The 110943-nt window shown below is 51.9% G+C and carries 108 protein-coding genes, 6 tRNA genes and 8 pseudogenes (1 of these 122 cut by a window edge); 43 read left to right on the plus strand and 79 right to left on the minus strand.

What is annotated here, in order from left to right:
* From uvrD to DFR77_RS01325, 5 genes are all read right to left on the minus strand, one after another.
* A protein-coding gene (gene uvrD / locus DFR77_RS01300) for a DNA helicase II (protein ID WP_003694264.1) crosses the window boundary here: on the minus strand, nucleotides 1–1114 show its 5' portion. The gene continues 1094 nt to the left of window position 1, outside the view; only the first 1114 of its 2208 coding nucleotides appear in the window; its start codon is at nucleotides 1112–1114; the stop codon falls past the left edge of the window.
* Between the two features lie 423 nt (nucleotides 1115–1537).
* A complete protein-coding gene (gene glnE, locus DFR77_RS01310) occupies nucleotides 1538–4237 on the minus strand; it encodes a bifunctional [glutamate--ammonia ligase]-adenylyl-L-tyrosine phosphorylase/[glutamate--ammonia-ligase] adenylyltransferase (RefSeq protein WP_113852022.1) in 2700 nt (899 codons plus the stop codon).
* 193 nt (nucleotides 4238–4430) lie between these two features.
* The gene (locus tag DFR77_RS01315; RefSeq protein ID WP_003690361.1) at nucleotides 4431–4766 is read right to left on the minus strand and encodes a hypothetical protein; all 336 of its coding nucleotides are present in this window, start codon (nucleotides 4764–4766) and stop codon (nucleotides 4431–4433) included.
* A 13-nt stretch (nucleotides 4767–4779) separates the two neighbouring features.
* The gene (locus tag DFR77_RS01320) at nucleotides 4780–5253 is read right to left on the minus strand and encodes a DUF2247 family protein (protein WP_003689964.1); all 474 of its coding nucleotides are present in this window, start codon (nucleotides 5251–5253) and stop codon (nucleotides 4780–4782) included.
* Between the two features lie 196 nt (nucleotides 5254–5449).
* Complete coding sequence (locus DFR77_RS01325) at nucleotides 5450–6457, minus strand: quinone-dependent dihydroorotate dehydrogenase (RefSeq protein WP_003689966.1); 1008 nt, start codon at nucleotides 6455–6457, stop codon at nucleotides 5450–5452.
* Nucleotides 6458–6688: 231 nt separating this feature from the next.
* On the opposite strand from DFR77_RS01325, the gene acpP reads away from it, so the two are divergent.
* From acpP to DFR77_RS01350, 5 genes and pseudogenes are all read left to right on the plus strand, one after another.
* Nucleotides 6689–6925 (plus strand): acyl carrier protein, encoded by a 237-nt coding sequence (gene acpP, locus DFR77_RS01330; protein ID WP_003689968.1) that lies wholly within the window; start codon nucleotides 6689–6691, stop codon nucleotides 6923–6925.
* Nucleotides 6926–7081: 156 nt separating this feature from the next.
* Nucleotides 7082–8329: a beta-ketoacyl-ACP synthase II gene (fabF, locus tag DFR77_RS01335; protein WP_003689969.1), complete on the plus strand. Its 1248-nt coding sequence runs from the start codon at nucleotides 7082–7084 to the stop codon at nucleotides 8327–8329.
* Nucleotides 8330–8722: 393 nt separating this feature from the next.
* Nucleotides 8723–9940 (plus strand): annotated as a pseudogene (locus DFR77_RS01345) (MFS transporter).
* A gap of 4 nt (nucleotides 9941–9944) precedes the next feature.
* Nucleotides 9945–10067: a hypothetical protein gene (locus tag DFR77_RS14340; protein WP_010359328.1), complete on the plus strand. Its 123-nt coding sequence runs from the start codon at nucleotides 9945–9947 to the stop codon at nucleotides 10065–10067.
* 226 nt (nucleotides 10068–10293) lie between these two features.
* A pseudogene (locus tag DFR77_RS01350) lies at nucleotides 10294–11432 on the plus strand (glycosyltransferase family 4 protein).
* A gap of 401 nt (nucleotides 11433–11833) precedes the next feature.
* Here DFR77_RS01350 and DFR77_RS14735 read toward each other — a convergent pair.
* Entirely contained in the window at nucleotides 11834–11935 is a 102-nt protein-coding gene (locus DFR77_RS14735; RefSeq protein WP_426547248.1) for an RNA polymerase factor sigma-54, read from the minus strand.
* Entirely contained in the window at nucleotides 11914–12726 is an 813-nt protein-coding gene (locus DFR77_RS01360; protein ID WP_444980171.1) for an RNA polymerase factor sigma-54, read from the minus strand. Before DFR77_RS01360 ends, DFR77_RS14735 begins: the two co-directional genes overlap by 22 nt.
* Nucleotides 12727–13033: 307 nt before the next feature.
* Here DFR77_RS01360 and katA point away from each other — a divergent pair, with 307 nt between their 5' ends.
* The 3 genes and pseudogenes from katA to DFR77_RS01385 all read left to right on the plus strand — a co-directional run bounded on the left by katA (nucleotide 13034) and on the right by DFR77_RS01385 (nucleotide 17014).
* A complete protein-coding gene (gene katA / locus DFR77_RS01370) occupies nucleotides 13034–14548 on the plus strand; it encodes a catalase KatA (protein WP_003689973.1) in 1515 nt (504 codons plus the stop codon).
* 514 nt (nucleotides 14549–15062) lie between these two features.
* Nucleotides 15063–15629: pseudogene (locus tag DFR77_RS01380) on the plus strand (manganese efflux pump MntP).
* A 221-nt stretch (nucleotides 15630–15850) separates the two neighbouring features.
* Nucleotides 15851–17014: a cytochrome-c peroxidase gene (locus DFR77_RS01385; protein ID WP_003705279.1), complete on the plus strand. Its 1164-nt coding sequence runs from the start codon at nucleotides 15851–15853 to the stop codon at nucleotides 17012–17014.
* A 580-nt stretch (nucleotides 17015–17594) separates the two neighbouring features.
* On the opposite strand, the gene DFR77_RS01395 is transcribed toward DFR77_RS01385, so the two are convergent.
* Both DFR77_RS01395 and DFR77_RS01400 read right to left on the minus strand, forming a co-directional pair.
* Nucleotides 17595–19631, minus strand: coding sequence for a M3 family metallopeptidase (locus DFR77_RS01395; RefSeq protein WP_003698972.1), 2037 nt, complete (start codon nucleotides 19629–19631; stop codon nucleotides 17595–17597).
* Between the two features lie 87 nt (nucleotides 19632–19718).
* The gene (locus tag DFR77_RS01400; RefSeq protein ID WP_004467023.1) at nucleotides 19719–20591 is read right to left on the minus strand and encodes a mechanosensitive ion channel family protein; all 873 of its coding nucleotides are present in this window, start codon (nucleotides 20589–20591) and stop codon (nucleotides 19719–19721) included.
* A 265-nt stretch (nucleotides 20592–20856) separates the two neighbouring features.
* Here DFR77_RS01400 and gyrB point away from each other — a divergent pair, with 265 nt between their 5' ends.
* Together gyrB and DFR77_RS01415 are read left to right on the plus strand one after the other, a co-directional pair.
* Nucleotides 20857–23247, plus strand: a complete 2391-nt coding sequence (gene gyrB, locus DFR77_RS01410) for a DNA topoisomerase (ATP-hydrolyzing) subunit B (protein WP_003689984.1) — start codon at nucleotides 20857–20859, stop codon at nucleotides 23245–23247.
* Between the two features lie 98 nt (nucleotides 23248–23345).
* Entirely contained in the window at nucleotides 23346–24731 is a 1386-nt protein-coding gene (locus tag DFR77_RS01415) for an L-serine ammonia-lyase (protein ID WP_025455966.1), read from the plus strand.
* Between the two features lie 70 nt (nucleotides 24732–24801).
* Here DFR77_RS01415 and DFR77_RS01420 read toward each other — a convergent pair whose 3' ends face one another.
* The gene (locus tag DFR77_RS01420) at nucleotides 24802–24900 is read right to left on the minus strand and encodes a hypothetical protein (protein WP_014575118.1); all 99 of its coding nucleotides are present in this window, start codon (nucleotides 24898–24900) and stop codon (nucleotides 24802–24804) included.
* A 296-nt stretch (nucleotides 24901–25196) separates the two neighbouring features.
* Here DFR77_RS01420 and DFR77_RS13590 point away from each other — a divergent pair, with 296 nt between their 5' ends.
* Nucleotides 25197–25346 (plus strand): hypothetical protein, encoded by a 150-nt coding sequence (locus DFR77_RS13590; protein ID WP_170959667.1) that lies wholly within the window; start codon nucleotides 25197–25199, stop codon nucleotides 25344–25346.
* A 125-nt stretch (nucleotides 25347–25471) separates the two neighbouring features.
* Here the strand turns inward: DFR77_RS13590 and DFR77_RS01430 are convergent.
* From DFR77_RS01430 to DFR77_RS01450, 5 genes are all read right to left on the minus strand, one after another.
* A tRNA-Asp gene (locus DFR77_RS01430) sits at nucleotides 25472–25548 on the minus strand.
* 32 nt (nucleotides 25549–25580) lie between these two features.
* Nucleotides 25581–25656 (minus strand) — tRNA-Val (locus DFR77_RS01435).
* A 39-nt stretch (nucleotides 25657–25695) separates the two neighbouring features.
* Nucleotides 25696–25772, minus strand: a tRNA-Asp gene (locus tag DFR77_RS01440).
* 32 nt (nucleotides 25773–25804) lie between these two features.
* A tRNA-Val gene (locus tag DFR77_RS01445) sits at nucleotides 25805–25880 on the minus strand.
* A 69-nt stretch (nucleotides 25881–25949) separates the two neighbouring features.
* The gene (locus DFR77_RS01450; protein WP_017146899.1) at nucleotides 25950–27926 is read right to left on the minus strand and encodes a monovalent cation:proton antiporter family protein; all 1977 of its coding nucleotides are present in this window, start codon (nucleotides 27924–27926) and stop codon (nucleotides 25950–25952) included.
* Nucleotides 27927–28071: 145 nt separating this feature from the next.
* Here DFR77_RS01450 and DFR77_RS01455 point away from each other — a divergent pair, with 145 nt between their 5' ends.
* Both DFR77_RS01455 and gap read left to right on the plus strand, forming a co-directional pair.
* Nucleotides 28072–28911 (plus strand): RnfABCDGE type electron transport complex subunit B, encoded by an 840-nt coding sequence (locus DFR77_RS01455; RefSeq protein WP_003689988.1) that lies wholly within the window; start codon nucleotides 28072–28074, stop codon nucleotides 28909–28911.
* A gap of 198 nt (nucleotides 28912–29109) precedes the next feature.
* The gene (gap, locus tag DFR77_RS01460) at nucleotides 29110–30141 is read left to right on the plus strand and encodes a type I glyceraldehyde-3-phosphate dehydrogenase (RefSeq protein ID WP_003694291.1); all 1032 of its coding nucleotides are present in this window, start codon (nucleotides 29110–29112) and stop codon (nucleotides 30139–30141) included.
* Nucleotides 30142–30396: 255 nt separating this feature from the next.
* Here gap and aat read toward each other — a convergent pair whose 3' ends face one another.
* Nucleotides 30397–31122, minus strand: coding sequence for a leucyl/phenylalanyl-tRNA--protein transferase (gene aat / locus DFR77_RS01465; RefSeq protein ID WP_003689990.1), 726 nt, complete (start codon nucleotides 31120–31122; stop codon nucleotides 30397–30399).
* A gap of 69 nt (nucleotides 31123–31191) precedes the next feature.
* Nucleotides 31192–31626, minus strand: coding sequence for a ferric iron uptake transcriptional regulator (gene fur, locus DFR77_RS01470; RefSeq protein ID WP_010359353.1), 435 nt, complete (start codon nucleotides 31624–31626; stop codon nucleotides 31192–31194).
* A gap of 226 nt (nucleotides 31627–31852) precedes the next feature.
* On the opposite strand from fur, the gene DFR77_RS01480 reads away from it, so the two are divergent.
* Both DFR77_RS01480 and dapB read left to right on the plus strand, forming a co-directional pair.
* Nucleotides 31853–32230 carry an outer membrane protein assembly factor BamE gene (locus DFR77_RS01480; protein WP_003689992.1) on the plus strand — a complete coding sequence of 126 codons (378 nt, stop codon included), beginning with the start codon at nucleotides 31853–31855 and terminating at the stop codon, nucleotides 32228–32230.
* Between the two features lie 9 nt (nucleotides 32231–32239).
* Complete coding sequence (dapB, locus tag DFR77_RS01485) at nucleotides 32240–33049, plus strand: 4-hydroxy-tetrahydrodipicolinate reductase (RefSeq protein WP_003694294.1); 810 nt, start codon at nucleotides 32240–32242, stop codon at nucleotides 33047–33049.
* A 113-nt stretch (nucleotides 33050–33162) separates the two neighbouring features.
* Here the strand turns inward: dapB and DFR77_RS01490 are convergent.
* The 5 genes and pseudogenes from DFR77_RS01490 to DFR77_RS01500 form a co-directional block, all read right to left on the minus strand.
* Nucleotides 33163–33441: pseudogene (locus DFR77_RS01490) on the minus strand (hypothetical protein); the annotation flags it as partial.
* Nucleotides 33442–33522: 81 nt separating this feature from the next.
* Nucleotides 33523–33681 carry a hypothetical protein gene (locus DFR77_RS13225; protein ID WP_003689996.1) on the minus strand — a complete coding sequence of 53 codons (159 nt, stop codon included), beginning with the start codon at nucleotides 33679–33681 and terminating at the stop codon, nucleotides 33523–33525.
* A 7-nt stretch (nucleotides 33682–33688) separates the two neighbouring features.
* Entirely contained in the window at nucleotides 33689–34861 is a 1173-nt protein-coding gene (gene lpxB, locus DFR77_RS01495) for a lipid-A-disaccharide synthase (protein ID WP_003689999.1), read from the minus strand.
* Nucleotides 34839–34957, minus strand: a pseudogene (locus tag DFR77_RS14625) (IS5/IS1182 family transposase); the annotation flags it as partial. The gene lpxB and the pseudogene DFR77_RS14625, both read right to left, overlap by 23 nt.
* 54 nt (nucleotides 34958–35011) lie before the next feature.
* Nucleotides 35012–36004: an RluA family pseudouridine synthase gene (locus DFR77_RS01500; protein WP_047918960.1), complete on the minus strand. Its 993-nt coding sequence runs from the start codon at nucleotides 36002–36004 to the stop codon at nucleotides 35012–35014.
* A 492-nt stretch (nucleotides 36005–36496) separates the two neighbouring features.
* On the opposite strand from DFR77_RS01500, the gene DFR77_RS01510 reads away from it, so the two are divergent.
* Complete coding sequence (locus DFR77_RS01510) at nucleotides 36497–39256, plus strand: Rne/Rng family ribonuclease (protein ID WP_113852027.1); 2760 nt, start codon at nucleotides 36497–36499, stop codon at nucleotides 39254–39256.
* A 229-nt stretch (nucleotides 39257–39485) separates the two neighbouring features.
* Here the strand turns inward: DFR77_RS01510 and pdxA are convergent, their stop codons facing one another.
* Entirely contained in the window at nucleotides 39486–40478 is a 993-nt protein-coding gene (gene pdxA / locus DFR77_RS01515; protein ID WP_003690006.1) for a 4-hydroxythreonine-4-phosphate dehydrogenase PdxA, read from the minus strand.
* Between the two features lie 158 nt (nucleotides 40479–40636).
* On the opposite strand from pdxA, the gene DFR77_RS01520 reads away from it, so the two are divergent.
* From DFR77_RS01520 to rnhB, 3 genes are all read left to right on the plus strand, one after another.
* The gene (locus DFR77_RS01520) at nucleotides 40637–42064 is read left to right on the plus strand and encodes an alanine/glycine:cation symporter family protein (protein WP_003690336.1); all 1428 of its coding nucleotides are present in this window, start codon (nucleotides 40637–40639) and stop codon (nucleotides 42062–42064) included.
* 172 nt (nucleotides 42065–42236) lie between these two features.
* Nucleotides 42237–44132, plus strand: a complete 1896-nt coding sequence (gene mnmG, locus DFR77_RS01525) for a tRNA uridine-5-carboxymethylaminomethyl(34) synthesis enzyme MnmG (RefSeq protein ID WP_113852028.1) — start codon at nucleotides 42237–42239, stop codon at nucleotides 44130–44132.
* 67 nt (nucleotides 44133–44199) lie between these two features.
* Complete coding sequence (gene rnhB, locus DFR77_RS01530; protein WP_010359364.1) at nucleotides 44200–44784, plus strand: ribonuclease HII; 585 nt, start codon at nucleotides 44200–44202, stop codon at nucleotides 44782–44784.
* Nucleotides 44785–45529: 745 nt separating this feature from the next.
* On the opposite strand, the gene DFR77_RS01535 is transcribed toward rnhB, so the two are convergent.
* The 3 genes from DFR77_RS01535 to DFR77_RS01545 form a co-directional block, all read right to left on the minus strand.
* Nucleotides 45530–46303, minus strand: a complete 774-nt coding sequence (locus tag DFR77_RS01535; RefSeq protein ID WP_003690014.1) for a ParA family protein — start codon at nucleotides 46301–46303, stop codon at nucleotides 45530–45532.
* 99 nt (nucleotides 46304–46402) lie between these two features.
* On the minus strand, nucleotides 46403–47026 hold the full coding sequence (rsmG, locus tag DFR77_RS01540) for a 16S rRNA (guanine(527)-N(7))-methyltransferase RsmG (protein ID WP_003690016.1): 624 nt from the start codon (nucleotides 47024–47026) through the stop codon (nucleotides 46403–46405).
* Nucleotides 47027–47120: 94 nt separating this feature from the next.
* Complete coding sequence (locus DFR77_RS01545) at nucleotides 47121–47600, minus strand: hypothetical protein (RefSeq protein ID WP_003696173.1); 480 nt, start codon at nucleotides 47598–47600, stop codon at nucleotides 47121–47123.
* A 106-nt stretch (nucleotides 47601–47706) separates the two neighbouring features.
* Between DFR77_RS01545 and DFR77_RS01550 the strand changes: the two genes are divergently transcribed.
* The 16 genes from DFR77_RS01550 (at nucleotide 47707) to lpxA (ending at nucleotide 62113) form a co-directional block, all read left to right on the plus strand.
* Nucleotides 47707–47782, plus strand: a tRNA-Thr gene (locus tag DFR77_RS01550).
* 69 nt (nucleotides 47783–47851) lie between these two features.
* Nucleotides 47852–48979 carry an FUSC family protein gene (locus DFR77_RS01555; protein WP_003690020.1) on the plus strand — a complete coding sequence of 376 codons (1128 nt, stop codon included), beginning with the start codon at nucleotides 47852–47854 and terminating at the stop codon, nucleotides 48977–48979.
* A gap of 108 nt (nucleotides 48980–49087) precedes the next feature.
* Nucleotides 49088–49492: an NgoPII family restriction endonuclease gene (locus DFR77_RS13605; RefSeq protein ID WP_003696175.1), complete on the plus strand. Its 405-nt coding sequence runs from the start codon at nucleotides 49088–49090 to the stop codon at nucleotides 49490–49492.
* The gene (locus DFR77_RS13610; protein ID WP_003698988.1) at nucleotides 49410–49925 is read left to right on the plus strand and encodes an NgoPII family restriction endonuclease; all 516 of its coding nucleotides are present in this window, start codon (nucleotides 49410–49412) and stop codon (nucleotides 49923–49925) included. The genes DFR77_RS13605 and DFR77_RS13610 overlap by 83 nt, the downstream gene beginning before the upstream one ends.
* Before the next feature lie 4 nt (nucleotides 49926–49929).
* The gene (locus DFR77_RS01570; RefSeq protein ID WP_003690024.1) at nucleotides 49930–50922 is read left to right on the plus strand and encodes a DNA cytosine methyltransferase; all 993 of its coding nucleotides are present in this window, start codon (nucleotides 49930–49932) and stop codon (nucleotides 50920–50922) included.
* A gap of 141 nt (nucleotides 50923–51063) precedes the next feature.
* Nucleotides 51064–51621 (plus strand): ribosome recycling factor, encoded by a 558-nt coding sequence (gene frr / locus DFR77_RS01575; RefSeq protein ID WP_003698993.1) that lies wholly within the window; start codon nucleotides 51064–51066, stop codon nucleotides 51619–51621.
* A gap of 55 nt (nucleotides 51622–51676) precedes the next feature.
* Nucleotides 51677–52423, plus strand: coding sequence for an undecaprenyl pyrophosphate synthase (gene uppS / locus DFR77_RS01580; RefSeq protein WP_003690027.1), 747 nt, complete (start codon nucleotides 51677–51679; stop codon nucleotides 52421–52423).
* 2 nt (nucleotides 52424–52425) lie between these two features.
* Entirely contained in the window at nucleotides 52426–53223 is a 798-nt protein-coding gene (locus DFR77_RS01585) for a phosphatidate cytidylyltransferase (RefSeq protein WP_003690029.1), read from the plus strand.
* 4 nt (nucleotides 53224–53227) lie between these two features.
* Nucleotides 53228–54463: a 1-deoxy-D-xylulose-5-phosphate reductoisomerase gene (gene ispC / locus DFR77_RS01590; protein ID WP_003705301.1), complete on the plus strand. Its 1236-nt coding sequence runs from the start codon at nucleotides 53228–53230 to the stop codon at nucleotides 54461–54463.
* A gap of 34 nt (nucleotides 54464–54497) precedes the next feature.
* Entirely contained in the window at nucleotides 54498–55838 is a 1341-nt protein-coding gene (gene rseP / locus DFR77_RS01600; RefSeq protein WP_003690033.1) for an RIP metalloprotease RseP, read from the plus strand.
* A 56-nt stretch (nucleotides 55839–55894) separates the two neighbouring features.
* Nucleotides 55895–58273 (plus strand): outer membrane protein assembly factor BamA, encoded by a 2379-nt coding sequence (gene bamA / locus DFR77_RS01605; RefSeq protein WP_003694311.1) that lies wholly within the window; start codon nucleotides 55895–55897, stop codon nucleotides 58271–58273.
* A gap of 65 nt (nucleotides 58274–58338) precedes the next feature.
* On the plus strand, nucleotides 58339–58839 hold the full coding sequence (locus DFR77_RS01610; RefSeq protein WP_003690035.1) for an OmpH/Skp family outer membrane protein: 501 nt from the start codon (nucleotides 58339–58341) through the stop codon (nucleotides 58837–58839).
* A 32-nt stretch (nucleotides 58840–58871) separates the two neighbouring features.
* The gene (gene lpxD, locus DFR77_RS01615; protein WP_003696182.1) at nucleotides 58872–59915 is read left to right on the plus strand and encodes a UDP-3-O-(3-hydroxymyristoyl)glucosamine N-acyltransferase; all 1044 of its coding nucleotides are present in this window, start codon (nucleotides 58872–58874) and stop codon (nucleotides 59913–59915) included.
* A gap of 35 nt (nucleotides 59916–59950) precedes the next feature.
* A complete protein-coding gene (fabZ, locus tag DFR77_RS01620; RefSeq protein ID WP_002231544.1) occupies nucleotides 59951–60400 on the plus strand; it encodes a 3-hydroxyacyl-ACP dehydratase FabZ in 450 nt (149 codons plus the stop codon).
* A 207-nt stretch (nucleotides 60401–60607) separates the two neighbouring features.
* A complete protein-coding gene (locus tag DFR77_RS01625; protein ID WP_003694317.1) occupies nucleotides 60608–61294 on the plus strand; it encodes an Abi family protein in 687 nt (228 codons plus the stop codon).
* 42 nt (nucleotides 61295–61336) lie between these two features.
* Nucleotides 61337–62113, plus strand: coding sequence for an acyl-ACP--UDP-N-acetylglucosamine O-acyltransferase (gene lpxA, locus DFR77_RS01630; RefSeq protein ID WP_003694319.1), 777 nt, complete (start codon nucleotides 61337–61339; stop codon nucleotides 62111–62113).
* A 116-nt stretch (nucleotides 62114–62229) separates the two neighbouring features.
* Here lpxA and DFR77_RS14480 read toward each other — a convergent pair whose 3' ends face one another.
* The gene (locus DFR77_RS14480; RefSeq protein WP_004466956.1) at nucleotides 62230–62370 is read right to left on the minus strand and encodes a hypothetical protein; all 141 of its coding nucleotides are present in this window, start codon (nucleotides 62368–62370) and stop codon (nucleotides 62230–62232) included.
* 205 nt (nucleotides 62371–62575) lie between these two features.
* Here DFR77_RS14480 and DFR77_RS01635 point away from each other — a divergent pair, with 205 nt between their 5' ends.
* The 4 genes from DFR77_RS01635 (at nucleotide 62576) to DFR77_RS01650 (ending at nucleotide 68788) form a co-directional block, all read left to right on the plus strand.
* Nucleotides 62576–63967: an alanine/glycine:cation symporter family protein gene (locus DFR77_RS01635; protein WP_003690317.1), complete on the plus strand. Its 1392-nt coding sequence runs from the start codon at nucleotides 62576–62578 to the stop codon at nucleotides 63965–63967.
* Between the two features lie 78 nt (nucleotides 63968–64045).
* Nucleotides 64046–65305 carry a D-amino acid dehydrogenase gene (locus tag DFR77_RS01640; RefSeq protein WP_003690316.1) on the plus strand — a complete coding sequence of 420 codons (1260 nt, stop codon included), beginning with the start codon at nucleotides 64046–64048 and terminating at the stop codon, nucleotides 65303–65305.
* A 104-nt stretch (nucleotides 65306–65409) separates the two neighbouring features.
* Nucleotides 65410–68247, plus strand: coding sequence for a valine--tRNA ligase (locus DFR77_RS01645; protein WP_113852024.1), 2838 nt, complete (start codon nucleotides 65410–65412; stop codon nucleotides 68245–68247).
* Between the two features lie 76 nt (nucleotides 68248–68323).
* The gene (locus tag DFR77_RS01650) at nucleotides 68324–68788 is read left to right on the plus strand and encodes a hypothetical protein (RefSeq protein WP_047924157.1); all 465 of its coding nucleotides are present in this window, start codon (nucleotides 68324–68326) and stop codon (nucleotides 68786–68788) included.
* A gap of 49 nt (nucleotides 68789–68837) precedes the next feature.
* Here the strand turns inward: DFR77_RS01650 and DFR77_RS14630 are convergent.
* A pseudogene (locus tag DFR77_RS14630) lies at nucleotides 68838–69186 on the minus strand (hypothetical protein); the annotation flags it as partial.
* Nucleotides 69187–69653: 467 nt separating this feature from the next.
* Here DFR77_RS14630 and truA point away from each other — a divergent pair.
* Complete coding sequence (truA, locus tag DFR77_RS01670) at nucleotides 69654–70451, plus strand: tRNA pseudouridine(38-40) synthase TruA (RefSeq protein WP_113852025.1); 798 nt, start codon at nucleotides 69654–69656, stop codon at nucleotides 70449–70451.
* A 516-nt stretch (nucleotides 70452–70967) separates the two neighbouring features.
* Entirely contained in the window at nucleotides 70968–71951 is a 984-nt protein-coding gene (gene porB, locus DFR77_RS01680) for a trimeric porin PorB.IA (RefSeq protein ID WP_113852026.1), read from the plus strand.
* Nucleotides 71952–72817: 866 nt separating this feature from the next.
* Here porB and oxyR read toward each other — a convergent pair.
* From oxyR to rplC, 32 genes are all read right to left on the minus strand, one after another.
* A complete protein-coding gene (gene oxyR, locus DFR77_RS01710; RefSeq protein WP_003690049.1) occupies nucleotides 72818–73738 on the minus strand; it encodes a LysR family transcriptional regulator OxyR in 921 nt (306 codons plus the stop codon).
* Nucleotides 73739–73741: 3 nt separating this feature from the next.
* Nucleotides 73742–74005, minus strand: a complete 264-nt coding sequence (minE, locus tag DFR77_RS01715; RefSeq protein WP_003690052.1) for a cell division topological specificity factor MinE — start codon at nucleotides 74003–74005, stop codon at nucleotides 73742–73744.
* A 3-nt stretch (nucleotides 74006–74008) separates the two neighbouring features.
* Nucleotides 74009–74824 (minus strand): septum site-determining protein MinD, encoded by an 816-nt coding sequence (gene minD, locus DFR77_RS01720; protein ID WP_003690053.1) that lies wholly within the window; start codon nucleotides 74822–74824, stop codon nucleotides 74009–74011.
* Nucleotides 74825–74852: 28 nt separating this feature from the next.
* Complete coding sequence (gene minC / locus DFR77_RS01725; RefSeq protein WP_003690056.1) at nucleotides 74853–75566, minus strand: septum site-determining protein MinC; 714 nt, start codon at nucleotides 75564–75566, stop codon at nucleotides 74853–74855.
* A 146-nt stretch (nucleotides 75567–75712) separates the two neighbouring features.
* The gene (rplQ, locus tag DFR77_RS01730) at nucleotides 75713–76081 is read right to left on the minus strand and encodes a 50S ribosomal protein L17 (RefSeq protein ID WP_002233417.1); all 369 of its coding nucleotides are present in this window, start codon (nucleotides 76079–76081) and stop codon (nucleotides 75713–75715) included.
* A 23-nt stretch (nucleotides 76082–76104) separates the two neighbouring features.
* Entirely contained in the window at nucleotides 76105–77091 is a 987-nt protein-coding gene (locus DFR77_RS01735; protein ID WP_003690059.1) for a DNA-directed RNA polymerase subunit alpha, read from the minus strand.
* A 25-nt stretch (nucleotides 77092–77116) separates the two neighbouring features.
* Nucleotides 77117–77737, minus strand: a complete 621-nt coding sequence (gene rpsD, locus DFR77_RS01740; RefSeq protein ID WP_002215455.1) for a 30S ribosomal protein S4 — start codon at nucleotides 77735–77737, stop codon at nucleotides 77117–77119.
* Nucleotides 77738–77756: 19 nt separating this feature from the next.
* On the minus strand, nucleotides 77757–78152 hold the full coding sequence (rpsK, locus tag DFR77_RS01745) for a 30S ribosomal protein S11 (RefSeq protein ID WP_002216249.1): 396 nt from the start codon (nucleotides 78150–78152) through the stop codon (nucleotides 77757–77759).
* Between the two features lie 19 nt (nucleotides 78153–78171).
* Nucleotides 78172–78534 carry a 30S ribosomal protein S13 gene (rpsM, locus tag DFR77_RS01750; protein WP_002215453.1) on the minus strand — a complete coding sequence of 121 codons (363 nt, stop codon included), beginning with the start codon at nucleotides 78532–78534 and terminating at the stop codon, nucleotides 78172–78174.
* A 65-nt stretch (nucleotides 78535–78599) separates the two neighbouring features.
* Entirely contained in the window at nucleotides 78600–78713 is a 114-nt protein-coding gene (rpmJ, locus tag DFR77_RS01755; RefSeq protein WP_003697674.1) for a 50S ribosomal protein L36, read from the minus strand.
* Nucleotides 78714–78733: 20 nt separating this feature from the next.
* Nucleotides 78734–78952 carry a translation initiation factor IF-1 gene (gene infA, locus DFR77_RS01760; protein ID WP_002215452.1) on the minus strand — a complete coding sequence of 73 codons (219 nt, stop codon included), beginning with the start codon at nucleotides 78950–78952 and terminating at the stop codon, nucleotides 78734–78736.
* A 4-nt stretch (nucleotides 78953–78956) separates the two neighbouring features.
* A complete protein-coding gene (secY, locus tag DFR77_RS01765; RefSeq protein ID WP_003700747.1) occupies nucleotides 78957–80267 on the minus strand; it encodes a preprotein translocase subunit SecY in 1311 nt (436 codons plus the stop codon).
* 11 nt (nucleotides 80268–80278) lie between these two features.
* Complete coding sequence (rplO, locus tag DFR77_RS01770) at nucleotides 80279–80713, minus strand: 50S ribosomal protein L15 (protein ID WP_003690064.1); 435 nt, start codon at nucleotides 80711–80713, stop codon at nucleotides 80279–80281.
* Nucleotide 80714: 1 nt separating this feature from the next.
* Entirely contained in the window at nucleotides 80715–80900 is a 186-nt protein-coding gene (gene rpmD, locus DFR77_RS01775) for a 50S ribosomal protein L30 (RefSeq protein ID WP_003690065.1), read from the minus strand.
* A complete protein-coding gene (gene rpsE, locus DFR77_RS01780; protein WP_002215445.1) occupies nucleotides 80893–81411 on the minus strand; it encodes a 30S ribosomal protein S5 in 519 nt (172 codons plus the stop codon). Before rpsE ends, rpmD begins: the two co-directional genes overlap by 8 nt.
* Nucleotides 81412–81429: 18 nt before the next feature.
* Nucleotides 81430–81783, minus strand: coding sequence for a 50S ribosomal protein L18 (gene rplR, locus DFR77_RS01785; protein WP_002215441.1), 354 nt, complete (start codon nucleotides 81781–81783; stop codon nucleotides 81430–81432).
* 13 nt (nucleotides 81784–81796) lie between these two features.
* Complete coding sequence (rplF, locus tag DFR77_RS01790; protein WP_003690068.1) at nucleotides 81797–82330, minus strand: 50S ribosomal protein L6; 534 nt, start codon at nucleotides 82328–82330, stop codon at nucleotides 81797–81799.
* A gap of 13 nt (nucleotides 82331–82343) precedes the next feature.
* Nucleotides 82344–82736: a 30S ribosomal protein S8 gene (gene rpsH, locus DFR77_RS01795; RefSeq protein WP_002215438.1), complete on the minus strand. Its 393-nt coding sequence runs from the start codon at nucleotides 82734–82736 to the stop codon at nucleotides 82344–82346.
* Between the two features lie 15 nt (nucleotides 82737–82751).
* Entirely contained in the window at nucleotides 82752–83057 is a 306-nt protein-coding gene (rpsN, locus tag DFR77_RS01800; protein WP_002216244.1) for a 30S ribosomal protein S14, read from the minus strand.
* A 2-nt stretch (nucleotides 83058–83059) separates the two neighbouring features.
* Entirely contained in the window at nucleotides 83060–83599 is a 540-nt protein-coding gene (gene rplE / locus DFR77_RS01805; RefSeq protein WP_003690070.1) for a 50S ribosomal protein L5, read from the minus strand.
* 9 nt (nucleotides 83600–83608) lie between these two features.
* On the minus strand, nucleotides 83609–83932 hold the full coding sequence (gene rplX / locus DFR77_RS01810; RefSeq protein ID WP_003690072.1) for a 50S ribosomal protein L24: 324 nt from the start codon (nucleotides 83930–83932) through the stop codon (nucleotides 83609–83611).
* An 11-nt stretch (nucleotides 83933–83943) separates the two neighbouring features.
* On the minus strand, nucleotides 83944–84312 hold the full coding sequence (gene rplN, locus DFR77_RS01815; protein WP_003690075.1) for a 50S ribosomal protein L14: 369 nt from the start codon (nucleotides 84310–84312) through the stop codon (nucleotides 83944–83946).
* A gap of 221 nt (nucleotides 84313–84533) precedes the next feature.
* Complete coding sequence (gene rpsQ, locus DFR77_RS01820; RefSeq protein WP_003690077.1) at nucleotides 84534–84797, minus strand: 30S ribosomal protein S17; 264 nt, start codon at nucleotides 84795–84797, stop codon at nucleotides 84534–84536.
* Complete coding sequence (gene rpmC / locus DFR77_RS01825) at nucleotides 84797–84988, minus strand: 50S ribosomal protein L29 (RefSeq protein WP_002215432.1); 192 nt, start codon at nucleotides 84986–84988, stop codon at nucleotides 84797–84799. The genes rpsQ and rpmC overlap by 1 nt, the downstream gene beginning before the upstream one ends.
* On the minus strand, nucleotides 84988–85404 hold the full coding sequence (gene rplP, locus DFR77_RS01830; protein ID WP_002215430.1) for a 50S ribosomal protein L16: 417 nt from the start codon (nucleotides 85402–85404) through the stop codon (nucleotides 84988–84990). The genes rpmC and rplP overlap by 1 nt, the downstream gene beginning before the upstream one ends.
* Entirely contained in the window at nucleotides 85388–86080 is a 693-nt protein-coding gene (rpsC, locus tag DFR77_RS01835) for a 30S ribosomal protein S3 (RefSeq protein ID WP_003690079.1), read from the minus strand. Before rpsC ends, rplP begins: the two co-directional genes overlap by 17 nt.
* A gap of 9 nt (nucleotides 86081–86089) precedes the next feature.
* Complete coding sequence (gene rplV / locus DFR77_RS01840) at nucleotides 86090–86419, minus strand: 50S ribosomal protein L22 (protein ID WP_002215424.1); 330 nt, start codon at nucleotides 86417–86419, stop codon at nucleotides 86090–86092.
* 8 nt (nucleotides 86420–86427) lie between these two features.
* A complete protein-coding gene (gene rpsS / locus DFR77_RS01845; protein WP_003690082.1) occupies nucleotides 86428–86706 on the minus strand; it encodes a 30S ribosomal protein S19 in 279 nt (92 codons plus the stop codon).
* A 5-nt stretch (nucleotides 86707–86711) separates the two neighbouring features.
* Nucleotides 86712–87545 carry a 50S ribosomal protein L2 gene (gene rplB, locus DFR77_RS01850; protein ID WP_003690083.1) on the minus strand — a complete coding sequence of 278 codons (834 nt, stop codon included), beginning with the start codon at nucleotides 87543–87545 and terminating at the stop codon, nucleotides 86712–86714.
* A 5-nt stretch (nucleotides 87546–87550) separates the two neighbouring features.
* Nucleotides 87551–87865 (minus strand): 50S ribosomal protein L23, encoded by a 315-nt coding sequence (gene rplW / locus DFR77_RS01855; RefSeq protein ID WP_010359449.1) that lies wholly within the window; start codon nucleotides 87863–87865, stop codon nucleotides 87551–87553.
* Nucleotides 87862–88482 (minus strand): 50S ribosomal protein L4, encoded by a 621-nt coding sequence (gene rplD, locus DFR77_RS01860; RefSeq protein WP_003690088.1) that lies wholly within the window; start codon nucleotides 88480–88482, stop codon nucleotides 87862–87864. The genes rplW and rplD overlap by 4 nt, the downstream gene beginning before the upstream one ends.
* A complete protein-coding gene (gene rplC / locus DFR77_RS01865) occupies nucleotides 88482–89126 on the minus strand; it encodes a 50S ribosomal protein L3 (RefSeq protein ID WP_002215400.1) in 645 nt (214 codons plus the stop codon). The genes rplD and rplC overlap by 1 nt, the downstream gene beginning before the upstream one ends.
* 327 nt (nucleotides 89127–89453) lie before the next feature.
* Between rplC and DFR77_RS13620 the strand changes: the two are divergent.
* Nucleotides 89454–89570, plus strand: a pseudogene (locus tag DFR77_RS13620) (IS5/IS1182 family transposase); the annotation flags it as partial.
* Nucleotides 89571–89911: 341 nt separating this feature from the next.
* Here DFR77_RS13620 and rpsJ read toward each other — a convergent pair.
* From rpsJ to rpoC, 10 genes and pseudogenes are all read right to left on the minus strand, one after another.
* Nucleotides 89912–90223: a 30S ribosomal protein S10 gene (gene rpsJ / locus DFR77_RS01880; RefSeq protein ID WP_002215394.1), complete on the minus strand. Its 312-nt coding sequence runs from the start codon at nucleotides 90221–90223 to the stop codon at nucleotides 89912–89914.
* A gap of 17 nt (nucleotides 90224–90240) precedes the next feature.
* Nucleotides 90241–91425, minus strand: a complete 1185-nt coding sequence (gene tuf / locus DFR77_RS01885) for an elongation factor Tu (RefSeq protein WP_003690212.1) — start codon at nucleotides 91423–91425, stop codon at nucleotides 90241–90243.
* Nucleotides 91426–91512: 87 nt separating this feature from the next.
* Nucleotides 91513–93618: an elongation factor G gene (fusA, locus tag DFR77_RS01890; RefSeq protein WP_003690097.1), complete on the minus strand. Its 2106-nt coding sequence runs from the start codon at nucleotides 93616–93618 to the stop codon at nucleotides 91513–91515.
* 18 nt (nucleotides 93619–93636) lie between these two features.
* Nucleotides 93637–94107: a 30S ribosomal protein S7 gene (gene rpsG, locus DFR77_RS01895; RefSeq protein ID WP_003690099.1), complete on the minus strand. Its 471-nt coding sequence runs from the start codon at nucleotides 94105–94107 to the stop codon at nucleotides 93637–93639.
* Nucleotides 94108–94224: 117 nt separating this feature from the next.
* Nucleotides 94225–94596 carry a 30S ribosomal protein S12 gene (gene rpsL, locus DFR77_RS01900; RefSeq protein WP_002218431.1) on the minus strand — a complete coding sequence of 124 codons (372 nt, stop codon included), beginning with the start codon at nucleotides 94594–94596 and terminating at the stop codon, nucleotides 94225–94227.
* A 178-nt stretch (nucleotides 94597–94774) separates the two neighbouring features.
* Nucleotides 94775–95920, minus strand: a pseudogene (locus DFR77_RS01910) (surface lipoprotein assembly modifier).
* A complete protein-coding gene (locus DFR77_RS01915) occupies nucleotides 95832–96074 on the minus strand; it encodes a hypothetical protein (protein ID WP_010951359.1) in 243 nt (80 codons plus the stop codon). Before DFR77_RS01915 ends, DFR77_RS01910 begins: the two are co-directional and overlap by 89 nt.
* Before the next feature lie 237 nt (nucleotides 96075–96311).
* A complete protein-coding gene (locus DFR77_RS01920; protein ID WP_003690102.1) occupies nucleotides 96312–96941 on the minus strand; it encodes a factor H binding protein domain-containing protein in 630 nt (209 codons plus the stop codon).
* A 17-nt stretch (nucleotides 96942–96958) separates the two neighbouring features.
* Nucleotides 96959–97372, minus strand: coding sequence for a hypothetical protein (locus DFR77_RS01925; protein ID WP_010360919.1), 414 nt, complete (start codon nucleotides 97370–97372; stop codon nucleotides 96959–96961).
* A gap of 288 nt (nucleotides 97373–97660) precedes the next feature.
* The gene (rpoC, locus tag DFR77_RS01930; protein ID WP_003690305.1) at nucleotides 97661–101836 is read right to left on the minus strand and encodes a DNA-directed RNA polymerase subunit beta'; all 4176 of its coding nucleotides are present in this window, start codon (nucleotides 101834–101836) and stop codon (nucleotides 97661–97663) included.
* Between the two features lie 47 nt (nucleotides 101837–101883).
* Between rpoC and DFR77_RS13235 the strand changes: the two genes are divergently transcribed.
* Complete coding sequence (locus tag DFR77_RS13235; protein WP_020996737.1) at nucleotides 101884–102024, plus strand: hypothetical protein; 141 nt, start codon at nucleotides 101884–101886, stop codon at nucleotides 102022–102024.
* Here DFR77_RS13235 and rpoB read toward each other — a convergent pair.
* The 9 genes from rpoB to tuf (DFR77_RS01980) all read right to left on the minus strand — a co-directional run bounded on the left by rpoB (nucleotide 101989) and on the right by tuf (DFR77_RS01980) (nucleotide 110942).
* Nucleotides 101989–106167 carry a DNA-directed RNA polymerase subunit beta gene (gene rpoB / locus DFR77_RS01935; RefSeq protein ID WP_003690105.1) on the minus strand — a complete coding sequence of 1393 codons (4179 nt, stop codon included), beginning with the start codon at nucleotides 106165–106167 and terminating at the stop codon, nucleotides 101989–101991. The genes DFR77_RS13235 and rpoB overlap by 36 nt on opposite strands.
* A gap of 190 nt (nucleotides 106168–106357) precedes the next feature.
* The gene (gene rplL / locus DFR77_RS01940) at nucleotides 106358–106729 is read right to left on the minus strand and encodes a 50S ribosomal protein L7/L12 (RefSeq protein WP_003690106.1); all 372 of its coding nucleotides are present in this window, start codon (nucleotides 106727–106729) and stop codon (nucleotides 106358–106360) included.
* Nucleotides 106730–106786: 57 nt separating this feature from the next.
* Entirely contained in the window at nucleotides 106787–107287 is a 501-nt protein-coding gene (gene rplJ / locus DFR77_RS01945) for a 50S ribosomal protein L10 (RefSeq protein ID WP_003694346.1), read from the minus strand.
* Nucleotides 107288–107514: 227 nt separating this feature from the next.
* On the minus strand, nucleotides 107515–108210 hold the full coding sequence (rplA, locus tag DFR77_RS01955; protein WP_003690110.1) for a 50S ribosomal protein L1: 696 nt from the start codon (nucleotides 108208–108210) through the stop codon (nucleotides 107515–107517).
* Complete coding sequence (gene rplK / locus DFR77_RS01960) at nucleotides 108210–108644, minus strand: 50S ribosomal protein L11 (protein ID WP_003690112.1); 435 nt, start codon at nucleotides 108642–108644, stop codon at nucleotides 108210–108212. Before rplK ends, rplA begins: the two co-directional genes overlap by 1 nt.
* 100 nt (nucleotides 108645–108744) lie before the next feature.
* Nucleotides 108745–109281, minus strand: a complete 537-nt coding sequence (gene nusG / locus DFR77_RS01965; RefSeq protein WP_002215369.1) for a transcription termination/antitermination protein NusG — start codon at nucleotides 109279–109281, stop codon at nucleotides 108745–108747.
* A 1-nt stretch (nucleotide 109282) separates the two neighbouring features.
* The gene (gene secE, locus DFR77_RS01970; RefSeq protein ID WP_003690113.1) at nucleotides 109283–109561 is read right to left on the minus strand and encodes a preprotein translocase subunit SecE; all 279 of its coding nucleotides are present in this window, start codon (nucleotides 109559–109561) and stop codon (nucleotides 109283–109285) included.
* Between the two features lie 114 nt (nucleotides 109562–109675).
* Nucleotides 109676–109751: transfer RNA gene (locus DFR77_RS01975), tRNA-Trp, on the minus strand.
* 6 nt (nucleotides 109752–109757) lie between these two features.
* On the minus strand, nucleotides 109758–110942 hold the full coding sequence (gene tuf, locus DFR77_RS01980) for an elongation factor Tu (RefSeq protein WP_003690212.1): 1185 nt from the start codon (nucleotides 110940–110942) through the stop codon (nucleotides 109758–109760).
* Nucleotide 110943 lies beyond the last annotated feature (1 nt).

A 110943-nucleotide genomic window follows, 5' to 3' on the forward strand; every position in this document is an offset into this window, starting at 1 on the left:
GGAACAGGCTTTGTTCGATGACGCGCGATTGGGCGTTGCTGCGGTAGAGGACGGCGATTTCGTCCAAATCCCAGCCTTCGCGTTCGAGGGCTTTGGTTTCATCCACGATGAACCGGGCTTCTTCGAGGTCGGTAAAGGCGGAGTAGTAGCGGATTTTGTCGCCTGCTTCGGCGTCGGTGCGCAGGTTTTTGCCGAGACGTTCGTCGTTGTTTTCGATAACGGCGTTGGCGGCGGCGAGGATGTTGCCGACGGAGCGGTAGTTTTGTTCGAGTTTGACGGGCGCGTCGATGTGGAATTCTTCCATCAGTGCGGTCATGTTGCCGACGTTTGCGCCGCGGAAGCGGTAAATGCTTTGGTCGTCGTCGCCGACGGCAAATACCGCTGCGTTACCGCCCGCCATGAGTTTGAGCCAGGCGTATTGCAGTTTGTTGGTGTCTTGAAACTCGTCGACCAGAATGTGGTTGAAGCGGTTTTGGTAGTGCCGGCGCAGGATTTCGTTACTTTGCAGCATTTCGTAGCTGCGGAGCATGAGTTCGGCGAAATCGACCACGCCTTCGCGTTGGCAGATTTTGTCGTATTCGGCGTAGCACTCAATCATACGGCGCGTGTGCGGATCGGGCGCGCCCAAGACGGAAGCGCGCAAACCGGATTCTTTTTGCGCGTTGATAAAGCCTTGCAGCGAACGCGGCGCGATGATTTCTTCGGCGATGTTGAGGCTTTTGAGCAGGCGTTTGATGAGGGAAAGCTGGTCGCCGCTGTCGAGGATTTGAAAGGAAGACGGCAGGCCTGCGTCGCGGTGGTGCAGGCGCAAAAAGCGGTGGCACAAACCGTGGAACGTGCCGAGCCACATAGCGCGGACGTTGATGGGAATCATTGCGCCGAATCGGGTTTGCATCTCTTTGGCGGCCTTGTTGGTAAACGTTACCGCCATAATGCTGTGTACGCTGGCTTGTCCGCTTTGCAAAAGCCATGCGATACGCGTGGTCAGCACGCGCGTTTTGCCGCTGCCTGCGCCTGCCAAAACGAGGGCGGATTGCGGCGGCCAGGTTACGGCGGAGAGTTGTTCGGGGTTCAAGCCTTGCAGCAGATTGGGGGCGGATTGGTCGGGAAACATAAGGATGCCGTCTGAAAAATGGAATGCGCTATTTTAATAGAAACGGAAGGATGCCTGACAACTTGATTTTGATTTCGGTTTTGGCAAAGCCCTCGCCGACACACGCACGCAAAACCTTGATAGGCGGATATCACATTGCGGCGTTCCAAACCGATTTGGACGGACGCATCGACAGGATGCGGGCTGATTTGCCGAGCCTGACCATGGTCAAGCTCGGAAAGCCCCTTCCCCGTAAAGGCGGTATTCGAATAGGCTTTGATATCGCCCTATCGGTTGGGGAAAATATTTCGGTTTGCCGCCTGAACATAGGAATAACCGCCTTTCAATTTGCAAACAACCGAAATCGTACCGATTGTTCAGACACAGCCAAAAACAAATGCCGTCTGAAACCCGGATTGTCAGGCTTCAGACGGCATTTTTTGTTCAGGCGGTTGCCGCTTCCTCCCCGAACACTTCCCGCCACAATTTCCTGACATTGCCGTAATGGGACAGCAATTCGTCGCTTACTTCGGTTTTTGCCGCGTCGCGCAATTTGGTGTTGTGCTGCTGCCGGCGGTAGAGGCGGTAGAGGCGGTAGGCGGTGCGGCTTTGTCCGGCGAGGGTTTTGTCAATCAAACCGCAGTCGGCGGCGATGTTCAATAGGGCGATGTTGCCGTAGTTGTCCAAGAGTTGCGGATACTGGCGGGCATGGGCAAGTATCAGATATTGGACGATAAATTCGACGTCGACCACGCCGCCGCGCGCGTATTTGACGTTGCTGTCGGCAGGCGGATGGGTGGGGAACATTTTTTCGCGCATTTCGATGATTTCGCCTGCCAAGGCGGTTTGGTCGCGTTCGGCAGTCAGCATTTCGGTGCGGATGCGGTCGAATGCCGTCTGAATTTCGGGTGTGCCGCAGATGAAGCGGGCGCGGGTGAGGGACTGGTGTTCCCATGTCCATGCGTTTTCACGCTGGTATTTTCCAAAGGCGGCGATGCTGTGCGCGAGGAAACCGGCGTCGCCATTAGGGCGCAGGCGCAGGTCGGTTTCGTAGAGGCTGCCCGCGCCGGTGGCGGCGGAAAGCCAGTTGGTCAGGCGGCGGGCGAGGCGGCTGTACACGTCGCCTGCTTCGGGATGGGGATCGTCGTAAAGATAGACTAAGTCGAGGTCGGAGGCGTAGCCGAGTTCTTTGCCGCCGAGCTTGCCGTAGCCGATGACGGCGAATTGCGGGGTGTCGCGGTGTTTTTTGGGCATATCCGCCCACGCGCACGAAAGGGCGGCGGCAATGACGGTGTCGGCGAGGGCGGAGAGTTGGTCAGAGAGGGATTCTACCGTCCACAATCCGGCGAGGTCTTGGACGGCGAGGCGGAAGACTTGGGCGTGTTGGAAATGGCGCAGCGTGTCCATTTGCGCTTCGGTATCGCCGCCGCAGGCTTCGATGCCGTCTGAAAGGGCGGCGGCGAGTGCCTGCCAATCAAACGCGGTATCCAAAAGCTGCGCGCTGATGAGTTCGTCCAACAAAATCGGATATTTGTTCAGATACGCCGCCACCCACGAGCTTTGGCTCATAATCTGCGCCAGTTGTGCCAAGGTTTGCGGATGTTCGTTGAGGAAGGCGAGATAGGCGGAGCGGAGGCTGATGTTTTCGAGAAAATCCAACAGCCGCATCAGCGTATCTGTCGGGTTGTTTTGCTCTGCCGCCGCCTGTACGAACAGCGGCACAATGGTGTCAAAGCGCGGCTGGGCGTGTGCGGAAAGGCGGCGGTATTTATGTCCGTGGCAGATTTGTTCGAGCCTTGCGGTGACGGCTTCGGCATCGAACCCGTGTTCTTTCAGACGGCCTAGCCGTTCTTCTTCGTCGGGTTTTTCCTGCCATGCCCATTGCCATTCGCTATTGCTTTGCGCTTGTTCTTCAGGTTCGCTCAAGATTTCGTTGAACAACTGATTGACTTTGTTCCGATGAACATTGAGGCCGTCTGAAAAAGCGGCATAACTGTCGAAACCCATGCTTTCGGCGAGCAGTTGCCGCTGTTCGGGCGAGATCGGCAGGGTTTGGGTTTGCCGGTCGTCCCAGTATTGCAGGCGGTGTTCGACATCGCGCAGGAAGCGGTAGGCGGCAAGCAGGGTTTCGACGTTTTCAGACGGCATAATGCCCATCTCGGCAATTTTCTTCAGCGTTTCCTGCGTGCCTTTCAGTTGCAGCGCGCGCATTTGGCCGCCGCGTATCATCTGGAAAATCTGGGCGATAAATTCAACCTCGCGGATGCCGCCCGCGCCGAGTTTGATGTTGTCCGCCATGCCTTTTTTGCTGACTTCGCTGCGGATTTGGCGGTGCAGGTTGCGCATCGCCTCATACGCGCCGTAATCCAGATATTTGCGGAACACGAAGGGGCGCACCAGCGATTTGATGTCGTTCGGATACGGCGTGACTACGCGGCCTTTGCACCACGCATAGCGTTCCCATTCGCGCCCCTGCGTAATCAGATATTGCTCCAGCGCGGTTTCGCTCAACACCAGCGCGCCCGAATCACCGTCCGGCCGCAGCCGCATATCGACGCGGAACACCTGCCCGTCGGCAGTAATGCCGTTCAACAATGCAATCAGTTTCTGCCCGACTTTGATAAAAAACTCCTGATTCCCCCGTTCGCGCCTGCCGTCGGTGTCGCCCGATTCGGGATAGACGAAAATCAAATCGATGTCGGAAGACACGTTCAGCTCATAGCCGCCCGCCTTGCCCATCGCCACCACGCTCAAATGCTGCGGCGATTTGGTATAACGCCCGGTCGGCGTGCCGTACATATCCCGATAATAGGCGTAGGCGAAATCCAGCGCGGTATTGACGGCAAAATCGGCAAACAGCGTAATCGTGCGGGTAACTTCGTTCAAATCGCTGATACGGTTTATATCGCGCACGATAATCTGCGACACCACATAACGGCGCAACTCGCGCAACTGCCGCGCCAATTCTTCCTCGCTTTCTTCCGCGCGGATTTTGTCCCAGTCGGCAAAGGCTTGGAAATCCTCATCCGTCAACGCCTTGTCCAACATGGGCAGGAAAATTTCGGGCTTGAGTTTGCCGTTGTCGAGCTGGCGGGCGAGGAACAGGGAATGGCGGCGGGCGGTGTCGAGGCGGTGGTCGGACATTTCGGATTCCGTTTGAAAGGATGGCGGGAATGTGATAGCGGATGAACTTCAAATCAGGGCAAGGCGGAGCCGTACCGGTTTAAAGTCAAGCCACTATATCATAGCAACCTTCGATGCCGTCTGAAACCTTGCCCCGATATTCGGACGGATGCCTGCCGATAAAAAAACAGCGGCAAATGCCGCCGTTTCCCGTTCAAACCTCGCCACGCTCTTTTAAAACAGCATAAGCCGCACCTTTCTCCCGTGTGGAATTTTTAAAAAAACCATCACTCTTTACGATTTCATGCAGCTCCTCACTTGATTTCTCTGCATATTCCATTTTCAACGCCTTATGCTGATTGCCGGCTTCAATCAATCCCTCGCCTACTGCTTTTGCTGCTTTTCCCACACTACCCCAAAAACCCATAATCATGTCCTCCAATCGTTTCAAATAAATAAGGTCGTTGTTTCTGTCAAGAAACAACGACAGTTTATAAACTGTCGGAAAACAAAATGCCGTCTGAACGCCGGATAACGCTTCAGACGGCATCGGATTGCCGGTTTTAACCCTGCCCGCCGCCGTTGTTCAAATAGTGTTCCCAGTGAGAATATAACCGGGCAATATTTTCTTCATAACTATGATTAGAAGGGATATAGCCGTCTTTGGGCGGCATATACCTGACAAATGATTCTATTTCTTCCGGGTAATCAAAATCCGCATAAATTTTTTCAACTTCCCCCAGAGGATCCTCAAATTCTTCTTTTCTATGGAATACGTCATTTAGGAGGATGTACAGCCAATTTTTAGGGGAATAACCCCTCGTTTCCGAAGCCAAATCTTCCAGAACAGGCTTTAATTCAAAAATATTGGATTTGTTGGTTAAAGATAGCTTGAACACGCGTTCATCATGATCTGAAAGCGTCATTTTTCGGGCATAAGCTGCCACATCAGCCCAACCCAAGTATTTATTCTCATACCCCCACAGAATATCCTTCCAAGAAAGGCGGACTTTTTGCGCGGTTAAATCAAGGTTCATTTTTTACTCCGGTTGCCTGCTCCGTGTTCACGCATCGGTTTGCCTGCCCCGTCATTCCGCCCCTTTCGATTGACGCCTGTTACGAAAAGTCTTCCAAATGACGGCTGATTGCCTCTTCAACAGTCGGATACCAATCTATGAAAATGCCGTCTGAACGGCAAAACGTGCGTTCAGACGGCATTTTGGGTGGGGCGCGTCATCGCGCCAATGCCTTCAAACATTCTTTGACCAACGCCGGGCCTTTGTATATCAATCCGCTGTACACTTGGACGGCGGTCGTGCCCAAGCGGATTTTCTCTGCCGCGTCCCCGCCTTCCATAATGCCGCCTACGCCGATAATCGGCAATGCGCCGTCTATGTGTTCCGCCAGTTTTTTCAGCACCCGGTTGCTTTTTTCGCGCACGGGAAAACCGCTCAAACCGCCCTGCTCGCCTGCGAGCGGATGGCTGCCGAGGCTTGATTTGTCGATGGTGGTGTTGGTAGCGATGATGCCGTCCATTTCGACGGATTTGACGACGCGGGCGATGTCTTCGATTTGTGCTTCATCCAAATCGGGGGCGATTTTGACGGCTAGCGGGATGTATTTGCCGTGGGCGGCGGCAAGCTGCGCCTGTTTGTTTTTCAGGGCTTCGAGCAATGCGCCCAATTCGCCGCCGCCTTGCAGCGCGCGGAGGTTTTTGGTGTTGGGCGAGGAAATGTTGACGGTAATGTAGCTTGCGTGCGCGTAGGCTTTTTCGAGGCAGATTAAATAATCATCGGCGGCGTTTTGGATGGGCGTAACCGCGTTTTTGCCGATGTTGATGCCCAATACGCCTTGATATTTGCTTTTTTCAATATTGCGTATCATCGCGTCGATGCCGTGGTTGTTAAAACCCATTCGGTTGATGATGCCTTGGTGTTCGGGAACGCGGAAGAGGCGCGGCTGCGGGTTGCCGGGCTGCGGGTTGCGCGTAACCGTGCCGATTTCGAGGAAGCCGAAACCGAGCGCGCCCAAAGCGTCGATGTATTCACCGTTTTTGTCGAGACCTGCGGCAAGCCCGACAGGGTTGGGCAAATCCATACCCATCAGTTTTATAGGTTTGGTACGGTTGTCGGTTACGGGAATCAGGCCCAATTTATAAACCGTGTTGAGCGCGTCGAGCGTGAAGTGGTGGGCTTTTTCGGCATCGAGTGCAAACAGGATGCGGCGGGCAAGTGGATACATGACAGGGCTTTCTGCTTCAGATGGAAATGCCGCCATTTTAACCGAAATCCCGCCAAACATACGGCACACAGGTCAAACTTGAACGACAAAACCCGCCGCACCCAAAAATGTACAAATCCGCAAATATTGATATAATAGGCATTAGATAGAAAACTCTATTAAAAATCGGTACAATACCACCGATTTATTTCCCTTAAACAACCTGCCGCAAGGCATAAAGGAACGACTGATATGTCAAACATCGAACAACAAGTTAAGAAAATTATTGCTGAACAACTGGGCGTAAACGAAGCCGACGTGAAAAACGAATCTTCCTTCCAAGACGACTTGGGCGCGGATTCTTTGGATACCGTGGAGCTGGTTATGGCTTTGGAAGAAGCCTTCGGCTGCGAAATCCCCGACGAAGATGCCGAAAAAATCACCACCGTCCAACTGGCTATCGACTACATCAATGCCCACAACGGCTAACCGGTCGTCGCCCGACACAACAGCCTCTGCTGCACCGCGCAATAGAGGCTTTTCCCTTATATGGCAAACTGTTTGAACCCCTGCCGCAAATTACAGACGGCATCTGCACGACAGCCGCATATGCCCCCCATTCCGACAACCAACAGCGAGGTTATCATGAGTCAGAGAAGAGTAGTCATTACAGGCTTAGGTCAGGTTTCCCCTGTCGGCAACACTGCCGCAGAGGCTTGGGACAACCTGCTCGCCGGCAAAAGCGGCATCGGCGCGATTACCCGCTTTGACGCATCCGACATCAACAGCCGTGTCGCCGGCGAAGTGCGCGGTTTCGACATCGGACAATACATCAGCGCGAAAGAAGCGCGCCGGATGGACGTGTTCATCCACTACGGCATCGCCGCCGCATTGCAGGCGATTGCCGATTCGGGTTTGGACGATGTGGAAAACCTCGACAAAGACCGCATCGGCGTGAACATCGGTTCCGGCATCGGCGGACTGCCCAGCATCGAGGCCACCGGCAAAGCCGTAATCGAAGGCGGCGCGCGCAAAATCAACCCTTTCTTTATCCCCGGTTCGCTGATCAACCTGATTTCCGGACACGTTACCATCCTCAAAGGCTACCGCGGCCCGAGCTACGGCATGGTTTCCGCCTGTACCACCGGCGCGCACGCCATCGGCGATTCCGCCCGACTGATCAAATACGGCGACGCGGACATAATGGTTGCCGGCGGCGCGGAAGGCGCAATCAGCACCTTGGGCGTGGGCGGTTTTGCTGCGATGAAAGCCCTCTCCACCCGCAACGACGACCCCGCCACCGCTTCCCGTCCGTGGGACAAAGGCCGCGACGGCTTCGTCATCGGCGAAGGCGCGGGCATATTGGTGTTGGAAGAATTAGAACACGCCAAAAAACGCGGCGCGAAAATCTACGCCGAAATCGTCGGCTTCGGCATGAGTTCCGATGCTTACCATATCACCGCGCCGAACGAAGAAGGCCCCGCCCTTGCCGTTACCCGCGCGCTGAAAGATGCCGGCATCAATCCCGAAGACGTGGATTACGTCAACGCGCACGGCACGTCCACCCCCTTGGGCGATGCCAACGAAACCAAAGCCCTCAAACGCGCGTTCGGCGAACACGCCTGCAAAACCGTCATCAGCTCGACCAAATCCATGACCGGCCACCTGCTCGGCGCGGCGGGCGGCGTGGAGGCCGTGTACAGCATTTTGGCGATACACGACGGCAAAATCCCGCCGACCATCAACATTTTTGAACAAGACGTTGAAGCCGGCTGCGATTTGGACTACTGCGCCAACGAAGCGCGCGACGCGGAAATCGACGTTGCCATTTCCAACTCCTTCGGCTTCGGCGGCACCAACGGTACGCTGGTCTTCAAACGCTTCAAAGGCTGATTCCGCAAAGCCGCCGCCGACATCGAAATGCCGTCTGAAACCGTTTCAGACGGCATTTTTATAGTGGATTAACAAAAATCAGGACAAGGCGGCGGGCCGCAGACGGTACAAATGGTACGGAACCGATCCGCCCGGTGCTTCAGCACCTTAGGGAATCGTTCTCTTTTGAGCTAAGGCGGGGCAACGCCGTACCGGTTTAAAGTTAATCCACTATACTAACTGGAATTAACAAATACGGCACAAATATTAACCCGAACCGCAAACGCCCATCAAGCCCTTTCAGACGGCATCGGCAGACATACCGTTGGCTATATCCAAAGAATCAGGAATTATTTAGCCCGAATCATCCGGTTTGTTAAAATTCGCAAACTTAACCGACTCAAAATACATATTATGACGCACACCGCATCGAAAACACCCAAACTCTGGGCGGTCATTGCCGCCGCCGCATTCATCCTGCTGATTACCATCGGCATGAGGATGACGCTCGGACTGTTCGTCCAACCCGTCGTCAACACCACCGAATTGAGCATTGCCCAGTTCAGCCTCATCATCGCCGTTTTCCAACTGATGTGGGGCGTATTGCAACCATTGTCCGGCGCGCTTGCCGACCGTTTCGGCGCGTTCAGGGTATTAAGCGGCGGTGCCCTCCTGCTCGTCTGCGCCTGCCTGATTGCCTCCAACATCCCGACTTATTGGGGGCTGATGATTGCCGTCGGGCTGCTGCTCGCATTCGGCACCGGTTCCGGCGGGTTTTCCATCATTATGGGACAGGTCGCCGCCCAAGTCCCCACACACAAACGCGGCTTGGCATCCGGACTGGTCAACGCAGGCGGTTCGGCAGGACAATTCCTGTTCGCACCGCTGGTTCAAGGACTCTTCGTCCTGCCCGAAGTCGGCTGGACGGGTACATTTTACGTTTGGGGCGCAATCGCCCTGCTGATTCTGCCCGTCTCATGGTGGCTTGCCGGCGGCAACAACGCCGCCCACACCCAACACACCCAAGCCACACACGGACAAAGCCTCGGAGAAGCAGTCAAAACCGCCTTCAAAACCCCAAGCTACATCCTGCTGCACCTGAGCTTTTTCGCCTACGGCTTCCACATCGCCTTTCTCGTAACCCACCTACCCACGGAAGTCGCCCTGTGCGGACTGCCCGCCACCGTCGCCTCGACATCCATCGCCATCATCGGACTGGCAAACATCGCCGGTTGCGTGTTCTCAGGCTGATGCACCGGACGCTTCAAAGGAAAACACATCCTGTTCGGACTCTACGCCTCACGCGTCGCCATGGTGCTGATTTACATCTTCTCACCCAAAACCGACCTCAACTTTTACATTTTCGCCGCCGCACTCGGATTCACATGGCTCGCCACCGTCGCCCCGACCGCCGCCGTTACCGGCAAACTCTTCGGCACGCGCTACCTCGCCACCCTGTTCGGACTGGTGATGCTCACCCACCAAATCGGCGGATTCCTCGGCTCGTACATCGGCGGCATCGTGATTACACAATTCGGTGACTACGGCTGGATGTGGTACGCCGATGCCGTACTCGCCGGCACGGCAGCCCTGCTTGTCCTGCCCGTCCGCGAACCCCGAACCGCCGCATGACAGAATGCCGTCTGAAACCTTCAGACGGCATTTTCCAAACACCCCGCCCGTTGCCGGACTGCACGGCACGCAAATCAGCCTTATCAAACCGCAAATAACCGCCGCGATTAAACCGCCATTCAAATAAGCCCGTTTTCCCTTCGGGTGTAAAATCATCACAAAACGCGATACTGTATATCGCTGGGCGTTATGCAGCGGATTTCAGGATAAAATGCCGTCTGAAGCCGCCCCTGCCCGGGCGGGCGAAGCGTCGGATGCGGCGCGCTTGGCAAAGGTTTGCCCGCCGCGCCCCGTATCCGGCATTTCATCAATGCAGACCGCATTTCCAATCCTATATTCAAGGTGTCCGCCTTATGAAAATCGTTTTTATCACAACAGTCGCATCCAGCATTTACGGTTTCCGCGCCCCCGTCATTAAAAAATTAATCGGCAAAAACCATCAGGTGTATGCCTTTGTATCGGAGTTTTCCGACAATGAGTTGGACATTATCAGGGAAATGGGGGTTACACCCGTTACCTACCGGTCAAACCGCAGCGGGCTAAACCCGTTTTCCGATATAAAATCCACCTTCCTCATATTTAAAGCACTCAAAAAAATATCGCCGGATTTGGTTGTCCCTTATTTCGCAAAACCCGTGATTTTCGGCACTTTTGCCGCAAAATTGGCAGGCGTGCCCAGAATCGTCGGGATGCTGGAAGGTTTGGGATTCGCATTTACCCCGCAGCCGGAAGGCATACCGTTAAAAACAAAAATAATAAAGGGCATTTTGATTGCCCTGTACCGCATTGCCCTGCCGATGTTGGAAAGCCTGATCGTATTAAACCCCGACGACAAAGACGAGCTGCTGCATCAATACGGCATCAAAATAAAAAACATTCATATTTTGGGGGGAATCGGTTTGGATTTGCGGCAATATCCTTATTCCGAGGCGGATATTCCCGATGAAAAAGAACCCGTAAAATTTCTCTTTATCGGCAGATTGTTGAAAGAAAAAGGGATTGATGAGTTTATTCGGGCGGCGGAATGGGTTAAAGGCAAATACCCCGAAACAATCTTTACAGTTTTGGGCGCAATCGACAAATCACGCGCGCGGGGGGGGGGGGGGGAGATTTAGAACGCTTTATCGCCCGCGATATTATCCGTTTCCCCGGTTTTGTAAACAATGTTTCCGAAGTAATCAAGGCGCACCATATATTCGTATTGCCGTCTTATTATAGGGAAGGCGTTCCCCGGAGCACCCAGGAGGCCATGGCCGTCGGCAGGGCGGTGATTACGACGGATGTCCCCGGATGCAGGGAAACGGTTGCCGACAAGGTCAACGGCTTCCTGATCGAACCTTGGAATCCCCGCATCTTGGCCGAAAAAATGATTTATTTTATCGAAAACAGGGCTGCCGTCCGCCTGATGGGGAATGCAAGTTATGCGATTGCCAAAGATAAATTCGATGCCGAAAAAGTCGATTTGAAATTTCTCGATATTTTGAAGGCGTAAACAAGGTGGTCGGCTTTTGAGTTTCGGTGATTTCTGACAAACTCCCGCCATTCCCGCGAAACCCCGTCATTCCCGCGAAAGCGGGAATCCAGGTTCGTTGAGCTTCAGATGTGTAGGGCGGGCTGTAGGGTGGGCTTCAGCCCACCGAAACCAATCCCGCCACCAACCTCACCGGCTCAAACCGGCACAGCAACTTATATCCCGTCATTCTCGCGCAGGCGGGAATCCAGCCCCGCCGGTACAGAAACTTATCGAAAAAAAGTTTCTTCAGATTTTACGTTCTAGATTCCCACTTTCGCGGGAATGACGGGATGCAGGTTTCCGCGCGGACGGATTCGGCATTCCCGCTTTCGCAGAAATGTCGGCTTTTGGTTTGTTGTCTTTATAAGATTATTCGGTAATTATTCTGCGGTTTTGCGTTTGTGTGCTGCCGGAATCTCAAGGGATTCTCTGTATTTGGCAACGGTGCGGCGGGAAACCTCTATACCGCGGAAAGCCAGCAGGTTGGCGAGTGCCTCGTCAGAATAGGACTTGGGCGTGGACGAGGCAAAACCGGCGGCGGGAAAGGGGTTGAGCGAAGCAATGAGGCCGAGTGCGGCTTCGAGTGTGCCGCTGTCGGTTTGGGGCAGGCGTTTTTTATTCGCGCCGGGGTTTGGCTGCGGTTGCCGTCAATGCTGTCGAGGGCGTTTCGGACGATATGCAGGGCGGCGGGTTTGGCAGCACATTCGCCCGATCTTTCTATCTGCAATATCAACGATTCGGTCACATCGGCGGCGGCCACGCCTGCCGGATCGAATTTTTTCAATGCGGTCAGGGCTTGTTTCAGCATTGCTTCATCCAACATCCACTCCAAGGGCGTATGGTCCAGGATGTCTTCGATGCTGTCGGTCAGGTAGCCCTGCTCGTCAAGGAAATCGATAAGGATGTGGACGCAGGCGGCTTCTTGGTCGGAAAGGGGGTGTTCGCACGCTTGCGCGTGCAGGTATTGCTTGAAATCTTCTTCGCCGGCGATGTTGGACAGCATATCTTCGCCTTCGTCTCCGCCGATTTGACGCGCGGGCGCGGTGTAATGGCTGAATTCGGCATCGGAAAATTCATCCGTTTCTTTGCGTTCGAGCAGGGGGTTGTCCGACGGCCAGTTTTCGACCTCGCGTTCAAGTTCGATACCCGGCATCTGCAATACGCGCAAAGATTGTTGCAGCCGCTGGTCGAGCTGCTGGGTCTGTTTGAGCTTTATTCCGATTAAGGTAATGATAATGCGGTGAAAATTGTTATTTTCAGCCTGTCGGCGCAAAAAAATGCCGCAAAGCGTCATTGCATTATAAATGGTTTTAATGAGCGGGTTCGGATTCCGTCCGATAACAAAAAACAAACGAAAATGGAAACTTGATTGCTTATAACAATATTAAATCAATTTCATAGTTTTAATAACGAAAATCTTGGCGTATAATCGCATCCATAGTTTTTGCAAAAGGAAAATAAAATGTCGATTCAAGAAATTTATTACAATCAAGAAACCGGTTACGAATACGCTTTCCGCCAAATCGTACTGTAAGCCGTTTGCCCCCCATTTGACCAACCTGAGAAAAGGAACAAGAGCGATGACTACCTCCAAATGCCCCGTAACCCATCTGACCATGAACAACGGCGCGCCCGTTGCCGACAATCAAAACAGCCTGACCGCCGGCCCGCGCGGCCCCCTGCTGACGCAAGATTTGTGGCTGAATGAAAAACTCGCCGACTTCGTGCGCGAAGTCATCCCCGAACGCCGTATGCACGCCAAAGGTTCGGGCGCGTTCGGTACGTTTACCGTAACACACGACATCACCAAATACACCCGCGCCAAAATTTTCAGCGAAGTCGGCAAAAAAACCGAGATGTTCGCCCGTTTCACCACCGTGGCAGGCGAGCGCGGCGCAGCCGATGCGGAACGCGACATCCGCGGTTTTGCGTTGAAATTCTATACCGAAGAAGGCAACTGGGATGTGGTCGGCAACAACACGCCCGTGTTCTTCCTGCGCGACCCGCGCAAATTCCCCGACCTGAACAAAGCCGTCAAACGCGATCCGCGCACCAATATGCGTTCCGCCACAAACAACTGGGACTTCTGGACGCTGCTGCCCGAAGCCCTGCACCAAGTTACCATCGTGATGAGCGACCGCGGTATTCCCGCCAGCTACCGCCATATGCACGGCTTCGGTTCGCATACCTACAGCTTCTGGAACGAAGCGGGCGAACGTTTTTGGGTGAAATTCCATTTCCGCAGCCAGCAAGGGATTAAAAACCTGACCAACGAAGAAGCTGCAAAAATCATCGCCGACGACCGCGAAAGCCATCAGCGCGACCTGTACGAAGCCATCGAGCGCGGCGAGTTCCCGAAATGGACGATGTACATCCAAGTCATGCCTGAAGCCGATGCCGAAAAAGTGCCTTATCATCCGTTTGACTTGACCAAAGTTTGGCCGAAAAAAGACTATCCGCTGATTGAAGTGGGCGAATTCGAGTTGAACCGCAATCCCGAAAACTTCTTCGCCGATGTGGAACAATCCGCCTTCGCACCGAGCAACCTCGTTCCCGGTATCGGCGCGAGCCCGGATAAAATGTTGCAAGCCCGTTTGTTCAATTACGCCGACGCGCAACGTTACCGCTTGGGTGTGAACTTCCGCCAAATCCCCGTCAATCGTCCGCGTTGCCCTGTTCACAGCAACCAGCGCGACGGACAAGGCCGCGCCGACGGCAACTACGGCAGCCTGCCGCACTACGAACCCAACAGCTTCGGCCAATGGCAGCAACAACCCGACTTCGCCGAACCGCCTTTGAAAATCAACGGCGACGCGGCACACTGGGACTACCGCCAAGACGATGACGACTACTTCAGCCAACCGCGCGCCTTGTTCAACCTGATGAACGACGCGCAGAAACAGGCTTTGTTTGACAACACCGCCGCAGCCATGGGCGATGCGCCCGACTTCATCAAATACCGCCATATCCGCAACTGCTACCGTTGCGACCCGGCATACGGTGAAGGCGTAGCCAAAGCCCTCGGACTGACCGTCGAAGACGCACAAGCCGCCCGCGCGACCGATCCCGCACTGGGTCAGGCCGGTTTGCTGTAAGGGGGCATTATGTGGATGGAAATTGAAGAAATCCTGTCCCGCGCCGTCCGATACCGGAAATAACCGGGCATAAAAATGCCGTCTGAAACGTCGTTTGACCGTTTCAGACGGCATTTCCACACCTCGCCCCGCCGTTTCAGTGGGCGTTTTTTATTATAGTGGATTAAATTTAAACCGGTACGGCGTTGCCTCGCCTTGTCCTGATTTTTGTTAATCCACTATAAACGCAAAATATCCCGTCATTCCCGCACCATCCCCACCGGTTCAAACCGGCACGAAAACTTTTCCGCGTCATTCCCGCGAAAGTGGGAATCCGGAACGTAAAATCTAAAGAAACCGTTTTCCCGATAAGTTTCCGTGCCGACGGGGCTGGATTCCCACTTTCGTGGGAATGACGGGATTTCTGTTTTTGATTTTTTGTTTTTGCGGGAATAACGGGATGCGGGTTTTCGTGCGGCGTTTTTCGCGCTTTGCTGTTTTGTTATAATCCGCCCTTTTTAAGGATGGGTGCGGTATGAGTCTTTACGCTTTGCTCTTGGTTGCGCTGGGAATGTCGATGGATGCGTTTGCCGTCGCGCTGGCAAAGGGTGCGGCGGTCAGGATGCCCCCGCGCAAAATTGCAGCAACGGCTTTGGTGTTCGGTACGGTTGAAGCGTTCATGCCGCTGGCGGGCTGGGTAGGCGGTTTTTATGCCAAGCCGTTTATCAGCGAATGAGACCATTGGGTGGCTTTTGTCCTGTTGGGCGGACTGGGTCTGAAAATGATGCGCGAAGGGTTGTCCGGCGAGGCGGAAGATGTGCGCGAAAGCAAACAGGAAAGCCTATGGATGACGGTTTTGACTGCTTTTGGAACCAGTATTGATTCCATGATCGTCGGGGTGGGCTTGGCGTTTATGGAGGTAAACATCGCCTTTGCCGCCGCCGTAATCGGTATGGCGGCTACGGTAATGGTTACCATCGGGCTGACGGCGGGAAAGGCTTTTGGCGTATTGTTCGGCAGGCGTGCGGAATTTGCCGGAGGTTTGGTGTTGATTGCCATCGGTACATGGACGCTCTTATCGCATTTGGGTTTGATTCAATGATGTCGGAAAATAAAATGCCGTCTGAAGCTTTACCGGTTTCAGACGGCATTTTGTTAAACTTGATTCTCTATCGGTATTATTGTGTAAAGCTATTGAAAATAAAATATTGATTTTCCGCAAAGATGGCTAAAGGTGCGATAGGTACACTGAAGAAATAATCGGCAGAACAGGTTTGCCTGCCGGTTTGAACAATGATTTTAACCTCCCATAAGGAATACACGATGTCTTTCAAACTCCGTTACCTCGCATCAGTATTGGCATTGTCTTCACTGTTGGCGGCATGCGGCGGTCAGGAAAAGTCTGCGGCAGGCGATGCTTCTCCTGCTTCCGAGACCGAAGCGGCTTCCCAAGTACAGGCCTCGGAAGCCGTTCCTTCCGCTTCATCGGCCTCGCCCGAAGACCAAGACCTTTTGAAACGCGCGCAAGGTGTATTCCAACCTTTGCCGACTGTCGAAGAAATGCAGAAAATCCGTCCGTTTACCGAAGAACAGGTCAAACTCGGACACCAACTCTGGTATGAACCACGCCTTTCCAAAGGCAATACCGTAAGCTGCAACTCTTGCCACAACCTTGCTTCCGCCGGTGTGGACAATATGCCGACCAGTCAGGGGCACAAAGGGCAGTTCGGCGGACGCAACTCGCCTACCGCATTGAATGCTGCGCTGCTGGGCAGCCAGTTTTGGGACGGACGTGCCGCCGATGTTGAAGAACAGGCTGGCGGGCCTTTGGTGAATCCGGTGGAAATGGCGAATGATTCGCAAGAGGCGGCTGCAGCCAAAATCGCCAAAGTTCCCGAATATCAAGAAATGTTTAAAAAAGCTTTTCCTGAAGACGGCGCGGTTTCGTTTAAAAACATCACTACCGCATTGGGTGCGTTTGAGCGTACCCTGCTGACGCCGACCAAATGGGACGAATACCTCAAAGGCAACGTCAACGCCCTGAGCGAACAGGAACGAAAAGGCGTGCGCGCGTTCATGGACAACGGCTGTATTGCCTGCCACAACGGTGTCAACCTTGGAGGCACGACCTTCCAGAAATTCGGTCTGGTCCAAGGGCCGTATTGGAAATTCATTGAAGATCCGAAACGCGACAAAGGCCGTGCTGACGTAACCAAAAAAACCGAAGACGAATTTTTCTTCCGTGTTCCGGGGTTGCGTAACGTGGCTAAAACTTATCCGTATTTCCACAACGGCAGCGTGTGGGAGCTGGATAAGGCAGTTACCATCATGGGTAAGGCGCAATTGGGTAAAGACATTCCGAAAGAAGATGTGGATAACATCGTCGTATTCCTGAATGCACTTTCCGGCAATGTTTCCGAATCAGCGCGCACGATGCCGGAACTGCCCCTGACCGCACCGATGGAATCTAAGCCGGACAACAAATAATCCGGCCGGTACGCAAAAATGCCGTCTGAAACGGGAATCTGTTTCAGACGGCATTTTATATTTCGTCGCGTCAGATACGCAGGGTATGCCGTAGGGTGTGCTTCAGCCAGCCGTTTCCACCAATTCAACCAACCATGTCCGGGTCTTATGCGTTTTTCACGAATGCGCGGCGTAGGCGGAGGGATTGGTGGGCTGAAGCCTAATTCAATGGCTGCGTTGTGTAAGCCATGATGCGTTTGGATAATTAATCAATATTCTTGCGCTACCATTACCATCGGCTTTGGGGGTTTGTACTTCGGCATTATGATAATCAATAGCCTGTTTGGATTGTATTCCCGAATCCGACAGTTTTAGATTATAAAAAGGCCGTCTGAAAAATTTTCAGACGGCCTTTTATAGTAAATTTCAAATAAAAATATCTTTGTCGTCATTCCCACGCAGGCGGGAATCCAGACTTGTCGGCACAGAAACTTATCGGGTAAAACGGTTTCTTCAATTTTATGTTCCGGATTCCCGCCTGCGCGGGGATAACGATTCAGGTATTTCTACATCGAATCCGCTTTTTATATCAACCTGACTATCAAGCCGCGTTGTCGAAGCCGCTGTGGCGCAGCAGTGCGTCTATGCTCGGTTCGCGTCCGCGGAAGGCTTTGAAGGATTCCGCCGCGCTGCGGGAGCCGCCGACGGCAAGGATTTCTTGCCAGAAGCGTTTGCCTGTGGCGGCGACGTCGTCGCTTTCTTCAAAGGCGGCGTAGGCATCGGTGCTGAGGACTTCGGCCCATGCGTAGCTGTAATAGCCTGCGGAATAGCCGCCGGCGAAGATGTGGCCGAAGCTGTTGGCGAAGCGGTTGTATTCGGGCGGTTGGATGACGGCGACTTCTTTGCGCACGCTGTCTAAAACCTGCTGCCAGTTTTTCAGACGGCATTCGTCGCTTTCACTGTAAATCATCATATCGAAGAGGGCGAACTCCATTTGCCGGACGAGGAACATGCCGCGTTGGAAGTTTTTGGCGGCGAGCATTTTGTCGAAGAGTTCTTTCGGCAGGGGCTCGCCGGTTTCTTCGTGGGCGGACATTTGTGCCAATACATTGTATTCCCAAACGAAGTTTTCCATAAACTGGCTGGGCAGTTCGACCGCGTCCCATTCTACGCCGTTGATGCCGGACACGCCCAGTTCGTCCACTTGGGTAAGCAGGTGGTGCAGTCCGTGGCCGGTTTCGTGGAAGAGGGTGAGGATTTCGTCGTGGCTTAAACGCGCTTCTTTGCCGCCGACGGGCGGGGCGAAGTTGCAGACGAGGTAGGCGGTGGGCAGTTGCAGCGTGCCGTCGGCAAAGCGGCGGCGGCCTTTGTAGTCGTTCATCCACGCGCCGCCGCGTTTGCCTTCGCGTGCGTACAAATCCATATAAACGCCGCCGATGGTTTCGCCGTTTTGTTGCAATTCAAAATAGCGCCCGTCTTTGTGCCAGACGGGGACGGTTTTTTCGGCAAATCCGATGCCGTAGAGTTTTTTGATTTGGGCGAACAGTCCGTTTAATACTTTGCCGACGGGGAAGTATTTTTTGACTTCGGTTTCGCTGAATGCGTATTTGGCTTCGCGCAGTTTTTCGCCGGCGTAGCTCAAGTCCCACGGCTGCGGGTCGGCGAGACCGAGGTGTTCGCGGGCGAAGGCTTTGACTTCGGCGAGGTCTTTTTCGGCGTAGGGTTTGGCGCGGCGGGCGAGGTCGTGCAGGAAGTTTAAAACCTGTTCGGGCGTGTCCGCCATTTTGGTTGCCAGCGACAATTCGGCGTAATTTTTAAAGCCGAGCAGTTTGGCGGTTTTCAATGCGTTTTCGAGCGTGCGGTCGATGTTGGCGGTGTTGTCGAATTTGCCGTCGTTTGAAAGTTCGCTGGCACGGGTAACGTAGGCGCGGTAGATTTGTTCGCGCAGTTCGCGGTTGCCGGCGTATTGGATGACGGCAAGGTAGTGCGGAATCTGCAAGCCGATTTTGTAACCTGTTTTGCCTTCGCTTTGCGCGGCGGCGGCAAACATCGCGAGCGCGTCTTCGGGAATACCGGCAAGCGGTGCGGCATCGTCAAAGTAAATGCCGAACGCGTCGGTCGCGTCTAGGACGTTTTGGGAGAATTTGGCGGAAAGTTGCGCGCCTTCGGTTTGCAGTTTTGCCAGTTCTGCCTGCTGTTCGGGCGGCAGTTCCGCGCCGCTCAATACGAAATCGCGCAGGTCGTGATCGAGCTTGGTTTTTTGTGCGGGGGAAAGCGTTGCAAATTCGGGGGAATTTTTGATGGTTTTGAAGCGGTTGTACAGTTCGATGTCTTGTCCGATTTCGGTGAAGAAGACGGTGATTTCAGGCATCAGTTCGTTATAGACGGCGCGCAGTTCGGGCGTGTCGACGACGGAGTTGAGATGGGACACGACGCCCCAAATCCTGCCGACGCGTTCGGTGATGCCGGTCAGACGCTCGACGGTGTTCGCCCAGCCGGTGTGCGTTTGCGCTTTGACGGCGGCGATTTGTCCGCGCGCTTCGGCGATGGCGGTTTGGACGGCGGGTTTGATGTCTTCGGTTTTGATTTGATTAAAACGGGGTTCTTCGCCCAAGTGGAGCAGTGCGTTGTCAATCATAAGATGGGTTTCCTTTGCGTGTTGTGCTTCAGACGGCATATCGGCAATATGCCGTCTGAAGCCAGAAATGGGGCCGGCCGGGGAAAGTTAAAGTGTTTCGGAGCCGGCGGGATGATTTAACAGGCGGTATTGTACGCGCAAAAATTCGTCCATAACCGCCTGTTGGATTTCCAGCCGCTTTGAAACGGGGGAGGCGAAGCGGACGATGATGCGGTATGCCTTGTCGTCGTACGGTACGCGGGTAACGCGCGGCCTGGCGGCGGGCGTGATAAACAGTTTTTCCGCCTGCACGTTTTCCAAATACCGCTGAATGGCGGGGATGTAGGGCGCGCACAAGGGCTCGAGTACGGCTTTCAGACGGCATACGGCTTCATCCGAATCCAAATGGATGGGAACGGGGATTTCGACCGTATGGATGACATAGTCGCCCAAAATATTGTCGCGGCGCACGGGGTGGCTCAACAACAGGCTGTTGGGGAAAGAAACGGTGGTTCCCGCAAGCTGTCCGACCAAGGGGTTCGGACCGACCTGCATCATCAGCGTGTTCAACAGATTGATGTCGACCACGCGCCCGCGCAGGCCGTTGATTTCGATATAGTCGCCGACCGAGTATTGCTGGGTGGCAGACCTTAAAATACTGCCCGACAGACACATAATCAGTTCTTTTGTCGCCACGACGACCGCCGCCGCCACCGCAAACATCGACAAAGCCAGCGTTTGAATTTGCGCCGACCAGATAAATGCCAGCGAAAACAGCACCAAAAGCAGCGTTATATTGCGGCTGGCAACCAAAAACCGCCGCTTGCTTTCGATGCCGAAATCCGGATGCCGTCTGAAGCGGATGTTCAACAGAAGGGCGCGCGCCAGCAGCAAAGCCGCGACCGCCGCCACGGATTCGGCCGCCTCCGCGCGTATCGGGACGGCATCGGGCCAAGTGTTCAACATATTCCATATTTCCATTTCCGCGCCCCTGTCCGAAAAGTATAGGGTGTAGATTTTAGTGGCAAAAAAACGCTTTTGCCACTTTGCCGGCAAATTCCGCGCCCGTACCGGCCGCAAATGCGCCGCACGCCCTTTCAGACGGCATCCGGATGCGGATAACGCTGAATCAGGCGGCGAAATCGGCTATAATACACAATTATATGCGCCGTCCCGCCCGCTTTTTCCACAAGGTGCGGACTGTTTTGGCGGCATCGCAAAATCTTTTCAAAATCCGGCAAAAAATATGACTGAACAAAAACACGAAGAATACGGCGCCGACAGCATCCAGGTGCTCGAAGGCTTGGAAGCGGTACGCAAACGCCCCGGCATGTACATCGGCGACACGCAGGACGGCAGCGGGCTGCACCATATGGTGTTTGAAGTATTGGACAACGCCATCGACGAAGCACTCGCCGGACATTGCGACAAAATCACGGTAACGATACACGCCGACCATTCCGTCAGCGTCGCCGACAACGGGCGCGGTATGCCCACCGGCATCCACCCGAAAGAAGGGCGTTCCGCCGCCGAAGTCATCATGACCGTCTTGCACGCGGGCGGCAAATTCGACAACAACAGCTACAAAATCTCCGGCGGCCTGCACGGCGTGGGCGTATCCGTCGTCAACGCGCTGTCCGACTGGGTAACGCTGACCATCTACCGCGACGGCAAAGAACACTTCGTCCGCTTCGTACGCGGCGAAACCGAAGAGCCGCTGAAAATTGTCGGCGATTCCGACAAAAAAGGCACGACCGTGCGCTTCCTCGCCGGCACGGAAACCTTCGGCAATATCGAATACAGCTTCGACATCCTCGCCAAACGTATTCGCGAACTTTCGTTCCTAAACAACGGCGTGGACATCGAATTGACCGACGAGCGCGACGGCAAGCACGAAAGCTTCGCCCTTTCCGGCGGCGTGGCGGGCTTCGTGCAATACATGAACCGCAAAAAAACGCCCTTGCACGAAAAAATCTTCTATGCGTTCGGCGAGAAAGACGGCATGAGCGTCGAATGCGCAATGCAATGGAACGACAGCTATCAGGAAAGCGTGCAGTGCTTCACCAACAACATCCCTCAGCGCGACGGCGGTACGCACCTGACCGCGCTGCGCCAAGTGATGACGCGCACCATCAACAGCTACATCGAAGCTAACGAAGTCGCCAAAAAAGCCAAAGTGGAAACCGCCGGCGACGATATGCGCGAAGGTTTGACCTGCGTGTTGTCCGTCAAACTGCCCGACCCCAAATTCTCATCCCAAACCAAAGACAAACTGGTTTCCGGCGAAATCGGCCCCGTTGTCAACGAAGTCATCAACCAAGCACTAACCGACTTCCTCGAAGAAAATCCGAACGAAGCCAAAATCATCACCGGCAAAATCGTCGATGCCGCCCGCGCACGCGAAGCCGCCCGCAAAGCCCGCGAAATCACCCGCCGCAAAGGCGTGATGGACGGCTTGGGACTGCCCGGCAAACTCGCCGACTGCCAAGAAAAAGACCCTGCCCTGTCTGAACTCTACCTCGTCGAGGGCGACTCCGCAGGCGGTTCCGCCATGCAGGGCCGCGACCGCAAATTCCAAGCGATTTTGCCGCTCAAAGGTAAAATTTTGAACGTCGAAAAAGCACGTTTTGAAAAAATGCTCGCCAGCCAAGAGGTCGCCACCCTGATTACCGCGCTGGGTGCAGGCATCGGCAAAGAAGAGTTCAACCCTGAAAAACTACGCTACCACCGCATCATCATCATGACCGATGCCGACGTGGACGGTGCGCACATCCGCACCCTGCTCCTGACCTTCTTCTACCGCCAAATGCCCGAACTGGTCGAGCGCGGCTACATTTACATCGCCCAGCCGCCGCTCTACAAAGCCAAATACGGCAAGCAGGAGCGTTACCTCAAAGACGAACTGGAAAAAGACCAATGGCTGCTCGGCCTTGCCTTGGAAAAAGCCAAAATCGTTTCAGACGGCCGCACCATCGAAGGCGCAGAACTTGCCGACACCGCCAAACAATTCTTGTTGGCGAAAACCGTCATCGAACAGGAAAGCCGCTTCGTGGACGAACTCGTCCTGCGTGCCATGCTGCACGCGTCGCCCATTGATTTGACGTCGTCTGAAAACGCCGATAAAGCCGTTGCCGAACTTTCCGGTTTGCTTGACGAAAAAGAAGCCGCCCTCGAACGCATCGAAGGTCATGAAGGACACCGGTTCATCAAAATCACGCGCAAGCTGCACGGCAACGTCATGGTCAGCTACATCGAACCCAAGTTCCTCAACAGCAAAGCCTACCAAACCCTCACCCAAACCGCCGCCGCGCTCAAAGGCTTGGTCGGCGAGGGCGCCAAGCTCTACAAAGGCGAGAACGAGTACGACGCGGACAGCTTTGAAACCGCTTTGGACATCTTGATGAGCGTTGCCCAAAAAGGTATGTCCATCCAACGATACAAAGGTTTGGGCGAGATGAACCCCGAGCAGCTTTGGGAAACCACGATGGATCCCGCCGTGCGCCGCCTGTTGAAAGTGCGCATCGAAGATGCCATTGCCGCCGACGAAGTGTTCGTTACCCTGATGGGCGACGAGGTCGAACCGCGCCGCGCCTTTATCGAAAACAATGCGCTGATTGCGCAAAATATCGACGCATAAGTGCCGTTTTAAAAAAGGAGACGGGCAGCTTGCCGCGTCTCCTTTTGGTTTGTCAAACGGAAGCCATGCCGTCTGAAACCGCCTTTCGGAGCAAAACCATGATCAGCATTTTTGATATTTTCAAAATCGGTATCGGCCCTTCCAGTTCGCATACGGTCGGCCCGATGAAGGCCGCCGCCGCCTTTGCCGCAGGCTTGGACGCGCAAACCGCCCGCATCGCCATCGACATTTACGGCTCGCTTGCCCTGACCGGATACGGACACGGCACATTTGACGCGCTGATGCTCGGTTTGGAAGGCAGCCTGCCGCACGACATCCCGCTTGCCGGCATTCCCGAACGCCTCGGACGCATCCGCACGCAGCACATCCTCCGGCTCAACGGGCAAGAAATCCGCTTCATCCCCGACCGCGACCTGAACATACGCGGCAATCAAGTGCTGCCCAAACACCCCAACGGCCTGCGATTTACCGCCTATGCTTCAGACGGCACGGTATTGAAGGAACAGGTTTATTATTCGGTCGGCGGCGGCTTTGTCGTTACCGAAGAAGACTTCGAGTGGCAGTCGGAAACGGAAAAAGCCGTTCCTTATCCTTACAACAGTTGTGCCGGGCTGCTTGCCCGATGCCGTCTGAACCGGCTCGGCATCTCCGAAGTCGTGTTGGCAAACGAAGCCGCGCTTGCCGGATGCGGCGAAGCCGAAATCCGCCGCCGCGTCGCTGCCGTTGCCGAGGTTATGGAAGGCTGCATCAAACGCGGCTTGGGTGCGGACGGCGAACTGCCCGGCGGATTGAACGTCCGCCGCCGCGCCCCGCAGCTTGCCGCCAAACTCAAAGTCCTGCGCGAAACCGAAATCGTCAACACCCAGCTCTGGCCGATGGTGTACGCCATGGCGGTCAACGAAGAAAACGCCGCCGGCGGACGCGTCGTTACCGCCCCGACCAACGGCGCGGCAGGCATCATTCCCGCCGTATTGCATTATTTCCGCAAGTTCAACCCCCACGCCACACAGGAACGTGTCGAAAACTTCCTGCTCACCGCAGGCGCAATCGGCATCCTCTACAAAACCAACGCCTCCATTTCCGGCGCGGATGTCGGTTGTCAGGGCGAAGTCGGCGTAGCGTGTTCAATGGCGGCGGGTGCATACGCCGAAGTCATCGGCGGCACGCCCAAACAAGTGGAAAACGCCGCCGAAATGGCAATGGAACACCATTTGGGCTTAACTTGCGACCCCGTCGGCGGGTTGGTGCAAATCCCCTGCATCGAACGCAACGGCATCGCCGCCGAAAAAGCCCTCAAACTCGGCACGCTCGCGCTCTTGGAAGACGGCACGGACAAAAAAGTCTCGCTCGACGAAGTCATCCGAACCATGCTGCAAACCGGCCGGGACATGAAGGCGACCTACAAAGAAACCTCGCTTGCCGGACTCGCCGCCACGCTCCGGAAAAAAGCCGTCCCCGTATCCGTGCGCGTGGTCGAGTGCTGAGGATGGACAGAAACGAAAATGCCGTCTGAAAACAGTTTTTCAGACGGCATTTCATTTATTTTTTGCGGGTTTACCGCTTCAACGCCAACGTCAACACGCCCGCCGTAACCAGCCCCAAGCCTATCCATTCCTGCGTGTTCGGGCGTTCGTCCAAGAAAACCACCGCCATCAGGAATGCAAACCGGCGTTGTTTGCAGCATCCGGCAAGAATTTTTATAGTGGATTAACAAAAATCAGGACAAGGCGACGAAGCCGCAGGCAGTACAAATAGTACGGAACCGATTCACTTGGTGCTTCAGCACCTTAGGGAATCGTTCTCTTTGAGCTAAGGCGAGGCAACGCCGTACCGGTTTTTGTTAATCCACTATAAAAGGTCTTTTCTAAAATATGCAGATATTCGAATGTCGAATTTGCCTTATGATTACGGTTTTCTGTCTTATCCGCCTTAAAACGCCGGTATTCCGTTTGAACCAAATTATATTTGCCGAAACACTCAAAAATCTCCCTTACCTGCCCGACAGACATCAAGACTTCGTTGTTGTAACTGAGAAAAATATATTGAAAGTCCGCATCCCTAATCAAAGCCTCAAATACCGGAACCACATCCGATTTTGATCAAGTCCGCGCTAAAACACATCGTACAGCGCAAAACCGGATGGGAATGGCAAAATCCGGAAACAAACATTTTTCAAAGCGTACAAACAAAAAATACCAACCGGAGGTTGGTATTTCTTAACTTTTGGCGCGGCGGACGGGGCTCGAACCCGCGACCACCGGCGTGACAGGCCGGTACTCTAACCAACTGAGCTACCACCGCGCATCCATTGTTTGCAACAATGAAAGGAAACTTGGTGGGTGATGACGGAGTCGAACCGCCGACATTCTGCTTGTAAGGCAGACGCTCTACCAACTGAGCTAATCACCCGTGTATAAAAAATACCGACAGAGTCAGTATTTTGAAACTTGGCGCGGCGGACGGGGCTCGAACCCGCGACCACCGGCGTGACAGGCCGGTACTCTAACCAACTGAGCTACCACCGCGCATCCATTGTTTGCAACAATGAAAGGAAACTTGGTGGGTGATGACGGAGTCGAACCGCCGACATTCTGCTTGTAAGGCAGACGCTCTACCAACTGAGCTAATCACCCTTGCGATTTGCGAAAACGCTATTAGACCAAATAACCGGGAATGGCGCAAGCCTTATTTCGGCATTTCATTTATATTCCCTGCAAGCTCCAGTTTTCAAAAGAGATAATTTCTTCTTTTTTGCCTGCGACCACCAACACGTCACCGCATTCCAATGTAAACGAGGCATCCGGGTTTTCAATCCGGCCGGTGCGGCGGCGGACGAACAAGAGTTTGATGCCGTAAGCCGCCATCGGAAGCGTGCCGACTGTTTTGCCGACGGCGTATGCTTCTGCAGCCAAAGGAAAGGCGTGGCGGACGGTTTCGCCATTTTCGCCGAATCCTGCCTCATCATCACTACCGACAAACAGTCCCTCCAACGCGGCATAACGGCTGTGGCGGATATTTGCCATCGTCTGATAGACGTGCCGGTACGACGCGCCGTTGCCCAACATCGCATAGCCTGCCAGCACGAGTCCGGTTTCTTTGGTGTCCGACACGGCTTCTTCCGCACCCATATCGGTAAACGTTTTCACATAATCGTCATTGGTGGCGCGCGCATATACGGGCATATTGGGATGCATGGACAGCACATTGTCTAAAACGTGTTGCGTTTCGTGCATATTGTTGAGCGTAACCACCACCATTTTCGCCCGTCCCAGACCGGCGGCTTCCAATACTTCCCTGCGTTTCGCATCGCCGAACGACACCGGCTCGCCTGCACTTCTGGCTACCTGCACGCGTGCGATGTCCAAGTCGAGCGCGAAATACGGAATATCCTCTTGGGCGAGGACGCGTCCGACCGTCTGCCCGCCCCTGCCGAAGCCGACAATCAGCACATGATCAGACTTGCTCATCGCTTCCACCAACATGCTGTGCAGATCGAGCGACTTCATGTCCCAGCTTGACTTGACCAAGCGCCCGACCAGCGCATCGCTGCCGCCCAAGAGGAAGGGCGCGATAATCATCGACAGCAGAACCGCCGCCGTCGCCGCCTGTTCCAATTCTGGCGAAACCATATCAAGCTGCCCGGCAATGGCCAGCATCACGAAGCCGAACTCGCCGCCTTGCGCGAGATACAAAGCCGTTTTGAGGCTGTCGCCGACCGAATGCTTCATTTTGAATGCAATGGCAAACACAACCAATGCCTTCAACACCAGCAGCATTGCCAACAGCATCAATACCTGCCGCCAGCCGCCGATCAATGCCTGAATGTCCAGCTTCATGCCGACCGTGATAAAGAAGAAGCCGAGCAAAATATCGCGGAACGGGCGAATGTCGTCTTCGACTTGGAAACGGTATTCCGTTTCCGAAAGCAACATGCCGGCAACGAATGCGCCCAACGCCATAGACAAACCTTCCAGCTCAGTCAGATAAGCCACACCCAAGGTTACCAGCAGCACATTGATCATAAAGAGTTCGGACGATTTGCGTTTTGCCACCATCCTGAACCATCGCGACATAATTTTGCTGCCGACGAAAAACAGCAGCCCCAGCGTCAGCAGCATTTTTGCAAACGCCAAACCCAAGGCCGCCCAAATATTTCCGTCCCCTCCGCCAGCCAGCGCGGGAATCAGAATCATCAGCGGCACGACGGCGATGTCCTGCATCAGCAGCACGCCCATCGCCATCTGACCGTGCGGCTGCCCCAACTCCGTCTTTTCCGACAAAATCCGGCTCACAATCGCCGTGGACGACATCGCCAACGCGCCCGATACGGCAAACGCCCAATTGAACGGCACGCCCGTCAGCATCAGTATGCCCATTACCGACAGCATCGTAACGCCGACCTGCAAACCGCCCAGACCGAACACCAGCCGCCTCATCGCCCTCAGCTTGGGCAATGAAAACTCCAAACCGATGCTGAACATCAGGAACACAATCCCGATTTCGCCCAAATAATCCGTCGCATGGCTTTTCGGAATCAGGCTGAGCATACCGGGCCCCGCCAAAAAGCCCACCAGCAGGTAGCCCAGCATGGAGGGAATGTTGAACTTGCGGCACAGGATCACCGTAATGACCGACACCAGCAGAACAACCACAATAGGGGCAAGCGAAAATTCGTTCATGGACCGTCCGAACAGGAAAATACAGAAAAATGCCGTCTGAAACGGCATACGCCGCCGTATTATAACAAAACACCGCGCACCATCCGAAACGGGCGCGGCATACAATTCTGATAAAATACGCCCTTTTGACCCGCACCACCGCACAATGACCGCCACCGCCGCCGATTTAGACCGACTCCTCCCCCAAACCCAATGCCGCGAATGCGGCTATGAAGGCTGCCTGCCCTACGCCCGCGCGATGCTGCGGGGCGAGGCGCACAACCTCTGCGCCCCGGGCGGCGCAACCGTCGTCCGCGACCTTGCCGCCCTGCTCGGCAAACCCCTTGTCGCACCTGCCAAAACCCAAGCCAAAGCACTCGCCCGGATAGACGAAACCGCCTGTATCGGCTGCACCGCCTGCATCCGCGCCTGCCCTGCCGATGCCATTATGGGCGCGGGCAAACTTATGCACACCGTCATCACCGACGAATGCACCGGCTGCGGACTCTGCGTCGCCCCCTGCCCCGTGGACTGCATCCATATGCAGCCCGTTGCCGACACCGTCCTGCCGCGCGCGCGCCGTTTCAGCCTGTCCGACGACAGCCGTTTTGCCGCCGCCGAACACGCGCGTGCGCGCTACCTCAAACGCAACGAACGCAAACAGCGCGAAGCCGACGAACGCAAGGCCATGCTTGCCGAACGCGAAGCCGCCGTCCGCAACGCGCGTCCGCAAACGCCCGACACACCGAAAAAACCGGCGTTCAACCCCGCCGACCTCATCGCCAAAGCCATGGCAAAAGCGCAAACCCAACAGGATCGCCTCGCCGCCGCCGACAACCGCCAAGGCTATCAGGCAAAACAGATAGCCGAAGCCCGCGAACGCGCCGAGTTGCGCCGCGCCCAACGCGATATGAAATACGGCAGCGACAGCGAAAAAGCCGCCGCCCTCGAATACCTCAAACAATACAAAGCCAAACAGGAAGCCGCACAGAATACCGCCTCCTGACCCTTACCCGACATGCCGTCTGAAGCCGCTTCAGACGGCATTTTATCAAGCTCTCCGTCCGCCGTACCCGTGCCGTCCGTATCTTACCGCCCACCCTTCCGGCCGTGCCGTTTTCAATAAAATATTAATTACACGCCACTACAAATTTGCTATAATCCGCCCCGAAAATCTACCCAACCCTCAACAAAGGAACAAACCATGGGCATCAAAGTCGCCATCAACGGCTACGGACGCATCGGCCGCCAGGTTTTGCGCTCCATCTACGACTATCAGATTCAAGACCAACTCCAAATCGTCGCCGTCAACGCCAGCGGCAGCCTTGAAACCAACGCCCATCTGACCAAATTCGACACCGTACACGGACGCTTTGAAGCCGACGTATCCCACGACGGCGGCAACCTCATCGTCAACGGCGACAAAATCCCCTTCTTCTCGACCCGCAACCCTGCCGAACTGCCGTGGAAAGAACTCGGTGTCGATTTGGTCATGGAATGCACCGGCGCGTTCACCAGCAAAGAAAAAGCCAAAATCCACCTCGAAAGCGGCGCGAAAAAAGTCCTCATTTCCGCACCGGGCGGCGACGATGTCGATGCAACCGTCGTGTACGGCGTGAACGACAGCGTCCTGACCGCCGACATGACCGTCGTTTCCAACGCTTCCTGCACCACCAACTGCCTCTCGCCGGTTGCCAAAGTGTTGAGCGAAAGCGTCGGCATCGTCAAAGGCGCAATGACCACCATCCACGCACTGACCAACGACCAAACCGTTACCGACGTGCGCCACAAAGACCTGCGCCGCGCCCGCAGCGGCGTGGAAAACATGATTCCGACCAAAACCGGCGCGGCAAAAGCCGTCGGTTTGGTCTTGCCCGAATTGAAAGGCAGACTCGACGGGCTTGCCATCCGCGTGCCGACCGTCAACGTATCCTTGGTAGATTTGAGCTTCCAAGCCGCGCGCGACACCACAGTCGAAGAAATCAACGCACTGATGAAAGCCGCCTCGGAAGCAGGCGCGCTCAAAGGCGTTTTGGGCTACAACACCCTGCCATTGGTTTCCATGGACTTCAACCACACCACCGAAGCCAGCCACTTCGACGCAACGCTGACCAAAGTCGTCGACGGCAACATGGTCAAAGTGTTCGCGTGGTATGACAACGAATGGGGCTTCAGCTGCCAAATGCTGAACACCGCACGCCGTATGTTCGGACTTGAAGTGCGCCCGCTCAAATAAGCAACAAACCGTCAAACAAAATGCCGTCTGAAACCCGATGTTTTCAAGTTTCAGACGGCACTTTTCATTTTTGACCGCGATTTTACCCGGCTGTCGTCATTTCCAATTTTATAGTGGATTAAATTTAAACCGGTACGGCGTTGCCTCGCCTTGCCGTACTATTTGTACTGTCTGCGGCTTCGCCGCCTTGTCCTGATTTAAATTTAATCCACTATAATCCACTATATTTGAACCTGACCGAAGCATAAGCCGCCATCAAAGCCCCTTGCACGCCACTTCGCGCCGCCCGATTTCCTCTTTCAACGGCACGGCGTTCAACATCCGCAGACGTTCGGCAAAATCCGCAAACGGCAGCAGCTCCGAACCGAAACGGCGCATATGTTCCGTGTCCTGCTGGCAGTCTATCAGTTCCACGCCCAAATCCGCCAAAAACGGCACGGCGCAGGCAAACGCGATTTTCGACGCATCCGGTTGCAACGCAAACATCGATTCGCCATAAAACACCCTGCCGATCTGAACGCCGTAAAAGCCGCCCGCCAACCTCGTTTTACCGTTTTCATCGGGATAATGGCACTCGAAAGAATGCGCGTGTCCCATTTCGTGCAGCTTCAAATATGCCGTCTGAAACTCGGGCGCAATCCAAGTCCCATCCTGATTCGGGCGCGCCGCTGCCGCACAATGCGCGACAACTTCCGCAAAACAGCCGTTGACCGCAACCCGATAGCTGCCGTTACGCAGCGTTTTCGCCAGCGAGCGCGGAACGTGCAGACGTTCGGGAACAATTACCGCACGCGGCCCGACCGCATACCAAAAAAACCAACCGTCCCGCGAAAACCAAGGAAACACGCCGTTCCGATACGCCTCGAGCAGCCGCCCCGCGTCCAAATCCCTGCTCACGCCGACCAGCCCGTCGCACCGGGCCAAAGCATAGGCAGGATCGGGAAAGGCATAATTGTCAGGGGCAAGCAGCGGAATACGCATGGCAGTTCTCCAAAAACACAGACGGCATCCAAAATCATGAATGCCGTCTGAACAACAAACCGTCCGGATTTAACGTTTGCCCTTGGCCTGACAGTCGCTGCACACGCCGTACATATAAAGCGCGTGATCGACGATGCGGTAGCCGTTTTCCTCGGCGATTTTGTCTTGCAGGGCTTCGATTTCGGGATTGTGGAATTCCGTTACCTCGCCGCACTTCACGCAGACGATATGGTCGTGGTGGTCGCCCTTGTCCAACTCATAAACCGCCTTGCCCGTTTCAAAATGGTGGCGTTGCAGAATGCCCGCCTGCTCGAACTGCGTCAGCACGCGGTAAATCGTCGCCACACCGATTTCCACGCCCTCTTCCAGCAGAATGCGGTACACATCTTCCGCACTCAAATGCTCTTCCGCGTGCTTCTCGAACAAATCCAAAATCTTCAAACGCGGGCCGGTAACCTTCAGACCGCTGTCTTTCAGTTGCGCAATGTTGCTGAATTTTTCCATAATATTCAATATCCCTGTAAAATAATAGACGCTATAATACGCAATTTCAGCCTGCTTGCCCACTATCACACCATAGCAGTTCGCAATAGCAAAACCGCAACGGCGGACGGGCAGTCGGACACAGACAGGGTAAAATACCGCTTAAGCGTATGATTATCGTTCGCTTTTATAAAATATTCAAGCAGTGCTACACTAGACATCCCGATTTGCACAGAAAGGTTCTCCCGTGAACAAAACCCTCATCCTCGCCCTTTCCGCCCTGTTCAGCCTGACCGCGTGCAGCGTCGAACGCGTCTCGCTGTTTCCCTCCTACAAACTCAAAATCATCCAAGGCAACGAACTCGAACCGCGCGCCGTTGCCGCCCTGCGCCCCGGCATGACCAAAGACCAAGTCCTGCTCCTGCTCGGCAGCCCCATACTGCGCGACGCTTTCCATACCGACCGCTGGGACTATACCTTCAACACCTCCCGCAACGGCATCATCAAAGAACGCAGCAACCTGACCGTCTATTTTGAAAACGGCGTACTCGTCCGCACCGAAGGCGACGCCCTCCAAAATGCCGCCGAAGCCCTCCGCGCGAAACAAAACGCAGACAAACAATAAGGAACACACATGACACCGCTCAAAATCGCCATCGCCGGCGCAAACGGCCGCATGGGACGCGTCCTCGTCGAAGCCGTCAACAACCATCCCGACACCGTCCTTTCCGGCGCGCTCGAACACTCAGGCTCAGAAGCCCTCGGGCTGGACGCGGGCTACGCCGTCGGACTCAAAACCGGCATCGCCATTTCAGACGACGTTGACGCCGTTCTCGCCCAAAGCGACGTACTCATCGACTTCACCCGCCCCGAGCCGACCCTCAAGCACCTGCAAAAATGCGTTGAAAAACAAGTCAACATCATCATCGGCACAACAGGCTTCGACGATGCGGGCAAAGCCGCCATCCGCGCCGCCGCCGAAAAAACAGGCATCGTTTTCGCCGCCAACTTCAGCGTCGGCGTCAACCTCACCTTCCACATCCTCGACACCGTCGCCCGCGTCCTCAACGAAGGCTACGACATCGAAATCATCGAAGGCCACCACCGCCACAAAGTCGATGCCCCCAGCGGCACAGCATTACGAATGGGCGAAGTCATCGCCGGCGCGCTCGGCCGCGACCTCAAACAATGCGCCGTTTACGGCCGCGAAGGCCACACTGGTCCGCGCGATCCTTCCACCATCGGCTTTGCCACCGTCCGCGCAGGCGACATAGTCGGCGACCACACCGCCCTCTTCGCCACCGACGGCGAACGCGTGGAAATCACCCACAAAGCCGGCAGCCGCATGACCTTTGCCGCCGGTGCCGTCCGCGCCGCAGTTTGGGTAAACGGCAAAACGGGTTTGTACGATATGCAGGAAGTACTCGGGCTGAACAACCGTTAACCCCCATACAAAATGCCGTCTGAAAAGATATTGTTCAGACGGCATTTTGCCGACAGGCTTCGTATCGGCATATCAATAAAGTTGCTTGTGCAGCATGACAAGCTACGGCTCGTTTAATTGAAACTCTCCTGATCTAAAAATTCCAACTCTATTTCCCGGCAAACTATATCTATGATAAAACTGGTCGGAAGATTATACCTACGCCCTATTAATGCCAGTGCACCTCCATAATCCAAGATTTCATCATCCTGCTTTAATTCTCCAAGCTCCAAGGTATTATCGATATCTTTATCTTGGTTCTCCGTAGCGTATCCATAGATAAATTTCAGATAGCTGAACTGCTTGAATTTAATTTTTACCCAGTCTGTGTAATTTGGTGTAGGACACAATTGCCTAAAATAGAAATTTACGAAGAACAAATGAAACAAGGTACGTAAGCGTATTAGTATAAACTATAATCATATATAATAAAATTAATCAGTTAACGAACCATTATATTTTAACCTTAATCCCATTCGGGCCAGTTCTGTTTCATTTGGAATTCCTCTTAAATACTTATTGTTTGATGTGCCATTAATCACAATTTCTCCCCCTTTTTTTGTAATACGTGCTGCTTCGGGAAAATAATCCATTAACCGCTCAACATCCCGCCTCTTCCAAAACCGCGCGCGCGGCCAAATCCGCCGTATCTTTTTTCAACAGCAGGTGCAACGCCCCGAAATCCTGTTGCAGCGCGGCAACCTTATCGGGGTGTTCGTACCAGTCCGCCAATGCCGCCGCCAGTTTTTCCGGTTTTGCTTCAGATTGCAATAATTCCGGCACGGCCTCCTTACCCAACAGGATATTCGGCAGGCCGACATGCGGCACTTTGATTTTGCGTTTCACATAAGCATAGGTCAGCGGCGAAATCTTGTAGCTGATGACCATCGGACGCTTGCACAACGCCACCTCCAAAGTCGCCGTACCGCTCGTTACCAGCACCGCATCCGCCGCCCTGCACACCGTTTCAGACTGTCTGTCGGTTACCGTCAGCGCCAATCCGGCAAACTCCGGCCGCTGCAAAACTTCCGCCAAACGCCGCTTCGTCGCCTCCGTTGCGGCAGGCAGCAGGAAGCGGGCGGCGGGATAGCGTTCCAACAACAATAATGCCGTCTGAAAAAACACCGGCGCCATATAGTCGATTTCGCTGACGCGGCTGCCGGGCAGCAGGGCGAATACGGGGATGCCGACATCCGCGCCCAAAGTTTTCCGCGCCGTTTCACGGTCGTCTTCCAAGGGCATAAGCTGTGCCATCGGATGACCGACAAACTCCGCACGTCCGCCCGCATCGAGATAAAGCTGCGGCTCCATCGGGAACAGGCACAGCACGCGGTTGACCTGATGCACGATTTTGCCCACGCGTTCGCGCCGCCACGCCCAAACCGACGGACTGACATAATGCAGGGTCGGAATGCCCGCCCGTTTCAGCTTTTCCGCCACACCCAGATTAAAATCGGGCGCATCGATACCGACAAAGACATCAGGTTTCAACGACAGCAAATCCCGTACCAGCTCCCTGCGTATCCGTAAAATTTCCGGCAGCCGCCTGACCACTTCGACAAAGCCGCGCACCGCCAGCCGCTCCTGATCATAAAGGCTCTCGAAACCTTCCGCCTTCATCAGTTCCCCGCCGATGCCGGTTAACCGTGCCTGCGGGCAACGCTTTCGGATGGCGCGTATCAGGTGCGCCCCCAACAGGTCGCCCGACGCTTCGCCGACACTGACGGCAATCAAAGGGCTTTTTTTATCAACCATATTCGTCTGTCCCCACATATAGTGGATTAACAAAAACCGGTACGGCGTTGCCTCGCCTTGCCGTACTATCTGTACTGTCTGCGGCTTCGTCGCCTTGTCCTGATTTTTGTTAATCCACTATACTTTCACGCCCCGATGCCGTCTGAAGCCTTCAGACGGCATCGGGGTTCACATTTTCGTCCCGTTTTCCAACATCACCGCAAACTGCGCCAAATCCGGCGGCGGCTCCGCCTTCAACACCAGCGGATCACCCGTGAGCGGATGGTTCAGGTGCAGCTCGGACGCGTGCAAAAACATGCGCTTCAAACCCAATTTCTGCAAACGCCGGTTCGCCTGATAATCGCCGTAGCGTTCGTCGCCCGCAATCGGACAGCCTTGAGATTGCAGATGCACGCGGATTTGGTGCGTACGGCCCGTTTTCAGCGTTGCCCGCACCAAAGTCAGGTGCGACAGCCCGACACCGTGCAAAATGCCGTCTGAGAAACGGCTTAACACACGGAACACCGTATGCGCCGACTGCCCGTCCTCGCTGACGCGTACCATCTTTTCGCCTTGTGCGCCGGTATATTTGAACAGGGGCAGTTTGACATGGAAATTGTCGTCCGGCAGTTTGCCCACCCCCAGCGCAAGGTAGATTTTTTTGGGGTGGTCGTTACGGATAGCTTCGTGCAGTTTGACGAGCGCGCTGCGTTTCTTCGCCACCATCAACAAGCCGCTCGTATCCTTGTCCAAACGGTGGACCAACTCCAAATACTTCGCCTCCGGACGGGCGCGGCGCAACTGTTCGATAACGCCGAAACCCACGCCGCTGCCACCGTGTACCGCCACACCGGAAGGCTTATTGACCACCAGTAGCGCGTCGTCCTCATACACCACCTCAAACGCACGCGCCGGTACGGCGGCACGCCTTTCAGACGGCATTTCCTTCTCCGCCACGCGCACAGGCGGAATCCGCACCGTATCTCCCTCCGCAATACGGCTGTCGGGTTTGCAGCGTTTCTTGTTCAACCGCACCTCGCCGGCGCGGATAATGCGGTGGATATAGCCCTTGGGCACGCCCTTGAGGATTTTTATCAGATAGTTATCAAGGCGTTGACCCGCCTCATGTTCGGCAACCCCTATCAGGCTGACCGAACCTTTGCTTATTTCGTGCGTTTTCATCTATAATCCGAACATCCGTTTCAGCAGAAAGCGCGTCCGCCGCGCCCCCTGAAACGGTTTACTTTAAAACGGAATTTTATATTAAAAACGCACTCCGCAAAGCATTTTCCCTGCGCCTGTTCCCAGCCGGCAGGCGCAGAACGTAGTCAAGTTTGAATTGATTTTGCCGTTTCGGCGCGGAAGTAAGACGGCAGCGGAGCCCCAAGCCCCGAACGCAAACCGCCCGAAAACACAGGCATCACGATAACAAGAAGAAGCCGGCGCCCATTTTTCCGACCGCAGCGTTCGGAACGCGGCAGGCAGACCGCCGCATCGATCTTTATAGCCTTCTTTATCCGACCCTTCCGCACACGGTTCCCCGGAACGTGCATCCCTGCGGATTTTCAACTCAAAAACTGATTACCGGTTTTATCCGAAGACATCGGAAACCCAGCCTTACGGAATGCCGAACCGGACCGGCGCGCCCGAATGCCGCCCGTCCACGAGGTGATCATGAAAAGAATGTTATTCAACGCAACGCAGGCCGAAGAGCTGCGCGTTGCCATCGTCGACGGACAAAACCTGCTGGATTTGGACATCGAAACGCTGGGCAAAGAACAGCGCAAAGGCAATATCTACAAAGGCATCATTACCCGCATCGAGCCGTCGCTGGAAGCGTGTTTCGTCGATTACGGAACCGACCGCCACGGCTTTTTGCCGTTTAAAGAAGTATCGCGTTCGTATTTCCTCGGCTACGAAGGCGGGCGCGCGCGCATTCAGGACGTGCTCAAAGAAGGCATGGAAGTCATCGTCCAAGTCGAAAAAGACGAGCGCGGCAACAAAGGCGCGGCGCTGACCACCTTCATCAGCCTCGCCGGACGCTATCTGGTATTGATGCCGAACAATCCGCGCGGCGGCGGCGTATCCCGCCGTATCGAAGGCGAAGAGCGTCAAGAACTCAAAGCCGCGATGGCGCAACTCGACATTCCGAACGGCATGAGCATCATCGCGCGTACCGCCGGCATCGGCCGCAGCGCGGAAGAGTTGGAATGGGACTTGAACTACCTCAAACAACTCTGGCAGGCGATTGAAGAAGCAGGAAAAGCGCATCACGACCCCTACCTGCTCTTTATGGAAAGCTCGTTGCTCATCCGCGCCATCCGCGACTACTTCCGTCCCGACATCGGCGAAATTTTGGTGGACAATCAAGAAGTTTACGACCAAGTTGCCGAGTTCATGAGCTACGTCATGCCGGGCAACGCAGGTCGTCTGAAACTCTACGAAGACCACACGCCGCTGTTTTCCCGCTTCCAAATCGAACACCAGATCGAAAGCGCGTTCTCGCGCAGCGTCAGCCTGCCCTCCGGCGGCGCGATCGTCATCGACCACACCGAAGCCCTCGTCTCCATCGACGTGAACTCCGCACGCGCCACACGCGGCGCGGACATCGAAGACACCGCCTTCAAAACCAATATGGAAGCTGCCGAAGAAGTCGCCCGACAAATGCGCCTGCGCGACTTGGGCGGCTTGGTCGTCATCGACTTCATCGACATGGAAAACCCCAAACACCAGCGCGATGTGGAAAACGTCCTGCGCGACGCACTCAAAAAAGACCGCGCCCGCGTACAGATGGGCAAACTCTCCCGTTTCGGACTTTTGGAATTGAGCCGCCAACGCCTGAAACCCGCTTTGGGCGAAAGCAGCCACGCCGCCTGTCCGCGCTGCGCCGGCACCGGCGTGATCCGCGGCATCGAATCCACCGCCCTGCACGTTTTGCGCATGGTTCAGGAAGAAGCGATGAAGGACAACACCGGCGAAGTGCGCGCCCAAGTGCCCGTCGATGTCGCCACCTTCCTGCTGAACGAAAAACGCGCCGAGCTGTTTGCAATGGAAGAGCGTTTGGATGTGAACGTCGTCCTGATTCCGAACATCCACCTCGAAAATCCGCACTACGAAATCAACCGCATCCGCACCGACGACGTAGAAGAAGACGGCGAACCGAGCTACAAGCGCGTTGCCGAGCCTGAAGAAGACGAATCCGCCAAACCTTTCGGCGGCGAAAAAGCCAAAGCCGCCCGCCCCGAACCCGCCGTCAAAGGCGTGCGCCACACCAGCCCCGCCCCGACTGCCGCCCCCGAGAAAAAAACCTCCTGGTGGGACAGCTTCAAAGCATGGCTCAAACGCATTTTCGGCGGCAGCGAAACCCAAGCCGTACCCGCTGCCGAAACCTCCGAAAAACGCAGCACGGCAAACCGCAGCGGCAGCCGCGCCAACAACCGCTGCCAAAACCCGCGCCGCAGCAAACGCGAAGGCAGCAAAATAGAAGTCCGCGAAGCGGCGGGCAAAACTGCCGGACAGAAAGCGCGCGCCGACAAAGCCGAAACGCGCAACAACGGCAACCGCCGCCGCAACGAACGCGGCGACCGTGCCACCGAACGCGCCAACGAAGCGGAAATCCAAAGCCGCAACGTACAGCCTGCCGCACCCGTTGCAGATGCCGCACCGCCCGAAACCGAAGGTCAAACCGGAAAACGCCGCCGCAACGGCAGCCGCAACGAACGTGGCCAAACCGCACCGGAAACCGCCGCCGTTGCCGAAACAGCCGTTCAGACAGCGGAAAACACGCCGCCCGAACCGTATACCGCAGAAGACAAAGGCAGCAAGCCCAAATCCGAACGCAACCGCCGCGAACGCGACAGCCGCGATGCCAAAGAACGCCGCGAACGCAACAATCAGCGCGACCGCCGTCAAAACGGCAAAAAACGCAATATCCCGTCTGCCGCCAAAATCGAGCAGTACCTGAATATTCACGACACCGCCGACAAAGTCCGTTCCGCCGCCGCGCACGTTTTCGGCGAAACCGACGCAAACGCGCCGATTACCGTCAGCATTGCCGATCCGCTCATCGCCACACCCGTTCAGACGGCATCTTCCGCCGTTTCAAACGGCGACGCACTGATTTATGATGCGGCGGAAAAAATCCGCCGTGCCGCCGCCGACATCCTGCCCGAAGGCGCGGCACCGAAAGCCGCAGCACAGGAAATGCCGTCTGAAACCGCAACCTTTACGGCTGCGGCGGAACAGGCACGGGAAACCGCACAAACCGGCGGACTCGTCCTGATCGAAACCGACCCTGCCGCATTGAAGGCATGGGCGGCACAACCCGAAGTCCAAGCCGGACGCGGTTTGCGCCGTTCCGAACAGCCAAAACCGTCTGAAGCCGCAACCGTCCCTGCCGAAGAAATGATCCAAGTCGAAACCCGGCAAGGCTGAACCGACGGCGGCAAAAAGAGGTTCTGTTCCGCAGAACCTCTTTTTGCATGGTTTCGGATACCTGCAATACCGTCTGAAACTTCGCCATTCCCGTGATTCCCGCCACCTTTCGTCATTCCCGTGAAAACGGGAATCTAGAACCTCAAACTTTCGGATAACCTTTGAATATTGCCGCCGCCCGAAGGTCCGGATTCCCGCCTGCGCGGGAATGACGGGTCTTTTATCATCTTTAAAGGCTGCCGCGCGCCATCTCGACGGCGGTCTCCACGGCAGTTATCAGGCTGCCGGAGTCCGCCCTGCCGGTTGCCGCCAAATCGAGCGCGGTGCCGTGATCGACGGAGGTGCGGATAAAGGGCAGCCCCAGCGTGATGTTCACGCCCTGCCCGAAGCTGTGGTATTTCAACACGGGCAGCCCTTGGTCGTGGTACATCGCCAATACGGCATCCGCACCTTCGAGCATAAACGGTTGGAACAATGTGTCCGCCGGATACGGGCCGGCGAGGTTTATCCCTTCGCGGCGCAGGTTTTCGAGCGCGGGGATAATGGTGTCGGTTTCTTCGTGTCCGAGGTGTCCGCCTTCGCCGGCGTGGGGATTGAGTCCGGCGACTAGGATTTTGGGATTTTTGATGCCGAATTTGTGTTTTAAGTCGTGATGCAAAATGCGTGCGACGCTTTCAATCAGCGGTTGCGTGATGGCGGCGGCAACGTCTTTCAGCGGCAGGTGGGTCGTTACGAGGGCGACGCGCAGGCCTTTGCCGGCAAGCATCATCACGACCTGCCCCGTGCCGCTTTTTTCCGCCAGATATTCGGTGTGTCCGCTGAAAAAACCTGTGCTTGCGCGCGCGGCGTTGATGATGCCTTTGTGCAGCGGCGCGGTAACGATGCCGTCGAAAATGCCGTCTGAAATGCCTGCGAGCGCGGTGTCCAAAAGTTGCAGCACATAGGCGGCGTTGGCGGGATTGAGCCACCCTGCCTCAACCGCTTCGGCGGCAGGGATGTGCAGCACTTCCAGCCCGCCTTCTCCGTGCGCGCCGCCTGATTCCGGATCGAAGTCGCGCAGGACGACGCTTTTGCCCAAGGCTTCGGCGCGCGCGCGCAACAGGTGTTTGTCGCCCAATACCGCGCAGCGGCAGGGCAGGCGTGCAAACGCCAAGTCCAAACAAATATCAGGGCCGATGCCGGCAGGCTCGCCGGAAGTAACGGCAAAAACAGGCTGTTTCATCGTGTTTGCTCCAAACAAAACGCGATTCTAACGCCACAGGCGCGCGGCGATGTAAATTTTTCTGATTTTGTTGACAATCTGCTAGAATGGGCGTTTACAAAATTTAAACCCTGCTTGCATACCGCCATATGTGCGGGTTTCAACTTTAAGGAAGCGATATGAACGAGAACTTTACCGAATGGCTGCACGGCTGGGTCGGCGCCATCAACGATCCGATGTGGTCATACTTGGTTTATATGCTTTTGGGTACGGGGCTTTTCTTCACCGTAACCACGGGCTTTGTCCAATTCCGCCTGTTCGGGCGCAGCATCAAAGAAATGCTCGGCGGCCGCAAACAGGGGGACGACCCTCACGGCATCACGCCGTTTCAGGCATTTGTAACCGGCCTTGCCAGCCGCGTGGGCGTGGGCAATATCGCGGGCGTGGCAATCGCCATCAAAGTCGGCGGGCCGGGCGCGGTGTTTTGGATGTGGGTAACCGCCTTAATCGGCATGAGTTCGGCGTTTGTCGAATCTTCGCTGGCGCAGCTCTTTAAAGTCCGCGACTGCGACAACCACCATTTCCGGGGCGGCCCTGCCTACTACATCACGCACGGTCTGGGGCAGAAATGGCTGGGCGTGTTGTTCGCCCTGAGCCTGATTTTCTGTTTCGGTTTTGTGTTTGAAGCGGTTCAGACCAATACCATCGCCGATACCGTCAAAGCGGCGTGGGGCTGGGAGCCTCATTATGTCGGCGTCGCCCTGGTGATTTTAACCGCACCGATTATCTTCGGCGGCATCAGGCGCATATCCAAAGCGGCGGAAATCGTCGTGCCCCTGATGGCGGTTTTGTACCTCTTTATCGCGCTTTTCATCATTTTGACCAATATTCCGATGATTCCGGACGTGTTCGGTCAGATTTTTTCGGGCGCGTTCAAATTCGACGCGGCAGCAGGCGGCTTACTCGGCGGTCTGATTTCGCAAACGATGATGATGGGCATCAAACGCGGCCTGTATTCCAACGAGGCGGGTATGGGTTCCGCGCCGAACGCCGCCGCCGCCGCCGAAGTGAAACACCCTGTTTCGCAAGGTATGATTCAAATGCTGGGCGTGTTTGTCGATACCATCATCGTTTGTTCTTGCACCGCCTTCATCATCTTGATTTACCAACAGCCTTATGGCGATTTGAGCGGTGCGGCGCTGACGCAGGCGGCGATTGTCAGCCAAGTGGGGCAATGGGGCGCGGGTTTCCTCGCCGTCATCCTGTTTATGTTTGCCTTTTCCACCGTTATCGGCAACTATGCCTATGCCGAGTCCAACGTCCAATTCATCAAAAGCCATTGGCTGATTACCGCCGTTTTCCGTATGCTGGTTTTGGCGTGGGTCTATTTCGGCGCGGTTGCCAATGTGCCTTTGGTCTGGGATATGGCGGATATGGCGATGGGCATCATGGCGTGGATCAACCTCGTCGCCATCCTGCTGCTCTCGCCATTGGCGTTTATGCTGCTGCGCGATTACACCGCCAAGCTGAAAATGGGCAAAGACCCCGAGTTCAAACTTTCCGAACATCCGGGCCTGAAACGCCGCATCAAATCCGATGTTTGGTAAATCCCACCCTTACCGGAGCCGCTTCCCCGCGAAGCGGCTTTTCCCTTTCCGCGCACTGTAAAAACAGGGCGAACAGGCGTACAATCCCAACCCTTTACTTTTGAATCCGTTTCGTTTTTCAGACGGCATCCTGCTTGGAATGCCGTCTGAAAAACCGATAGGCAATACACACATGACCCACATGATTTACCCCAAAACCTACGATGTCATCGTCGTCGGCGGCGGACACGCCGGCACGGAAGCCGCGCTTGCCGCCGCCCGTATGGGCGCGCAGACGCTTTTGCTCACACACAATATCGAAACGCTCGGACAAATGTCGTGCAACCCCTCTATCGGCGGCATCGGCAAAGGGCATTTGGTACGCGAACTCGACGCGCTCGGCGGCGCAATGGCGTTGGCAACCGACAAATCAGGTATCCAATTCCGCCGCCTGAACGCCAGCAAAGGCGCGGCAGTACGAGCCACGCGCTCGCAGGCAGACCGCATCCTGTATAAAGCCTCCATCCGCGAAATGTTGGAAAACCAAGAAAACCTCGACCTTTTCCAACAAGCCGTCGAAGACGTAACACTCGAGGGCGAACGCATCAGCGGCGTGATCACCGCGATGGGCGCGGAGTTTAAAGCACGCGCCGTGGTGCTGACCGCAGGCACGTTCTTGTCCGGCAAAATCCACATCGGTTTGGAAAACTACGAAGGCGGCCGCGCCGGCGACCCAGCCGCCAAATCGCTCGGCGGACGTTTGCGCGAATTGAAGCTGCCGCAAGGCCGTCTGAAAACCGGCACGCCGCCGCGTATTGACGGACGCACGATTGACTTTTCCCAACTCACCGAACAGCCCGGCGACACGCCCGTTCCCGTCATGTCCGTGCGCGGCAACGCCGAAATGCACCCGCGCCAAGTGTCCTGCTGGATTACGCATACCAACACGCAAACCCACGACATCATCCGCTCAGGCTTCGACCGCAGCCCGATGTTTACCGGCAAAATCGAAGGCGTGGGTCCGCGTTATTGTCCGTCTATCGAAGACAAAATCAACCGCTTCGCCGACAAAGACAGCCACCAGATTTTCCTCGAACCCGAAGGTCTGACCACGCACGAATACTACCCCAACGGTATCTCCACCAGCCTGCCGTTCGACATCCAAATCGCGCTCGTGCGCAGTATGAAGGGTCTTGAAAACACCCATATCCTGCGCCCCGGCTACGCCATCGAATACGACTACTTCGATCCGCGCAACCTCAAAGCAAGCCTCGAAACCAAAACCATTGAGGGACTGTTTTTCGCCGGGCAAATCAACGGCACGACAGGCTATGAAGAAGCCGCCGCGCAAGGATTGCTGGCGGGCGCGAACGCCGTGCAATACGTCCGCGGACAAGATCCGCTCCTGCTGCGCCGCGAACAAGCCTACCTCGGCGTATTGGTGGACGACCTCATCACCAAAGGCCTGAACGAACCTTACCGGATGTTTACCAGCCGCGCCGAATACCGCCTGCAACTCAGGGAAGACAACGCCGATATGCGCCTGACCGAAGACGGCTACAAAATCGGCTTGGTGGGTGAAGCGCAATGGCGCATGTTCAACGAAAAACGCGAAGCCGTCGAACGCGAAATCCAACGTTTGAAAACAACGTGGTACACGCCGCAAAAACTCGCCGAAGACGAACAAATCCGCGTGTTCGGACAAAAACTCAGCCGCGAAGCCAACCTGCACGATTTGTTACGCCGCCCGAACCTCGATTACGCCGCGCTGATGACGCTCGAAGGCGCGATGCCGTCTGAAAACCTCTCTGCCGAAGTCATCGAGCAAGTCGAAATCCAAGTCAAATACCAAGGCTATATCGACCGCCAAAACGAAGAAATCGACAGCCGCCGCGACATCGAAACCTTAAAGCTGCCCGACGGCATCGATTACGGCAGAGTCAAAGGCTTGTCGGCCGAAGTGCAACAAAAGCTCAACCAGCACAAACCCGAAACCGTCGGGCAGGCAAGCCGCATTTCCGGCGTTACGCCTGCCGCCGTCGCACTGCTGATGGTGCATTTGAAGCGCGGGTTTAAAGACGCGAAATAAACACATCGGTACGATGCCGTCTGAAACCATTTTCAGACGGCATCGTACCATCCCGACAGGAAACATCATGCACATACTGACCGCCGGCGTGGACGAGGCAGGACGCGGACCTTTGGTCGGCAGCGTGTTTGCCGCCGCCGTCATCCTTCCGGAAACATTCGACCTGCCCGGACTGACCGACTCCAAAAAACTCAGCGAGAAAAAACGCGACGCGCTTGCCGAAATGATTAAAGAACAGGCGGTCGCGTGGCACGTCGCCGCCTCCACGCCCGAAGAAATCGCAAGCCTCAACATCCTGCACGCCACCATGCTCGCCATGAAACGTGCCGTTTACGGTTTGGCTGCGCGTCCCGAAAAAATATTCATCGACGGCAACCGCATTCCCGAACATTTGGGCATCCCTGCCGAAGCAGTCGTCAAAGGCGACAGCAAAATCATCGAAATCTCCGCCGCATCCGTTTTGGCAAAGACCGCACGCGATGCGGAAATGTACGCACTGGCGCAACGCCGTCCCCAATACGGTTTCGACAAACACAAAGGTTACGGCACAAAGCAGCATCTGGAAGCCCTCAAACAATACGGCGTGCTGCCCGAACACCGCCGCGACTTCGCCCCCGTCAGAAACCTGCTCGCGCAGCAGGCCTTGTTTTAAACCGGCACAAAAATGCCGTCTGAACTTCAGACGGCATTTCCAGCATCGCAACTTCAAAGAGAAAGAACCCAAACCGTCATTCCCCCGCAGGCGGTAATTTAGTTTTTTGGGTTTCAGTTGTTTTTAAGTTTCGGGAAACTTCCCAACCGTCATTCCCGCGAAAAACAGAAAATCAAAAAAACCTAAAATCCGTCATTCCCGCGCAGGCGGGAATCCAATCCGTCCGGTTTCCGTTTTTTTTTTGAATTTCAGGTAACTTCCAAACCGCCATTCCCGCAAAAGCGGGAATCTAGAAACTCAAAGCTGCAAGAATTTATCAAAAATGACTGAAACTCAAAAAACCGGATTCCCGCGAAAACAGGAATCCGGAGTCTCAGGGTTGGAAAAACCGTTTTTCCCGATAAGTTTCCGTACCGACAGACCTAGATTCCCGCCTGCACGGGAATGACGATATTTCAGTTTTGTGTTTTTGATTTTTTTGTTTTTGCGGGAATGACGATATAGCGGATTAACAAAAATCAGGACAAGGCGGCGGGCCGCAGACAGTACAGATAGTACGGAACCGGTTCGCCTGGTGCTTGGGCACCTTAGGGAACCGTTCCCTTTGAGCCGGGGCGGGGCAACGCCGTACCGGTTTTTGTTAATCCGCTATAAATGACGATATTAAGTATTTTTATTTTAATCCGCCATATTAACGCACCCGGCCAAACAGCATAAAGGCACGGGCAGCCCGATTTGGATTGACCTATTTCCCCGACACCCTCGCCGCCAGCTCGTCCGCCAAGGCAAGATACGCCTTGGCACCCTTTGCCTGCGCGTCGTAAGCCATAACCGGCATACCGTGGCTCGGCGCTTCCGCAAGGCGGATATTGCGCGGGATGGCGGTTTCAAAAAGCAAATCCCCGAAATGGCTGCGCAACTGTTCGCTGACTTCGGCAACCAGCCTGCTGCGGCTGTCGTACATCGTGCGCACGATGCCCGTGATGTCCAAATCGGGATTGACCGCCTGACGGATTTTGCGCACGGTCGCAATCAAATCGGAAATCCCTTCCAGCGCGTAATATTCGCACAACATCGGCACAATCACGCCCCCCGCCGCCACCAAGCCGTTAAGCGTCAACAGCGTCAGCGAAGGCGGACAGTCGATCAGGATAAAGTCGTAATCTTCCGCCACTGCCTTGAGCGCGTTTTTCAAACGCACTTCCCGGGCGATTTCCTGCACCAGCTCGATTTCCGCACCGGCCAGCGCGCGGTTCGCACCCAGCACAGCGTATCCGCCCTCTTTGCTGCGTACCGCCGCCGACTGCACGTCCGCATCGCCCAATAAGACCTGATAAACGCCGGACTGCAAACCCGCCTTGTCGATGCCGCTGCCCGTCGTCGCATTGCCCTGCGGATCCAAATCGACCACCAGCACGCGTTTGCCGCGCGATGCCAGCGAAGCCGCCAAATTTACCGTCGTCGTCGTTTTGCCCACACCGCCCTTCTGATTGGCGATGGCAAGGATGTTCGCACTCATGTCCCGCCCGTGTCCCGTCTGATGTTGAAAAAAAGAAAAACAGTGCGGAATTTTACCTTTATCCGCACAAAAAAGGTATTCATGCCGTCTGAAGCGCGCTCAACGCTTGCTCAGGATGACGATATGGCGTTCCGCATCCAAGCCCGGCACGTCGAGCCTTTGGACTTTTTCGACGCACACATCCTGCGGCAGGCGGCCGATTTCCCCCTGCGGATATACGCCCTTCATCGCCGCCCAGTAGCCGCCGTCTTTCAACAGGTGCGCCGTCCACGACACAAAATCCGCCAGTTCCGCAAACGCACGGCTGGTAACCACGTCGGCACGCACGTCCGAAACCGCCTCCACGCGCCCCGACACCACGCGCACATTGTCCAACCCCAACTCGATAGCCGCCTGCCGCAAAAAAGCCGTTTTCTTCGTATTCGCATCCAACAAGGTTATCTGCACATCCGGACGGCACACCGCCGCCGGAATGCCGGGCTGGCCGCCGCCCGAACCGACATCCAGCATCGTCTGTGCGCCTTCGATATAGGGCAGCAGCGTCAGGCTGTCCAAAAGATGATGGACAATCATTTTTTCCTCGTCGCGCAGGGCGGTCAGATTGTAGGTTTTGTTCCACTTTTTCAACAAATCCACATAGGCCAAAAGCCTGTCCTGCGCCGTTTCCGAAATATCCGGCCCCATCGCGGCAATGCCTGCACGCAGGCGTTCTTTACGTTCCATATCTGCTTCCTGTCCATATTCAGGCGTAATGTTAGCGGAAAAACATGCCGTCTGAAACCGCGTATCGGGTTTCAGACGGCATTTCCGTTCCGTCCTATTTTTTCCTGTGGAACACCACAGGCTGCACCGGCGCGCGCGTCAGGCGTTTCGGCAGCGTCAGCATAGACACCAGCCACACGGCAAACGCATATTCCGACACCGCCTCCCCGCTCAGCCCGCCCAAGGCGGCACTGCCCAACAACAGCTTGAAAATCCAAGCCACCGCCGCGCAAGCCGCCACGCCCGACAGAAACAGCGCGTAACGCGAATGCCGCCGCATCATCTTTTTGTACGCCAGTTTCGTCAGGCCCGCCGACACAACCACATTCAAAAACGCAAGCACACCGAACACAAACCAAACAGTGCCGTCCCAACCGCCACGCCGGCCGAATCCGCCGTCCGACACCGACACCAGCAGCCCCGCCCGTCCGAACGCACATGCAAAGGCATCATGCACCGCCAACGCAAACGGCAGCGTCAAAAACACCAGCCCCGCAAACAGGGTCGCATAAGGATATTTCTCGTTCACAAACATCGCCGTCCCCCCTCTTCCGAAGCAGGCCGCATTATACCGCGCACCGCCTTGCCGCCCGCCCGAAAAGTTGCACAAACAACCGTTTATATATATCATAACGAAAAACGCCGGTGTAGCTCAGTCGGTAGAGCAGCGCATTCGTAACGCGAAGGTCGGGGGTTCGATTCCCTTCTCCGGCACCAATACCAAGCACAGACCCTCCCTCGGGAAGCCTGTGCTTTTTCACATTTCCGCTTCAGACGGCATCCGATATGAACTCCTCGCAACGCAAACGCCTTTCCGGCCGCTGGCTCAACTCCTACGAACGCTACCGCCACCGCCGCCTCATACATGCCGTGCGGCTCGGCGGAGCCGTCCTGTTCGCCACCGCACTCGCCCGGCTACTCCACCTCCAACACGGCGAATGGATAGGGATGACCGTCTTCGTCGTCCTCGGCATGCTCCAGTTCCAAGGCGCGATTTACTCCAAGGCGGTGGAACGTATGCTCGGTACGGTCATCGGGCTGGGCGCGGGTTTGGGCGTTTTATGGCTGAACCAGCATTATTTCCACGGCAACCTCCTCTTCTACCTGACCATCGGCACGGCAAGCGCACTGGCCGGCTGGGCGGCGGTCGGCAAAAACGGCTACGTCCCTATGCTGGCGGGGCTGACGATGTGCATGCTCATCGGCGACAACGGCAGCGAATGGCTCGACAGCGGCCTGATGCGCGCGATGAACGTCCTCATCGGCGCCGCCATCGCCATTGCCGCCGCCAAACTGCTGCCGCTGAAATCCACACTGATGTGGCGTTTCATGCTTGCCGACAACCTGGCCGACTGCAGCAAAATGATTGCCGAAATCAGCAACGGCAGGCGTATGACGCGCGAACGTTTGGAGCAGAATATGGTCAAAATGCGCCAAATCAACGCACGCATGGTCAAAAGCCGCAGCCACCTCGCCGCCACATCGGGCGAAAGCCGCATCAGCCCCTCCATGATGGAAGCCATGCAGCACGCCCACCGCAAAATCGTCAACACCACCGAGCTGCTCCTGACCACCGCCGCCAAGCTGCAATCTCCCAAACTCAACGGCAGCGAAATCCGGCTGCTCGACCGCCACTTCACACTGCTCCAAACCGACCTGCAACAAACCGCCGCCCTCATCAACGGCAGACACGCCCGCCGCATCCGCATCGACACCGCCATCAACCCCGAACTGGAAGCCCTCGCCGAACACCTCCACTACCAATGGCAGGGCTTCCTCTGGCTCAGCACCAATATGCGTCAGGAAATTTCCGCCCTCGTCATCCTGCTGCAACGCACCCGCCGCAAATGGCTGGATGCCCACGAACGCCAACACCTGCGCCAAAGCCTGCTTGAAACACGGGAACACGGCTGACGGCCGGACACGATGCCGTCTGAAACGCCTGCCGCTTCAGACGGCATCGGTCCGATAAACACCCTGACGGTTTTGCTATAATCTGCCGCAAAACCCCAAGGAAAAACCATGAACATTATCGATGCCATCATCAATTTGGCTAACAACCCTGTTGTCGGGGTCGAATCCCATTCTCAAAGCAACAATCGTGCCAATCAGGCAGGTGATGCTTTGGAAGAATATGTAAAAGACTTGTTTTCCGGCAGTTTCAACCTAAATGAAACCCAACGCATAGCCCGACACGCAAAAGTATTCTCATATTTGGGCAACAACTCCAACCCTCCTGATGCCATGTTGCGAAACGGGGATGCCATCGAAGTTAAGAAAATTGAAAGTAAAGATTCCGCACTGGCGCTGAATAGCAGCCACCCAAAATCAAAGCTCTCTGTTGATGACAGCATGCTTACAAAAGCCTGCAAAGATGCGGAAAAATGGGAAGAGAAAGACATTATCTATAATTGTCGGCGTCGTTGACAAAAAGAAAAACCTCAAACACTTGGCAATGGTTTACGGAATCGACTACTGCGCCGATGCCGAATGCTATTTGAAGATAAAAAATCAAATTAAGGAAGGAATCGGCAACATCGGCGGCATACAGTTTGCAGAAACCAAAGAGCTGGGCAGGGTCAACCGCATTGATCCGCTCAACATAACTTATCTGAGAGTACGGGGTATGTGGGGAATCGAAAATCCATGGTTTGTCTTCAACTATATTTACCAACGGAATATGGAAAAAAGTTTCAATTTCATGGCCATTATCAACGAAGACAAATGGAACAGTTTTAACAATACAGACAAGCTGCTTGCCATACAGGATTCCAAACTGGCCATTTCCGACATTAAAATTAAAAATCCCAACAACCCGGCGCGATTAAGAAATGCAAAACTCATCACCTACCACTTATAATCCTATGAAAATCATTAGTTTGTTTAGCGGTTGCGGCGGTTTGGATTTGGGTTTCGAAAAAGCGGGATTTGAAATCCCCGCCGCCAACGAATACGATAAAACCATTTGGGCAACCTTCAAGGCAAACCATCCAAAGACCCATTTGATAGAAGGCGATATACGCAAGATTAAAGAAGAAGATTTCCCTGAAGAAATCGACGGGATTATCGGCGGCCCACCCTGCCAGTCTTGGTCTGAAGCGGGAGCTTTGCGCGGCATCGACGATGCGCGCGGACAGTTGTTTTTCGACTACATCCGTATTTTGAAAAGCAAACAGCCAAAATTCTTTTTAGCGGAAAACGTCAGCGGAATGCTGGCAAACCGCCACAACGGAGCCGTACAAAACCTGCTGAAAATGTTTGACGGATGCGGATACGACGTAACCTTGACTATGGCCAACGCCAAAGACTACGGTGTAGCACAGGAACGCAAAAGGGTCTTCTACATCGGTTTCCGTAAAGACTTGGAAATAAAATTTTCTTTTCCAAAAGGTTCGACGGTCGAAGACAAAGACAAGATTACATTGAAAGACGTTATTTGGGATTTGCAGGACACAGCCGTACCTTCCGCCCCGCAAAACAAGACCAACCCCGACGCAGTCAACAACAACGAATATTTTACCGGCAGTTTTTCCCCTATTTTTATGAGCCGGAACCGAGTTAAAGCGTGGGATGAACAGGGTTTTACCGTCCAAGCTTCAGGCAGGCAGTGCCAACTGCACCCGCAAGCCCCAAAGATGGAAAAGCACGGGGCAAACGACTACCGTTTTGCTGCCGGCAAAGAAACACTATATCGGAGGATGACGGTACGCGAAGTCGCAAGAATCCAAGGCTTTCCCGACAACTTCAAATTCATCTATCAAAATGTCAACGACGCATACAAAATGATTGGCAACGCCGTCCCCGTCAACCTTGCCTACGAAATTGCAGCGGCAATTAAAAAAACCCTAGAAAGGTGAAACACCCTTCCTACAGGCATCTGCCTTGTCGTCATGCCCGAATAACGGTACTATTCGCAGTTAACGGTCTTTATGCCGTCTGAACGGCTTGGAGCGCGTTCGAACGGCTGCCCGCCTACCTTATCTTACCGAAAGAACAATATGATCAACGATATTCAAAAAACAGCCGAAGGCAAGATGCAGCGTTCGGTCGAAGTACTGAAAGAAAATCTGGCGAAAGTGCGTACCGGCCGCGCGCATACCGGCCTGCTCGACCAAGTGGAAGTCGAATACTGGGGCAGCATGGTCCCCGTCAGCCAGGTTGCCAACGTAACCCTTTTGGACGCGCGCACCATCGGCGTGAAACCGTTTGAGGGCAATATGGCGGCCAAAGTCGAGAAAGCCATCCGCGATTCAAACTTGGGACTGAACCCGGCAGCTGTCGGCGATTTGATCCGCGTGCCGATGCCCATGCTGACCGAGGAACGCCGCAAAAACCTGATTAAAGTCGTGCGCGGCGAGGCGGAAGAAGGACGCGTCTCTATCCGCAACGTGCGCCGCGATGCCAACGACCACATCAAAAAACTCCTCAAAGACAAAGAAATTTCCGAAGACGAGGCACGTCGCGGCGAAGAGGCGGTTCAAAAACTGACCGACAAGTACATTGCCGAAGCCGATAAGGTTTTGGCTGCCAAAGAAGAAGACCTGATGGCGGTTTAAATCTCACGGCGCGGCGTTCAGACGGCATTTGAACGCCGAACCGCGAAAGGCAGATATGAAGAGCAGCACGCAGACCATTTTGGAACACACCGCCATCCCGAGGCACATCGCCGTAATTATGGACGGCAACGGCCGTTGGGCGAAAAAACGTTTTCTCCCGCGTATAATGGGACACAAACGCGGCTTGGACGCGTTGGAAAATATGGTGAAGCATTGCGCCAAACTGGGCGTGCAATATCTGACCGTGTTTGCCTTTTCAACCGAAAACTGGCGTCGCCCCGAAGACGAAGTTTCGTTCCTGATGGGGCTGTTTTTACAGGCTTTGCAAAAACAGGTACGCCGCCTGCACGAAAACAATATGCGCCTGAAAATATTGGGCAGCCGCGAACGCTTTAATCGGCAGATTCTGCAAGGTATCGAAGAGGCGGAAGCCTTGACGGCAAATAATACCGGTCTGACCCTGAGCATTGCTGCGGATTACGGCGGCCGCTGGGATATTTTGCAGGCGGCAAACAAACTGATTGCCGAAGGCGTATCCGAGATTACGGAAGACACGCTGGCCAAACACTTGATGCTGGGCGACGCGCCGGAACCGGATTTGTTCATCCGCACGGGCGGAGAAACGCGCATCAGCAATTTCCTGCTCTGGCAGATGGCGTATGCAGAACTGTATTTCACCGACATCCTGTGGCCCGATTTCGACGAAACCGCCTTAGATGCCGCCGTCGCTTCGTTCCAAAAACGCGAACGGCGGTTCGGACGCACTTCCGAGCAACTGCCTATCGGACAGCAAAGGAACTGAATATGCTGAAACAACGGGTAATAACCGCTATGTGGCTGCTGCCGCTGATGCTGGGCATGCTGTTTTACGCGCCGCAATGGCTGTGGGCTGCATTTTGCGGGCTGATTGCCCTGACCGCCTTGTGGGAGTATGCCCGTATGGCCGGTTTGTGCAAAACCGAAACCAACCATTACCTCGCCGCAACCTTGGTTTTCGGCGTAGTTGCCTATGCGGGCGGCTGGATGCTGCCTAATTTGGTTTGGTATGTTGTTTTGGCATTTTGGCTCGCCGTTATGCCTTTGTGGTTGAGATTCAAATGGAGGCTCAACGGCGGTTGGCAGGTTTATGCCGTCGGCTGGCTTTTGCTCATGCCGTTTTGGTTCGCGCTCGTATCCCTGCGCCCGCATCCCGATGATGCCCTGCCGCTGCTCGCCGTGATGGGTTTGGTCTGGGTTGCCGACGTTTGCGCGTATTTCAGCGGCAAGGCGCTCGGCAAACACAAAATCGCACCGGCAATCAGCCCCGGCAAGAGCTGGGAAGGCGCAATCGGCGGTGCGGTTTGCGTGGCAGTGTACATGACTGCCGTACGAAGTGCCGGCTGGCTGGCATTCGATACAGGCTGGTTCGATACCGTGTTAATCGGTTTGGTGTTGACCGTTGTCAGCGTATGCGGCGACCTGTTGGAAAGCTGGCTCAAGCGCGCGGCAGGCATCAAAGACAGCAGCAACCTGCTGCCCGGACACGGCGGCGTGTTCGACCGTACCGACAGCCTGATTGCCGTTATCAGCGTCTATGCGGCGATAATGTCGGTTTTAAATTGATTCTATGCCGTCTGAAAACGCTTCAGACGGCATCCGGTATAAAGTTATCCTCATTATGACACCACAAGTCCTGACCATATTAGGCAGTACCGGCAGCATAGGCGAAAGCACGCTGGACGTTGTCTCCCGCCATCCCGAAAAATTCCGCGTATTCGCGCTGGCAGGGCATAAGCAGGTCGAGAAACTGGCGGCTCAATGTCAAACGTTCCGCCCCGAATATGCCGTCGTTGCCGATGCCGAACACGCCGCCCGGCTTGAAGCCCTGTTGAAACGCGACGGCACGGCGACTCAGGTTTTACACGGCGCGCAGGCATTGGTTGCCGTTGCGTCTGCCGACGAAGTCAGCGGCGTCATGTGCGCCATCGTCGGGGCGGCGGGGCTGCCTTCCGCGCTCGCAGCGGCGCAAAAAGGCAAAACCATTTATCTGGCAAACAAAGAAACGCTGGTGGTTTCCGGCGCGTTGTTTATGGAAACCGCCCGCGCAAACGGCGCGGCAGTGTTGCCCGTCGACAGCGAACACAACGCCATTTTCCAAGTTTTGCCGCGCGATTACACAGACCGTCTGAACGAACACGGCATCGATTCGATTATCCTGACCGCTTCCGGCGGCCCGTTTTTAACAACCGATTTAAGCACGTTCGACAGCATTACGCCCGAGCAGGCGGTCAAACACCCCAATTGGCGTATGGGGCGCAAAATCTCCGTCGATTCAGCCACTATGGCAAACAAGGGCTTGGAACTGATTGAAGCGCATTGGCTGTTCAACTGTCCGCCCGACAAACTCGAAGTCGTCATCCATCCCCAATCCGTGATACACAGTATGGTGCGCTACCGCGACGGCTCCGTGCTGGCGCAACTGGGCAATCCCGATATGCGAACGCCCATCGCCTATTGTTTGGGCTTGCCCGAGCGCATCGATTCGGGTGTCGGCAAACTCGATTTCGGCGCATTGTCCGCGCTGACCTTCCAAAAGCCCGACTTCGGCCGCTTCCCCTGCCTGAAGTTCGCCTATGAAACCATAAACGCAGGCGGAGCCGCGCCCTGCGTATTGAACGCCGCCAACGAAACCGCCGTCGCCGCCTTTTTGGACGGACAGATTAAGTTTACCGACATTGCCAAAACCGTCGCCCACTGTCTTGCACAAGACTTTTCAAACGGCATGGGCGATATAGAAGGACTGTTGGCGCAAGATGCCCGGACACGCGCACAAGCGCGGGCATTTATCGGCACACTGCGCTGATACCGTCCGAACACCGTTATCAAAGGAAAACCATTTGCAAACCCTTCTAGCTTTTATCTTCGCCATCCTGATTTTGGTCAGCCTGCACGAATTCGGACACTACATCGTCGCCAGGTTGTGCGGCGTCAAGGTTGTGCGTTTTTCCGTCGGCTTCGGCAAACCGTTTTTCACCCGAAAGCGCGGCGACACCGAATGGTGCCTCGCCCCGATTCCGTTGGGCGGCTACGTCAAAATGGTCGATACGCGCGAAGGCGAAGTATCAGAAGCCGATTTACCCTACGCTTTTGACAAACAACACCCCGCCAAGCGCATCGCCATCGTCGCCGCCGGTCCGCTGACCAACCTCGCACTGGCGGTTTTGCTGTACGGACTGAGCTTTTCCTTCGGCGTAACCGAACTGCGGCCCTATGTCGGCACAGTCGAACCCGACACCATTGCCGCCCGCACCGGCTTCCAAAGCGGCGACAAAATACAATCCGTCAACGGCGTTTCCGTCCAAGACTGGAGCAGCGCGCAAACCGAAATCGTCCTCAACCTCGAAGCCGGCAAAGTCGCCGTCGGCGTTCAGACGGCATCGGGCGCGCAAACCGTCCGCACCATCGATGCCGCAGGCACGCCGGAAGCCGGTAAAATCGCAAAAAACCAAGGCTACATCGGACTGATGCCCTTTAAAATCACAACCGTTGCCGGCGGCGTGGAAAAAGGCAGCCCCGCCGAAAAAGCAGGCCTGAAACCGGGCGACAGGCTGACTGCCGCCGACGGCAAACCCATCGCCTCATGGCAGGAATGGGCAAACCTGACCCGCCAAAGCCCGGGCAAAAAAATCACCCTGACCTACGAACGCGCCGGACAAACCCATACCGCCGACATCCGCCCCGATACTGTCGAACAGCCCGACCACACCCTGATCGGGCGCGTCGGCCTCCGTCCGCAGCCGGACAGGGCGTGGGACGCGCAAATCCGCCGCAGCTACCGTCCGTCTGTTGTCCGCGCATTCGGCATGGGCTGGGAAAAAACCGTTTCCCACTCGTGGACAACCCTCAAATTTTTCGGCAAACTAATCAGCGGCAACGCCTCTGTCAGCCATATTTCCGGGCCGCTGACCATTGCCGACATTGCCGGACAGTCCGCCGAACTCGGCTTGCAAAGTTATTTGGAATTTTTAGCGTTGGTCAGCATCAGCCTCGGCGTGCTGAACCTGCTGCCCGTCCCCGTTTTGGACGGCGGGCACCTCGTGTTTTATACTGTCGAATGGATACGCGGCAAACCTTTGGGCGAACGTGTCCAAAACATCGGTTTGCGCTTCGGGCTCGCCCTGATGATGCTGATGATGGCGGCCGCCTTCTTCAACGACGTTACCCGGCTGATCGGTTAGATTTTACGTTTCGGAATGCAGTCTGAAACCGCATTCCGCACCACAAGGAACTTACGATGAAACTGAAACAGATTGCCTCCGCACTGATGATGTTGGGCATATCGCCTTTGGCATTTGCCGACTTCACCATCCAAGACATCCGTGTCGAAGGCTTGCAGCGTACCGAGCCGAGCACCGTATTCAACTACCTGCCCGTCAAAGTCGGCGACACCTACAACGACACACACGGCAGTGCCATCATCAAAAGCCTGTACGCCACCGGTTTCTTTGACGACGTACGAGTCGAAACTGCGGACGGGCAGCTTCTGCTGACCGTTATCGAACGCCCCACCATCGGCTCGCTCAACATCACCGGCGCCAAAATGCTGCAAAACGACGCCATCAAGAAAAACCTCGAATCGTTCGGGCTGGCGCAGTCGCAATACTTTAATCAGGCGACACTCAACCAGGCAGTCGCCGGCCTGAAAGAAGAATACCTCGGGCGCGGCAAACTCAATATCCAAATCACGCCCAAAGTAACCAAACTCGCCCGCAACCGCGTCGACATCGACATCACGATTGACGAGGGCAAATCCGCCAAAATCACCGACATCGAATTTGAAGGCAACCAAGTCTATTCCGACCGCAAACTGATGCGGCAGATGTCGCTGACCGAAGGCGGCATTTGGACATGGCTGACACGAAGCGACCGGTTCGACCGCCAGAAATTCGCCCAAGACATGGAAAAAGTAACCGACTTCTACCAGAACAACGGCTACTTCGATTTCCGTATCCTCGATACCGACATCCAAACCAACGAAGACAAAACCAAGCAGACCATCAAAATCACCGTCCACGAAGGCGGACGTTTCCGCTGGGGCAAAGTGTCGATTGAAGGCGACACCAACGAAGTCCCCAAGGCCGAACTGGAAAAACTGCTGACCATGAAGCCCGGCAAATGGTACGAACGCCAGCAGATGACCGCCGTTTTGGGTGAGATTCAGAACCGCATGGGCTCGGCAGGCTACGCATACAGCGAAATCAGCGTACAGCCGCTGCCGAACGCCGGAACCAAAACCGTCGATTTCGTCCTGCACATCGAACCGGGCCGGAAAATCTACGTCAACGAAATCCACATCACCGGCAACAACAAAACCCGCGACGAAGTCGTCCGCCGCGAATTGCGCCAAATGGAATCCGCGCCTTACGACACCTCCAAGCTGCAACGTTCCAAAGAGCGCGTCGAGCTTTTGGGCTACTTCGACAACGTACAGTTTGATGCCGTCCCGCTTGCCGGCACGCCCGACAAAGTCGATTTGAACATGAGCCTGACCGAACGCTCCACCGGCTCGCTCGACTTGAGCGCGGGCTGGGTTCAGGATACCGGCTTGGTCATGTCCGCCGGCGTATCGCAGGACAACCTGTTCGGTACGGGCAAGTCGGCCGCCCTGCGCGCCTCGCGAAGCAAAACCACGCTCAACGGCTCGCTGTCGTTTACCGACCCGTACTTCACGGCAGACGGGGTCAGCCTGGGCTACGATATTTACGGAAAAGCCTTCGACCCGCGCAAAGCATCGACCAGCGTCAAACAATATAAAACCACCACCGCCGGCGGCGGCGTAAGGATGGGTATCCCCGTTACCGAATACGACCGCGTCAATTTCGGGCTGGCGGCGGAACACCTGACCGTCAACACCTACAACAAAGCACCCAAACGCTATGCCGACTTTATCAAACAATACGGCAAAACCGACGGCGCAGACGGCAGCTTCAAAGGCCTGCTGTACAAAGGCACCGTCGGCTGGGGGCGCAACAAGACCGACAGCGCCTTATGGCCGACGCGCGGCTACCTGACCGGCGTAAATGCCGAAATCGCCCTGCCCGGCAGCAAACTGCAATACTACTCCGCCACCCACAACCAAACCTGGTTCTTCCCCTTAAGCAAAACCTTCACGCTGATGCTCGGCGGCGAAGTCGGCATTGCGGGCGGCTACGGCAGAACCAAAGAAATCCCCTTCTTTGAAAACTTCTACGGCGGCGGCCTGGGTTCGGTGCGCGGCTACGAAAGCGGCACGCTCGGCCCGAAAGTGTATGACGAATACGGCGAAAAAATCAGCTACGGCGGCAACAAAAAAGCCAACGTCTCCGCCGAGCTGCTCTTCCCGATGCCCGGGGCGAAAGACGCACGCACCGTCCGCCTGAGCCTGTTTGCCGACGCAGGCAGCGTGTGGGACGGCAGAACCTATACCGCCGCCGAAAACGGTAACAACAAATCGGTTTACTCGGAAAACGCGCATAAATCCACCTTTACCAACGAATTGCGCTATTCCGCCGGCGGCGCGGTTACCTGGCTCTCGCCTTTGGGCCCGATGAAATTCAGCTACGCCTACCCGCTGAAGAAAAAACCGGAAGACGAAATCCAACGCTTCCAATTCCAGCTCGGCACGACGTTCTAATCCCGCAAATGCCGTCTGAAGCCCTTCAGACGGCATTTCGCGGCAACATCCGAAGGAGTTTTACCATGATCCGTTTGACCCGCGCGTTTGCCGCCACCCTGATCGGTTTATGCTGCACCACAGGCACGCACGCCGACACCTTCCAAAAAATCGGCTTTATCAACACCGAGCGCATCTACCTCGAATCCAAGCAGGCGCGCAACATCCAAAAAACGCTGGACGGCGAATTTTCCGCCCGTCAGGACGAATTGCAAAAACTGCAACGCGAAGGCTTGGATTTGGAAAGGCAGCTCGCCGGCGGCAAACTTAAGGACGCAAAAAAGGCGCAAGCCGAAGAAAAATGGCGCGGGCTGGTCGAAGCGTTCCGCAAAAAACAGGCGCAGTTTGAAGAAGACTACAACCTCCGCCGCAACGAAGAGTTTGCCTCCCTCCAGCAAAACGCCAACCGCGTCATCGTCAAAATCGCCAAACAGGAAGGTTACGATGTCATTTTGCAGGACGTGATTTACGTCAACACCCAATACGACGTTACCGACAGCGTCATTAAAGAAATGAACGCCCGCTGACCCTTTCAGACGGCATACCAAACAGGAAAACCATGATTCCGGCCACCTGCACCCTGTCCCAAATCACCGCGCGGCTCGGCGGCGAATGGCGCGGCGAGGACATTTCCGTTACCGCCGTGCGCCCGCTCGCAGACGCGCAGGCGGAACACATCAGCTTCCTCGCCAATCCGAAATACAAAGCCGAAGTCCACGACAGCAGCGCGGGCGCGATCATCGTTTCCGCCAAAGCAGCAGACGGATTTGAAGGGCGCAACCTGATTGTCGCCGACGATCCCTATCTCTATTTCGCCAAAGTCGCGCGCCTGTTTTCACCCGTCGTCAAAGCGCGCGGCGGCATCCATCCGACCGCCGTCGTCGAACCGGGCGCGACCGTTCCCGCAAGCTGTGAAATCGGCGCGAACGCCTACATCGGCGCGAACACCGTGCTCGGCGAAGGCTGCCGCATCTTGGCAAACGCCGTCGTCCAACACGATTGCAAACTGGGCGACGAAGTCGTCCTGCATCCCAACGCCGTCGTTTATTACGGCTGCACACTCGGCAGACACGTCGAAATCCACAGCGGCGCGGTCATCGGCGCGGACGGTTTCGGACTCGCCTTCGCCGGCGATTCGTGGTTCAAAATCCCGCAAACCGGCGCGGTAACGCTGGGCGACGACGTAGAAATCGGCTCGAACACCAACATCGACCGCGGCGCGATGAGCGACACCACCGTCGGCAACGGCACCAAAATCGACAACCAAGTCCAAATCGGACACAACTGCAAAATCGGTTCGCACACCGTCATCGCCGCCAAAACGGGCATCTCAGGCAGCGTAACCATAGGCAGCTACTGCATCATCGGCGGCGGAGTCGGCACGGTCGGACACATCGAAATCGCCGACAAAACCACCATCGGCGGCGGCACGTCCGTTACCCACAGCATTACCGAAAGCGGCAAACACATCGCCGGCATCTTCCCGATGTCCACCCATAAAGAATGGGCGCGCAACGCCGTTTACATCCACCGCTTAAGCGAAATGAACAAACGCCTCAAAACGCTGGAACAGCAGCTTTCAGACAGCAAAGACACGCAATAAATCCAAACCGACTTTATTCAAGGAATACGACAGACATGGACGTACAACTCCCCATCGAAGCCAAAGACATCCAAAAACTCATCCCCCACCGCTACCCGTTTCTCCAGCTCGACCGCATTACCGCCTTCGAGCCGATGAAAACCCTGACCGCCATCAAAAACGTAACCATAAACGAACCCCAATTCCAAGGCCATTTCCCCGACCTGCCCGTTATGCCCGGCGTACTCATCATCGAAGCGATGGCGCAGGCGTGCGGCACGTTGGCGATTTTGAGCGAAGGCGGGCGCAAGGAAAACGAATTTTTCTTCTTCGCCGGCATAGACGAAGCCCGTTTCAAACGCCAAGTCATCCCCGGCGACCAACTCGTCTTTGAAGTCGAACTCCTGACCAGCCGGCGCGGCATCGGCAAATTCAACGCCGTTGCCAAAGTGGACGGACAAGTCGCCGTCGAAGCCGTGATTATGTGCGCCAAACGCGTGGTTTGAGCGTTCGGAAAAAGGTCGTCTGAAAGTTTCAGACGACCTAAATAAAAAGAAAACCCACCGGTTTAGGTTTATTCAAACCCAGGGACACGGTGGGGATTAGTTTTATCTAACTATATCAAATATAGTTTGAAACGTCAATTTAAAAATAAAGAATCAAGGGTTAGCGTGAATTATAAGGAATGCTGTAGTATTTTTTCTGATTTCAGAATGGAACGGTATAAAAATGCCGTTAGGAAAGACAAAGCAGCTGAATTGTATTTATTGAATTTATCTTTATCAAGAGAACTTTTTCATGTTGTTTCTATATTTGAGATCGTTTTAAGAAACAAAATTGATATTTGCTTTCGGCAGGAGTTTAAAGACAGAAACCGGTTATATGATAGCATACAACCACAAACGAATCCTGCATTGAAATATCAAGGTTGCTTTTTAAGAAATGGTACGAAAGAATCTGCTGAATTAATCAAGGTTGCATTATCTAAAATACAAAATAATAGCGGAGGAAAGTTTGACCACAACCAATTGGTTGCAGGACTAGGATTCGGTTTTTGGCGGTATCTGTTTGCGGGAGGGAAAGATGCTCAATTTGATGCTGCAGGAAAAGTATTGATGAAAGTTTTTCCAAAAAAGCCCAAATCTACACCAAGTGTGCAATATAACCAAAAATGGATTTTTCGAGAACTTTCCAATATTAACAATTTCCGTAATCGTTTGGCACATCACGAACCGATTTGTTTTAGTTTTAAAGGTGCAATAAAAGATACCGGCTACGCTAGAAATATTTACCAATCTATTTTTGAACTGCTTAATTACATGGATGTAGATACTGCTTCAGTATTTAGCCATTTTAGCGATCAAGTGATTGCGGTCTGCGATGAAATCGACAAACTGTGATTTTCTATTATTTGTCTTAACAAGCAGCGGAGTATTCAAAACATGACCCTCATCCACCCGACCGCCGTCATCGACCCCAAAGCCGAACTCGACTCCGGCGTCAAAGTCGGCGCGTACACCGTCATCGGCCCCAACGTCCAAATCGGTGCGAATACAGAAATCGGTCCGCACGCCGTCATCAACGGCCACACCACCATCGGCGAAAACAACCGCATTTTCCAATTTGCCAGCCTCGGCGAAATTCCGCAGGACAAAAAATACCGCGACGAGCCGACCAAGCTGATTATCGGCAACGGCAACACCATCCGCGAATTCACCACCTTTAATTTAGGCACGGTAACCGGCATCGGCGAAACCCGTATCGGCGACGACAACTGGATTATGGCGTACTGCCACCTCGCGCACGACTGCGTGGTCGGCAACCACACCATTTTCGCCAACAACGCCTCGCTTGCCGGACACGTTACCGTCGGCGACTACGTCGTTTTGGGCGGCTACACGCTGGTCTTCCAATTCTGCCGCATCGGCGACTACGCCATGACCGCCTTCGCCGCAGGCGTACACAAAGACGTGCCGCCCTACTTTATGGCATCGGGCTACCGCGCCGAACCGGCCGGCCTAAACAGCGAAGGTATGCGCCGCAACGGTTTTACCGCAGAACAGATTTCCGCCGTCAAAGACGTATACAAAACCCTCTACCATCGCGGCATTCCGTTTGAAGAAGCCAAGGCGGACATTCTCCGCCGCGCCGAAACCCAAGCCGAGCTTGCCGTATTTCAAGACTTCTTCGCACAATCGACGCGCGGCATCATCCGCTGACCGCACCCTTTCAATGCCGTCTGAAACCCCGAAAGCGTTTCAGACGGCATCGGTTTTTTTTAAAGCGGTATGTTGTTTGATCGATGCATCATTTTGTATAGTGGTTTAAATTTAAATCAGGACAAGGCGACGAAGCCGCAGACAGTACAAGAAGTACGGCAAGGCGAGGCAACGCCGTACCGGTTTAAATTTAAACCACTATAGATTTCAAAAGTATGGCAGTCGGCAGCATTGATGATTTCTGCCGCCCGCCACATCCCCATTCGGACATTTCATTGTGACCTCCGCCTCTGCTTTTAAATAATTGCAAACAATTTCCGCAGCTTGAACCGGCCTGTCTTCGGTGAAAAAACCAAAAGTATTTTTCAAAAGAACATATTGTCTTATTGAATATTCTGTGCTGAAATTACCGGACACTACAAAAGTGGTGTTTTAAAAATAAAACAGACAAAGGAGAAAGCCATGCAAGTATTTTTAGACAATCTCAAAGCCTTTTTCGAAACCGTCAGCAGCTGGGTTTGGGGATCTGTTATGTTGATGCTGCTGGTCGGCACCGGCATTGTGCTGACCGTTATGCTGAAAGGCTTGCAGTTCACTATGTTGGGCTATGCGCTGAAACAGGCGTTTGTGCCGTCAAAGAAGTATGAAGGCGGCGCAGGCCACGAAGGCGATATTTCCCATTTTGCGGCGTTGATGACCGCGCTGTCCGCCACCATCGGTACGGGTAACATCGCCGGCGTGGCGACTGCAGTGGTAACCGGCGGCCCGGGCGCGGTATTTTGGATGTGGATGACCGCTATTTTCGGCATGGCCACCAAATACGGCGAAGGCGTGTTGGCGGTGAAATACCGCGTCAACAATTCCAAAGGCGAAATGTCCGGCGGCCCGATGTATTACATCGAAAAAGGCTTGGGCAAAAACTGGAAATGGATGGCCGTTGCATTTGCGCTGTTCGGCACATTCGCTTCCTTCGGTATCGGCAGCTCGGTGCAGTCCAACTCGGTTGCACAGGCTGTGCAAACCAGCTTCGGTATCGAACCTGCCTATACCGGCATTACGTTGACCGTTCTGACTGCCGTTGTCGTTTTAGGTGGTATTAAAGGCATCGCCAAAGCCGCTTCTTTCATCGTGCCTGCTATGGCGGTGTTTTATGTGTTGGGCGGTCTTTCCATTATCGTCATTAATTCCGATGCACTGATGCCTGCCGTCAAGCTGATTTTCTCCGATGCGTTCAGCGCGCAGGCCGTAGCAGGCGGCGCTATCGGTACGGTCATCCGCTACGGCGTGGCGCGCGGCGTGTTCTCCAATGAGGCGGGTATGGGTTCTGCGCCTATTGCCGCCGCAGCCGCGAAAACCGACCACCCCGTTCGTCAGGCTTTGGTTTCCATGACCGGTACTTTTTTGGACACCATTGTTGTCTGCTCGATTACCGGTATCGTGTTGGTCATGGGTCTGCTCGGCGCAGGCGGCGAGTTTGTGAAACCTGAATTGAGCGGCGCGGCGCTGACAACCGTCACTTTCCAAAAAATGCTGCCCGGCATCGGCGGCTGGATTGTGACCATCGGCCTGATTTTCTTTGCCTACTCAACCATTCTCGGCTGGTGTTATTACGGCGAGAAATGCGCGGTTTACGTCTTCGGCGAGAAGTTTGCCGCTTTGTACCGCGTCGGTTATGTTTCTTCCGTCATGCCGGGTACCGTGTTGAGCCTTGATTTGGTATGGCTGGCTTCGGATACATTCAACGGCTTGATGGCATTGCCCAACCTGACTGCGCTTTTGTTGATGGCGAAAGTCATCGTCAATGAAACACGCGACTTCAAACAAAAAATCACAAACGGCGAATTGCCGCATTAATATCCGAGACCGTCTGAATCCGAATATTCAGACGGCACGGCATATTAAGCCTGTTTTGAAAAAGCCGGAGGGGGAAACATGAAAGTGCTTGTTTTAGGTGCGGGTGTTGCCGGCGTATCCTCCGTGTGGTATCTGGCAGAGGCCGGACATGAAGTAACGGTCATCGACCGCACCGAGGGTGTGGCGATGGAAACCAGTTTTGCCAATGCAGGCCAGCTTTCTTACGGCTATACCACGCCTTGGGCTGCACCCGGTATTCCGACCAAAGCACTGAAACGGCTGTTTAAAAGCCATCCGCCTTTACTGTTCCGCCCTGACGGCGGCCTGTATCAAATCGAATGGCTGTGGCGGATGCTGCAAAACTGCACGGCAACGCGCTATCAAATCAATAAAGAGCGCATGGTCAGGATTTCCGAATACAGCCGTGAAATGTTCCGCCGTTTTGAAGCGCAAACCGACATGAATTTTGAGGGACGCAAAAAAGGGACGTTGCAGATTTTCCGCCAAACCGAAGAAGTCGAAGCGGCAAAACAAGACATTGCCGTTTTGGAACGCTACGGCGTGCCGTACCGCCGTCTGAAGCCCGAAGAATGCGCAGAATTCGAGCCTGCGCTGGCACGCGTTACCGCCAAAATTGTCGGCGGTCTGCACCTGCCTGCGGATGCGACCGGCGACTGCCGCCTCTTCACCGAAAACCTGTACAAATTGTGTCAAGAGAAGGGCGTACGGTTCTACTTCAACCAAACCATCAGCCGCATCGACCACAACGGGCTGCGCATCAAAGCCGTTGAAACCGAAACAGGGCGGTTTGAAACAGATGCCGTTGTCTGCGCGCTCGGCTGCTTCAGCAGGACTGTGTTGGCGCAGTTGGATCTCAATCTGCCCATTTATCCCGTCAAAGGCTATTCCTTGACCCTGCCGGTCACAAATTCCGACGGCGCACCGGTGTCCACTGTTTTAGATGAAAGCTACAAAGTCGCCATCACGCGTTTTGACAACAGAATCCGCGTCGGCGGAATGGCGGAATTGTCCGGCTACGAAACCAAACTGCCCGAAAAACGCCGCGAAACCTTGGCTTTGGTCGTCAACGACTTGTTCCCGGAAGGCGGCGATTTGAGCCAAGCATTGTCCTGGAGCGGCCTCAGGCCGATGACGCCCGACAGTACGCCGTTAATCGGGCGCACCCGCTTTGAAAACCTGTTTCTGAATACCGGGCACGGTACTTTGGGCTGGACCATGTCGCCGGGTTCGGCAAAATTGACCGCCGATATCGTGAGCGGCAAAGACACCGAAATCCGCAGCGACGATTTGAGCCTGTCGCGCTATCAAAAACTGTAAAGGCAATATTTAAATTTAAGGCCGTCTGAAACCCCGAAAGCGTTTCAGACGGCATTTGCGCTATAATTCAAACCATCAAATCATCTTATTTCTCAGGGCTTCATATGTTAGACAAATACTCCCCCGCCGAAATCGAATCCAAACACTATCAAAACTGGGAAAGCCAAGGCTATTTCCGGCCCGATATGGATTTGACCAAACCGTCTTTTTCCATCCAACTGCCGCCGCCCAACGTAACCGGCACGCTGCACATGGGTCATGCCTTCAACCAAACCATCATGGACGGCCTGACCCGCTACTACCGCATGAAAGGCTGCAACACCGCCTGGATTCCCGGTACCGACCACGCGGGCATCGCCACGCAAATCGTGGTCGAGCGTCAGCTTGCCGCGCAAAACGTGTCCCGTCATGACTTGGGCCGCGAAAAATTCTTGGAAAAAGTGTGGGAGTGGAAAGAAGTTTCCGGCGGCACGATTACCCAGCAAATGCGCCGCGTGGGCTGCTCCGCCGACTGGACGCGCGAGTATTTCACGATGGACGGCGTACGCGCCGAAACCGTGACCGAAGTGTTCGTGCGCCTGTATGAACAGGGCTTGATTTACCGCGGCAAACGCTTGGTGAACTGGGATCCCGTGCTTGGCACGGCGGTGTCGGATTTGGAAGTGGAAAGCATGGAAGAACAAGGCTCTATGTGGCACATGCGCTATCCGCTGGCCGACAATCCCACCGAAGCCGTTATCGTGGCGACCACCCGTCCTGAAACGTTGCTGGGCGACGCGGCCGTTGCCGTCAATCCAGAAGATGAACGTTACACCCACTTAATCGGCAAAGAATTAATCCTGCCGCTGACCGGTCGCACCATTCCGGTTATCGCCGACGAATACGTTGAAAAAGACTTCGGTACCGGTTGCGTGAAAATCACGCCTGCGCACGATTTCAACGATTACGAAGTCGGCAAACGCCACGACACGCGCCTGATTAACGTGTTCGACTTAGAAGCCAAAGTGCTGGCAAACGCCGAAGTGTTCAACTTCAAAGGCGAAGCGCAACCAGGCTTTTCCCTGCCTGAAAAATACGCAGGCTTGGACCGCTTTGCCGCGCGCAAACAAATGGTTGCCGATTTGCAGGAGCAAGGCTTCTTGGTCGAAATCAAACCGCACACGCTGATGACGCCGAAAGGCGACCGCACAGGTTCAGTGATTGAGCCGATGCTGACCAGCCAATGGTTTGTCGCCATGTCCGCCACACCGAACGGCGGCGAGCCTGACAACGAATTCAAAGGCTTGAGCCTTGCCGACAAAGCCAAAAAAGCCGTCGACAGCGGCGCAGTGCGCTTTATCCCTGAAAACTGGGTCAATACCTACAACCAATGGATGAACAACATCCAAGACTGGTGTATTTCGCGCCAACTGTGGTGGGGGCATCAAATCCCCGCGTGGTACGACGAAGCAGGTAATGTTTACGTCGCCCGCAATCAGGCTGAAGCCGAAAAACAAGCCGGCAAAACAGGTTTGACCCGCGAAGAAGACGTATTGGACACATGGTTCTCCTCCGCGCTCGTGCCGTTCTCCACGCTCGGCTGGCCGTCTGAAACCGACGAGCTCAAAGCCTTCCTGCCGTCCAACGTCTTGGTTACCGGATATGAAATCATCTTCTTCTGGGTGGCGCGCATGATTATGATGACCACCCACTTCACCGGCAAAGTACCGTTTAAAGCCGTGTACATCCACGGCATCGTGCGCGACCACGAAGGCAAAAAAATGTCCAAATCCGAAGGCAACGTCATCGACCCTGTGGATTTGATCGATGGTATCGGCTTGGACAAGCTGCTGATGAAACGTACGACCGGCCTGCGCAAACCCGAAACCGCGCCGAAAGTGGAAGAAGCCACGAAAAAACTCTTCCCCGAAGGTATCCCCAGCATGGGCGCGGACGCATTGCGCTTCACCATGGCGAGCTACGCCAGCTTGGGCCGTTCGGTTAACTTCGACTTCAAACGCGCCGAAGGCTACCGCAACTTCTGCAACAAAATCTGGAACGCCACCAACTTCGTCTTGATGAACACCGAAAACCAAGACTGCGGCTACGGCGCAACCGCTGCCGAACCGCGCGGCCATTCCTTCCCCGATATGTGGATCATAGGTCGTCTGAATCAGACCATCGAGCAGGTTACGCAAGCCTACGAAACCTACCGCTTTGATTTGGCGGCGGAAACCCTGTACAGCTTCGTATGGAACGATTATTGCGACTGGTATCTGGAACTCGCCAAAGTGCAGCTCCAAACCGGCTGCGCCAGCCGCCAGCGCGCCACACGCCATACCTTATTGCGCGTACTCGAAGCCGCCCTGCGCCTGCTGCACCCGATTATCCCGTTCATCACCGAAGAACTGTGGCAAACCGTCGCCCCCATGTGCGATGCCAAAACCGCCGACAGCATCATGCTCGCCCGCTTCCCCGAAACCGACGGCGGCGAGATTGTTCAGACGGCATTCGGGCAAATGACCGTGTTGCAGGATTTGATCGGCGCAGTCCGCAACCTGCGCGGCGAAACGGGCATCCAGCCCAACGTGAAAGCCCCGCTGTTTGTCGAAAGCGCGGACGACTTGGCGGACTACCTCAAATACCTGCCGATGATGACCCGCCTGACCGAAGCACGGCAAGTCGCCGCCCTGCCCGAAAGCGGAGACGCGCCCGTCGCCGTCTGCAACGGCGCGCGCCTGATGCTGAAAGTCGAAATCGACAAAGCCGCCGAAACCGCCCGTTTGAGCAAAGAAGCCGAGAAGCTGCAAAAAGCCTTGGACAAACTCAATGCCAAACTCTCCAAACCCGGCTACACCGAAAAAGCCCCGGCGCATCTGGTGGAAAAAGACAAAGCCGATTTGGCGGAATTGGAAGACAAAATGGCAAAAGTGCAAAATCAGTTGGCGAAGTTGAAAGACTGATTTGATTGAATAAACAAGGCCGTCTGAAAACCTGAAACCGGGGTTTTCAGACGGCCTCCTTTAAAAAAGGAAATAGATGAAACGCTTTATTCTGCCGGTGCTTTTATCCGCAACAACCGCCTTGGCTTCTCCGATTGTCGGTACATGGCATTGCATCGGCACTGATGAAAACATTCACAGTGATACAAAAGTCAAATATCTTCAGGACGGCAGCTTCCGTGGCGATGCTATACTCAAAATCGATGATGACGGCAATATCTTGGCATACCGTGTTGTCGGTGCAGGTAAATGGCGTTTTGCGAACAATGCCTTAACTCAAAGCCAAATCAAGTACGGTGAAGTTTCACGACAGCACAGCCCCGAAACGCTGGCGTGGTTAGAAAAGTCGGAGGATGGACGACTCTTGGAAAGCATGATGTACACCGGATTGGTCGCGCAGATGGACAAACCCGGAAAAGATGATGTGTATCAACTGGATAAATCAGGCAAATTAGTGTCCGAAGACGGAACTTCCCGTGAGGCATGTACGAAAGTGGAGTGAAAAGCAACTGTATTTTCCACCCCGTCGGGCAAAAATACCAAAACTCAAATCAAGCCGTCCGAATACCGTTTTCGGCGGTATCGTTTGCGGCAAAATAATCACGCATCCGGGCATTCAATATCGTCGGCAGTTTGCGCATACATGCCGTAACGGCAACCTTATACGGCTTACCCTTGTATGGCGGATTAACAAAAATCAGGACAAGGCGGCGGGCCGCAGGCAGTACGAATGGTACGGAACCGATCCGCCCGGTGCTTGGGCGCCTTAGGGAACCGTTCCCTTTGAGCCGGGGCGGGGCAACCCGTACCGGTTTTTGTTAATCCGCTATACAGCAGGCGTTGGTGGAAATCCCGAATAAGCGGTTCAAAACGTGTCGCTGCCGCGGCAGCCATATACAGTTGGCAACTGTCCGGTTGTGCCGATGGGTTGCCCTGCCGCTCCCTGAGCTACGCAACGGTTGTCTGCCTTGGGCGGGCGCGGGTGGCGGCCGGGCGGTTTGTCGCTATGATACGGAAGTTCCGATATACAAGGGCGGGCTTCAGCCCGCCAAATCCACCAACTCCGCCGAATCCACCGATTCCCGCCGCCGTCATTCCCGCATAAGCGGGAATCCAGACCTGTCGGTGCGGAAACTTATCGGATAAAATGGTTTCTTTAGATTTTTACGTCCTAGATTCCCGCCTGCGCGGGAATGACGGTTCGGGCACTCCTGACAGGGTGAATTCACAGGATAGCGATTCGTAGCAACTGCATCCAACCCCCCGAACAACTCCCCAAACAACGCTGCGCGCCCCGGGCGTTTGCCGTTTCCCTGCAAAATCTGAGATACAATGCAGTCTGAACATTTATCCGAATCCCAAACCCAATGGATACCGCACAAAAACAACGCTGGGCAATAACCCTATCCTACGACGGCAGCCGCTTTTACGGCTGGCAGAAACAGGCGGGCGGCGTACCGACCGTTCAGGCGGCATTGGAAACCGCACTCGCCCGAATCGCAGGAGAATCTGTCGCCACCACAGTTGCCGGCAGGACCGACACCGGCGTGCACGCTGCCGCCCAAGTCGTCCACTTTGACACAACTGCCGCCCGTCCCCAACAGGCATGGGTGCGCGGCGTAAACGCCCACCTGCCCGAAGGCATAGCCGTTTTGCACGCCCGACAGACCGCACCCGGATTTCACGCCCGCTTCGACGCATACGGACGGCACTACCGCTACCTGCTCGAATCCGCCCCCGTCCGTTCCCCCCTGCTCAAAAACAGGGCGGGCTGGACACACCTCAAACTCGACATCGAACCGATGCGCCGGGCTGCCACCTTATTGATCGGCGAACAAGACTTCTCCAGCTTCCGCGCCGCCGGGTGCCAGGCAAAATCCCCCGTCAAAACCATCTACCGCGCCGGGCTTACCCAAAGCGCAGGACTGATCCGCCTCGATTTGCACGGCAACGCCTTTTTGCACCACATGGTACGCAACATCATGGGCGCGCTCGTTTATGTCGGCAGCGGCAGGCTCAGCGTCGAAGGCTTCGCCGCACTGATTCAAGAACGCAGCCGCCTCAAAGCCCCACCGACCTTCATGCCCGACGGGCTTTACCTGACCGGCGTCGACTATCCCGGGGCATACGGCATCATCCGCCCCCAAATCCCCGAATGGCTTTAAAACATTCTTGTCGCGGAGATTTTGAAATCGGACAAACTGTCAGGCAATCTTTTTCAATGTTGACACTATAGCGGATTAACAAAAATCAGGACAAGGCGGCGGGCCGCAGACGGTACAAATAGTACGGAACCGGTTCGCCCGGTGCTTGGACGCCTTAGGGAACCGTTCCCTTTGGGCCGGGGCGGGGCAACGCCGTACCGGTTTTTGTTAATCCGCTATAACCCCCGGTTTGCAATGCCCTCCAATACCCTCCCGAGTAAGTGTTGTAAAAATGCAAATCTTAAAAATTTAAAATAACCATATGTTACAAAACAAAAAATACCCGTAATATCTCTATCCGCCCTTCAAAATGCACATCGGATTCCACACAAAAACAGGCAGAAGTTTGTTTTTTCAGACAGGAACATCTATAGTTTCAGACATGTAATCGCCGAGCCCCTCGGCGGTAAATGCAAAGCTAAGCGGCTCGGAAGGCCCGGCCCGCTTAAATTTCTTAACCAAAAAAGGAATACAGCAATGAAAAAATCCCTGATTGCCCTGACTTTGGCAGCCCTTCCTGTTGCAGCAATGGCTGACGTTACCCTGTACGGCACCATCAAAGCCGGCGTAGAAACTTCCCGCTCCGTAGCTCACCATGGAGCTCAGGCGGATCGCGTTAAAACCACTACCGAAATCGCTGATTTGGGTTCGAAAATCGGCTTTAAAGGTCAAGAAGACCTCGGCAACGGCCTGAAAGCCATTTGGCAGTTGGAACAAAAAGCCTACGTCAGCGGTACTGACACAGGCTGGGGCAACCGCCAATCCTTCATCGGTTTGAAAGGCGGCTTCGGTAAAGTGCGCGTCGGCCGTTTGAACAACATCCTGAAAGACACCGGCGGCTTCAATCCTTGGGAGGGTAAAAGCTACTATTCGGGTTTAAGCAACATTGCCCAACCCGAAGAACGCCACGTTTCCGTACGCTACGATTCTCCCGAATTTGCCGGCTTCAGCGGCAGCGTACAATACGTGCCTAACGACAATTCGGGCAAAAATCGCAGCGAATCTTACCATGCAGGCTTCAACTACAAAAACAGCGGCTTCTTCGTGCAATATGCCGGCTCCTATAAAAGACATAATTACACGACTGAGAAACACCAGGTTCACCGTTTGGTCGGCGGTTACGACCATGATGCCCTGTACGCTTCCGTAGCCGTACAGCAACAAGACGCGAAATTGACTTGGCGCGACGATAATTCGCACAACTCTCAAACCGAAGTTGCCGCTACCGCGGCATACCGCTTCGGCAACGTAACGCCCCGCGTTTCTTACGCCCACGGCTTCAAAGGTTCGGTTTATGATGCAGATCACGACAATACTTACGACCAAGTGGTTGTCGGTGCGGAATACGACTTCTCCAAACGCACTTCTGCCTTGGTTTCTGCCGGTTGGTTGCAAAAAGGCAAAGGCGCAGAAAAATTCGTAGCGACTGTCGGCGGTGTCGGTCTGCGCCACAAATTCTAATCTGCAAAGATCGGTATCAACAAAAAGCCTGTCGTCAGACAGGCTGTTTTCTGTTTTCTGTTTTCTGTTTTCTGTTTTCTGTTTTCTGTTTTCTGTTTTCTGTTTTCTGTTTTCTGTTTTCTGTTTTCTGTTTTCTGTTTTCTGTTTTCTGTTTTCTGTTTTCTGTTTTCTGTTTTCTGTTTTCTGTTTTCTGTTTTCCGTTTTCCGTTTTCCGTTTTCCGTTTTCTGTTTTTAGTCTTTTTTATTCAATGTCAAAATATGCCGTCATTCCCACGAAAGTGGGAATCTAGGACTCGGGACCGGAGAAACCGTTTTACCTGATAAGTTTCCGCACCGACAGACCTAGATTCCCGCCTGCGCGGGAATGACGAATCTATCCATACGGAAACCTGATCCCGTCATTCCCACGAAAGTGGGAATCTGGAACGCGAGATTGGAGCAAGCGTTTTATCCGATAAGTTTCCGCACCGACAGACCTAGATTCCCGCCTGCGCGGGAATGACGAATCTATCCATACGGAAACCTGATCCCGTCATTCCCACGAAAGTGGGAATCTGGAACGCGAGATTGGAGCAAGCGTTTTATCCGATAAGTTTCCGCACCGACAGACCTAGATTCCCGCCTGCGCGGGAATGACGAATCTATCCATACGGAAACCTGATCCCGTCATTCCCACGAAAGTGGGAATCTGGAACGCGAGATTGGAGCAAGCGTTTTATCCGATAAGTTTCCGCACCGACAGACCTAGATTCCCGCCTGCGCGGGAATGACGATTCGAAGCAACTGTAGGTCGGATAGGTTTGCCTGATTGACGGCAAAGATAACAAATGCCGTCTGAAACCCGTTTCAGACGGCATTTTCTGCGCCTAGTCGTGGATAAAACTTACCCCGTGAAGCTGCGACTGCATAATCGCCGCCTTCATCGCCGACAACGCCTTCGGACGGACAAAATTACGGCGATACGCCAATACGACCCGCCGGCTTGGCGGCGTACCTTCAAACGGAATAATGCTGAACAGCATATGATCGTTCTCGGTCAGCGCGGTTGCCGGCAACACGCTGATTGCCAAACCGCTGGCGACCATATGGCGGATTGTATTGATCGAGCTGCCCTGCAATGTATTGGTCAGCCCCTGTATGCGCTGTTTCGCCGCCAATTCGGAACAGCTTGAGAGTACCTGATCCCGCATACAGTTGCCTTCCGTCAGCAGCAAAACCTGCTCCTCACCCAGCATCCGGGGCGAAACGGCATCCAGTTCCTCAAATGAATGCCCTTTCGGGACAATCACGAAAAACGGTTCGTCATACAAGGGTTCGGTAACAATGCCCGGCTCTTGAAACGGTTCGGCAACGATAATCGCGTCAACGTCCCCGCGTTTGAGCGACTCGGTCAAAGTATGCGTGTAATTCTCTTCCAACATCAAAGGCATTTTCGGTGCAGTACGGCGCAAAGAGACAATCAGTTTCGGCAGCAGGTATGGCGCAACCGTAAAAATCAGCCCGAGTTTGAACGCACCCTCCAGCTCGTTTTGTTCTTCATTTGCCAAATGCCTGATAAGCTCCGCCTCTTTCAATACCTTACGCGCCTGTGCAACGATACGTTCCCCCGCCTCGGTCGTAATAATATCGTTGCTGCTCCGGTCAAACAAAGAGACGGCAAGCTCTTCTTCCAATTTCTTAATGGCAATAGACAAAGTGGGCTGGCTGACAAAACAACGCCGCGCCGCCCGGCCGAAATGACGTTCTTGGGCGACTGCGACGATGTACCGCAATTCGGTTAAGGTCATGTCCTATACCTTTTTCTGTTCCGGCAAAGTGATGTTCAACTCAAGCACATCCATACCATCCTGCTTTTCTTGGGAAATACGGATATTGTCTAATGAAACATTCACATATTTGGACAGGACTTCCATCAACTCTTTACGTAAAGTCGGCAGGTAATCCGGAGTCTGACCTTCTTGGGCGCGCTCTTGGGCAATGATGATTTGAAGGCGGTCGCGGGCAACGGTTGCCGTTTTCTGCTTTCTACCGAATAAAAGTTCGATCAATGACATACCTTATCCTCCGAACAGACGTTTGAAGAAGCTTTTTTTCTCAGCTTCCAAGAAACGCATTTCACGGTTTTCGCCCAAAAGACGGGCAATAACGTCCTTATATGCCTCGGAAGCCGCTACGCTGTCCTGATGGATGACCGGTTCTCCGGAATTGGATGCCTGCAAGACGTTTTGGGATTCGGGAATCACACCCAGCAAAGGAATACGCAGAATATCGCAAATATCCTGTACAGACAGCATTTCGCCTTTTGCCACACGTTCGGGAGAATAACGCGTAATTAACAGATGTTCTTTAACCGAACCGCCTTGCTCCGCCTTACGGGATTTGCTTTGCAAAATGCCCAAAATCCTGTCGGAGTCACGCACACTGGAAACCTCAGGATTGGTCGTTACAATGGCTTCATCAGCAAAATACAACGCCATCAATGCACCCTGCTCAATACCAGCAGGAGAGTCGCAAATAATATACTCAAAGCCCATTTTCTTGCCGGACAGCTCCTGCATCACTTTTTCTACGCCCTCGCGTGTCAAAGCGTCTTTATCCCGAGTCTGGGAAGCCGGCAAAATAAACAGGTTTTCACAATTTTTATCTTTAATCAAAGCCTGGTTGAGCGTCGCCTCACCCTGAATGACATTGATCAGGTCATAAACGACACGACGCTCGCAACCCATAATGAGGTCGAGGTTGCGCAAACCCACATCAAAATCAATTACCGCAGTTTTATATCCGCGTAATGCCAAACCTGTTGCAATACTTGCACTGGTAGTCGTTTTACCGACACCGCCCTTGCCTGAAGTTACTACAATAATTTTTGCCACAATATTTCCTTTTTAAAATATCAAACAATTACTCTGAGCCAATTGCACTGATAACCAATCGGTTATCCTGCAACAATATCTGTACCGGCTGCTTGTGCAGATGGTCCGGCAAATCCTGTTCAAAATTACGGTAAATCCCCGCGACAGAAACCAACTCCGCCTGCATGGAGTGGATAAATATGCGGGCAGAAGTATCACCTTTGGCGCCGGCCAAAGCACGCCCTCTCATCGGCGCATAAATATGCATATTGCCATCTGCAATCAATTCCGCCCCCTGGTTGACCGCCCCCGTAACAATCAAATCGCCATCTTCGGCATAAACCTGCTGACCGGTACGGACAGGGGATGTAATCAATACTGTTTTCCTTGCTTTCTGACCATCCTCCGTTTTCTGCACCTCAACCTGACCCAGTTCTTTAACATTTTCCGAATGAGACAGACAAAACAGCAAATGATACTTCATAGCCACAGCAGCCCAACGTTCATTAGAATGCTTCAGACCCAAAATTTGCATACCATGCCTTGAAAACAACGAAACCAATGCAGCAAGATCCAAAGACTCGGGATAATCAAATTCTTGAACATCCAGAACAAATGGAACAACACCAGACTCTTGAAACTTCTTGCCCAATTTGACCAGCACATCTTCCAAATCAAACAAGTCTGATGTATGCAAAGATATAGACAATACGTCCATCTTTGTCGACTTTATATCGAAGGCATTCATTATATAAACCATCATAGAATTTTTTAATGATGTAAGTTTACCGCGCAAACCTTAGCTATTCAATTAATATTTTAAACATAATAGCCAATACCATATTATCTATCAGATATTGCAAAAATAACGCCACCTGCTTTTCGGCAGATGGCGTTATATGACTAAAATTACTCAGCAGCCGGTTTGTCAACCAATTCAACCAGTGCCAGAGGTGCATTATCACCTTTACGGAATCCGTATTTCAACACTCGAACATAACCACCGTTACGAGCAGTAAAACGAGGACCCAAATCGCCAAACAGTTTTACTACAACATCACGGTCGCGAGTACGGTCAAATGCCAAACGGCGGCTTGCCAATGACGGCTTTTTACCCAATGTAATCAACGGCTCTACTACACGGCGCAATTCCTTGGCCTTAGGCAGAGTTGTTACAATAGTTTCGTGAGTCAATAATGAATTCGCCATATTACGCAGCATTGCAGCACGATGACTGCTGGTACGGTTTAATTTGCGATTGCCATTACGATGACGCATATCAATTATCCTTTAATTCTTCATTAAGGCTTTTCCAAGCCTACAGGTGGCCATGCTTCCAACTTAGAACCCAGTGTCAAACCTTTAGATGCCAATACTTCCTTAATCTCATTCAAAGATTTACGTCCCAAATTCGGCGTTTTAAGAAGCTCGGTTTCAGTGCGTTGAATCAAATCGCCAATATAATAAATATCCTCAGCTTTCAAACAATTAGCTGAACGTACTGTCAATTCCAGATCATCCACCGGATGCAAAAGAACAGGGTCGATAGGAGGTGATTTTTCTTCAACCTCCTCCACAGGAGTACCCTGCAAATCAGCAAAAATAGACATCTGATCAATCAAAATACGTGCCGCACTGCGTACAGCTTCCTCAGGATCAATAGAACCGTCGGTTTCGATATCCAAAACCAATTTATCAAGATCCGTCCGCTGCTCTACACGTGCAGGTTCAACCTCAAAGCTAACACGGCTGATGGGCGAAAAGCTCGCATCCAACTGGATTGCACCAATCTGACGGTTCTCATCACGAACTACCTGACGACCTGAAACAGATTGATAACCACGACCTTGCTCTACTTTAATTTCCATTTCAATTTGACCGTTATCAGCCAAATGACAAATGACATGACCAGGATTCAGAATTTCTACATCATGCGGCAACTCAATATCACCGGCAGATACGACACCTGAACCTGATTTCTTCAACACAAGTTGAACTTGGCTACGACCATGGAGTTTAAACACAATACCTTTAATATTCAGCAAAATGTCAACAACATCTTCCTGAACACCACCAACAGTAGAATATTCGTGCAATACACCGGCAATAGCTACTTCAGTAGGAGCAAAACCATTCATGGATGACAGTAAGATACGGCGCAAAGCATTACCTAAGGTATGACCGAAACCACGTTCAAATGGCTGCATAGATACTTTTGCACGAGTTGCAGAAAAAGTATTTACATCAATTTGACGAGGTTTCAAAAATTCGGTTGTGCTATTCTGCATTTAACTGTCCCTCACTGAGCTAGCATTATTTAGAGTAGAACTCTACCACCAGCTGTTCATTAATATCACCGGTCAATTCAGAGCGATCCGGCATGTTTTTGAACACACCCTCAAGTTTATCTGCATCTACAGAAACCCAACCCGGCAAGCCGATTTGAGTTGCCAAACCCAATGCTTCTTGAATACGTACCTGTTTTTTGGCTTTTTCACGAACTGAGACAACATCACCAGCTTTCACTTGGAAAGAAGGAATATTGACAACTTGTCCATTTACAACTATAGCCTTATGAGAAACAAGCTGTCTTGCTTCAGCTCGGGTAGAACCGAAACCCATACGATAAACGACATTATCCAAACGAGATTCCAGCAACTGCAACAGCAACTCGCCGGTAGAACCTTTACGGCGATCAGCTTCTGCGAAATAACGACGGAACTGACGTTCTAATACGCCATAAATACGGCGGATTTTTTGTTTTTCACGCAACTGCAAACCATAGTCTGACAAACGCGGTTTTTTTGCACCATGCTGACCGGGAGCGGAATCAATTTTACATTTAGAATCCAAAGAGCGGCGCGCACTCTTCAAAAACAAATCCGTACCTTCGCGACGTGCCAACTTACATTTAGGGCCAATATAACGTGCCATGTTTCAAATCACTCCAATATTAAATACGACGTTTTTTAGGCGGACGGCAACCGTTATGAGGCAACGGGGTAACGTCAGTAATGCTGGTAATCTTGAAACCAAGAGCATTCAAAGCACGTACAGAGGATTCGCGACCTGGACCTGGACCTTTAATACGAACCTCTAAATTTTTAACGCCATACTCTTGGGCAACTTTACCAGCTGCTTCTGCTGCAACTTGTGCTGCAAATGGTGTACTTTTACGAGAACCTTTAAAACCAGCGCCGCCAGAGGTAGCCCAAGACAACGCATTGCCTTGACGGTCAGTGATTGTAATGATGGTATTGTTGAAAGATGCATGAACGTGCACAATACCCTCACTCACGGTTTTACGTACTTTTTTACGTACACGTGAAGCTGTGTTTGCTTTAGCCATTAATAAAATTCCTTAAAATTTATTTCTTACCAGCAATCGCTTTACGCGGACCTTTGCGAGTACGCGCATTTGTACGAGTGCGTTGACCGCGGCATGGTAAGCCGCGACGATGACGGAAGCCACGATAGCAGCCCATGTCCATCAATCGTTTGATACTCATAGTTACTTCACGACGCAAATCACCTTCTACTTCATACTTGGCAACTTGATCACGCAAAGCATCTAATTGAGTCTCGTCCAAATCTTTTGCTTTAGTATCAGGCGCAATATTTGCAGCCTCACAAATCAATTTAGCACGAGTAGCACCAATACCGTAAATAGCCTGAAGACCAATTACGATGTGTGCGTTATTAGGGATATTTACCCCTGCAATACGAGCCATGTTTTTTCCTTTTTAGAGCAAATTTTGTCACTATATCACAGAATCACATTAAAAGAAATATTCCATTAACCTTGACGCTGTTTGTGACGGGGATCAGTACAAATCACACGAACTACACGATTTCGACGAATAATCTTGCAATTTCGGCAAATTTTCTTAACAGATGGTTGTACACGCATTTTATTTTCCTTTTATTGGTTTATCTTGCTCTGAAAACGATTCGAGCCCTAGTTAAATCATAAGGTGTCAGCTCTACTGTGACCTTATCTCCCGGAGAAATACGAATGTAATGCATCCGCATCTTCCCAGAAATATGACCCAATACAATATGGTCATTCTCAAGTTTTACTTTAAATGTTGCGTTAGGTAAAGTTTCAAGAATTTCACCTTGCATTTGGATAGTATCTTCTTTCGCCATAATTCTATTTCCGAGAAAATGATTTCATTTCTGAACGAGTCATTAACTTATCATACTGTTGAGTAAGCCTATACGAATTTATTTGTGTACTAAAATCCATCGTTACAACAACTAGAATCAACAAAGACGTGCCACCCAAATAAAAAGGTACATTTAAAACCGTAGTTAAGAACTCTGGAATTAAACAAATAGTTGTAATATAAAGAGCTCCAAACAATGTCAAACGTAATACAACTTTTTCTAAATACCTAGAGGTCTGCTCACCAGGTCTAATCCCAGGAACAAAAGCACCACTCTTTTTTAAATTCTCTGCCATTTCTTTAGGACTAAAAACCAAAGCCGTATAAAAATAACAAAAGAAAATAACTGTCGCTGCAAATAAAGCCATATACAGCAATTGACCGTGTTGTAACAATCCAGCTATTTTGTGCAAAACACTATTTGTATCAGCCGAACCAAACCAACCTAAAAGAGTAGATGGAAATAGAATAATACTGGAAGCAAAAATTGGGGGAATAACACCAGCCATATTCAACTTGAAAGGCATATGCGTATTTTGACTACCCACCCTACCATTAAACTGGCGTTTTGCATAATGAATAGGAATCTTCCGCTGTGCACTTTCAAAGTATACAACCAAATAAATTAATAATAAGGCACCAAATACAATAAGCAACGCCGTAAGCATGCTCATAGAACCTTGGTTCGTCAGTGTAACCAGCTTTGCAATACCCGAAGGAATACCTGAAGCAATACCTGCCGTAATGATTAAAGAAATACCGTTCCCGATACCCCTTTCAGTAATTTGCTCCCCAAGCCACATAAGAAACATGGTTCCCGTTACCAAAGAAACTACCGTGGAAACATGAAACTCAAATGAACTTGTTACAACAATTCCTTGCTGAAATACGAAAGATGCAACACCTAGACTTTGAAGAATTGCTAACAAAACAGTACCATACCTAGTATATTTCGTAATTACCTTTCTACCAGCCTCCCCTTCTTTTTTTAAAGCCTTCAATGATGGCAAAATTTCAGAAGCGAGCTGTACAATAATAGAAGCTGAAATATATGGCATAATTCCTATTGCAAATATACTAAAGCGCTCTAACGACCCACCGGAAAACATATTCAATATTCCCAGGATGCCGTTTCCAGCGCTTTCGTATAATTTAGCTAAAGCAACAGCATCAACCCCAGGTACGGGTATATGGGCACCAATTCGAAAAACAATCAATGCTCCAAATAGAAACAAAAGACGTTTCTTAAGATCTCCAAACTTGGATGAACCTGATGACGTTTGTTGATTAGCCACAATATTAAACCTTACATTTCAATCTTACCACCAACATCCTCGATAGCAGCTCTCGCACCTTTGGTAACTTTAATACCCTTCAAAGCAACTGCCTTAGAAATTTCACCAGAAGCAATAACTTTAACATTAGAGACTGTAGATGCAATCAGACCTGCTTGCTTTAAGACTAAAATATCAATCTCATTAACAGCAATTGATTCCAGTTCACTTAAACGAAGCTGTGCATTAGCTGATACTGTTAAAGATTTAAAACCTCTTTTAGGGAGGCGTCGTTGCAAGGGCATTTGACCACCCTCGAAACCCACCTTATGAAACCCACCAGACCGGCTCTTTTGACCTTTATGACCACGACCACCCGTTTTGCCAAGACCACTACCAATACCGCGTCCAACACGACGACCAGCATGCGTAGCACCAACAGCAGGTTGAATTGTATTCAAAAACATATCAAGACTCCACTTTCAACAAGTAGCTGATTTTATTAATCATACCACGGTTTTCAGAGGTATCTAAAACCTCTACCGTATGCTCGCGACGACACAAACCTAAACCGCGTGCACATGCACGATGAGATTCAATTGTACCAATCAGGCTTTTAACCAATGTAACCCTAATCTTTTTTTGTTCAGCCATGGTTAACTCCCAAAATGTCTTCCACTGTCAAGCCACGTTTGGCTGCGATATCAGCAGGAGTATGCAACTTAGACAAACCATCTAATGTTGCACGTACGATATTATATGGGTTAGTAGATCCGTGCACTTTGGCGGAAATATTATGAATGCCCATAGCATCAAAAACCAAACGCATAGGTCCACCGGCTTTTACGCCACTACCCTCTTTAGCAGGCTGCATAAATACTTTAGTAGCACCATGTCGACCAATAACCTCATGATGGATCGTACCATTTTTTAATGGTACCTTAATCATAGAGCGTCGTGCTTGATCCATCGCCTTTTGGACTGCAACAGGCACTTCTTTTGACTTACCTTTACCCATACCAATACGACCATCTCCATCACCAACAACAGTTAGCGCAGAGAAAGCCATAATGCGACCACCTTTAACTACTTTGGTTACACGGTTAACTGCGACCATCTTTTCAATCAGACCGTCACCGCGTTCTTCAATTTCATGTTTTGCCATCTGAAAGTCTCCAAATATTTAGAAGCTTAAACCATTTTCACGAGCAGCTTCAGCCAAAGCCTTCACACGACCGTGATATTGGAAACCTGAACGATCAAAAGCAACCTTTTCTACACCTGCTGCTTTAGCCTTCTCAGCAATACGTTTACCAACTATTGCAGCTGCTTCAACATTGCTTCCAGATTTCAGACTACCGCGCACCTCAGCTTCCAATGTAGAGGCTTGAGCCAATACTTTATCACCTTCAGCACTAATTACTTGAGCATAAATATGATTATTGCTTCGGAACACACATAATCTTACCATTTTCAAGTCCGCAATACGAGCACGGGTTTTGCGTGCACGACGGAGTCGGGTTGTATGTTTATCCATTAGTGAACCTCAATTATTTTTTCTTGGCTTCTTTCATTACCACTACTTCGCCTACATAGCGAACACCTTTACCTTTATAAGGCTCAGGAGCACGGAACGCACGAATCTCAGAAGCAACTTGACCAACAACTTGTTTATCCGAGCCAGTTAAAACAATCTCTGTTTGGCTAGGAGTTTGAACGGAGACACCTTCAGGCATTTCATATACGATCGGATGAGAAAAACCCAAAGACAGATTCAAGATTTTACCTTGTGCTTGAGCACGATAACCCACGCCTATCAATTGTAATTTCTTCTCAAAACCTTCTGAAACACCTTTAACCATATTGCTGACTAATGCGCGAGCAGTACCAGACATTGCATTTGCTTGTTTACTGCTATTATTCGCAACAAAAGTCAATTTGCCATCATTAAATTCAATGGCTACATCAGAATGCAAAGGAAAAGACAATTCACCGTTCTTACCCTTAATAACCAATGCCTCTGTTCCAAATTTTACTTCTACACCAGCGGGAACCGTCACTGGGTTTTTTGCGACACGTGACATTTCTTTTCCTCCACTAGGCTACAATGCATAACAACTCACCACCAACACCTTGAGAACGTGCTTTACGATCAGTCATTACACCTTTAGAAGTACTAACGATAGCAATACCCAAGCCATTCATAACACTTGGAATCTCACTAGACGCTTTATAAATACGCAAACCGGGGCGAGATACACGCTTGATTTGTTCAATTACAGGACGACCTGCATAGTATTTTAATTGAATTTCCAATATAGACTTTACGTCAGATGAAACTGCGAAGTCCTCAATATATCCTTCTTCTTTCAATACCTTTGCAATAGCACACTTTAATTTTGAAGAAGGCATTGCAACTGCTGCTTTATTAGCACGTTGCGCATTGCGGATACGAGTCAACATATCGGAAATAGGATCATGCATACTCATTCTTAATTACTCCTATTACCAGCTGGCTTTAACAACACCCGGAATTTCGCCACGCATGGCGATTTCACGGATTTTAATACGACCCAAACCAAATTTACGGAAAGTACCACGAGGGCGACCTGTCAAAGCACAACGACGACGTTGACGCACAGGTGCCGCATTACGAGGAATGGATTGAAACCTCAAACGAGCCTCAAAACGCTCTTCCTCAGTTGCATTCGAATCATTGATTACCGCTTTAATTGCCGCGCGTTTAGCCGCATATTTTTTAGCCAAAGCTTGACGTTTCAGATCACGATTAATAAGTGCTTTCTTAGCCATGATTATCCTTTGAACGGAAATTTAAACAATGACAATAAAGCTTTCGCTTCCTCATCGGTTTTTGCTGTAGTAGTAATAGTAATATTCAAACCACGCAAAGCATCAATTTTATCGTATTCAATTTCCGGGAAAATAATTTGCTCACGAACACCCATATTGTAATTGCCACGGCCATCAAATGATTTACCGCTCACACCACGGAAGTCACGTACGCGAGGTAATGCAATAGTAATCAAACGATCCAAGAATTCAAACATTTGATCACGACGCAATGTTACTTTGCAACCAACCGGATAGTTATCACGGATTTTAAAACCTGCGATAGATTTACGGGCAACAGTAACAACCGGTCTTTGACCGGCAATTCTCTCTAAATCGGAAACAGCATGTTCCATAACTTTTTTGTCAGCAACAGCCTCACCCACACCCATATTCAAGGTGATTTTTTCAATACGCGGGACTTCCATTACTGATTTGTAACCAAATTGTTTAACCAATTCAGGAACAACTGTCTCTTTATAAAACTCTCTCAACCGAGCCATGTTATCTCCTTATGCTCCAATGATAGAGCCATTTGATTTGAAGAAACGAACGCGTTTAACTTTGCCTTCATTTTCAATCAGCTTAATACCAACACGGTCCGCTTTATTAGTTTCCGGATTCAGGATTGCGATATTAGAAATATCCAAAGGCATTTCTTTAGTAATAATACCGCCCTTAATGCCACGCATTGGATTAGGTTTTTGATGGCGTTTTACAACATTAACGCCCTCAACAACAACTTTACCACCCAACACTCGAACTACTTGACCCTGCTTACCTTTATCCTTACCAGCAATTACTACAACCCTATCGCCTTTAATGATTTTATTCATCGTGCTATTCCTTATAATACTTCAGGTGCCAATGAAACGATTTTCATAAATCGCTCAGTACGCAATTCACGGGTTACCGGACCAAAGATACGAGTACCCAAAGGTTCAAGTTTATTATTCAGCAACACGGCGGCATTGTTATCGAATTTAATTAACGCACCATCAGGACGACGCACACCCTTAGCAGTACGAACAACTACCGCATTATATACATCGCCTTTTTTGACACGGCCACGCGGAACCGCATCTTTAACTGCCACTTTAATAATATCGCCAACAGAAGCGTAGCGACGCTTAGATCCGCCCAATACCTTGATACACATTACGCGACGCGCACCAGAGTTATCAGCCACATCTAAGATGGTCTGCATTTGAATCATATTATTACCTTTAAATTAACCAACTTAATTTACCACTTTCAGATAACTTACAGCAAAGCCGCTGCTTATTAAATGAAACCTTGCGGTTCAAGTAAACCAGTCTTGGATCCCGAAAGGGAAGAAACTTCCAGAAGAAACTGGAAGACAGGAAACGAAGTTTACACGCAAATTAAATTTGCTGCAATACTTCGTTTCCCATTCCAAGCACGTTGCTTTAATTCTTAAATAGAACGTGCTTTCTCAACCAACTCACTGACAACCCAAGATTTAGTTTTTGACAATGGACGGGATTCCGATATAACAACCACATCACCAATTCCATATTGATTATTTTCATCATGGGCATGGATTTTAGTAGATAATCGAATAATCTTACCATACAGCGAATGTTTTACTTTACGCTCAACCAATACTGTTACGGTTTTATCCATTTTGTCGCTTACTACTTTGCCTTGCAAAGTACGAACATTTTTAGTTTCGCTCATTACTTAGCACCTTTTTCAGTTAAAACGGTTTTAATACGAGCAATATCGCGACGTACACGTTTCAATTCACTTGGTTTGCCTAATTGACCGGTAGCGTTTTGCATACGTAAGCCAAACTGAGCTTTCAACAAGTCCAACAAATCTGCATTCAACTGCTCAACGGATTTGTCTTTCAATTCATTTGCTTTCATTATTGACCCACCTGTCTTACTACAAAGGTTGTAGGAATAGGCAATTTGGCAGCAGCCAACTCGAATGCTTCACGAGCCAGTTCCTCTGGAACGCCATCCATTTCATACAACACTTTACCTGGTTTAATTTCGGCAATGTAATATTCCACGTTACCTTTACCGCCACCCATACGAACTTGAATAGGCTTTTCAGTAATCGGTTTGTCAGGGAATACACGAATCCAAATACGACCACCACGTTTGATGTGACGGGTCATTGCACGACGAGCAGCTTCGATTTGACGGGCAGTCAAACGACCACGACCTACGGCTTTCAAGCCGAACTCACCGAAACTTACCTTATTACCGCGAGTAGCGATGCCGGTATTGCGACCCTTTTGTTGCTTACGGTATTTCAGTCTAGTTGGCTGCAGCATTACGTCTACCTGCCTTTCTTTGTTTACTCTCATGTTCAGGTTTGGAAGATTTAATATTGCCTTCCGTATAAACCCAAACTTTCAGACCCAATACACCATATGTGGTGTGCGCTTCGCTGGTTGCATAATCTACATTTGCACGTAAAGTATGCAGTGGCACGCGACCTTCACGATACCATTCGCTACGGGCAATATCCGCACCATTCAGACGGCCTGAAGTCATAATCTTAATGCCTTTAGCACCAGAACGCATTGCATTTTGCATTGCTCGTTTCATAGCACGACGGAATTGAACGCGTTTTTCCAACTGCTGGGCGATACCGTCAGCAATAATTTGAGCATCCAACTCAGGACGGCGAATCTCTTCAATATTTACATGAATAGGTACACCCATCAAGACTTGCAAGTCACGTTTCAAAACTTCGATATCCTCACCTTTTTTACCGATAACCACACCCGGACGAGCGGAGTGAATGGTAATGCGTGCAGATTTTGCAGGGCGTTCAATAATTACTCGACCAACCGAAGCATTGGCCAATTTTTGACGCAAATAATTGCGAACATCGATATCCTGCTTCAAAACAGTAGAAAAGTCGGTACTTTTAGCAAACCATTTTGAAGCCCAGTCTTTAGTTACCGCCAGGCGAAAGCCTGTAGGGTTAATCTTTTGTCCCATAGCTTTTCCTTAGTTACCCACTGTCACATTGATATGACAAGTTTGTTTTTCGATGCGGTTACCGCGACCTTTGGCGCGAGCTTGAAAACGTTTCAAGCTTGGACCTTTGTCAACAAAGATAGTTACCACTTTCAGTTCATCAATGTCCGCACCGTTATTATGCTCAGCATTAGCAATAGCTGACTCCAATACTTTTTTGATCAGCTCGGCACCTTTTTTAGGGCTGAAAGCCAAAATATTCAAAGCTTGGGCAACGTCTTTACCACGAATCAAATCAGCTACCAAACGAGCCTTTTGAGCAGAGATACGGGCATTTTTATGTTGTGCATTTACTCTCATGATTCACCTTATTTCTTTTTAGCCTTTTTATCGGCCAGGTGGCCTTTAAAGGTACGGGTCAATGAGAATTCGCCTAATTTATGACCAACCATATTGTCGCTGATAAACACAGGCACATGGGTGCGACCGTTGTGCACGGCAATGGTCAGACCGATAAAATCAGGCAGAATGGTAGAACGACGAGACCAGGTTTTAATCGGGCGTTTGTCGTTGCTTGCGCGAACAGCATCTACTTTTTTCAGCAAATGCAGGTCTACATATGGGCCTTTTTTCAATGAACGAGCCATACTAATTAACCTTTATTTGAGTAACGGCGACGAACAATCATATTATCCGTGCGTTTGTTATTACGAGTGCGGTAGCCTTTAGCAGGAGTACCCCATGGACTAACCGGTTCGCGGGCTTCGCCGGTACGGCCTTCACCACCACCATGCGGGTGATCGACGGGATTCATGACAACACCGCGTACGGTCGGACGAATACCGCGCCAACGGTTAGCACCGGCTTTACCGATTTTTTTCAGGCTTTGCTCTTCGTTACCGACTTCACCGATGGTCGCACGGCAATCTACGTTGATTTTACGAACTTCGCCAGAGCGCAGACGGACTTGAGCGTATGCACCTTCTTTAGCCAACAATACCGCAGAAGCACCGGCAGAACGTGCGATTTGAGCACCTTTACCGGGTTTCATTTCGATACAGTGGATAGTCGTACCAACGGGAATGTTGCGGATCGGCAGGGTGTTGCCTACTTTGATGGCAGCTTCAGCACCGGAAACCAATACGACACCGGCTTGAATACCGCGAGGAGCGATGATGTAACGACGCTCGCCGTCTGCATAGCACAACAGTGCGATGAAGGCAGTACGGTTAGGATCGTATTCGATACGCTCTACTTTAGCAGAAATGCCGTCTTTGTTACGTTTAAAGTCTACAACACGGTAATGGTGTTTATGACCGCCGCCTTTGTGACGGGTGGTGATATGACCATTATTGTTACGGCCGGCAGTAGAATTTTTCTTTTCAAGCAAGGGTGCATAAGGTGCACCTTTGTGCAAACCTTCTGTTACCACGCGAACCATGCCGCGACGGCCTGCAGAGGTCGGCTTCATTTTAACGATTGCCATTTTGTTTATTCCTTATCTGCAGCTGCAGCAGCGGCTTCCAAATCCAACTCTTGACCGTCAGCCAAGCTTACATAAGCTTTTTTAACATCGCTGCGGCGACCCAAAATACGACCAAAACGCTTAGTTTTGCCTTTAGTGGTAACGGTAGTTACAGAAGCAACTTGAACACCGAACAGCAGCTCGACAGCAGCTTTGATTTCAGGTTTGGTTGCATTTGCCAAGACTTTAAACGTCATTTGGTTGCATTTTTCAGCCAATACGTTGCTTTTTTCAGAAACGACAGGCGCCAAGATTACTTGAGTCAAACGTTGTTGATTCATACCCATTGCTCCTCTAATTGTGCAACCGCATCTTTAGTGATGATTACTTTTTTATAACGCAGCAAGCTGTAAGGATCAACTTGTTGAGCTTCCAAAACCAATACGTTTGGCAAGTTGCGTGAAGCCAAGTAAACATTCTCGTCGAGCCGTTTGGTTACAAACAGCACTTGCTCCAGAGCCAAATTTTTTACTTGTTCGGCAAAAACTTTGGTTTTGGGAGTTTCGGCAGTCAACGCCTCAATCACAAACAAACGCTCGTCACGCGCCAATTGGGACAGGATAGTCGCCATACCGGCACGGTACATTTTACGGTTTACTTTTTGAGTGAAGTTTTCGTCGGGTTTGTTCGGGAACGCGCGACCGCCTTTACGCCACAGCGGAGAAGAAGTCATACCGGAACGGGCGCGGCCGGTACCTTTTTGACGCCATGGTTTTTTGGTTGAGTGTTTTACTTCGGCACGGGTTTTTTGAGCACGGTTACCAGAGCGGGCGTTTGCCAAGTAGGCATTTACCAGCTGGTGAACCAACGCTTCATTGTATTCGCGGGCGAACAAAGCATCAGAAACAGACAGGCTGCCTGAAACTTGTCCTTTAGCGTCAATTACTTTCAATTCCATTACGCACCTACTTTCACGCTGGGACGAACTACAACATCGCTGTTGACCGCACCCGGAACAGCACCCTTAACCAACAGCAGTTGGCGTTCTGCATCAACACGGACAACTTCCAATTTTTGAACAGTTGCTTTGGTGTTGCCGTATTGGCCGGCCATGCGCTTACCGGGGAACACGCGACCCGGGTCTTGCGCCATACCGATAGAGCCTGGAACGCGGTGAGAACGGGAGTTACCGTGGGAAGTACGTTGGGCACCGAAGTTATGACGTTTGATCGTGCCGGAGAAACCTTTACCTTTAGAGGTACCGGTTACATCGACCAGTTGACCGACTTCAAACATAGAAACGGTGATTTCGTCACCGGCTTTCAATTCAGCCAGTTTTTCTTCAGTCAAAGCAAACTCAATCAAACCGCGACCGGCTTCAACACCTGCTTTTGCAAAGTGTCCGGCTTCGGCTTTGTTGACACGATTGGCTTTTTTCTGACCAAAGGTAACTTGAACGGCGGTATAGCCGTCAGTATCTTTGGATTTTACTTGTGTAACGCGGTTGGCAGACATATCCAAAACGGTTACCGGAACAGAAACACCCTGCTCGTCGAACACGCGGGTCATACCAACTTTGCGTCCAACCAGACCTAAAGTCATGATTATTTTCCTTTTAAAGTAAAGGGACAGGCTGCGATTGGCCTGTCTTTCAGACAAAGTTAAACTTGGCAAAAATGTACCAAGCTTGACATTATATCCGACAAGTCAAAGAAATATCAACAGAAATATCAGAAATATCTTCAATATGCCGTCTGAAGCGTTTTGAATCTTCAGAAGGCATGGGGTCGGATGCTTTTAAAGTGTCGGTATCCGACCATCACGGCGTATGCATCTTTCTCCGACAAACCGGGATGACGTGCGTGTCCTGCAAGATCTTAACCGCCCGCTCCAAATCATGCCGTTCTTCCAAATTCAATTCTTTGTTGTTTAAAATATAGTGGATTAAATTTAAATCAGGACAAAGCGACGAAGCCGCAGACAGTACAAATAGTACGGCAAGGCGAGGCAACGCCGTACCGGTTTAAATTTAATCCACTATATCTTTAAAGACATTAGTAGGCTCATCATCTTTCCTTTATTTACTTGAGAATAAAACATCATCCATCCTTAGAATCAGATGGATGCTTCTGCCCAAACCAAGCCCGATTCTACCTTTTTTCGGGGGGCAAGCCTTAGGAAAGTTATGGATAAAAAATATCCTGTTTTGTTCACTAAAAAATGCCGTCTGAAAATTCTTGAGGCACAAAATAAGCCGATTTCACCGACCGCACTGTTTTTTGATTTTGTTGTTTTGCCTTAAATCTGTTTGCCGCCGCATATTTTCAGACGGCATAACATAAAAAATCCCCAAGCATTGATTGCTTGGGGATTTTCGACAGTCCGAATTATTGGACTTTGATTTCTACATCAACACCGGCCGGCAAATCCAGCTTCATCAGCGCATCGGTAGTTTTATCGGTCCAATCCACGATGTCCATCAGGCGCAAATGGGTGCGGATTTCCAATTGTTCACGGGAAGTTTTGTTCACGTGCGGAGAACGCAAAATGTTGAAACGCTCGATTTTGGTCGGCAAAGGAATCGGGCCTTTTACAACAGCACCGGTACGTTTTGCAGTTTCAACGATTTCTTGTGCAGAACGGTCAATCAGGGCGTAATCATAAGCTTTCAGGCGGATACGGATTTTTTGGTTTGCCATTTATCAATATCCTTCAATTAAGCGATAACAGAAGAAACCACGCCGGCACCCACGGTACGGCCGCCTTCGCGAATCGCAAAGCGCAGACCTTCTTCCATAGCGATAGGCGCAATCAGTTCTACAGTAATGGTTACGTTCTCACCCGGCATTACCATTTCCACACCTTTTTCCAAAGTAACCGCGCCGGTTACGTCAGTGGTACGGAAGTAGAATTGGGGACGGTAGTTGGCGAAAAACGGGGTATGGCGGCCGCCCTCTTCTTTGCTCAATACGTACACTTCTGCTTTGAACTTGGTGTGAGGAGTGATAGTACCCGGTTTGGCCAATACCTGACCGCGTTCTACGTCTTCACGTTTGGTACCGCGCAGCAATACGCCTACGTTGTCGCCCGCCTGACCTTCGTCCAGCAGTTTGCGGAACATTTCAACGCCGGTACAGGTGGTTTTTTGGGTTTCTTTCAGACCGACGATTTCAATCTCGTCACCAACGTGGATGATACCTCGCTCTACACGGCCGGTGACTACGGTACCGCGGCCGGAAATGGAGAACACGTCTTCGATAGGCAGCAGGAATGGTTTGTCCACGGCACGCTCGGGAGTCGGGATGTAGCTGTCCAATGCGGTAGCCAGTTCGAAGATTTTTTCTTCGTAAGCGGCATCGCCTTCCAAGGCTTTCAGTGCGGAACCTTGTACGATCGGGCAGTCGTCGCCGGGGAAGTCGTAGCTGGACAGCAGGTCGCGGATTTCCATTTCAACCAGTTCCAACAGCTCGGCATCGTCGACCATGTCGCATTTGTTCATGAACACGATGATGTAAGGTACGCCTACTTGACGGGCCAGCAGGATGTGTTCGCGGGTTTGCGGCATAGGGCCGTCGGCAGCAGAACATACCAGGATTGCACCGTCCATTTGTGCGGCGCCGGTAATCATGTTTTTAACGTAGTCGGCGTGACCCGGACAGTCTACGTGTGCGTAGTGGCGGGTTTCGGTTTCGTATTCTACGTGCGAGGTGTTAATGGTAATACCGCGTGCTTTTTCTTCGGGTGCGTTGTCGATTTGGTCGTAAGCTTTTGCAGCGCCGCCGAATTTTTTAGCTAAAATAGTAGTCAAAGCGGCAGTCAGGGTGGTTTTACCATGGTCAACGTGACCGATGGTGCCAACGTTTACGTGCGGTTTGCTACGTTCGAATTTTTCCTTAGCCATGAGCTAATTCCTTTACATTAAAGATCGATTAAAGAACAATGCCATCTGAAAAATCATTTCAGCCTTTCAGACGGCCTATTTGCCTGATTAGCCTTTACGGGCTTCAGTTACAGCAGCAGCTATGTGGGCAGGAGCTTCAGAATATTTCTTGAACTCCATAGAGTAAGTAGCGCGGCCTTGGGTTGCAGAACGCAGGTCGGTCGAGTAACCGAACATTTCTGCCAGAGGTACTTCGGCACGGACTTTTTTACCGCCGATACCGTCATCATCCATACCCAATACAACACCGCGACGGCGGTTCAAGTCGCCCATTACGTCGCCCATGTATTCTTCCGGAGTTTCCACTTCAACTGCCATAATCGGCTCAAGCAGGGCAGGAGATGCTTGACGCATACCTTCTTTAAACGCTTGAGAAGCAGCCAATTCAAATGCCAATTGGGAAGAGTCGACATCATGGTAAGAACCGAATACCAGACGGATACGTACGTCAACTACAGGATAGCCGGCAACGATACCGTTAGGCAACGTATCGCGGATACCTTTATCGACAGACGGAATAAATTCGCGAGGAATCACACCACCTTTAATTTCATCGATAAACTCGTAACCTTCACCACCCGGTTCCATAGGTTCCATTTCAATCACAACGTGACCGTATTGACCTTTACCACCGGATTGTTTTGCATGTTTGTATTCAGCTTTAACGGCTTTGCGGATAGTTTCACGGTAAGCCACTTGAGGTGCACCGATATTTGCTTCCACACCGAATTCGCGTTTCATACGGTCAACAATAATTTCCAAGTGCAGCTCACCCATACCGGAAATAATGGTTTGACCGGATTCTTCGTCTGTACGAACGCGGAAAGAAGGGTCTTCTTTAGCCAAGCGGTTCAGGGCGATACCCATTTTCTCTTGGTCGGCTTTGGTTTTCGGCTCAACGGCAATATGGATTACCGGCTCGGGGAATTCCATACGTTCCAAGATAATCGGCGCGCTTTCCGCACACAAGGTTTCACCGGTAGTAACGTCTTTCAGACCGATAGCGGCTGCGATGTCGCCAGCGCGTACTTCTTCGATTTCAGTACGGTCTGCGGCAGTCATTTGCACCAAACGACCGATACGTTCGCGAGTGCCTTTTACAGAATTCAGTACGGTATCGCCGGATTTTACTACGCCTGAGTAAACGCGGATAAAGGTCAGCTGACCGACGTATTTGTCGTTCAACATTTTGAATGCCAATGCAGAGAATTTCTCTTCATCGCTGGCTTGACGGCTGTCGGCTTCTTCAGTGTTAGGATTAACACCTTGAACCGGAGGAATATCGGTAGGAGCTGGCAGCAATTCTACAACTGCGTCCAACATACGTTGAACACCTTTGTTTTTAAATGCAGAACCGCACAGCATAGGCTGAATTTCGCCTGCCAAAGTACGTTGACGCAACGCGCCTACGATTTCTTCTTCGGCCAGATCTTCACCGCCCAAGTATTTGTCCATCAGTTCTTCGCTGGCTTCGGCTGCGGCTTCAATCATATTTTGACGCCATTCTTCGGCAGTTTCGACCAATTCGGCAGGAATATCGCCATAGGTAAAGGTTGTACCTTTATCGGCTTCATTCCAGATGATAGATTTCATTTTCAGCAAATCGACAACACCGGTGAAACTGTCTTCCGCGCCTACCGGAATGACGATAGGTACGGGGTTTGCGCGCAAACGGGTTTTCATTTGCTCGACAACGCGGAAGAAGTTGGCACCTTGGCGGTCCATTTTATTGACAAACGCCAAGCGCGGAACTTGGTATTTGTTGGCTTGCCGCCATACGGTTTCAGATTGCGGTTGAACACCGCCCACCGCACAGTAAACCATTACCGCGCCGTCCAATACACGCATAGAACGCTCTACCTCTACGGTAAAGTCAACGTGCCCCGGGGTGTCGATGATGTTGAAGCGGTGCTCGGGGAATTGTTTCGCCATACCGGACCAGTAGGAAGTAACGGCAGCGGAGGTAATGGTAATACCGCGCTCTTGCTCTTGTTCCATGTAGTCGGTAGTAGCCGCACCGTCATGCACTTCGCCCAGCTTGTGGGTCAAACCGGTATAGAACAAAATACGTTCTGTCGTCGTGGTTTTACCCGCATCGATATGGGCGGAAATACCGATGTTGCGGTACAGGCTGATCGGGGTCTTACGAGCCATTTTATTAGCCTTTCAAAATTAGAAACGGAAGTGAGAGAATGCTTTGTTGGCTTCAGCCATACGGTGTACTTCTTCACGTTTTTTCAACGCACCGCCACGGCCTTCGGACGCATCAATCAACTCGCCTGCCAAACGCAGATCCATGGATTTCTCACCACGTTTGCGGGCCGCGTCGCGAACCCAACGCATTGCCAAAGCCAGACGGCGTGAAGGACGAACTTCAACAGGAACTTGGTAGTTTGCACCACCTACACGGCGGCTTTTCACTTCCACGATAGGTTTGGAGTTTGCAATGGCTTCGTTAAATACTTCGATTGCTGCTTTGCCGGTTTTTTTCTCAATCTGTTCCAACGCACCGTAAACGATACGCTCGGCAACGGATTTTTTACCGTCAATCATCAATACGTTCATGAATTTGGTCAACTCGACGCTACCGAATTTAGGATCTGGCAGTACGTCGCGCTTGGGGACTTCTCTACGTCTTGGCATTTTAATTTCCTTTAATCTATTCAGTCGGGTCTATTCCCATGAATACCCAATTGAGTATTCACTTACTCGGCCGTTGTTCAGCTTAGGCGGCCGACGTGCCTATTTGAGTCCCGGTAATTATTTAGGACGCTTAGCACCGTATTTAGAACGGGCTTGTTTGCGGTCTTTAACACCTGCAGTATCCAAAGAACCGCGTACAGTGTGGTAACGTACACCCGGCAAGTCTTTTACACGGCCGCCGCGAATCAGTACGACGCTGTGCTCTTGCAGGTTGTGGCCTTCACCGCCGATATATGAAATGACTTCAAAACCGTTGGTCAGGCGGACTTTACATACTTTACGCAATGCAGAGTTAGGTTTTTTAGGGGTAGTCGTGTATACACGGGTGCACACGCCGCGTTTTTGCGGGCAGGCTTCCAGTGCGGGCACTTTGTTTACGTACACGGGCTTTTGACGGCCTTTGCGTACCAATTGGTTGATAGTTGGCATATTTTCTCGTCCTGTTGAGTTAAATACTTGCCGACACCATGTCGGCAAGAGTGGAATTATATTTTTATTGCAAGCAGACAGTCAAGCATAACGACAAGAAAAAAGATGATTTTCTTGTTTGCCGATAAATATTTACCGACATCCCTCACAATCAGTCGGACGGCTGGAGAAAATACTGTCAATACGTTTTTTCCATACTGACAAACCATCCCTTGCCGCTGTGCGAATAAAAGGCGGGCATATTGCTGTTGTTCTTGTTGTAACGGAAATTTATTTGGGGTGTAAATCCTTTCCACGACAGTTTTTTATGCCATAAAGCCGCGCTCATCCGATGTTAATCATCACGCCGAGTAAAATTGTAAATTAATGTTGCAGGGGCTTTAAATATCCGTTTCGTGTAACCCGCACCCAACTTCAGTCCAAGACCGCCGTCTAATATTTTCACCGTACCCAAACTTACACCATAACGCCGTGAAGCCTGCTCTTTCTCCACAGTATTATCAAACATACCGCTAATACCCCCGTACAACTGCCAAGCCGACATAGCGTAATAGCTGAACGTACCGCTCACCGAAATCGTTTTACTGTTGTAACGTTTTGCCAAATATTCGTCATGGTATTGTTTGCGGCCATACTGGAAAGATTGGGTGCTGCGCCATTTTTCATTCAGACGGCGGCTGTAATCCAACACAATACCCGTATTTGCCGTATAACGGTTATTGCCCAGCCGGTTTTGTTTGACAAAGGGCCGGAATCCCCACTCTAGACGGCTATTCCGATAACGGTAGCCTACTTCGGCATGAAACGCCTGTTCGCTAAAATCCCGGGCATTCCAATAATGCACACCGGAACCGCTGATGCCTAAGCGGGCAAAGTGATTGCCTGCCATGTTAAACATCCGATCAACGCCCAGTTCGTACCTTATCCCGTTGGCGCGTTTGGGCAGGCTGTCTTCCGATTTTATCCATTTCCGGCCGTTGATGACGATGTCCCGTGAAAGGGACGCATTGTTTACATTATCTGTTTGTTCATAGTTCATATTGAACGAAGGATGCCACGCCTGCACCGCTTCCGCCTGACGGATATATTCCCGTGCAAGCTGCCGCATATCGGGCGGCAACACCTCCTCGGCCCGGTGCAACTGAACCAATGCCTCACGATATTGTTTGTCTTCAAACAGCATCACGCCCAAATCAAAACGGGGATAAACAAGATCGGGTCTTTCCGACAACAACTCACGGTATAGATCGGCCGCCTCGAACATCGCCGCCTGCCGCGCTTTTAGGAACTTCAGACGGCATTGCATCGCGAACCGGCGGCACATCCTCTGCAAACGGCAGGAGGGCGAGGCTTTCCCCTTCAGACGGCATCGCAGCCCGACTACCGACGTTAATCGGTTCGACAGGCACGCCGATATCCTCGGCAAACGTCGCCGAAGCGATTAGGTATCCCATAAAAAAGATATTTTTAGATTTCATCAATTTCATAACAAATTCAAATAAAATGCCCAGCAACGCCATTTTTCTTTTCGTATTGCCCGGCCTTATGTTCAGTAAGAATCAACTGTTTTAAAAGAAATTATTGCTGTTTTGAGGTATTGCATTGCCGCTTGGCAGTATTCGATTTGGCGGACTGTTTTTTGAAGAAAATGCCGTCTGAAACTTCAGACGGCATCTTGCCCGGACAAACGGCACTAAATAGAAATAGTGCTTTCTCTATTTCTTCTCGCCGCCGAAACCGATAACAGCTTGATGTTTATGCTCTTGGCTTACAGCACCTGCTACTTCATTAGCCGCTTCGCCGAAAATACCCAAATGATACTTTTTAATCTCATTATCCTTCTCTAACATAGCCACCCCTTCGTTCACGCCGAAATAAGAAACCCGGTCTTTCAACCCCAAGCTGGAGCCGGACTCTCGATAAGGGATTCTCTCAATAGCAGCTTCTTCTAATTTGATCTTGCCATATTGTTCCATTCCTTCAATTGAGCCAGAGCCTTTTCTACGATCAAAATCAATTGTGTATCTAAATACGCCATTATGGTTATCTAACGATTCTTTGGATAAAACCCCATTACCGCCAAATGCCCGACCTTCATATTGAAAGCTCCCAGCCTTGGGTAATTTGTCTTCATCTGTTGCCACGCCTCTAATGTCGCCCAGATACAAGTCAAAAGGAATCTCTTCAGGATTTTGTCCATCCTCTTCTATAGGATTACCGTCTTTTCGACTGTAGCCAAAATAGCCTCTAACCACAGAATACGGTTGCTCATAAACCCAAGTTTTTAATAGCGCATAATTCTGTTCTTTATCCGCACCGTAAAACTCAATCTTTTGCTCACTCAAACCTTTGGGGAGAACATCTAGTTCCCCCCCTTACTACCTTCGTATTTTTTACCATTAACATATACATCCATCTTCTGAAGTTGTTCCTTACTAAACGGCTCTTCGCCGTCTAGAAATAGCATTGCCTTGACAGATTCACCCTTACCGAGCTTACCTGCATATTGTTTTCGCACTCCTGTATATTCATCACCTTTAACCTTTAATACTTTGGCTTGCAATTCTTTTGGTACATCTTTTAATGATGATTTCTTCAGATATTCAATAACTTTTTCATCTTTCGCATCAACATTTGCATTGTCTTTCAGTTGTTCCGAAACGCTTGGTTGAACCGACATAGATGAATCGGAACCGCCACCCGCGCACGCTGTTAGCCCCATAGAAGCAATAACAGCAATAACAAGTTTATTCATTGCTGATTGAGATACTTTCATTTAGACTCCCCCAAACTTTGTTAAAAAAACTTAAGCTTTAAGTCTGGGAATTCTACCCCCCCACCGTGCGAAATTTTTAAAGTATTTTTGCAATATTTAACACAATAACCTTCGGATTTAACTCGTTCTATTCGATGCATAATTTGACGGCACGAAGATATGGGACACTTATCGGGCTTATATCCACACGCCTCAAAATGACGAAAACGCTTGTTTTTGCCTTAATCGGACAAAGAAAAACCGCAAGCTCAAGGCTTGCGGTTTTTTATTGAATGAACGCGCCGAAGATTATTCATCCGTTACTTGGGTTTCAGCAGTCTCCTGCTCTACCCCTTGCCATTGCTGATGACGGCTGCGGTGATAAGTCAAACCGGTACCGGCAGGAATCAGGCGACCGACGATGACATTCTCTTTCAGACCGCGCAGTTCGTCTTGTTTGCCCATGATGGCAGCTTCGGTCAACACACGGGTGGTTTCTTGGAACGATGCGGCAGAAATGAAGCTGTCGGTGGACAGGGAGGCTTTGGTAATACCCAGCAATATGTTTTCGTAACGTGCCGGCTCTTTGCCTTCTTCCAAAGCTTTTTCATTGGCCGCCATCATATCGCCGCGTTCGACCTGCTCTCCGGTAATAAACCCGGTTTCGCCGGCATCCGCAATGTTCACACGGCGCAACATTTGACGGATGATGACTTCGATGTGTTTATCGGAAATCTTCACACCTTGCAGGCGGTAAACCTCTTGCACCTCTTGGACAATGTAGCGTGCCAGTGCTTCGATACCTTGCAGACGCAGAATATCGTGCGGATCGACCGCGCCGTCCACAATGGTTTCGCCTCGGTTTACCACTTGACCGTCATGTACCAGAATTTGTTTCTCTTTGGAAATCAAAGTCTCGTATGCTACACCGTCCACGTCAGTGATAATCAGACGTTGTTTGCCTTTGGTCTCCTTACCGAAGGAAACGGTACCGGTAATTTCCGCCAGCATACCGGCATCTTTCGGCACGCGTGCTTCAAACAGCTCGGCAACGCGCGGCAGACCGCCGGTAATGTCGCGGGTTTTGGAAGAGGCTTGCGGAATACGCGCCAATACGTCGCCTTTACCGATTTCCTGACCTTCGCGTACGGTAATCACCGCACCAACGGGGAATGCCATCGAAACCGGAGTGGACGTACCGGGAATACAGATTTCCACGCCGTTTTCGTCCAAGAGTTTCACAGTCGGACGCAGCAGTTTGGAAGCACTAGAGGAACGGCGTTTACCGTCAATCACTACCAAAGCGGACAAACCGGTTACATCATCGGTTTGTTTTGCAACGGTAACGCCCTCTTCCATGTTCTCGAATTTCACCATACCTGCATGTTCGGTAATCATCGGACGGGTATGCGGATCCCAAGTTGCCAAGGTTTGACCGGCTTTAATGGCCATACCGTCTTGTACCAGCAGGATGGCACCGTAAGGTACTTTGTGGCGTTCGCGTTCACGGCCGATGTCATCGTGAATCACGACTTCGCAAGAACGGCCGATGACAACCAACTCGCCTTTGTTGTTGGCAACATAACGCATTTGGCTGCTGAAACGTGCCGTACCGTTGGATTTGGCTTCGACTTGGCTGGCTGCTGCCGCACGGGATGCCGCACCACCGATGTGGAACGTACGCATGGTCAACTGGGTACCCGGTTCACCAATAGACTGAGCCGCAATCACGCCGACTGCCTCGCCGGCATTGACCAGTTTGCCGCGCGCCAAGTCGCGGCCGTAACAGTGCGCGCACAGACCGTGGCGGGTTTTACAAGTAATCGGAGTACGGACTTTGACTTCATCGACACCGGATTGGTCAATCATATCCACCAGTTTTTCAGTCAACAACGTACCGGCTTCAACCAAAGTCTCGCCGCTTGACGGATCGACAACGTCAGACGCGGTAACACGACCCAAAATACGATCGCGCAATGCTTCAATCACATCACCGCCTTGTACCACTGCCTTCATGACAAAGCCGTCTGAAGTACCGCAATCGTCTTCAACAACGACCAAGTCTTGAGTTACATCCACCAGACGACGGGTCAGGTAACCGGAGTTCGCGGTTTTCAACGCGGTATCCGCCAAACCCTTACGCGCACCGTGGGTCGCAATAAAGTATTGCAATACGGTCAGACCTTCGCGGAAGTTTGAGGTAATCGGCGTTTCAATAATCGATCCGTCAGGTTTCGCCATCAAACCGCGCATACCGGACAACTGTTTAATCTGAGCCGCAGAACCACGGGCACCGGAGTCCGCCATCATATAAATGGAGTTGAATGACTCTTGATCGACTTCGTTGCCGTCACGGTCGATAACTTTTTGTTTGGACAGGTTGTCCATCATCGCTTTAGCAATCTTATCGCCGGCACGACCCCAAATATCGACCACTTTGTTGTAGCGTTCGCCGTTGGTAACCAAACCTTGACGGTATTGGTCTTCGATTTCTTTAACTTCGGCATTGGCTTCAGCCAGCAAGGCCGCTTTTTCTTTTGGAATTTCCATATCGTCAACGGCAATGGAAATACCGCCTTTTGCCGCAAATCCGAAACCGGTGTACATCAGGTGGTCGGCGAAGATAACCGTATCGCGCAAGCCGCACAGGCGGAACGATGCGTTAATCAGCTTGGAAATTTCTTTTTTCTTCAACGCTTTGTTGACATATTCAAACGGCAGGCCTTTCGGCAGGATTTCGCTCAACAATGCACGGCCGACGGTTGTTTCGTAACGGTTAACGACAGGCTCAAACTCACCTGCTTCGTTTTTCACCCATTCGCGCAGACGTACGGTGATTTTTGTACCCAGCTCGACCTGTTTGGTATGGTATGCACGATGCACTTCTTTCACATCGGCAAACAGGCTGCCCTCGCCTTTGGCATTGATACGGTCGCGGGTCATGTAGTACAGACCCAATACGATGTCTTGGGAAGGTACGATAATCGGTTCGCCGTTGGCAGGAGACAATACGTTGTTTGAAGCCAGCATCAGCGTGCGTGCTTCCATTTGCGCTTCCAAGCTCAATGGAACGTGTACTGCCATTTGGTCACCGTCAAAGTCGGCATTAAATGCGGCACACACCAATGGGTGCAACTGAATCGCTTTACCTTCGATCAGAATAGGCTCGAACGCTTGAATACCCAAACGGTGCAGGGTCGGCGCACGGTTCAACATAATCGGATGTTCGCGGATGACTTCTTCCAAGATATCCCATACTTCAGGTACTTCTTGTTCTACCAATTTTTTCGCAGCTTTAACGGTAGACGCCAAACCTTGTTTTTCCAATTTGTGGAAAATAAATGGTTTGAACAGTTCCAACGCCATTTTTTTCGGCAAACCGCATTGGTGCAGACGCAGGTATGGGCCTACGGTAATCACGGAACGGCCGGAGTAGTCCACACGTTTGCCCAACAGGTTTTGACGGAAGCGGCCGCCTTTACCTTTAATCATATCTGCCAACGATTTCAGCGGACGTTTGTTGGCTCCGGTCATGGCTTTACCGCGACGGCCGTTATCCAACAGCGAGTCAACCGCTTCTTGCAACATACGTTTTTCGTTGCGGACGATGATGTCAGGCGCATGCAGTTCCAGCAGGCGTTTCAGACGGTTGTTGCGGTTGATGACGCGGCGGTACAAATCGTTCAAATCGGAAGTGGCAAAACGGCCGCCGTCCAACGGAACCAACGGACGCAAATCAGGCGGCAATACCGGCAGCACATCCATAATCATCCACTCCAGCTTCATACCGGAACGATGGAAGGCTTCCAATACTTTCAAGCGTTTAGCGATTTTTTTGATTTTGGTGTCAGAACCGGTCGATTCAAGCTCTTGGCGCAGGATTTCGATTTCGCCTGCTACATCCAAGGTTCGCAACAATTCGCGGATACCTTCCGCACCCATTTTGGCATCGAAGTCGTCGCCGTATTCGTCCAGTTTGTTGTAGTAATCGTCTTCAGTCAGCAATTGACGACGTTGCAACGGAGTCATGCCGGGATCGGTCACCACGAATGCTTCAAAGTACAATACGCGTTCGATATCACGCAACGTCATGTTCAATACCATACCCAAGCGGGAAGGCAGGGATTTCAAGAACCAAATATGGGCAACGGGTGCAGCCAATTCGATATGGCCCATGCGTTCGCGGCGCACTTTGGACAGGGTAACTTCTACGCCACATTTTTCACAGGTTACGCCTTTAAATTTCAATCGTTTGTATTTTCCGCACAAGCATTCGTAGTCTTTGACCGGGCCAAAGATTTTGGCGCAGAACAAGCCGTCGCGCTCGGGTTTGAACGTACGGTAGTTGATGGTTTCAGGTTTTTTAACTTCGCCATAAGACCATGAGCGGATGGTTTCGGGAGAGGCAATACCGATTTTGATGGCATCAAACTCTTCTTCCATACCTGCGGTTTGCAACGGATTAAATAAGTTCAACAAATTCATTTCTGCTCCTTGAAGGAAATATTTTTACCGCGTGGCGGATTTTCGATATGGATAAAGGTACAGTGCTTTCAGACGGCATTTCGTTTTTAAACATTGTCGGGCTGCCCCGCATACCTGCAGAACAGCTCCCCTTATGCCGTCTGAAACCCGTATCAGTAGCGTTCCAAATCGATATCCAAACCCAGTGAGCGAATCTCTTTGACCAATACGTTGAAGGACTCGGGCATACCGGCATCGATTTTGTGTTCGCCTTTGACGATGTTTTCGTACATTTTGGTACGGCCGTTCACGTCGTCAGACTTCACAGTCAGCATCTCTTGCAGCGTGTATGCCGCGCCGTATGCTTCCAATGCCCAAACCTCCATCTCACCGAAACGTTGGCCGCCAAACTGAGCTTTACCGCCCAGAGGTTGTTGAGTAACCAGACTGTACGGGCCGGTAGAACGCGCGTGCATTTTTTCGTCAACCAAGTGGTGCAGTTTCAGATAGTGCATCACACCGACTGTAACCTTGCGGTCAAATGCTTCGCCTGAACGGCCGTCATACAGCGTGATTTGAGTTTTACTGTCGTTGAAGCCCAGTTTCTCAACCTCAGGATCTTCGCTTGGGTAAGCCAAGTTCAACATTTCGCGGATTTCAGACTCTTTCGCACCGTCGAATACAGGAGAGGCGAAAGATGCACCTTTACGCAGATTGGAAGCCAATTCGATGATTTCTTCATCAGTCAGGCTGTCCAAATCTTCTTTCTTACCGCTGCCGTTGTAGAGTTTGTTCAAGAACTCGCGCAGCTCGCCGGCTTTGCGTCGCTCTTTCAGCATACGGTCGATGCGCTCGCCGATACCTTTTGCCGCCCAACCCAAGTGAACTTCCAAAATCTGACCGATGTTCATACGGGAAGGTACGCCCAACGGGTTCAGTACGATGTCCACAGGACGGCCGTCCGCCATGTACGGCATGTCTTCCACAGGCAGAATGCGAGATACCACACCTTTATTACCGTGGCGGCCCGCCATTTTGTCACCGGCTTGCAGACGGCGTTTGATGGCGATAAAGACTTTCACCATTTTTTGTACGCCGGGTTGCAGCTCGTCGCCTTGGGTCAGTTTTTTCTTCTTGATCTCATACAACTCATCCGCTTCTTCGCGTTTTTGTTGCAGGCTCAATTTAATCAGTTCCAACTGCTTGGCCAAATCTTCATCGGTCAAACGGATATCGAACCAATCGTGCCTGCTCGGCAGACCCGCCAGATATTCGGTCGTGATTTCGCTGCCTTTGGCCAGCTTCATCGGGCCGCCGTTGGCTTTCTGACCGACAATCATACGCTCGATACGGTCGAATGCGTCGTTGTCGAAAATACGCAATTGGTCGTTCAAATCCAAACGGTAGCGTTTCAATTCGGAATCGATAATGGATTGGGCGCGTTTGTCGCGTTGGATGCCTTCGCGGGTAAAGACTTGAACGTCGATAACCGTACCGCTCATACCGGTAGGCATACGCAATGAAGTATCTTTTACGTCAGACGCTTTTTCGCCGAAGATGGCGCGCAGCAGTTTTTCTTCCGGCGTCAGCTGGGTTTCGCCTTTAGGCGTTACCTTGCCTACCAACACATCGCCGGCTTCTACTTCCGCACCGATGTAAACGATACCGGATTCGTCCAAACGGTTTTGCATACGCTCGGACAAGTTCGGAATATCGCGGGTAATGTCTTCCGCACCCAGCTTGGTATCGCGGGCAACGACATTCAATTCCTCAATGTGAATCGAAGTATAGCGGTCGTCCGCAGCCACTTTTTCGGAAATCAGAATCGAGTCTTCGTAGTTGTAACCGTTCCACGGCATGAAGGCGATGGTCATATTTTGACCCAAAGCCAATTCGCCCAAATCGGTGGACGCGCCGTCGGCCACCAAATCGCCGCGTTGCAAAACATCGCCTGCTTTGACAGCCGGACGTTGGTTGATGTTGGTAGATTGATTGGAACGGGTGAATTTAACCAAATTGTAAATATCGACACCCACTTCGCCGGCAGTCGCTTCGTCGTCATGGACACGGATCACAACGCGGTTGGCATCGACATACTCGACCACGCCGCCTCGGCGGGCAACGATTGCAGTAGCAGAGTCAACGGCAACGGAACGCTCGATACCGGTACCGACCATCGGTTTTTCAGGACGCAGACAAGGCACTGCCTGACGTTGCATGTTGGCACCCATCAATGCGCGGTTCGCGTCATCGTGTTCCAAGAACGGAATCAGGGATGCCGCAACGGATACCACCTGACCGGTTGCCACGTCCATATATTGGACGCGGTCGGGCGTTGCCATAATGGTTTCGCCTTTTTCACGACAGGTAACCAAATCGCCAATCAGATTGCCGTCTGAATCCAAATCGGCATTCGCCTGTGCAATCACATAGCGGCCTTCTTCGATGGCAGACAAGTAATCAATTTCCTCGGTTACTTTGCCGTCAATAACGCGGCGGTAAGGCGTTTCCAAGAAACCGTAATCATTGGTGCGCGCGTAAACAGACAATGAGTTGATCAAACCGATGTTCGGACCTTCAGGCGTTTCAATAGGACATACACGTCCATAGTGGGTCGGATGCACGTCCCGCACTTCGAAGCCGGCACGTTCGCGGGTCAAACCGCCCGGGCCCAATGCAGATACACGGCGTTTATGGGTTACTTCAGACAAGGGATTGGTCTGATCCATAAACTGACTCAATTGGCTGGAGCCGAAGAATTCTTTGATGGCGGCAGAAACGGGTTTCGCATTAATCAAGTCGTGCGGCATCAAGTTTTCTGATTCCGCCTGATTCAAACGTTCTTTTACGGCACGTTCCACACGAGCCAAACCGCTGCGGAATTGGTTTTCAGTCAGCTCGCCTACCGACCGTACTCGACGGTTGCCCAAGTGATCGATATCGTCCACTTCGCCATGGCCGTTACGCAACTCGACCAAAGTCGCAATCGAGGCGACAATATCTTCGACGCTCAGGACATAACCGCCTTTGTCGGCAGCACCGGCAAACGTCTCGTTCAACAGGCGGCCGTACCAAGAGTTTTGTTGGGCTTCGGACAGTTTTTGTTCGTATGTGCGCGTATTAAATTTCATACGGCCTACGCGGGACAAATCGTAGCTGTCTTCACTGAAGAACAAGCGGTTAAACAATTGCTCGACCGCCTCTTCGGTGGGCGGTTCGCCCGGACGCATCATACGGTAAATCGCAACACGCGCCGCCTGCCGGCCGGCAGTCTCATCCGTGCGCAAGGTATTGGAAATATAAGCACCCTGATCCAACTCATTGATGTAAAGGGTCGTAATTTCTTTTACGCCGTTAATATCAAATTTGGCCAACAACTCTTCTGTAATTTCATCATTGGCAGAAGCCAATACCTCGCCGGTTTCCGAATCAATCAAATCGGCAGCCAATGCTTTGCCCAGCAGGCTTTCCTGTTCTACATCCAAACGGGTCAGGCCTGCATTGGTAATATCACGGATATTTTTCGCAGTAATGCGCTTACCTTTGGCAACCAATACATTGCCTTCTTTATCCAAGATATCGACCTTGGCAGTTTCGCCTTTCAGACGGCCTGCGACCAAATCGGTTTGAACACCGTTTGAAGACAAATAAAACGTTTCTTTGTCGTAGAAAATATCCAAGATTTGCTCATTGTTGTAGCCCAAAGCCTTCAACAAAATCGTTACCGGCATTTTACGGCGGCGGTCGATACGGAAATACAGCAAATCTTTCGGATCAAATTCAAAATCCAACCATGAACCACGGTAGGGAATGATGCGGGCGGAGAATAACAATTTGCCGGAAGAGTGTGTCTTACCTTTGTCATGCTCGAAGAACACACCGGGCGAACGGTGCAACTGGGAAACAATCACACGCTCTGTGCCGTTAATCACAAAAGAACCGCTCGGGGTCATCAACGGAATTTCGCCCATATACACTTCGTTTTCACGAACTTCTTTTACCGTCGGTTTAGACGCTTCCTTATCCAAAATCACCAAACGGATACGCGCGCGCAGAGGGGCAGCATAAGTGATTCCGCGCAATTGACATTCAGGGATATCGAACAAAGGCTCGCCCAGCGTGTAATATACAAACTCCAGACGAGCATAACCGTTGTGGCTCACAATCGGGAAAATAGAATTAAATGCCGCTTGCAGACCGTCATCGGTACGTTTGTCAAAAGCATTTTCCAGCTGCAAAAATTTCGCATAAGAATCAATTTGGGTTGCCAGTAGAAAAGGAACTTCCAAAACATTTTCCCGCTTTGCAAAACTCTTACGGATACGTTTTTTCTCGGTAAACGAATAGTTCATACACACTCCGAAAAGTAATTTTCAATAATAGGCCGTCTGAAAACAACGGTACGCATCAATCTGATATTTACATTTATTTGCAATGATTTGATAAAAACTATGCAAATAAATGTAAACAATACTTAATGCTTATTTTAAGAAGCAAAATAAGGCTGGCAGAAAACTGCCAGCCTTCATAAGAAGCATCAAATTATTTGATTTCGACTTTAGCGCCTGCTGCTTCCAGTTGTTTTTGGATGTCTTCGGCTTCAGCTTTAGAAACACCCTCTTTAATGGTTTTAGGTGCGCCGTCAACGATGTCTTTAGCTTCTTTCAGACCCAAACCAGTAATTGCACGGACAACTTTAATCACGCCGACTTTTTGATCGCCGGCAGAAGCCAAAACGACATCAAATTCGGTTTTTTCTTCAGCATCGGCAGCACCGGCACCAGCAGGACCTGCAACTGCAACAGCAGCAGCAGAAACACCGAATTTTTCTTCAAAAGCTTTAACCAGGTCATTCAATTCCATTACGGTCAAAGAACCAACTGCTTCCAAAATGTCTTCTTTAGTAATAGCCATGCTATTTTACTCCAAATATTGTATTAAAAAATAATTGATTAACAGAAACAAAATCGATTAAGCAGCTTCTTCGCCGGCTTTTTTCTCTGCCAAAGCAGCCAAACCGCGCGCAAAGCCCGATACAGGAGCTTGCATAACGAACAACAGTTTGGACAACAGCTCTTCGCGGCTCGGAATAGAAGCCAACTCAGCAACCTGAGCAGCATTCATTACTTCGCCATTGTAAGAACCGGCTTTAACGACAATTTTGTCATCTTTTTTCGCGAATTGGTGCAACACTTTAGCAGCAGCAACAGCATCTTCAGAAGCAGCGTAAACCAACGGACCAACCATTTGATCGGCCAATTCTACAAATGAAGTACCTTGCACTGCGCGACGAGCCAGAGTATTTTTCAGAACGCGCAAATAAACGCCTTCTTTACGTGCATTCGCACGAAGCTCAGTCATACTGGAAACACTGATACCGCGATATTCAGCGACTACGAGGGTTTGAGCATTAGCAATTGCCGCGCTAATTTCCTCGACCGCCACTTTCTTGGTTTCAATATTGAGACTCAAGGTCTACCTCCCACTGTTTATAAACAGGATACCAAAACGATATCCCACCAGCGCGGTAACCTAAAAAGACATCTTACAAGCAATCTTGCAATGTGTTTCAGGACTACCGTCTGCGTAGGGCAGTTACGATTAAATCTTACGATCCCTACGGTCTTGGACATCTACTTAATTTTAAGTAGCCCAAATTCAAGCAACTCAAAAACAGAGTTGCTTGAAAATTTCTTAGATTAGTTATTCACGCTTGATGTATCAACGCGAACACCTAAACCCATAGTGCTGGATACAGCAACTTTTTTCAGGTACTGACCTTTAGCAGCAGCAGGTTTGGCTTTAACGATAGCGTCCAGCAACGCATCAAAGTTCTCTTTCAAATCAGCTTCAGCGAATGAAGCACGACCAATCGTTGCATGAACAATACCTGCCTTGTCGGTACGGTACTGCACTTGACCTGCTTTTGCATTTTTTACCGCTTCGGCAACATTAGGGGTAACCGTACCTATTTTAGGGTTTGGCATCAGACCACGAGGACCCAAGATGGTACCCAATTGACCAACGATACGCATTGCATCAGGAGAAGCAATAACAACATCAAAGTTCAGATTGCCTGCTTTGATTTCAGCAGCCAAATCTTCGAAACCGACGACATCCGCACCAGCCTCTTTAGCAGCTTCTGCATTTACACCTTGAGTAAATACAGCCACACGGGTTGTCTTACCAGTACCTTTAGGCAGAACGACTGAACCACGGATAACTTGGTCAGATTTACGAGAATCAACGCCCAAGTTGAAAGATACGTCAACAGATTCGTCAAATTTAGCGGTAGCAGCTTTTTTAACCAAGGCAATTGCTTCGTCGATTGCGTACAGTTTGTTAGCTTCAACAGAAGAGCGAAGAACTTTCAAGCGTTTAGATACTTTAGCCATTATACAACACCCTCCACGTCCAAGCCCATTGAGCGAGCAGAACCTGCTATAGTACGAACAGCCGCATCCAAGTCAGCAGCAGTCAAATCAGGCTCTTTAGTTTTAGCAATTTCTTCCAACTGGGCACGGGTCAATTTACCTACCTTGTTTGTCAGAGGATTAGAACTACCTTTTTGCAAACCGGCGGCTTTTTTCAACAGAATAGAAGCCGGAGGAGTTTTCATCACAAATGTGAATGATTTATCTGCAAATGCAGTAATCACAACCGGAATTGGCAAACCAGATTCCATACCTTGGGTTGCAGCATTAAATGCTTTACAGAATTCCATGATATTCAAACCACGTTGACCCAAAGCAGGACCAACTGGGGGGGATGGATTGGCTTTGCCTGCAGGAATTTGCAGTTTAATATAGCCGATAATTTTCTTTGCCACTTAACGGACTCCTAAAAACGGGTAAGACGCGGAACCATTTCCGCTCCCCAAGTTAGTTTTTGATTCTATCCTCTTATTGCTTTTTTTTCAAGTATAAAAATCAGTTAATCTTCTCAACCTGGCTGAACTCCAGCTCAACGGGTGTTTCTCTACCAAATATCTGAACAGACACGCGTAACTTATTCCGTTCATAATTGACCTCCTCAACCACCCCGTTAAAATCCGCAAACGGTCCTTCATTTACACGAACCTGTTGACCGACCTCAAATTCAACTTTTGGTTTCGGCTTCTCTATGCCGGTCTGAACCTGCTGTAAAATAATTTCAGCCTCTCTCTGACTAATCGGCGTGGGTCTATTAGCCCTCCCTCCAATAAAACCAGAAACACGGGGAGTGCTTTTTACAAGATGCCAAGAGTCATCTGTCATTTCCATCTCAACTAACACATAACCAGGATATGACTTTCTTTCACTAATAGTCTTACGACCATTGCGGATATCAACAACTTTCTCTACAGGCACCAGAATTTGTCCGAAATAATCTCCCATCTCCTCACGGGCAATTCGCTCTTCCAATATTCGTTGGACATTCTTCTCAAACCCCGAATACGCCTGTACAACATACCATTTTTTCGACATCTCAACCTTCCCTTCTCAGCAATACATCAAAAAATAACCACGAAATTGCTGTATCTGCCGCATAGATAAATATAGAAAGCACAGCAACAAACACTATAACAAATACAGTCATTCTGACGGCATCTTCACGCTTAGGCCAAACCACCTTTTTGAATTCGGACCAAGAATTTGAGAAATATGCAAAAAAACCCTCCTTACCGGAATTAGATGCAGATTCTTTATCTTGAACAACCAGTTGATTCACTTTAACATTCTTTTTTTCAGGCGTATGTTCTGTCATATTATTTATCCATCATAGCATCTGTCTATTCTCAATCCATGTAAATGGCAAGAGAGTTTACTAAATAACAAATACAAAAAAATTAACCGGCACAAGGCCGGTTAATTTTTTATTTGGCAGGCCAAGAGGGTCTCGAACCCCCAACCCTCGGTTTTGGAGACCGATACTCTACCAATTGAGCTATTGGCCTCTAAACTTAAGCGATAACAGAAGAAACCACGCCGGCACCCACGGTACGGCCGCCTTCGCGAATCGCAAAGCGCAGACCTTCTTCCATAGCGATAGGCGCAATCAGTTCTACAGTAATGGTTACGTTCTCACCCGGCATTACCATTTCCACACCTTTTTCCAAAGTAACCGCGCCGGTTACGTCAGTGGTACGGAAGTAGAATTGGGGACGGTAGTTGGCGAAAAACGGGGTATGGCGGCCGCCCTCTTCTTTGCTCAATACGTACACTTCTGCTTTGAACTTGGTGTGAGGAGTGATAGTACCCGGTTTGGCCAATACCTGACCGCGTTCTACGTCTTCACGTTTGGTACCGCGCAGCAATACGCCTACGTTGTCGCCCGCCTGACCTTCGTCCAGCAGTTTGCGGAACATTTCAACGCCGGTACAGGTGGTTTTTTGGGTTTCTTTCAGACCGACGATTTCAATCTCGTCACCAACGTGGATGATACCTCGCTCTACACGGCCGGTGACTACGGTACCGCGGCCGGAAATGGAGAACACGTCTTCGATAGGCAGCAGGAATGGTTTGTCCACGGCACGCTCGGGAGTCGGGATGTAGCTGTCCAATGCGGTAGCCAGTTCGAAGATTTTTTCTTCGTAAGCGGCATCGCCTTCCAAGGCTTTCAGTGCGGAACCTTGTACGATCGGGCAGTCGTCGCCGGGGAAGTCGTAGCTGGACAGCAGGTCGCGGATTTCCATTTCAACCAGTTCCAACAGCTCGGCATCGTCGACCATGTCGCATTTGTTCATGAACACGATGATGTAAGGTACGCCTACTTGACGGGCCAGCAGGATGTGTTCGCGGGTTTGCGGCATAGGGCCGTCGGCAGCAGAACATACCAGGATTGCACCGTCCATTTGTGCGGCGCCGGTAATCATGTTTTTAACGTAGTCGGCGTGACCCGGACAGTCTACGTGTGCGTAGTGGCGGGTTTCGGTTTCGTATTCTACGTGCGAGGTGTTAATGGTAATACCGCGTGCTTTTTCTTCGGGTGCGTTGTCGATTTGGTCGTAAGCTTTTGCAGCGCCGCCGAATTTTTTAGCTAAAATAGTAGTCAAAGCGGCAGTCAGGGTGGTTTTACCATGGTCAACGTGACCGATGGTGCCAACGTTTACGTGCGGTTTGCTACGTTCGAATTTTTCCTTAGCCATG

Origin of the sequence: Neisseria gonorrhoeae (assembly GCF_003315235.1) — a bacterium.
Taxonomy (GTDB): domain Bacteria; phylum Pseudomonadota; class Gammaproteobacteria; order Burkholderiales; family Neisseriaceae; genus Neisseria; species Neisseria gonorrhoeae.

Bases quoted from the DNA above. Each gene is read 5' to 3' on its own strand.
- fur (WP_010359353.1), bottom strand. From the start codon at position 31,626: ATGGAAAAATTCAGCAACATTGCGCAACTGAAAGACAGCGGTCTGAAG.
- lpxD (WP_003696182.1), top strand. From the start codon at position 58,872: ATGATTCCGGCCACCTGCACCCTGTCCCAAATCACCGCGCGGCTCGGC.
- rplD (WP_003690088.1), bottom strand. From the start codon at position 88,482: ATGGAATTGAAAGTAATTGACGCTAAAGGACAAGTTTCAGGCAGCCTG.
- DFR77_RS01925 (WP_010360919.1), bottom strand. From the start codon at position 97,372: ATGAAAGTATCTCAATCAGCAATGAATAAACTTGTTATTGCTGTTATT.
- aat (WP_003689990.1), bottom strand. From the start codon at position 31,122: ATGCGTATTCCGCTGCTTGCCCCTGACAATTATGCCTTTCCCGATCCT.
- DFR77_RS01570 (WP_003690024.1), top strand. From the start codon at position 49,930: ATGAAAATCATTAGTTTGTTTAGCGGTTGCGGCGGTTTGGATTTGGGT.
- rpsJ (WP_002215394.1), bottom strand. From the start codon at position 90,223: ATGGCAAACCAAAAAATCCGTATCCGCCTGAAAGCTTATGATTACGCC.
- rpsS (WP_003690082.1), bottom strand. From the start codon at position 86,706: ATGGCTCGTTCATTGAAAAAAGGCCCATATGTAGACCTGCATTTGCTG.
- DFR77_RS13225 (WP_003689996.1), bottom strand. From the start codon at position 33,681: ATGGATTATTTTCCCGAAGCAGCACGTATTACAAAAAAAGGGGGAGAA.
- DFR77_RS01610 (WP_003690035.1), top strand. From the start codon at position 58,339: ATGATCCGTTTGACCCGCGCGTTTGCCGCCACCCTGATCGGTTTATGC.
- rplO (WP_003690064.1), bottom strand. From the start codon at position 80,713: ATGTTTTTGAATACAATTCAACCTGCTGTTGGTGCTACGCATGCTGGT.
- pdxA (WP_003690006.1), bottom strand. From the start codon at position 40,478: ATGAAACAGCCTGTTTTTGCCGTTACTTCCGGCGAGCCTGCCGGCATC.
- rplB (WP_003690083.1), bottom strand. From the start codon at position 87,545: ATGGCAATCGTTAAAATGAAGCCGACCTCTGCAGGCCGTCGCGGCATG.
- DFR77_RS01450 (WP_017146899.1), bottom strand. From the start codon at position 27,926: ATGAACGAATTTTCGCTTGCCCCTATTGTGGTTGTTCTGCTGGTGTCG.
- rplW (WP_010359449.1), bottom strand. From the start codon at position 87,865: ATGAATCAACAACGTTTGACTCAAGTAATCTTGGCGCCTGTCGTTTCT.
- oxyR (WP_003690049.1), bottom strand. From the start codon at position 73,738: ATGACCTTAACCGAATTGCGGTACATCGTCGCAGTCGCCCAAGAACGT.
- rplQ (WP_002233417.1), bottom strand. From the start codon at position 76,081: ATGCGTCATCGTAATGGCAATCGCAAATTAAACCGTACCAGCAGTCAT.
- fabZ (WP_002231544.1), top strand. From the start codon at position 59,951: ATGGACGTACAACTCCCCATCGAAGCCAAAGACATCCAAAAACTCATC.
- fusA (WP_003690097.1), bottom strand. From the start codon at position 93,618: ATGGCTCGTAAGACCCCGATCAGCCTGTACCGCAACATCGGTATTTCC.
- porB (WP_113852026.1), top strand. From the start codon at position 70,968: ATGAAAAAATCCCTGATTGCCCTGACTTTGGCAGCCCTTCCTGTTGCA.
- DFR77_RS01555 (WP_003690020.1), top strand. From the start codon at position 47,852: ATGAACTCCTCGCAACGCAAACGCCTTTCCGGCCGCTGGCTCAACTCC.
- rpsC (WP_003690079.1), bottom strand. From the start codon at position 86,080: ATGGGACAAAAGATTAACCCTACAGGCTTTCGCCTGGCGGTAACTAAA.
- DFR77_RS01315 (WP_003690361.1), bottom strand. From the start codon at position 4,766: ATGCCGTCTGAAGCGTTATCCGGCGTTCAGACGGCATTTTGTTTTCCG.
- DFR77_RS01650 (WP_047924157.1), top strand. From the start codon at position 68,324: ATGAAACGCTTTATTCTGCCGGTGCTTTTATCCGCAACAACCGCCTTG.
- DFR77_RS01415 (WP_025455966.1), top strand. From the start codon at position 23,346: ATGATCAGCATTTTTGATATTTTCAAAATCGGTATCGGCCCTTCCAGT.
- rpsE (WP_002215445.1), bottom strand. From the start codon at position 81,411: ATGGCAAAACATGAAATTGAAGAACGCGGTGACGGTCTGATTGAAAAG.
- rplN (WP_003690075.1), bottom strand. From the start codon at position 84,312: ATGATTCAAATGCAGACCATCTTAGATGTGGCTGATAACTCTGGTGCG.
- lpxB (WP_003689999.1), bottom strand. From the start codon at position 34,861: ATGTGGGGACAGACGAATATGGTTGATAAAAAAAGCCCTTTGATTGCC.
- rplP (WP_002215430.1), bottom strand. From the start codon at position 85,404: ATGCTGCAGCCAACTAGACTGAAATACCGTAAGCAACAAAAGGGTCGC.
- DFR77_RS01585 (WP_003690029.1), top strand. From the start codon at position 52,426: ATGCTGAAACAACGGGTAATAACCGCTATGTGGCTGCTGCCGCTGATG.
- rplL (WP_003690106.1), bottom strand. From the start codon at position 106,729: ATGGCTATTACTAAAGAAGACATTTTGGAAGCAGTTGGTTCTTTGACC.
- DFR77_RS01545 (WP_003696173.1), bottom strand. From the start codon at position 47,600: ATGTTTGTGAACGAGAAATATCCTTATGCGACCCTGTTTGCGGGGCTG.
- rplV (WP_002215424.1), bottom strand. From the start codon at position 86,419: ATGAGAGTAAATGCACAACATAAAAATGCCCGTATCTCTGCTCAAAAG.
- uppS (WP_003690027.1), top strand. From the start codon at position 51,677: ATGAAGAGCAGCACGCAGACCATTTTGGAACACACCGCCATCCCGAGG.
- DFR77_RS01640 (WP_003690316.1), top strand. From the start codon at position 64,046: ATGAAAGTGCTTGTTTTAGGTGCGGGTGTTGCCGGCGTATCCTCCGTG.
- lpxA (WP_003694319.1), top strand. From the start codon at position 61,337: ATGACCCTCATCCACCCGACCGCCGTCATCGACCCCAAAGCCGAACTC.
- infA (WP_002215452.1), bottom strand. From the start codon at position 78,952: ATGGCGAAAGAAGATACTATCCAAATGCAAGGTGAAATTCTTGAAACT.
- DFR77_RS14480 (WP_004466956.1), bottom strand. From the start codon at position 62,370: ATGTGGCGGGCGGCAGAAATCATCAATGCTGCCGACTGCCATACTTTT.
- rpmD (WP_003690065.1), bottom strand. From the start codon at position 80,900: ATGGCTGAACAAAAAAAGATTAGGGTTACATTGGTTAAAAGCCTGATT.
- DFR77_RS13610 (WP_003698988.1), top strand. From the start codon at position 49,410: ATGACAGCATGCTTACAAAAGCCTGCAAAGATGCGGAAAAATGGGAAG.
- rpsQ (WP_003690077.1), bottom strand. From the start codon at position 84,797: ATGAGCGAAACTAAAAATGTTCGTACTTTGCAAGGCAAAGTAGTAAGC.
- DFR77_RS01915 (WP_010951359.1), bottom strand. From the start codon at position 96,074: ATGAAATCTAAAAATATCTTTTTTATGGGATACCTAATCGCTTCGGCG.
- DFR77_RS01455 (WP_003689988.1), top strand. From the start codon at position 28,072: ATGACCGCCACCGCCGCCGATTTAGACCGACTCCTCCCCCAAACCCAA.
- rpsK (WP_002216249.1), bottom strand. From the start codon at position 78,152: ATGGCTAAAGCAAACACAGCTTCACGTGTACGTAAAAAAGTACGTAAA.
- DFR77_RS01325 (WP_003689966.1), bottom strand. From the start codon at position 6,457: ATGTATCCACTTGCCCGCCGCATCCTGTTTGCACTCGATGCCGAAAAA.
- rpsN (WP_002216244.1), bottom strand. From the start codon at position 83,057: ATGGCTAAGAAAGCACTTATTAATCGTGATCTGAAACGTCAAGCTTTG.
- DFR77_RS01735 (WP_003690059.1), bottom strand. From the start codon at position 77,091: ATGCAGAATAGCACAACCGAATTTTTGAAACCTCGTCAAATTGATGTA.
- rpmC (WP_002215432.1), bottom strand. From the start codon at position 84,988: ATGAAAGCAAATGAATTGAAAGACAAATCCGTTGAGCAGTTGAATGCA.
- rpsD (WP_002215455.1), bottom strand. From the start codon at position 77,737: ATGGCACGTTATATTGGCCCTAAATGTAAGTTGGCACGTCGCGAAGGT.
- tuf (WP_003690212.1), bottom strand. From the start codon at position 110,942: ATGGCTAAGGAAAAATTCGAACGTAGCAAACCGCACGTAAACGTTGGC.
- DFR77_RS01535 (WP_003690014.1), bottom strand. From the start codon at position 46,303: ATGAGTGCGAACATCCTTGCCATCGCCAATCAGAAGGGCGGTGTGGGC.
- DFR77_RS01320 (WP_003689964.1), bottom strand. From the start codon at position 5,253: ATGAACCTTGATTTAACCGCGCAAAAAGTCCGCCTTTCTTGGAAGGAT.
- rplR (WP_002215441.1), bottom strand. From the start codon at position 81,783: ATGGATAAACATACAACCCGACTCCGTCGTGCACGCAAAACCCGTGCT.
- DFR77_RS01520 (WP_003690336.1), top strand. From the start codon at position 40,637: ATGAACGAGAACTTTACCGAATGGCTGCACGGCTGGGTCGGCGCCATC.
- rplA (WP_003690110.1), bottom strand. From the start codon at position 108,210: ATGGCTAAAGTATCTAAACGCTTGAAAGTTCTTCGCTCTTCTGTTGAA.
- rsmG (WP_003690016.1), bottom strand. From the start codon at position 47,026: ATGGAACGTAAAGAACGCCTGCGTGCAGGCATTGCCGCGATGGGGCCG.
- minE (WP_003690052.1), bottom strand. From the start codon at position 74,005: ATGTCATTGATCGAACTTTTATTCGGTAGAAAGCAGAAAACGGCAACC.
- DFR77_RS01635 (WP_003690317.1), top strand. From the start codon at position 62,576: ATGCAAGTATTTTTAGACAATCTCAAAGCCTTTTTCGAAACCGTCAGC.
- DFR77_RS01385 (WP_003705279.1), top strand. From the start codon at position 15,851: ATGTCTTTCAAACTCCGTTACCTCGCATCAGTATTGGCATTGTCTTCA.
- bamA (WP_003694311.1), top strand. From the start codon at position 55,895: ATGAAACTGAAACAGATTGCCTCCGCACTGATGATGTTGGGCATATCG.
- DFR77_RS01400 (WP_004467023.1), bottom strand. From the start codon at position 20,591: ATGGAAATATGGAATATGTTGAACACTTGGCCCGATGCCGTCCCGATA.
- gap (WP_003694291.1), top strand. From the start codon at position 29,110: ATGGGCATCAAAGTCGCCATCAACGGCTACGGACGCATCGGCCGCCAG.
- rpmJ (WP_003697674.1), bottom strand. From the start codon at position 78,713: ATGCGTGTACAACCATCTGTTAAGAAAATTTGCCGAAATTGCAAGATT.
- frr (WP_003698993.1), top strand. From the start codon at position 51,064: ATGATCAACGATATTCAAAAAACAGCCGAAGGCAAGATGCAGCGTTCG.
- rpsG (WP_003690099.1), bottom strand. From the start codon at position 94,107: ATGCCAAGACGTAGAGAAGTCCCCAAGCGCGACGTACTGCCAGATCCT.
- mnmG (WP_113852028.1), top strand. From the start codon at position 42,237: ATGACCCACATGATTTACCCCAAAACCTACGATGTCATCGTCGTCGGC.
- rplE (WP_003690070.1), bottom strand. From the start codon at position 83,599: ATGGCTCGGTTGAGAGAGTTTTATAAAGAGACAGTTGTTCCTGAATTG.
- rpoB (WP_003690105.1), bottom strand. From the start codon at position 106,167: ATGAACTATTCGTTTACCGAGAAAAAACGTATCCGTAAGAGTTTTGCA.
- DFR77_RS01645 (WP_113852024.1), top strand. From the start codon at position 65,410: ATGTTAGACAAATACTCCCCCGCCGAAATCGAATCCAAACACTATCAA.
- DFR77_RS01420 (WP_014575118.1), bottom strand. From the start codon at position 24,900: ATGGCGGTGGTTTTCTTGGACGAACGCCCGAACACGCAGGAATGGATA.
- tuf (WP_003690212.1), bottom strand. From the start codon at position 91,425: ATGGCTAAGGAAAAATTCGAACGTAGCAAACCGCACGTAAACGTTGGC.
- DFR77_RS01395 (WP_003698972.1), bottom strand. From the start codon at position 19,631: ATGATTGACAACGCACTGCTCCACTTGGGCGAAGAACCCCGTTTTAAT.
- rpsL (WP_002218431.1), bottom strand. From the start codon at position 94,596: ATGCCAACTATCAACCAATTGGTACGCAAAGGCCGTCAAAAGCCCGTG.
- acpP (WP_003689968.1), top strand. From the start codon at position 6,689: ATGTCAAACATCGAACAACAAGTTAAGAAAATTATTGCTGAACAACTG.
- fabF (WP_003689969.1), top strand. From the start codon at position 7,082: ATGAGTCAGAGAAGAGTAGTCATTACAGGCTTAGGTCAGGTTTCCCCT.
- nusG (WP_002215369.1), bottom strand. From the start codon at position 109,281: ATGTCGAAAAAATGGTATGTTGTACAGGCGTATTCGGGGTTTGAGAAG.
- minC (WP_003690056.1), bottom strand. From the start codon at position 75,566: ATGATGGTTTATATAATGAATGCCTTCGATATAAAGTCGACAAAGATG.
- truA (WP_113852025.1), top strand. From the start codon at position 69,654: ATGGATACCGCACAAAAACAACGCTGGGCAATAACCCTATCCTACGAC.
- secE (WP_003690113.1), bottom strand. From the start codon at position 109,561: ATGACAGAACATACGCCTGAAAAAAAGAATGTTAAAGTGAATCAACTG.
- rplF (WP_003690068.1), bottom strand. From the start codon at position 82,330: ATGTCACGTGTCGCAAAAAACCCAGTGACGGTTCCCGCTGGTGTAGAA.
- DFR77_RS01500 (WP_047918960.1), bottom strand. From the start codon at position 36,004: ATGAAAACGCACGAAATAAGCAAAGGTTCGGTCAGCCTGATAGGGGTT.
- glnE (WP_113852022.1), bottom strand. From the start codon at position 4,237: ATGTCCGACCACCGCCTCGACACCGCCCGCCGCCATTCCCTGTTCCTC.
- rpsM (WP_002215453.1), bottom strand. From the start codon at position 78,534: ATGGCTCGTATTGCAGGGGTAAATATCCCTAATAACGCACACATCGTA.
- dapB (WP_003694294.1), top strand. From the start codon at position 32,240: ATGACACCGCTCAAAATCGCCATCGCCGGCGCAAACGGCCGCATGGGA.
- katA (WP_003689973.1), top strand. From the start codon at position 13,034: ATGACTACCTCCAAATGCCCCGTAACCCATCTGACCATGAACAACGGC.
- rpoC (WP_003690305.1), bottom strand. From the start codon at position 101,836: ATGAATTTGTTGAACTTATTTAATCCGTTGCAAACCGCAGGTATGGAA.
- rpsH (WP_002215438.1), bottom strand. From the start codon at position 82,736: ATGAGTATGCATGATCCTATTTCCGATATGTTGACTCGTATCCGCAAT.
- DFR77_RS01625 (WP_003694317.1), top strand. From the start codon at position 60,608: ATGGAACGGTATAAAAATGCCGTTAGGAAAGACAAAGCAGCTGAATTG.
- DFR77_RS13235 (WP_020996737.1), top strand. From the start codon at position 101,884: ATGGATAAAGGTACAGTGCTTTCAGACGGCATTTCGTTTTTAAACATT.
- rnhB (WP_010359364.1), top strand. From the start codon at position 44,200: ATGCACATACTGACCGCCGGCGTGGACGAGGCAGGACGCGGACCTTTG.
- DFR77_RS13605 (WP_003696175.1), top strand. From the start codon at position 49,088: ATGAACATTATCGATGCCATCATCAATTTGGCTAACAACCCTGTTGTC.
- ispC (WP_003705301.1), top strand. From the start codon at position 53,228: ATGCCGTCTGAAAACGCTTCAGACGGCATCCGGTATAAAGTTATCCTC.
- rplX (WP_003690072.1), bottom strand. From the start codon at position 83,932: ATGAATAAAATCATTAAAGGCGATAGGGTTGTAGTAATTGCTGGTAAG.
- DFR77_RS01510 (WP_113852027.1), top strand. From the start codon at position 36,497: ATGAAAAGAATGTTATTCAACGCAACGCAGGCCGAAGAGCTGCGCGTT.
- gyrB (WP_003689984.1), top strand. From the start codon at position 20,857: ATGACTGAACAAAAACACGAAGAATACGGCGCCGACAGCATCCAGGTG.
- DFR77_RS14340 (WP_010359328.1), top strand. From the start codon at position 9,945: ATGCCGTCTGAAACCTTCAGACGGCATTTTCCAAACACCCCGCCCGTT.
- rplC (WP_002215400.1), bottom strand. From the start codon at position 89,126: ATGACTTTAGGTCTGGTTGGACGCAAAGTTGGTATGACCCGCGTGTTC.